Here is a 110,089-nt window from a genome sequence, read left to right as displayed (position 1 = left end):
TGTGACCCTCGGCCCTCGTGCGTCAGCCGCTCGGTCCCTCACCCGGACCGGGCGGCCAGGCGAGCGCCAGGAGCGCCGCGTCGTCGTACGTATCGGCGCAGCTGTAGGCCTGGGCGTCATCGAGCAGCCAGGTGAGCAGGTGTTGCGGGTCGACGGGCGGGGGATGGGCGCGCTGGTAGGCCGTCAGGCGGTCGGCGAGCGGGTAGAAGGCCCCGGTCTCGTTACGGGTCTCCGCGATGCCGTCGGTGTACAGCAGGACCGTGTCGCCGGGGCGTAGAAGCGTTCCGGCGACACGGGGGCCTTCCGCCTCGGTGGGGGCGCTCGTGAGGGTGCGCAGCCCCAGGGGGAGGCCGGTGCCGGCCGGGAGTTCGTGGACCGTGCCGTCGCGCAGGACGAGCGAGGGCGGGTGGCCGCAGGAGTACGCCTTCGTGTGGCCGTCGGGCGCGGTCTGGATCAGGAGGGCGGTGACGAACGCCTCGTCGTCGCGCAGGAAGCGGTTCAGGCCGGTGTCGAGCCGCCCGGCCAGGCGGCCCAGCGTCTCCTCCTCGTACGCCGCCTCGTGAAACGAGCCGAGGACCGCGGAGGCGGTGGACACGGCGTCGAGCCCCTTCCCGCGTACGTCCCCGATCAGCGCACGGACGCCGAACTCGGTGTCCGCCACGGCGTAGAGGTCGCCCCCGATGCGCGCGTACTGCGCGGCGGCCAGATAGCTCGCGGCCGTACGGAAGGGGCCCAGCGTCTCGGGCGGTGGGCGCAGCAGCGCCCGCTGCGCGGTCTCGGCGACGGACACCACCTTCCGCAGCCGCACGGACTCCCGCTCCCCGCGGCGGACCACGAAGCAGCTCAGCGCGGCGATGACGCAGATCACCACGGTGGTGCCGATGACGGAGCCGATCCGATGCGGCTCCGTCGGCAGGAGCAGCCAGCGCGTCCCGGCCGCCACGACCGCCGAACCGATGATCACGGGCGGGCCGAACGCGAAGGCGATGAGCGCGGGGACCGCGACCAGCATGGACGCGATGTGCGAGGAGGGCGGGGTGTTCACCTGCAGGATCGCCACCACGACGCACAGCAGCAGGGCCGCGCCCAGGACCACGGCCTTGGTGACCCGTCCGGCCGACGGCAGGGTGCCGTCCTCCAGCTCACCCGTCGGCATGGCCGCCCCTCTCGCCGCGCCGAGCCGTCTCCTCGATCCACCCCAGCTGGCGGCCGAGGCTGGTCAGCCACACCTCCAGGTCCACGGAGAGCGACGACGGCGGGTAGTCGGCCGGGGCCGGGGCGGGCGGTCGCGCGGGCGGTGGGTTCCCGCCGCCGACCAGGGCGGCGATCCGGTCGGCTTCCGCCTCCAGGTCCGCCGCGGCCGTACGGGCCCAGGCCGCGGGCGGACCGGTGGGCTCGGCGGTCCGGGGGAGGCCCAGGTGCGGAAGGCGGTGGGCGCCGAGGATCGTGTTGCTCGCGACGATGAGCACCGCGTGCCAGTCGGTTTCGGTCCCGGCCCGGCGGGCGGGGGCCTCGCTGCGGTACTGCGCGTATGCCGCTTCGGCGAGGCGCAGCCGGTGCACGCTCGGGAGGACCGGCGCCGGGTTCCGTACGCCGGGTGCGGGGTTCATCAGGATCTGCGCGGTGGCCGGGACCAGGCCGCCGCAGGAGTGCAGCAGGCCGGCCATGGTGCGGCGGACCTCGCGGTGGGCCCCGGCCGGCCAGGCGACGAGCGCGCACAGCAGCCCGATCGCGCTGCCGGTGAGGACGTCGATCAGCCGCGTCTCCGACAGCCGCCAGGTGACGGGGAAGATCTGGGCGAACGAGGTGGCCACGACCAGGGTGAACCCCGCCTGCGCTCCGGCGACGCCCAGCAGCGGCCCCAGGCAGAACGCCGCCAGCATCACCGGGACGAGCAGCGCGGCGTACGCATCGGTGTGCGGCCCGAGCCCGATCAGGAGCGCGCCCGCCGCGAGGGCGCCGACGGCGTTGCCGGCGACGGCGCGGCTCACCGCCTGCCAGGTCGCGGCCACCGTCGTCCGTCCGAGCGTCAGCACCGCCAGCAGCACCCAGAATCCGTGGGCCAGATCGAGGGTGCCCGCCACCAGCCGGGCGGCGCCGAGCCCGAGGGCGGTGCGTACCGCGTTCTGGAAGAGCACCGACCGGAGGGTGATGTTCCCGAGGACGCGGCGGGTCCACAGGGCGGGCGTCGACAGCTCCGCGTACCAGAACTGATCGTGCGGGACGGCCGGACCGACGGGTCTGCCGTGCGCGGCGATGTCCGTGGTGACCTCCACGATCCGCGCCGACTCCGCCAGTGCCAGGACCCGCGACTGCCGCCTGAGTACGGCGAGCGGGGGTACGAGAGCGGGCGGCCCGCACGTCAGCCGTACGCGCTCCGCCCCGAAGTCCTCCATGGCCGTTTCGAGGGTGCCGGCCACAGGCGCCCGCTCCCCGGTGCGCAGGTAGGACGCGCAGGACCGGCACACCTCCGCGACCCGGGCCAGGAGCGCGGCGGATGCCGGATCGGTGGGCGCGGACGGCATCTCGGAGAGGGTGGCCAGCTGGTCCAGGAGCCGGCGCACCGAGCGGCCCGCCTGGTCCAGCGCGCGGTCCGTCCGCCCCGCGCCCGCGGGCTGCTCCGCCGGAGGCAGCGACGACAACCGCAGCCGCGTACCGGCCGCGCGCAGGGTCGCGGGTGGTACGCGGCCGGGCGAGGCGGCCTCGTCCGCGGCGGTACGCAGCGCGTCCGCCAGGCGGCGGCGGCAGGAGGGGACGGCCCGCTCGGGCAGCAGGAGGGCCTCGCACGCCGCGAGGAGCAGGGCCCCCGCGGTCAGGCCGATGAGCCGGTCTCCGAGCGTGCCGGGGGCGTACGTCGGGAAGCAGGCGAGGATGTAGAAGAGCTGGAGGCCCGGGGCCACACCCGCCGGGCGCGGCCCGGCGACGGCGGCGAAGGCGAGCAGGAACCCGATGACGAGCATCCCGCCGACCGCCGCCCAGGTGTCCACGGCCAGCAGCGTCCCCAGTGACGCCAGCGCGAGGGCCGGCGGGAGCGCGCACAGCACCACGATCGCCTTCTGGCGGCCGGATCCGGGGACGGCGGAGAGCAGCCCCAGCGCGACGGGCGCGAAGAGTGCGTACAGGGCGGCGACCGGCCGGTCGGCCGCGTAGAGCAGCGGGTAGAACCCGGCCCACGCCGCGACCGCTACCCGCACGCCCCGCCGGACGACGACCGCCCGTGCCGTGTCGGCGGTCACCCCGGCGCCCGGCCGCCACCATCGTCCGGGCCCGGCGCGTCGCGTACGGGCAGTGCGCACATCCCGCGACGCTCCCTTCTCCAGCCGGACCGCGTCCTTCTCGCGGAGGCCGCAGGCCTCCCCGTCATTGTTGAACAGCCCTGGCCGTCGCGCTCGCGGACGTCCGCCGGGAGGAGGGGGTCAGGGGTTGTTCAGGTACGCCAGCACCGCCAGTACGCGGCGGTTGGCCGCGCCGTCGTCCGTGAGGCCGAGCTTGCCGAAGAGGGACGTCGTGTACTTGCTGATCGCGCTGTCGCTGAGGAACAGGCGGGTCGCGATGGCCTGGTTGGAGAGGCCCTCGGCCATCAGGGCCAGGACCTCGTGCTCGCGCTCGGTGAGTTTGTCGAGGCGGCGGTGTGACGAGCCGCTGGACAGGAGCTTCGCGATGACCGTCGGGTCCATGGCCGTGCCGCCGGCCGCGACGCGTTCCAGCGCGTCGATGAACTGGTCCGCGTCGAACACGCTCTCCTTCAGGAAGTAGCCGACGCCGCCCGAGCCGTCGGCCAGCAACTCGCGGGCGTACAGCTGCTCCACGTACTGGGACAGGATCAGGACGGGCAGCCCCGGCGTCTCGGCGCGGGCGGCGAGGGCCGCGCGCAGGCCCTCGTCGGTCTGTGTCGGCGGCATGCGGACGTCCACCACCGCCACGTCCGGGCGGAACTCGCGCAGGGCGGCCAGTGTTTCCGGTCCGGTCGTGGCCGTACCCACCACCTCGTGTCCGTACGCCTCGATGAGACGGACCATGCCGTCCCGCAGGAGATACAGGTCCTCGGCTACAACGATTCGCATGGCACCATGATCCTCGCGCGGGTCGGCCCGCCGGCCGGACTCGTGACCTCCAGGCTGCCGTCGAACACCGCGAGGCGCCGCCTCAGCCCCGCGAGTCCGCCGCCCTCCCGGACGACCGCGCCGCCGCGCCCGTCGTCCTCCGCCTCCACGACCAGGCCGGTCCCGTCCTGCGCGAGGGAGATCCGCATCCGGGTCGCATGCGCGTGCTTGACCGCGTTGGTCAGCAACTCGGCGATGCCGAAGTAGACGGCCGACTCGACGGGTGCGTCCAGCCGCCCCGGCACGTCCGCGACGACCTCCGTTTCGAGGGGGCTGTCGAGGGCGAGGGCGCGTACGGCGTCGACGAGGCCCCGGTCGTTGAGCACGGGAGGGTTGATCCCGTGCACCAGGTCGCGCAGTTCGGCGAGGGAGGCGGTGGCCCCCGCCCGTGCCTGGCGCATCAGCGCCCTGGCCCGGCCCGGGTCGGTCTCCATCAGCTTCTCCACCGTCGCCAGGGACATCCCGAGCGCGACGAGCCGGGCCTGCGCCCCGTCGTGCAGATCCCGTTCGATCCGGCGGATCTCGGCCGCCTGAGCCACCGTCGCGTCGGCCCGCTGCCCGGTGAGTTCGTCCACCCGGTCGGCGAGCGCCATCCGGGCGGACGGCCGCAGGAAACGGACCGCGACCGGGGTGACTGCCCGCCAGGCGTACGGGGAAGAGGCGAGGGTCACGAGGAGGGCGAGGAGCCGGAGGGAGTGGCCCGTTCCCAGCCCGACGGCACCCCACACCACCCCCGCGAGTGGTACGCACGCCACGATCCCCGCCGTGAACGGGGCGATCACCGCGAACCGCAGGTCGCGCCAGTTCGCCGGGTCCTTCCAGCGCAGCCGCCACCGCTGGTCCATGAGGGCGTCCCGGCGGGTGCGGTGGTAGTCGAAGCCGTTCCACCAGTAGCCCGTGGCCATACGCGTCACCGGCGGGGCGTTCCGGTACCCGGACGGGATCCCGGTTCCGGACCAGCGGGCGACCAGCGCGCGGACCGCCCGGCACACGGGCCGCGCGAGCGCGAGCGTGCCCACGCACACCAGCACCAACGGCCCGACCCACGACCAGGGGTTCGCCGCGCCCCACGCGATGCCCCACGCCACCGCGCCCGCCCACAGGGCCGGGATCAGCAGCGTGACGGCGGCGACGGCGCACGCCCGTACGAACCCGATACCCGCCCCGGTCGCCCACGACCTCAGCGCTCTCATCGCCCGCTGCCTCCCCGCGTCCGTCCCGATGCCCCCACTCTGCACCGGCCGGAGGGCCCGGAGGCGCCGCTCGGGCGAGGAGTGGGTCTGGACCCACCCCCTTGTGCGCCCAGACGCATACCGCGCCCGACCGGCGCTTCGTAGCGTCGTCACCATGACCACGAAGACGAACCTTCAGCCCGAGGCCCTGAGGGCCCTCGCATCGGTACGCCGGAGCATCACGCTCTACGGCGCACTCACCGCCACCGCCCTCGGCGCGGTCGTCGTGGTGGCCGCGACCGGTCACACGGTGAACACCTTCATGTGGGTCCGCGCGGTCCTGCTGCCGGTGATCGCGTACGTACTCCACCGCATCACGGCCTCGGCGGAGGCGGGTTCCCGCCGCGCCTTCGACCGCGTGAGCACCCTCGCGGTGATCATGCCTATCGCCATCATCGGCGTCGACCTGATCCCGGGCGTCTGCCCGCCCTGGTACGCGGTGGCGCAGACGCTGTGCATGCTCCCGGTGATCCGCGTCGCGTTCCTCACCCGGGGGGCGGCCCTGAAGACGGCGTTTCCGAAGGCGGGTTGAGGGGAACGGCGACGGGCCTCAGGCGCGCTTACGGGCCAGCCGGTAGACGCCGTACGTGATGCCGAGGATGAGGTCCACCGCCACCCACAGGCCGATGACGAGCCCCACTCCGATCGCGGTGCCGGCGTCACCGGCGTCCTGGCAGGTCTTGAGGGCGTCGCCCACCATCCCCTTGCAGGACGCGTGGTCGTTGCTGCCGGCGCCGGAGATCACCCAGGCCAGGAACAGCGCCTGCACCGCCAGGAACACCCAGAGGAAGACCCGGTGGTGCTTTCGGGCGGGGCCGGAAGCCGGCGGCGGTACCTCGCCGGGAGGACCCCAGGCAGGGGTGGGTCCGGTAGTCATCGTCAGACGCCTCCTCGGGCACGGCCCCCGAGGGTGTGGCTAACTGTCAACGCTACGCTCCCGCGGATCGGTCCGCTCGCCCGCTGTTGAGCGGCCCGGGTGCGGGGAAGCGGCCTGAGCGGGTGTCAGAGCGCGCCGTTCCCCCGCAGTGGCTTCGCGAAGCAGCGGCTGCTGTCGTATGTGCGGTAGTGGCCGAACTTCTCGCACGGGGTGTAGCCGCTGGAGAGGTACAGGGCGATGGCCTCCGGCTGGCGGTCGCCGGTTTCCAGGACCATGCGGGTGCGGCCCGCGGCGCGGGCGTCCGCTTCCAGGGCGGCCAGGATGCGGCGGGCGAGGCCCAGGCCGCGGCCCTCCGGTATGACGTACATGCGCTTCAGCTCGGCGTCGCCGTCCGAGTAGCCCTCGTCGTTGAGCTCCTGGGAGCGCCAGCCGCCCGTGGCGACGGGCTGGTCCGACGCGTCGTAGGCGATCAGGTACAGGCCGTGAGGCGGGTCGAACATCGTGGCGTCCAGCGGTGTGACATCGCCCCCATCGCCGTAGCGCTCGGCGTATTCGAGCTGCACGCGATCGTTGAGTTTGACGGCATCGGGGTGGTCGAAGGCCCGGACGTGGATATTCATGCGATGCATGGTACATGTATGCGGAATGGTTGGCCGGTATCGTGCCGGAATGCTCACCGTGACCTCCGTGAACGTAAACGGTCTCCGCGCCGCCGCCAAAAAGGGCTTCGTCGAGTGGCTGGCGCAGACCGACGCCGACGTGATCTGCCTCCAGGAGGTGCGCGCCGAGCCCGAGCAGCTGCCCGCGGACGTGCGTGACCCCGAGGGCTGGCACACCGTCCACGCACCGGCCGCCGCCAAGGGCCGGGCCGGGGTCTCCCTCTACTCGCGGCGCGCCCCCGAGCGGGTGCAGATCGGTTTCGGCGGGTACGGGCACGCCGGGTGCGAGGAGTTCGACACGAGCGGGCGGTACGTCGAGATCGACCTGCCCGGCGTCACGGTCGCGAGCCTCTACCTGCCCTCCGGCGAGGTCGGCACCGAGCGGCAGGACGAGAAGGAGCGCTTCATGGCCGCCTTCCTGCCCTACCTCGTCGGGCTGAAGGCGCGCGCCGCCGCCGAGGGGCGCGAGGTCGTCGTCTGCGGCGACTGGAACATCGCCCACCAGGAGGCCGACCTCAAGAACTGGCGTGCCAACCGCAAGAGCTCCGGCTTCCTCCCCGAGGAGCGCGAGTGGCTGACCCGGGTCTTCGCCGAGGCGGCGTACGTCGACGTCGTACGCGCCCTGCACCCGGACGTCGAGGGCCCGTACTCGTGGTGGTCGTACCGGGGGCGCGCGTTCGACAACGACACCGGCTGGCGCATCGACTACCAGGTCGCGACCCCCGGCCTCGCCGCCCGCGCCGTGAAGGCGTGGGTCGAACGGGCCGCCACACACGGCGAGCGGTGGAGCGACCACGCGCCGGTGACGGTGGTGTACGAGCAGTAGGAGCGGGGTACGGCGAGGGCGCCGCGCCCTACTCGGTGTGGGCGAGTACGTCGTCCCAGACGTTGCCGCCGTCCGCCCAGGTCCAGAGCCACTGCCTCAGCGACGGTGCCGCGTACCGCAGTCCGTCGTGGGGGTCCTCGCCCCTGTCCGGTTCCCAGCCGTCGGCGTCCCAGAGCAGGACCGGGTGGCCGACGGCGGTGAGCGAGACGTACCACTCCATGGTGCAGCCGCCACCCGTGAGGAAGAGCCACGACTTCGGCGGCCCCCACTCCGTCCGTTCGGCGTGGGCGGTCGTCGCGCAGGGCCAGTCCGGGACCGGCCAGTGCGGAACGCGCCGGGGCGTCAGCGACGCGAGGCCGCCTTCCGGGCCGAACCCCCCGTCCCCCACCTCGGTGTAGACGCGGCGGAGCAGTCCGGGCAGGGGGTGGCCGAGGCTGCGTTCGGCGCGGTCTGCCTCCGTCCCCGTGAGGGGCGGGAAGGGCCGGTCCGGAAGGCAGCGGGCAGCGGGGTGCGCCTTCTCCGTGCCCCACGCGAGGGCACGCAGCCGCTCCACAAGCGCGTCGTCGTCTGCGGCGGTGCGGTGCGCGGCATCGGTCACGAGCGGGGACTGTAGTACGCCCCCGCCCCGGTCGCCCCGGCGGCCCGCCCCCTGCACCCGCCCACCCTCCGGCGTCCGCAGCGTCCGCCCCGCCGTCACCGCCGCCAGGAGCATGCACAGTGCCGCCCACCACGGGGGACCGTCGAGCAGGGCGTACAGCGCGTTGCCCAGGGCTGCGGTCAGGAACAGGGTGGTCATCAGGGCGCCCGCCGTCGCGCCGGAGTGGCGGGGAGCGGTGTCCGTCAGCGCGGCCGTGAACAGCGCGGTGAGGGTGAGGCCGATCCCGATGCCCGCCACGACCAGGCAGGCCGACAGGGCCGCGTAATCGCCCTCGCCCTCGATGGCGACGATGGCCAGCGCCACCCCGACCGCCGTCGCGGGCAGGCCCGTCACCGCCATGCGCGCCGGGGTCATCCCGTCGCGCAGCAGGCGCGGCGCGATCCAGCCGCCGCTGACCGCCACCGCCACCAGCATCGGCAGCATCGGCCCCTTCCACGGCGCCGAGTAGTCGAACGCCTCGCCCATGATGCCGATCAGCGGCGGCAGCAGGCTGAGGATGCTGAAGCCGACCAGGCCCATCGTCAGGAAGCCGCCCCGCCGCCCCCGGCCCCTCAGGACGTACGGCGGAAGCAGCGGGGCCGACGCCGCCCGCTGCCGTACCGCGAACACGATCAGCAGCGCGACGCCCACGCTCAGCCCGACGACCGCTTCGCTGCTCACCTCGTCCGCCGACGGGACCCCCACCAGGGCGTACATCGCCGCCCCCGCCCCCAGGAAGCCCAGCAGCGCGCCCGGCAGGTCGGCCGCCACGCCGTCCGTCCGGGCCGGGGAGTCCGGCGGCAGCGTCCGCGCACCCGTCAGGGCCAGCAGCGCGAGCACCGGTGCCACGGCCGTGAGCGGACCCCTGGCCATGAACCACAGGGCATCGCTCCCCAGCAGCCCGAGCATCGGCCCGCACGCGCTCACCGCCGCGTAGGCACCGAAGCCCCGGCGCCCTCCGCCCCGCGAAGCCGCCACCGTGGCCAGCGCCCCCGCCGTCGCCAGCGCGCCGAACCCGCCCTGCAGAGCGCGGCCCGCGAGGAGCAGCGGCGGGGCTCCGGCCAGCAGGGCGAGCCCGCAGAGCACGCCGGACGCCGCGAAGCCCGTCACACCGGTGATGAGCGACCGCCTGCGGCCCACCCGGTCCGCGATGTGGCCACCGGGCACCAGCATGGCCGCGAAGGCGACCGCGAAGGCGTACGAGGCGGGCGCGGAGGTGGGATAGGGCGCCGCCCCTCCGTCGGGACCGGCCGGATTCCCGAGCGAGGCCCCGGCCAGCACCGCCAGTTGGGCCACCACGATCATGGCGAGGCCACGCGTACGGGACGCCCCGGGCGGCTGCGCGGGAGTCGTCGGCGGGTACGCGGGAGAGGCGACCGGCTCCGTCACGGCCGAGGCGGAAGAAGCTCCGGCACCGGGCGCCTCCGGCCCCGGTCCGGCGGACGCCGGCTCCCGCGCCTCCGGCCCCGGCTCCCGCGCCTCCGGCCCCGGCTCCCGCGCCTCCGGCCCCGGCTCCCGCGCCTCCGGCACGTAATCCAGCAGCCTCGCCGACCTCCGCCCCAGTTCCGCCAGCACCTCGCCCGGCAGCCACACCGCGTCCTCGTCCCCGGACGTGCGGGCGGCGATCTCCTCCGGGGTGGGCCGGGCCGACGGGTCCTTCGCCAGGCAGGCGCGTACGAGGGGGAGCAGCGACTCCGGGACGTCCGTCAGATCGGGTTCGTCCTCCGCGATCCGGAACAGGTGCGCGTTCAGACCGGTGTCCCTCGCGCCGAACAGCAGGCGGCCCGTCGCCGCGTACACCAGGACCGCGCCCAGGCAGAACACATCGCTGGCCGGAGTGAGTTCGAGGCCTCTTGCCTGTTCCGGGGACATGAATCCCGGGGAGCCGATCAGCATCCCCGTACGGGTGAGCAGGCTGCCGTCCGGCAGGCTGTCCATCGCGCGGGCGATGCCGAAGTCGATGACCCTGGGACCGTCCACCGTGACCAGGACGTTGGACGGCTTGAGGTCGCGGTGGATCAGACCCGCCCCGTGCACGGCCTCCAGCGCGAGGGCGAGGCGGTTCGCCAGGACGCGGACCGAGTGCTCGGGCAGCGGGCCGTAGTCCGCCCCGACCACCGTCGTCAGATCGGGGCCCGGTACGTACTGCGTGGCCACCCACGGCACTTCGGCACCGGTGTCCGCGCCGAGGACGTCCGCCGTCCATCTTCCGCCCACCCGCCGGGCCGCCGCCACCTCGCGCGCGAAGCGCTTGCGGAACTCCGCCTGTGCCGCGTACTCGCGCTGCACGACCTTCACCGCGACCGTGCGGCCGACGTCCGAGCGGCCGAGGTAGACGAGTCCCATCCCGCCCGCGCCCAGGCGGGCGATCAGGCGGTAGGGGCCGATGCGCGTGGGGTCCTCGGCGGTCAGCGGCTTCATGCCGGAAACCTAGCGGGGGGTGGGTGGTGCGAGGGGCGGAAAGCCGTAGATCCGCACCGGACCTACCCGGGCTCCTCCGGCTCCGGCTTCCTCCGCAGCCGCCGGTCCAGCGCCATCGACAGCTCCGCGTCCACCACCGCCCGGGCCAGCGGCCGCAGTTGGGGCGGTTCCGGGTCCGTCTCCACGCCGTACTCCTGGAGCGCCGAGACGAAGAGGTCCGCCAGGGCCTCCGCGTGGTGGCGGACGTGGCGGCCCGTCGAGAGGACCGCGGAGAGCGGCACGCCTTCCCGTACCAGCTCGGCCGAAACGTCCAGCAGGCGGCGGCTGATGTGGACGATCTCCGCGCCGTCCGTCCCCAGGTAGCCCAGCTCCATCGCCAGCGCCAGGTTTTCCGGCGTGGACTCGCCCTCGAAGTAGTCCGCCAGCTGCTCGGGGGTCAGGCGGACCGGGGTCTCCTCGGACGGTTCGCCCAGGCCCAGCACCTCCGCGACATCGCGGCCGCTCTCGAACGTACGGGCGAGATCGGCGATGCCGGTCAGGGTGTGGCCGCGTTCCAGGAGGCCCGTGATCGTGCGCAGGCGGGCCAGGTGGTGGTCGTCGTACCAGGCGATGCGGCCCTCGCGGCGGGGTGGGGAGATCAGGCCGCGCTCACGGTAGAAGCGCACGGTCCGCACGGGGATGCCGGCCTCCTTGGCCAGCTCCTCCATGCGGTACTCGCGGTGCTCCGGTCCTTCTGCCACCCCCGCACCTTATCCGCCTCCCCGGGGCTCGGGCCCCAGGTTGTACCGCCGGTAACTTTCCCTTGCCCGCCCCCTACCCATCGGTACGAAGCTGCTCTACCCTCCCAACCATGCCAGTGATTGCTGGCAGAGTCGTGTGACGTACCGCGGGAGGCGGCAGCATGGCCCAGCACGAGCATGTACGCGTGGCGGTGATCGGATCCGGATTCGGGGGCCTCGGCGCCGCAGTCCGGCTGCGCCGCGAAGGCATCACCGATTTCGTGATCCTGGAGCGCGCCGGTTCCGTCGGCGGCACCTGGCGCGACAACAGCTACCCCGGCTGCGCCTGCGACGTACCGTCCCACCTGTATTCCTTCTCGTTCGCCCCCAACCCCGAGTGGCCGCGCACCTTCTCCGGGCAGGAGCACATCCGCGCCTACCTGGAGCATGTCGCCGACACCTTCGGGCTCCGCGCCCATCTGCGCCTCAACCACGAGGTGAAGCAGATGCGCTGGGACAACGACGAGCTGCACTGGATCATCGACAGCGCCAACGGCACCACCATCGTCGCGGATGTCGTCGTCTCCGCGACCGGGCCGCTGTCCGACCCGAAGACGCCCGACATCCCGGGGCTCGCCGACTTCCCCGGCAAGGTCTTCCACTCCGCCCGCTGGGACCACGACGCCGACCTCACCGGCAAGCGCGTCGCGATGATCGGCACCGGCGCCTCCGCCATCCAGATCGTGCCCGCGATCCAGCCCAAGGTCGGCAAGCTGACGCTCTTCCAGCGCACCCCGCCCTGGGTCATGCCCCGCATGGACCGGAAGATCAGCGGCCTGGAGCGCAAGCTGCACCGCGCCCTGCCCGCCACCGGCACCGCCCGCCGCGGACTCCTCTGGGGCATCCGGGAGTTGCAGGTCAGCGCCTTCACCAAGCACCCCGACCAGCTCGGCCTGGTCGAGCGCATAGCGAAGTCCAACATGGCCCGCGCCATCAAGGACCCCGCCCTGCGCGCCAAGCTGACCCCCTCGTACCGCATCGGCTGCAAGCGCATCCTGCTGTCGAGCACGTACTACCCAGCCCTCGCCCAGCCCAATGTCGACGTCGTCGCCTCCGGCCTCGCCGAGATCCGCGGCAACACGGTCGTCGCCTCGGACGGTACGGAGGCCGAGGTCGACGCGATCATCTTCGGCACCGGATTCCACGTCACCGACATGCCGATCGCCGAGCGCGTCGTCGGCGCCGACGGGATCACGCTCACCGAGTCCTGGAAGGACGGCATGCAGGCGCTGCGCGGCGCCAGCGCGGCGGGCTTCCCGAACTGGATGACGATCATCGGCCCCAACACCGGGCTCGGGAACTCCTCGATGATCCTCATGATCGAGTCCCAGCTGAACTACATGGCCGACTACCTGCGCCAGCTGAACCTCCTCGGCGGCAAGGCGGCCCTCGACGCCCGCCCCTCCGCCGTGAACACCTGGAACCGCCGCGTCCAGGAGCGCATGAAGCGCACCGTCTGGAACACCGGCGGCTGCAACAGCTGGTACCTGGACGCCAACGGCCGCAACACCACCGTCTGGCCCGGCACCACCTCCGAGTTCCGCAAGGCCACCCGGACCGTCGACGTGTCCGAGTACCAGGTCCTGCGTCCGCCGGTCCCCGCCCAGCGCGCGTCCGGCGACACCGTCTCCGAGGAGGCCGTCCGATGAGCCGCCCCCTGCCCGTCGCCGGCCGCCGCCCGGTGGCCGCCCGCGAACTCCTCGCGGTCTCCGCCGACGGCTCCCGGATCCACGTCGAGATCCACGGCCAGGAGGGCGCGCCCGCCGTCGTCCTCTCCCACGGCTGGACCTGCAACACCAGCTTCTGGGACGCCCAGATACGGGACCTGGCCGTCGACCACCGCGTCATCGCCTACGACCAGCGCGGCCACGGCACCTCGCCCGCCGCCGCCCGCGACGGCTACAGCACCGACGCCCTCGCCGACGACCTGGAAGCGGTCCTCGCCGCGACCCTCGCCCCCGGCGAGAAGGCCGTCCTCGCGGGGCACTCCATGGGCGGCATGACGATCATGTCCGCCTCCCGCCGCCCCAAGCTGCGCGAGCACGCGGTCGCCGTCCTGCTGTGCAGCACCGGCAGTTCGCGGCTCCTCGCCGAGTCGCTGGTCGTCCCGATGCGCGCCGGAGCCGTACGCACCCGCCTCACCCGCGCGATCCTCGGCGCGCGCGCCCCGCTCGGGCCGGTCACGCCCGTCTCACGGCGGATACTGAAGTACGGGACGATGGGCGCCGGTTCGGCCCCCGACCGGGTGGACACCTGTGCCCGCATCGTGCACGCCTGCCCCCGCCTGCCCAGGGTCGCCTGGGGGAACGTCCTCGCCGAGCTCGATCTCGACGAGGGCGTACGGGAGTTGCGCGTGCCCACCGCGATCATCGCGGGTACGGAGGACCGGCTCACCCCGCCCGTCCACGCCCGCGCCATCGCGGCGGCGCTGCCCGACTGCCTCGGTCTCACCGAGCTGACGGGCATGGGGCACATGACGCCCGTCGAGGCGCCGGAGCTCGTCACCGCGAAGATCCGGGAACTGGTAACCGCCTATCTGCCGGGCGGCCCGGCCCGGGACGCGCGGGGTACCACAGACATCGAGGGCAAGGAGGAGGTCGCATGAGCGGCACGGGAAGTCTCGAAGGACAGGTCGTCGTCGTCACCGGCGCGGCACGCGGCGTCGGCGAACTCCTCGCCCGCAAGCTCTCCGCCCGGGGCGCGATCCTCGCCCTCGTCGGCCTCGAACCCGACGAGCTGAAGAAGGTGTCGGCCCGCCTCCACGGTGAGAGCGACCACTGGCACGCGGATGTCACCGACCACGAGGCGATGGCCCGCGTCGCGGAGGACGTGAAGGCGCGCTTCGGCAAGGTCGACATCGTCGTCGCCAACGCGGGCGTCGCCTCCGGCGGCCCCTTGGTCGACTCCGACCCCGTCGCCTGGCGCCGCGTCATCGAGGTCAACCTCATCGGCGGCGCGGTGACGGCTCGCGCCTTCCTGCCCGTGCTGATGGAGAGCCGTGGCTACTTCCTCCAGATCGCGTCCCTCGCCGCGATGACCCCGGCCCCGATGATGAGCGCCTACTGCGCCTCCAAGTCCGGCGTCGAGGCGTTCGCGCACAGCCTGCGCGCCGAGGTCGGCTACAAGGGCGTGAAGGTCGGCGTCGGCTACCTCTCCTGGACGGACACCGACATGGTGCGCGGCGCCGACGAGGACGATGTCATGCGGGACCTGCGGAAGCGGCTGCCCTGGCCCACCAACCGCACGTACCCCCTCGGCCCCGCCGTCGACCGCATCGTCGCCGGGATCGAGCGCCGCTCCGCCCATGTCTACGCCCAGTGGTGGCTGCGCGGCATGCAGTCCGTACGCGGCTACCTGCCGACTCTCATCGGCGTCGTCGGCCAGCGCGAGATGCGCCGCTTCGGCCCCCGCATGGAGGGCATGAGGAAGGGCCTCGTCGGTGCCGGAGGCGCCGCTGACCAGCAGGAACGTGCCATGCGTACGGAGCGTGAGTGATCGACATGCGGAGCGTGGCGGCCCGTGTGAATCTGGTCGAGGCCCCACCGGGGCCGAATCCCACGCACCACATAGGAGTGAACAGCATGGGCATCGCCGACCAGTTCAAGGACAAGGCCAAGGACCTCGCGGGCCAGGCGCAGGACCAGGCGCAGGACCGCCGGCGTCAGGGCCAGGGCCGCGACCGCGCCAAGGACGCCGGCCAGCAGGGCCGCGACCGGGCGAAGGACGCTGCGCAGCGCGCCCAGAACGAGGCGAGCGAGCGCTTCGACCGGTAACGGTCGTGCGGTGACGCCGAGGGGCGCGCCCGGATTCGTCCGGGGGCGCCCCTTCGTGTGTGCTGCGGCCGGGCGTTACGGACGCGAGCGCTCCCGGGGCTCGCCCGGCCCCCGGAACGGCAGCGTCCGGCTGAACACGAGATTCGTCGTCGTGCTCCCGAACTCGGCCAGCTCGTCCACGATCTCCTCCAGGTGCGCCATCGAGGTGGCCGCCACCTTGAGGACGTAGCAGTCGTCCCCGGTGGTACGCAGGCACTCCAGGATCTCCGTACGCTCCTTGAGCATCCGGCGCAGCGGTTCGTGCCGGCTGCCGGGGTACTTCAGCCGGACCACCGCCAGCGCCACGTACCCGGCCCGTTCGAGGTCCACCTCCGCGCGGTAGCCCGTGACGATCCCGGCCGATTCCAGCCGCCGCACCCGTTCCGTCGTCGCGGACGCGCTCAGGTTCACCCGCCGCGCCAGCTCCGTGAAGGCGATCCGGCCGTCCCGCTGGAGCTCGTCCAGGATCGCCCAGTCCGTCGAGTCGAGATTCCCGGTCATCCGGTCAGATTACCGGGATATCCACGGTCGAACTGCCGCTGAACAGGCGGGAATCCATTCAAGGAAGCGGGTCGGCGTGGCTAGGCTCGGCGGCGTGAAGATCGGCGTGAACGTCCCCAATTTCGGCCCCGGCACCGACCCCGGCGTCCTGCGCGACTGGGCGCGGACCGTGGAGGGCCTGGGCTTCGACCTGCTGATGCTCTCCGACCACGTGGCCATCACGCCCGACGTCGCCGAGCGCTACCCGGCCCCCTTCTACGAGCCCTTCACCACCCTGTCGTGGCTTGCGGGCCTCACCACCCGCGTCCGCCTCGGCACGACGGTGCTCATCGCCCCCTACCGCCACCCCCTGCTGACCGCCCGCATGGCCGCCAACCTGGACGCACTCAGCGGCGGACGCTTCGTCCTCGGCGTCGGAGTGGGCTGGGCCCGGCAGGAGTTCGCCGCCCTCGGTATCCCCTTCGAGCGGCGCGGGCGCCTCACGGACGAGGTGCTGCGGGACCTCCGGGAGGCGTGGGCGGACACCGCCGCCTACGGGGACCGGCGCGTCCCGGTCTGGATCGGCGGCAACAGCGACGCGGGCCTGCGGCGGGCCGTACGGTTCGGCGACGCCTGGCACCCCCTGCGCTGCACGATGCCGTGGCTCCGGGAGGGCGCGGACCGGCTGCGGGCCGCCGCGTCCGAACAGGGCCTCGCCGTCCCCGCGTTCGCGCCGCGGATCGCGCTCCGGCTCACCCCGGCACCGGTCGACGGGCCCGAACGCCTCGCGGGCGAGGGCACGATCGACCAGATCATGGACGACCTGGACCGGCTGCGGCTGCTGGGCGCCGACACCGTCGTCCTCGACCCGTACCACGGCGACCCTCCCGAGACCTTGCGCCCGCAGCCCGCCCGCCAGGCCCTCGCCACGGTCGCCGCCCACCTCTCGACCACGGAGCAGCCATGACCACGACCGCCGACCACACCCTCCTCCGGCGCGCCATCGCCCTCGCCGCCGAGGCCCGCGACACCGGCAACCCGCCGTTCGGCTCGCTGCTCGCGGCCCCGGACGGCACGGTGCTCGCGGAGGACCGCAACACGACGCTCACCGACCACGACATCACCGCCCACCCCGAGCTGAAACTCGCCCGCTGGGCGGCGGCGGAACTGGAAGCGGCGACGGCCGCCGCCACGACGATGTACACCAGCTGCGAGCCCTGCGCGATGTGCGCGGCGGTCATCCAGCAGGCGGGTCTGGGCCGCGTCGTCTTCGCCCTCTCCGGTGACCAGCTCCTGGCCATCCGTCCGGGCAACAACCGCCCGCCCGTACCGCAGGAGGGTCCGGCCCTGCTGGAGGAGGTACGGGCGGCGATGGAGCCGTACTACCGCGTCAAGCGGCCTTGACGGACGCGATGAACGGCGCCCAGGCGGCGGCGTTGACGACGAGCGCGGGGCCGCTGGGGCGCTTTGAGTCGCGGACGGGGACGAGGCCGGGGTGGCCATCGGCGACTTCGAGGCAGTTCCCGCCAGAGCCGTTGCTGTAGCTGCTCTTGCGCCAGCGGGTGGTGCTCAGGTCAAGGGTGGTGCTGGCCATTCCGGAACTCCTCAGCCGCCTTCTTCAGCAGGGCGAGGGACACCTCTGGCGGCAGCGCGGCGGCCCTGAGGCGATCGTATGCGTTGCGGTACTGCTTAACGAGCCCCGGATCATCGATGGTCTGCCCGTGGTAAGCGCCCTCGGTGTAGAACAGCGGCGGCTCGTCGTCGAAGTCCAGGAGCAGCAGCGGCATCTCGCTGATGGGGCGGGTGGCCGCGTTCCACGGGAGAATCTGTAGAACGACCCGGCGGCTTTGCACCAAGGCGGCGATGTGATCCAACTGCTCGGCCATCTCAGCCGGTTCCAGCAGTGGATGGCGGAGCACCGATTCGTCCAGGACCACCCAGTACTCGGGTTTCTTGGGATCGGCGAACAACTTGGCTCGTTCCTGTCGGGCGTCGATCTTGACTTGCACCTCCTCGGGAGTGTCCAGAGGGTGCGTCGCCTGGATGACGGCTCGCGCGTAGGCGGGGGTCTGGAGGAGTCCCGGGATCAGATTCCCTGACCACTCGTTGATGGTCCGGGCACGGACTTCCGCTTCCGCGATGCCCGCGAAGAACGCGGCGTGCCCCTTGCTCTGGGCCTCCCGAACGTCTTCACAGCGCCGAGTGAAAAAGTCCGTGCTCAGCTTCTGGTCCACGTGCGCGGCGAGCGGAGGCGGCATGCGGCGGTGGCCGTGCTCGACCGCGCTGAGCATGGCGATTCCGTAGTAGCTGCCGTCCAGCAGCTTCTCCATGGTCAGGCCCGCCGTCTCCCTCTGGTACCGCAGCTCCTTCCCGTAGAACTGCGGCACTCCCGCCGAACCATCGATCTCCTTGGCCACCGCCGACCGCCTTTCACGCCTCGCTCTGTGGAGCGGAATTGGCTTCCACGGTAGAGCTCCATGCGGCAGCGTGTGAGGTGTTCGTCACAGCACGCAACCGAAAGGTGGACGGCCCTCATGGACCACGCCCCGTACGACATCGGCCCGGAGATCGACGCATTGCGCGCGGCGCTCAAGGTCAACGGCATCACGCTGCCGTCATTGGGAGTTGACCCGCTGACGCTCGCCTGGACGAGCCGGCAGCCGCTCGTCGCGCTCGGTAACTGCAACACGGAGACGGCCCGTCAGCTGGCCGAGGTGCTTCAGAGGGCGGCCGGGGGATGAACGGCCTGCCGCTGACATGGGAGTTCCTGGCGGTCCCGCAGGCGGTGCCGGAGGTCCGGCAGATACTGCGGGAGCGGTTCGACGGCGAGGACGCAAGCGATCTCGTCCTGTGCGTCAGCGAGTTGCTGGCCAACGTCATCACTCACGTGGGGGAGCGCACGCCGGTGGCCCTACGCGTGAGCGCGACGCCCTCGGGGCGCGTACGGGTCGCAGTGAGCGACCCCGCAGCGGCGGTCTGGCCGGTCCTCCGCGAAACCGACCCGGAGGGCACGTCGGGCCGCGGCCTCCAGCTCCTGGACGCACTCGCCCTCCGCTGGGGCGTGGACCAGTCCCCGCACCGCAAGACGGTCTGGTGCGAGCTGCGGGCCCCGAAGCGGCGGGCAGGCCTTCGGTCTGGCAGGGCGGGGGCAGCAGCGTCATATGGATTTCTGTATAATCAGTGAGGCGCGGATGTTGGGTCAGGGTGACCGGTGGGTGGCCGAGGTCGAGCCGGAGGTCCGGCAGTGGCTGGAGCTCCTGAAGGACACGCATTACGACAAGGCTGAACGCGCTGTCGACATGCTCGTGGACCGGCCGACCACGTTGGGGGAGCCGTACACCCGCCACCTCGGCGGCAAGGTGCGGGAGCTGCGCTTCACCATGGACGGCAACGCCGTACGGATCACGTACTGGCTCGCCCCCGGACAGCGCATCGTGCTGCTGACGGTCTTCCGTAAGACCAGACAGCGCGAGAGCGCCGAGGTCGAGCGGGCCCAGCAGGCTCAGAAGGCCTGTGAGGCCGGTCATGGCCCTGCTGAGCACAGTTACGAGCGGACCGGTGAGGAGAGCTGATGAATCACTCCGAGTGGAGGACCCGCAGGACCAGGAAACTCCTGGGGGAGACGGTCGAGGAGTCCTCCGCCTACACCGAAGCCGGATATGCCTTCGCCCTCGGCCAAGCCGTTTACGACCGGCGCAGGGTACTCGGCATGTCTCAGACGGAACTGGCACGTCGTGCCGAGATGACCCAGCCGCAGATCTCCAACATCGAGGGTGGGGATTCGGTGCCGACGCTCCCGTTGCTCACCCGTCTGGCCAAGGCCCTGGACGCGTCCCTGACGATCGACCTCGACCACGACACCTCGGCCTTCACCTTCACGCCGCACGGAAGCGACGAGCCGGAAGCGGGGCGCGGAAGCGAACGGGGATCGGCGGCCTGAGGGACAGCTCCGGCCCCTGCCGGAGCTAGCCGGTCACCGACTACATCCGCTACGAGCACGCCATCACCCCGCTCAACCTCCTGGCCGGGGAGGACGTGCGCTGGCTGCCCCGCCGCAGCGCGAGCGACATCGCGCTGCCCGGTAACGACTTCTGGCTCCTGGACGGCCGACTCGTGCAGTTCCACCACTTCACCGGCGCCGGTGACTGGGCATCGGACGGCAAGGAGCGCACCACGGACCCGGCCGCCGTCGCGCTGTGCCAAGCCGCCTTCGAGACGGTCTGGAAGCGTGCCGTCCCGCACGAGAAGTACACCGTTCAGGCCCCCTGAGCTCCGCCGAGCGGTAAAGGCGTCGCCCTTGGACTCACCGCACCGGGAAGCCGTACGCGTACCCCTGCTCGCGCAGCCACGGCAGGACCTGGCCCAGTGCGGCCAGGGTCTGGGAGCGGTCGCCGCCAGCGTCGTGGAAGAGGACGGTCGGGCCGTTGGCGATCTCGCGCTTCACGGTCGCCACGATGGCGTCCGCGCCGGGGTGTTCGAAGTCCTTGGTGTCGACGTTCCAGCCCAGCGGCCGCATCCCGTGCGAGGCGGCGAGCTTCCGGCTGTACGGGGTGAACGCGCCGCCCGGGGCGCGGTAGTACTGCGGGTGGACGCCGCCCGACGCCTTGGTGATCATCCGCTCGGCGTCCAGGATCTCCTTGGCCTGGTACGCCTCGGACTTCTTGTCCATGGTGACGTCGTGCGAGACGGTGTGATTGCACAGGCGGTGACCGCCCGCCACGACGGCCTTGACCAGGTCGGGGTACGCCTGGGCCTGGGTGCCCACCATGCAGAACGTGGCCTTGACCCCGTTCTCCTTCAGGAGCCGCAGCACCTGGGGCGTCCACGTGGGGTCCGGGCCGTCGTCGATGGTGATGTTGACGCCCTGGGGGCCCTTGTCCGACGCGTGGGCGATGTCCTCCGCGACCTTCGCGGCCACGGGCCGGTCATGGTGCGACGTGACGGCCACCGGCCGCTGTCCCTCGGTGGTGCCGGCCTGCGCGGTCCACATCGAGGTGGCCGCGGCCAGTGCCGTGACCCCGAGAGCCGCCGCGATGAGGCGGCTGTGCCACGTCCGCTCCCTGTGCTTAGCCATGTCCGCCCCGCCCCTTCGAACCACCACTGCCGACGACCCCGTGCCGGCCGTCCCCCCCACCAGGACAGGTGAAGGGGGCCCGGAGGCTGCCTCTGTTACGGATCGCGGACAAATCCGCGGGGGAGCGGAGACGAGCGGGGCCCCGCGGTGCCTAGAAGCTGTCGTACGCAGGCCGTCCCGCGGGCCGGTAGACGGCCAGGACCGTGCCGCCCTTCGTGCCCGTGACCGTGACCGGCTCCAGGGCGGTGGGGATCGCGCCGTCGGCGAAGAGGCGTTTGCCGGTGCCGAGGATGACCGGGTGGATGGTGAGGCGGTACTCGTCCACCAGGTCCTCGCGCATCAGGGTCTGGGCGAGGTCGCCGCTGCCGACGACGTTGATGTTGCGGCCCTCGGTCTCCTTCAGGCGGCGTACGGCGTCGGCGGTGTCGCCGGTCAGGAGGGTGGAGTTCTGCCAGTCCACGGACGTCAGGGTGCGGGATGCCACGTACTTGTGCATGGAGTTCATACGTTCCGTGAACGGGTTGTCCGGGTCGGCGGTCGGCCAGTACCCGGCGAAGATGTCGTACGTCTTGCGGCCGAGCAGCATCGCGTCCGTGTCCGCGTACCAGTCGGCGATCGCCTCACCGACGCCCTCGTCGTACGTGGGCTTCTGCCAGCCGCCGTGCGTGAAGCCGCTCTCGGGGTCCTCCTCGGGGCCGCCGGGGGCCTGCATGACGCCGTCGAGGGTCAGGAACGTGGTGACGATGACCTTGCGCATGGTGGGTTCCTCTCGTTGCGGGGTGCGGGCGGCCTCAGCGGACGACGTCGAAGACGTTTTTCTGGATGCCGTTGGGGAACGCCTCGTGCTCCACGAGCTTCAGGTGCTGGGTGTCCTTGTCGGCCGCGCTGAACAGGCGCTTCCCGGCGCCGAGGAGCAGCGGGAAGACGAGGAGGTGGTAGCGGTCGATCAGACCGGCGTCGGAGAGCGCGTGGTTGAGGGTGGCGCTCCCGTGGACGATGACCGGCCCGCCGTCGGTCGCCTTGAGCGCGGCGACGTCGTCCAGGGAGCGGAGGATGTGGGTCTCGCCCCAGGTGTCCACGAGGCCGTCCTCGGTGAGCGTCGTGGAGACGACGTACTTGGGCATCGCCTTGTACCCGGCGAACTCCTCCATGCCCGGCCACACGGGGCTGAACGCCTCGTAGCTGAGCCGCCCCATCATGAGCGCCCCGGCCTCCTCCTGCTCCCGGCCCTTGATCGCGTACGCCTCGGGCAGGAAGTCGATGCCCTTGAAGGTCCAGCCGGAGTTCCGGTAACCGGGCTCGCCGCCCGGGGCCTCGACCACACCGTCGAGGGAGACGAAGGCGGTGCTGATGAGTGTGCGCATGATGTCCTCGGGGTACGGGAGGCGGGCTTTACACGGGTTCAGACTGCGCGCGCCCGGGAAAGTCATCGGTCCGGCGTTCCGGCAGGGTCCCTCTGATGGCAGAGTCGGTGCGCATGATCGATGACGCGGTGAAACAACGTCTCCACGACAACCTGCGGAACGCCCGTGAGGCCGTCCTGTGGAAGCTCGACGGGCTCGGCGAGTACGACATCCGGCGGCCGCTGACCTGGACCGGGACCAATCTGCTGGGGCTCGTCAAGCACCTGTCGTTCTGGGAGGCCCGGTACTTCGGCGAGGTCTTCGGGCGGCCGTTCCCCGAGCCCCTTCCCCGCTGGCAGGACAACGAACCGGGCGGCCCGGAGATGTGGGCATCCGAGGAGGAGTCCCGGGAGGAGATCACCGGGCGCTACCGACGGGCGTGGGCGCACACCGACGCGACCATTGCCGCGCTCCCGCTCGACGCGCCCGGGCGGGTCGAGTGGTGGGGGCGGCCCGAGGTGCGGCTGTCCGACATCATGATCCACATGCACGGCGAGACCGCCCGCCACGCGGGCCACGCCGACATCCTCCGCGAACAGCTCGACCACGCGACGGGCCGGGTGGCCGCGATCGTCGAAAAGCCCCAGGACGACGCGTTCTGGGAGGCCCACCGCGCGAAGGTCGAACGCGCGGCGAAGGCGGCCGCCGAAGGCGCGTAACGCTCAGCCCTCCCGCTTGCGCAGCGCCCGAACCTCGCGGTCCGCCGCCCACGCGTCCGCCACCGGGCCCAGGTGGCCGAGCTTGTCCGGGTTGATGACGGAGCGGACCGTCTGGATCTGCCCGTCCCGCACGTCCAGGGACAGGATGTGGAGCACGCCCCCGTCGCGCACCCGGAACAGCGCCCCCGGGCGGCCGTTGACCTCGCGCGGTTCGCAGGTGATGCCCGCCTCGGCCATGAGCGGGTAGACCGTGGCCAGCAGCCGGGCCGCGTTGTCCGCGCCGACGACCGTCCGGGCCAGCTGCGGGGCCTTGCCGCCGCCGTCGCCGACGAGCTGGACGTCGGCGGAGAGCAGGCTCCGCAGCCCGTCCACATCGCCCCGGGACAGCGCGTCGAAGAACCGGCCCGCCAGCTCCCGCTGCTCCGCGCGGTCCGCCTCGAACCGGGGCCGCCCCTCGTGCATGTGGCGCCGGGCCCGTACGAGCAGCTGACGGCAGGCCGCCTCGGAGCGGCCCACCGCCGCCGCGATGTCCCCGAAGCCGAAGGCGAAGACCTCCCGCAGCACGAACACCGACCGCTCCAGCGGACTCAGCCGTTCCAGGAGGAGCAGCGACGCCATCGACACCGAGTCCGCCAGCTCGGCGGCGCGCGCCGGGTCCGCGTACGGGTCGTCCAGCAGCGGCTCCGGCAGCCACGGGCCGACGTACTCCTCCCGCCGCACCCGGGCCGACCGCAGCACGTCGATCGCGATCCGGGTGACCGTGGTGGAGAGGAACGCCTTCACCGAATCCGGCCGGGTGGCCGAGGCGTCGTAGCGGAGCCAGGTCTCCTGGACGGCGTCCTCCGCTTCCGCGACGCTGCCCAGGATGCGGTACGCGATCGAGAACAGCAGCGCCCGCAGCTCCTCGAATTCCTCGGCCTTGCCCATGCCGGTTCCTCTCCCTCGCCGCTTCCGCTCAGTGGAACTGTCCGGGCTTGTAGTCGCCCGCAGGCTGCTGCGTGATGATGTTCAGCCGGTTCACCGCGTTCATGAACGACACCAGCATGACGAGCGCGGTCAGCTGCTCCTCGTCGTAGAGCGCGGCGGCCGTCGCCCAGGTGGCGTCGTCCACCCCCGTACCCGCGCCGGCGGTACGCGTGCCCTGCTCGGCCAGCGCGAGGGCCGCGCGCTCCGCGTCGGTGAACACGGTGGCCTCCCGCCAGGCCGCGACGAGATGCAGCCGCACCGCGCTCTCCCCGGCCTCGGCGGCCTCCTTCGTGTGCATGTCGATGCAGGCCGCGCAGCCGTTGATCTGGCTGACGCGCAGGGCGACGAGCTCCTGCGTCGCGGCGGGCAGCGGCAGTCCCTTCATCTCCCGGCCGAACGCCATGAAGTGCTTCAGCGCCTTGCCGGCGGCCGGGTTGGCGAAGTAGTTGAGACGTGCGTTCACGGTGTGCTCCTCGGGTCCCAGCGGGTGCGTACATACCCGGGACGAGACGGCGGGCGTGGTTGTGACATGGGTGTGCGGTGTCATGGCGTCCGTACGCGTACGGCCTCGGCGGCCCAGTCGAGCGCGGGCGCCGGACTCTCGGGCGCGGGCCACCCGTTGATCACGGCGAGCAGCTGTACGTAACGGTCGCGGCGCGGATCGTTGAGGCGCCGGAGCCGGGGGAGGAGCGCGTCGGGCTGGGCGTGCTCGGCCGTGATCGCCGCGACGACGGGGTCCGCGTCGGGCGAGGCGGGGTCGAGCCCGGCGGCCAGGGCGGGGGCGACGAGCTCGCGGACGGCGGCGGCGAAGCCGCGCCGGGGGACGCCGCCTCGGGGCTGCTCGGCGGCGACCTCCCGGAGGGTCCGCCGCAGCCCGGCGCGGAATCCGGGGTCCTGGGCGAGCGCGGCCCACTCCGCCCAGGCGCGGGTCTGCTCGGCGTCGGGATCGCCGGGCAGCTCCGGTGTCAGCGTCCGGGCGACCCCGTCGAGCGCGAGGCCGTCGAAGACCGCGTGGAGGAAGTCGGCGACGAGGCGGCGGCGTTCGTCGTCGGTGAGGCGGGCGAGCTGATGCATGAGATCGGTCTCCTCAGGGGTGAGCCGGCGCTCGGCCACGGCGGCCAGCAGCGCCTGCCGCAGGCGCAGCACGCGGATCTGCGCCTCCAGCGCCTCCGCGTGCGCCGCCGCGACATCGGGCAACGACAGCTCCTGGTCGGCCACCTTGCGGATCGTGTCCAGGCCGAGCCCGAGCTCCCGCAGGGTCCGTACGAGGCCGAGACGCGCCACGGCGTCGGCGCCGTAGCGGCGGTAACCGGCCGGGGTACGGGCGGCCGGCGCCACGATCCCGCGATCGGAGTAGTACCGGATCGTCTTCACACTGAGCCCGGCCCGCCGGGCCAGCTCCCCGATCGAGAGGAGCGCGTTGCCGTCCATGGGGCCAGCTTGGGGTCTCCCGCCGGGGGAGACGCAAGCCGGGCTCGTACGCTTGCCCACACAAGGGAGGGGCGATGGGCATGCATACGCCTGCGGACTGGCTGGAGCGGGCGCGCGCCGGGACCGACGGCGCCGCCCTGCACCGCCTGGCGCGCTCCCCGTACGTCTTCGTCCGGCAGGCGCTCGCCGCCAACCCGGCCACGGAGCCCGGCACCTTGCTGGAGCTGGCCGGGACCCGGGACAGCCCCTGGAACGACAACCGGCTGCTGCTCCTGCTGGCGGCGCACCCCCACGCCGACCGGGCCGTCCTGCGGGCCGTCCTCGACGTCGTCGCGGCCCGGCTCGGCGAGGGCGGACGGCCCTACGCGGCGGTGCTCGCGCTGGCGGACCGTGCGGAGCTCGCGGCGGCGGAGGTACGCGAACTCGCCTCGCTGCCGGGGGCGTCGGCACGCCTTCGCAGCGGACTGGAACGGCGCCTGGCCTTTCGTGCATCTCCTTGAGCAGCGCCGTACACCGCTCGGCCGACCCAAGGAGTACCGCATGAACCGGCACCTTCCCGTTCTCGCCGCCGCCGCGGCCGTTCTCCTTGCCGCCGGGTGCAGCGGGGCTGCCGAGCACGCACCGCAGAAGCGCGCCGGGAGCCCGGCGCCTTCGCGCGCGGCCGGGCTCGAACTCCCCGCGCGGGCGGCCGTACTCGTCCCCGAGACGTCCGGTGCCGGCGATCTCGACCTCGCGCGCTTCACGCCCCAGCAGGGCGTCTACACCGTGTATGCCCGCTGCACCGGCAAGGGCCGGGTCACGATCGTCGACGCCGACCGGCCCGACGCCGACCCGAGCCGCATCGCCTGCGACCAGGTCGTCACCGTGGGCCGGGTCTACAGCGAGGCGGAGGCGCAGGCGCTCCGTATGCGGGTCCAGGGCGGGACGGCCACGTGGACGGTGGCGGTCGTGGCCGGTGCGCATGAGGTGTGAAGGCGCGGGGCCCGGTCGGGGCGGACGCCAACTCGCCTGACAGCATGCGCTCATGACCACCGAGCACATACGGACCCGGGGCGAGGCGATGGTCGCCGCCGCCCTGGACAAGGACGGCAGGACCGCCCGTCGGCACAGTGACTTCTTCGTCTTCGGGCACCACATCGACGAGGGCATCCCCTACTGGGAGCGGGCCGTCGAGGCGGGGGACATCTGGGCGCACTACACGCTCGCCCGGTACCGGAAGATCCGGGGCGACCGGGACGCGGGGGAGGCGCTGTACCGGGCTGTCGCGGAGTTCGACGCGGGGTCCGCGTACGGGCTCGGGGTGCTGCTGCGCGAGGACCGCCGGAACGACGAGGCCGCCGAATGGCTGCGGCACGCGTGGGAGTACGGGCGGCACCTCGAAGCCAAGATCGAGCTGGGGAAGCTCATGGCCGCCGAGGGGCGGCCCGCGGAGGCGTCCGCGTTCCTGATGAGCGACACCGAGCTCGGGGACATCGCGGTCTTCCGCTGGTCGCAGCTCTTCGACTCGTTCGTGGAGGTCTTCGACCGGGCCGCCGCGGCCCTGGACAGCGCCGAGGCCGATGAGGACGGCGAGGCCGCCGTGGCCGCGGTGCGGGAACTCTTTGACCTCGACGAGCACTTCGCGGCCTACCCGGGACTCGCCACCCGCGCCGACGAGCTGTACGCCCGCGGCTCCGCGCTCAGCGCCGAGGCGGGCATGTACCACGCGATGTTCCTCACCGAGACCGGCGGTGACGAGGAGTGGCCCCGGGCCCGCGACCTGCTGCTTCGGGCGCACGAGGCGGGGGTCGCCCAGGCCGCCGCGCTGCTCGGCAACAAGTGCGAGCAGCGCGGCGAGATGGCGGAGGCCGAGCGCGCCCACCTCCTCGCCGTCGAGGCGGGCGAGGAGCCGCCGAAGTGGAACCTCGGCATGCTGTGCCTGCGCCTGGGCCGCTACGACGAGGCCGAGCGCTGGTTCGCCGGGTTCGGCGAGGACGACAAGGACGCCGTGGCGCAGCTCGCCCGGATCGCCGCGCTCCGCGAGGGCGGTCCCCGCGCCTCCGACGAGCCCGACTACCGGCTGCTGCCCGGACTGCGCGAGCGGGCCGGGGCCGGGGACGTACGGGCCGGGTACGAGTACGCCGACCTGCTCAACGACTGGGGCGGGAAGAACGCCCGCCACCTGATCCCCTGGTTGGAGCCCGCCGCCCGCGCCGGGGACCCGGACGCGGCGTACGACCTGGCGCAGCTGTGCGCGAAACTGCGCCGCTTCACGGACCGCGACACGTGGCACCGGGTGGCCGCCGAGAGGGGCGACCAGCACTCCTGTCACCACATGGGCTGGCTCTCCGACTTCCACCACGACTACCAGGAGTCCGAGCGCTGGTACGCCCGCGCGGCCGCCCTCGGCTCCCGCCTGGACTCCATGCTCGCGGGCAAGCTGATGGTCCAGCGCGAGGCGTACGAGGAGGCCGAACCGTACCTCCGCAGGGCCTGGGAGGAGGGCGACGACAACGACGAGTTCCGCGCGGAGACGGCCGGCTACTACGGCACCGCGCTGCGCCACCTGGGCCGCCTCGACGAGGCCATGGGCCTGCTGGCGACCGCCGCCGAGGGCTGGCACGACGTGCGCCGCATCTACGGCACGGACGACCTGGACGTCCTGTCCCGGATGATCGACCCGGCGAAGGAACTGGAGGCGCTGGACGAGGCGTTGGACGCGGAGCTGGACGCGGAGCTGCAGGACGACGAGGAGTGAGCCGCCCGCCTACCTCGGCGGCAGCGGCGGCCTCCTCCGGTCCGGGGCGGTGTCGTACGTCGGCGGGGTCGCCGGGGGGTGGGCGGCGAGGAGGTCCAGGGCGGTGCGGACCGCGTCGTCCAGGACCGCGTAGCGCCCCTCCGCCCAGTCCAGCGGGGTGCGCAGCGCCTCCAGGTCCGGTTCGACGCCGTGGTTCTCGACGGACCAGCCGTACGTGTCGAACCAGGCGGCGTTCATCGGCACCGTGATCACCGTGCCGTCGCCCAGGCGGTGGCGGCCGGTCATGCCGACGACGCCGCCCCACGTGCGCTGGCCGACGACCGGGCCCAGCTTCAGCAGCCGGAACGCGGCCGTGATCATGTCGCCGTCGGAGGAGGTCGCCTCGTCGGCCAGGGCGACGACGGGGCCCCGGGGGGCGTTGGAGGCGTACGACACCGGCTGGGCGTTGCGGGTGAGGTCCCAGCCCAGGATCGTGCGGGTGAGCTTCTCCACCACCAGCTCGCTGATGTGGCCGCCGGCGTTGCCGCGTACGTCCACGATCAGCGCGGGGCGGGACACCTCCATGCGCAGGTCCCGGTTGAACTGCGCCCAGCCGGAACCGCCCATGTCGGGGATGTGGAGGTACCCGCACCGCCCCCCGCTCAGCTCCCGGACCACCTCGCGGCGCTTGGCGACCCAGTCCTGATAGCGCAGGGGGCGCTCGTCGACGAGGGGCACGATCGCGATGCGGCGCGGCCGCCCCCCGCCCTCCGCCGGGCGGAAGGTCAGCTCGACCGTCGTGCCGCCCGCCGCCGCCAGCAGCGGATACGGCCCGGCGACCGGGTCCACCGGCCGCCCGTCCACATGGGTCAGCACCGCCCCCTCGCGGATGCCCGTACCGGCCAGCGGGGAACGCGCCTTGGAGTCCGACGAGTCGCCGGGCAGGATGCGCAGCAGGGTCCAGTGCCCGTCCCGGCACGCGAAGTTGGCGCCGAGCAGGCCGATCGCGCGCTGGTAGTGCGGCGGGCCCTCGTTGCGGCGCGCGGGCGACACGTACGCGTGCGAGGTGCCCAGCTCGCCCAGCACCTCGCGCAGCAGGTCCGCGAACTCGTCGGGTGTGGCGACGCGTTCGACCAGGGGGCGGTACTGGTCCAGGACCGCCGGCCAGTCGATGCCGCACATGTCCGGCTCCCAGAAGTACGAGCGGATGATGCGGCCCGCCTCGCCGTACGCCCCGCGCCACTCCGCCGCCGGGTCCACCTCGTGCAGGATGCGGCGCAGGTCCAGATAGACGGTCGAGTCGTTGTCGCCGGGCTCCGTCGCGGGGACCGCGCGCAGCTCGCCGTCGTCCATCACGACGAGCCGTGAGGCGTCGCCGCTGACCTCGAACCAGTCGAGGTGGCCCACGAGTTCGGTCTTCTTCGCCTTGGCGATGCTGAAGTGCTCCAGGGTCGGCCGCCCCGACATGTCCGCCGGGTTGGCGAAGGTCTCGCCGAGCGCCCCGGAGATCGGCCAGCGCAGCCACACCAGACCGCCGCCGCTGACCGGCGCCAGCGCGGAGTACTTCGAGGCGGAGACCGGGAACGGGGTGACCCGGCTCTCCAGGCCCTCGAACTCGACCGTGACCGTGGACCCCTCCGTCATCCCCGCCTCGGCCGAGTCGACCGGGTCCAGGCCGCCCGCCGCGGGCCGCCCGTCGGGCAGCAGGGCGAAGGGGGACGGGGTCGCCGAGGAGAGCGGCACCAGGTAGGGGCGGCAGCCGAGCGGGAAGGACAGGTCGCCGGTGTGGACGTCGTACACCGGGTCGAAGCCGCGCCAGGACAGGAACGCCAGATAGCGGCCGTCGCCGGTGAACACCGGGTTCTCGTCCTCGAAGCGGCCGTTGGTGACGTCCACGATCGCCGGTTCGCCCGGACCGCCGATCCGGGCCAGCTTGATCTTGCGCAGGGAGCGGCCGATGCCCGGGTGCGACCAGGTCAGCCAGGCGCCGTCCGGGGAGAACGCCAGGTCGCGCACGGGCCCGTTGACGGACCGGATCAGCTCGACCGGCTCTCCGGTGGCCGTCTCCTCGTCGGTGTCCAGGAGCAGCAGGCGGCCGTCGTGCGAGGCGATGGCGAGGCGTTCGCCGTCCGGGTCGGAGACCAGCTCCTGGACCCGGCCGATCAGGCCCGAGGCGAGGCGGCGGACCGGGCGGTCGCCGCTGGCGCGCGGCAGCGGGGCGATCTCGACCGCGTCCTCGCCCTCCGCGTCGGTGACGTACGCGACCTCGCCCCCGCTGCCCAGCATCTCCGGCAGCCGCACCCGTACCCCCGGCGTGTCCGAGATGGTGCGTGCGGGCCCGTCGCGGTGCGTGAGCCAGTACAGGCTGCCGCGTACCGACACGGCGCTCGCCCGGCCCGTCTCGTCCACGGACACCGCGTCCACATGGCTGGAGGCGGGGACCTGGTACGTACGCCGTCCGGCGCGCGGGCCGCCGAGCCGGACCTCCAGCTTCCGGGGCACGGCGCCCGGGGTCTCCAGGTCGTCCACCAGCCACAGCTCGCCCGCGCACTGGTAGACCACGCGGCGCCCGTCGCTCGCCGCGTGCCGGGCGTAGAACGCGTCGTGGTCGGTGTGGCGGCGCAGGTCCGTGCCGTCGGGGCGGCAGGAGTAGAGGTTGCCGACGCCCTCGTGGTCGGAGAGGAACGCGATCCGGCCGCCGACGAACATCGGGGTGTCGAGGTGCCCGCCGATGTCCGGGAGCAGCCGCTCGCCGTGCAGCCACAGGCGGCCCATGGCCCCGCCCCGGTAGCGCTTCCAGGCCGCCGGTTCGTGCGGCGGGGTGCCGGTGAGCAGCAGGGTGCGGCGCTCGCCGTCGGTGTCGGCGACCGCGATGTCCGAGACCGGGCCCCAGGGCAGCTTGCCGCCGGGGCTGCCGTCGGTGGGGACGCTGTAGGCCCAGGAGAAGTAGGAGAACGGCTGGTTGTGCGAGGAGACGGCGAGGATCTGCGCCGCGTCGCCCGGGTCGGGCGTCCAGCCGCAGACCCGGGTGTCGGTGGAGCCCCAGTAGGTGAGCCGGCGGGACGGTCCGCCGTCGACCGGGGCGAGGTGGATCTCCGGGTCGAGGCTGCGCCAGGACGTGTACGCGATCCGGGTCCCGTCGGGCGAGAACCGGGGGTGGCCGACTCTGGTGCGGTCGACGGTGACCCGCCAGGCCCGGCCGGGGCGCTCCCCCTCGGCGGCGAGCGGGGCGACCCACAGGTCGTCCTCCGCCGCGAAGCAGAGCAGATCCTCGTGGAGGTGCGGGAACCGGAGATACGAGACGTCGTCACTCACCCCCCAATGCTTTCCGCGCGAAGGGGGCCCGGCAACTCAGAGAGGCCCGCTTTTTGTGGTGCGAGCCACAAACGAAACCGTTTCGTTTCGCTCGGCGGGCGAGGTACCGTTCTGCTGTACGAAACGGTTTCGTTCGATACGGATTCGTTCGATGACTGATCGGACAGGAGGTCGAACCATGGCACGCACACGGCTCACGCCCGAGCGTGAGAGCGAGCTGTACGCCGCCGTGCTCGACCTGCTCCGCGAAGTCGGCTACGACGCCCTCACGATGGACGGCGTCGCCGCCCGTACGCATTCCAGCAAGGCCACCCTCTACCGCCAGTGGGGGAGCAAGCCGGCGCTGGTCGTCACGGCCCTGCGCCACAACAAACCCGGCACCCTCGGCGATGTCGACACCGGCTCGCTGCGCGGTGACTTCCACGCCGTACTCAGCCGCAGTGACGACTGTCAGATGGAGAAGGACGCCGCGCTGATGCGGGGTCTGAGCCATGCCGTCCACAACAACCCCGACCTCCTCCAGGCCCTGCGCGAACTGCTGGTCGAACCGGAGATGACCGGTCTCGACACGCTGCTGCGCCGGGCCGTGGACCGGGGAGAGGTGAGCCCGGACAACCCGGCGCTCAGATACGTACCGCACATGCTGATCGGCGCCTTCGCCACTCGGCAGCTGGTCGAGGACCGCCCGGTCGACCAGGCATTCCTTCTCGATTACGTCGACTCCGTGATCCTCCCCGCTCTCGGAGCCTGACCTTCTCGGTCCCCGCGCCTTTCCCGTACGGCCCCCTCCCCAAGCCCCACCTGACACGCCGCTCTCGTCGTCGGGCTGGTTCCTCACGCCCTTTTCCACTCCACGACCTGACCGGGAGTACGCCCCCGTGGCCACATTCCTCTACAAGCTCGGACGGCTCGCCTTCCGGCGCCGCCGCTATGTCGCCCTGATCTGGGTGGCACTGCTGGCACTCGCCGGGTTCGGCGCGTCCTCCGCAGCCACCGCCACCTCCAGCTCCTTCTCCATCCCCGGTACGGAGGCCCAGAAGGCCTTCGACCTGCTGGAACAGCGCTTCCCGGCCGCCAGTGCGGACGGCGCCACCGCGCGCATCGTCTTCAAGGCCCCCGAGCACGAGAAGATGACGGACGCGGCCAACAAGGCCGAGGTCAACAAGATCACCCGGGAGCTGAGGGAAGGCTCCGACCAGATCGCCTCCGTCACCGACCCGTACACCGGCAAGGCCGTCTCCAAGAACGGCTCCACCGCGTACATCTCGGTGTCGTACAAGGTCAACTCGATGGAGCTGACCGACGCGACCCGGGACGCGCTGGAGGACGCCGGAACCCACGCCCAGAAGAGCGGGATGACCGTCGAGATCGGCGGTGACGCGCTCCAGGTGATGCCGGAGACCGGCGCCACCGAGGTCATCGGCATCGCGCTGGCCGCCGTGGTCCTCGTCATCACCTTCGGCTCGCTCATCGCGGCCGGGCTGCCGCTGCTCACCGCCCTGATCGGGGTCGGCATCGGCGTCTCCACGATCACCGCCCTGGCCAACGTGCTCGACCTGGGCTCCACCACCTCCACGCTTGCGATGATGATCGGCCTCGCCGTCGGCATCGACTACGCGCTGTTCATCGTCTCCCGCTACCGCGCCGAGCTGGCCGAGGGCCGGGAACGCGAGGAGGCGGCGGGCCGGGCGGTCGGCACGGCCGGGTCCGCGGTCGTCTTCGCCGGGCTCACCGTGGTCATCGCCCTCGTCGGCCTGGCCGTCGTCAACATCCCGATGCTCTCCAAGATGGGCTTCGCCGCGGCCGGCACGGTCGCCATCGCCGTCCTCATCGCCCTCACCCTCGTCCCGGCCATGCTGGGCTTCGTGGGCAAGCGCATCGTGGGCCGCAAGGCGCGCAAGGCCGCCGACGCGGCGGACAAGCCCGAGGCGAAGCCGAACATGGGCACCCGCTGGGCCCGGTTCGTGCTGCGCAAGCCGGTCTGGGTGCTGCTCGTCGGCGTCCTGGGCCTCGGTGCCATCGCGGTACCGGCCGCCTCGCTGGAGATGGGCCTGCCGGACGACGGCTCGCAGCCCACCAGCACCACCCAGCGCCGCGCCTACGACCTGCTCTCCGACGGCTTCGGCCCCGGCTTCAACGGGCCGCTGCTCGTCGTCGTGGACACCGAGAACAGCGCGGACGGCAAGGCCGCGGCCAAGCAGGTCGGCGACCGGATCGCCGGCATGAAGGGCGTCGTCGCCGTCACCCCGGCCACGTTCAACAAGGCCGGCGACGCGGCGATGATCACCGTCGTCCCTAAGGACCGCCCGAGCTCCGTCGAGACGGAGAACGTGGTCCACGCGATCCGCGACGCGGGCAAGGACATCAAGTCCGACACCGGCGCCGAGGTGCTGGTCACCGGCTCCACCGCGATGAACATCGACTTCTCGCAGAAGATGAACGACGCGCTGCTGCCCTACCTGGCGCTCGTGGTCGGCCTCGCCTTCCTGCTGCTGATGGTGGTCTTCCGGTCGGTGCTCGTACCGCTGAAGGCGGCGCTCGGCTTCCTGCTCTCGGTCGTCGCGGCCCTGGGCGCGGTCGTCGCGGTCTTCCAGTGGGGCTGGCTCGGCTCGCTCTTCGGGGTCGAGCAGACCGGTCCGATCATGTCAATGATGCCGATCTTCATGGTGGGCGTGGTCTTCGGCCTCGCGATGGACTACGAGGTCTTCCTCGTCACGCGGATGCGTGAGGCGTACGTCCACGGCGAGAAGCCCGGCCAGGCCATCGTGACCGGCTTCAAGCACGGGGCGCGGGTCGTCACGGCCGCCGCCGTGATCATGATCGCGGTGTTCTCCGGCTTCATCGGCTCCAGCGAGCAGATGATCAAGATGATCGGCTTCTCGCTCGCCATCGCCGTCTTCTTCGACGCGTTCATCGTGCGCATGGCGATCGTGCCCGCCGTCCTGGCGCTGCTCGGCAAGCGCGCCTGGTGGCTGCCGCGCTGGCTGGACCGCGCGCTGCCCAACGTGGACGTCGAGGGCGAGGGCCTGCGCAAGGACCTGGACGAGCCGGCCGCCGGCGACGGAGGCCCGGAGTCCGGCGGGGAGCGCGAGCTGATCCGCGTGTGAGCCGCGCGGTCTGATCTCCGGGGCCGCGTCCGAGCGGTGCGCGGCCCCGGAAGCCCGGGTTACCTGTGGGGACGGGGGGCCGGGGCGGCGAGAGCCCCCGTGCACGGTGTGCACGGGGGCTCTCTGCGTCGTCCGCTCAGGTGCGCGCGGCGGCGTGGGGGGCCTCGGCCTCCTTGTGCGTACGCCGCAGGAAGCGGACCATCGGGGCGCAGTCGAACTGGACGACGTCGACACCGGCCGCGTCGTGCCGCTCCACGACCACCTGGACCCTGCCGCACGGCCATATCCGCCAGCCGTCCTGCTCGACCGGGTAGCGCAGCCCGCGCTCCAGGAGCTCGCGGTCGATGGCCCACTCCGTGCCGCCCGGATAGGCGATGCGGACCTTCGCGGGGGAGTCCGCGCCGTCGAACCGCAGCTCGACCGGGACGACGGGCAGGTCGCGGGCGTCGGTGACGAGCCGGGCGCGGGCATGGTCATGGATCACGGAGGACATGGGCCGACTCTCCATCCTGCTTCTGCAACTTTGTTCTCTAATGTCCCATATTTTACGAAAAGGGCACTAGGGGAATCCTCTGCAGTTGTGGTGGACGCGCTCTTGCGAACGCTTCGCAACAAGGTCCTATCATTGAGAGGTTCACGACCCCGCGCACCCGGCGCAGCAACCCGAGAACGCAGGAAGCGGAGCCTCCCCCATGCATGTACCCGACGGATTCATCAACGCACCCGTCTCCGCCGTCGCGGGCGTCGTCGCCGCCGGTGCCGTGGCCGTCAGCCTCAGGGGGGCCCGGCGCGAACTCGACGAGCGCACCGCACCGCTGGCCGGTCTGGTCGCCGCCTTCATCTTCGCCGTGCAGATGCTCAACTTCCCCGTCGCCGCCGGCACCAGCGGCCATCTGCTCGGCGGGGCGCTCGCGGCGATCCTCGTCGGACCGTATACGGGTGTGCTCTGCATATCCGTCGTCCTGCTGATGCAGGGCATCCTCTTCGCCGACGGCGGCCTCACCGCGCTCGGCGTCAACATCCTCGACATGGGCGTCGTCACCACCGTCGTCGCGTACGCGCTCTTCCGCGGCCTGGTCGGCGTGCTGCCGCGCACCCGCCGCTCGATGACCGCCGCCTCGTTCGTCGCCGCGCTGGTCTCCGTACCGGCCGCCGCCTGTGCCTTCACGCTGATGTACTGGATCGGCGGGACCACCGACATCCCGATCGGCAAGGTCTTCACCGCCATGGTCGGCGTGCACGTCCTCATCGGCATCGGCGAGGCCGTGATCACCGCGCTCACCGTCGGCGCCGTCCTCGCCGTCCGCCCCGACCTGGTCCACGGCGCGAAGGGCCTCACCGCCCCGCTCAAGCTCCGCGTCGACGGCGAACTGGTCGACGCCCCGGCGCCGGTGCGCGAGCCCGCCCCCGCCGCGCACCGCCCGACCCGCGGCCTCTGGGTCACCGGCCTGGTCACCGCCCTCGTGCTCGCCGGGTTCGTCTCCTTCTACGCCTCCGCCAACCCGGACGGCCTGGAGAAGGTCGCCACCGACCAGGGCATCGACAAGGAGGCCAAGGAGCACGCCGCGAAGGACTCCCCGCTCGCCGACTACGGCGTCAAGGACGTCTCCAACGCCCGGCTCTCCGGTGGCCTCGCCGGGATCATCGGCGTCGGCGCCACCCTCGTCGCGGGCAGCGGCGCCTTCTACGTGGTCTCCCGCCGACGCCGTACGCAGGGCGAGGCCGACAGCCGTACCGAGGAGAAGGTCTGACATGGGCGCCGGTCACGCGCACAAGCTCTACCGGCACGGGCACTCACCGGTCCACGACCTGCCGCCGCACTGCAAGCTCGCCGCCGTGTTCTGCTTCGTCGTGGTCGTCGTCTCCACCCCGCGCGAAGCCGTCTGGGCCTTCGGGCTCTACGCGCTGCTCATCGCGGGTGTCACCGCGCTCGCCCGCATCCCGGCCGGCTTCCTGCTGAAGAGGCTGCTGATCGAGGTGCCGTTCGTCGCGTTCGCCCTGCTCATGCCGTTCGTCGTGCCCGGCGAGCAGACCCACGTCCTCGGCCTCTCCGTCAGCGTCCCCGGCCTCTGGGGCGCCTGGAACGTGCTGGCCAAGGGCACCCTCGGGGTCGCCGCCTCCGTGCTCCTCGCCTCCACCACCGAACTGCGCGAGCTGCTGCTCGGCCTCCAGCGCCTCAAGCTGCCGCCGCTGCTCGTCCAGATCGCGTCCTTCATGATCCGCTACGGCGATGTGATCACCGACGAGATGCGCCGCATGTCCATCGCCCGCCGCTCCCGCGGCTTCGAGGCGCGCGGCATCCGGCACTGGGGCGTCCTCGCCAAATCGGCCGGAGCCCTGTTCATCCGCTCCTACGAACGCGGCGAACGCGTCCACCTCGCCATGGTCAGCCGGGGCTACGCGGGCAGCATGCCCGTCATCGACCAGGTGACCGCATCCCGCACCCAGTGGGCGTACGCCTCCGCCCTCCCGGTGCTCGCCCTCGCCGTGTGTCTGGTGGGATGGACCGTATGAGCCCCGACCCCGCCCCCGTACCGCCCTCCCTGGAGGTCAGCGGCCTCGCGTACGCGTATCCCGACGGCCACCAGGCGCTCTTCGGCGTCGACCTGACCGTCGGACGCGGCGAACGCGTCGCGCTGCTCGGCCCGAACGGCGCCGGCAAGACGACCCTCGTCCTCCACCTCAACGGCATCCTGGAGGCGGGCTCCGGGTCGGTGCGCGTCGCCGGGATGCCGGTCGACAAGCGGAACATGGCCGAGATCCGCCGCCGCGTCGGCATCGTCTTCCAGGACCCCGACGACCAGCTCTTCATGCCCACCGTCCGCGAGGACGTCGCCTTCGGACCCGCCGCCGGGGGACTGCGCGGCGCGGAGCTGGAGGAGCGGGTCATGGAGGCGCTGAAACAGGTCGGCATGGAGGAGTACGCGGGCAGGCCGCCGCACCACCTCTCCTTCGGGCAGCGCCGCCGCGTCGCCGTCGCCACCGTCCTCGCCATGCGCCCGGAGATCCTGGTCCTGGACGAGCCCTCCTCCAACCTGGACCCGGCGTCCCGGCGCGAACTCGCCGACATCCTGCGCTCCCTGGACGTCACCGTCCTGATGGTCACGCACGACCTGCCGTACGCGCTGGAGCTCTGCGGCCGCGCGGTGATCCTCAGCGAGGGGGTCATCGCCGCCGACGACCGCACCCAGGACCTCCTCTGCGACGAGCCCCTGATGCGCGCCCACCGCCTGGAACTCCCCTTCGGCTTCGACCCGCGTTCCGTGACGGTGAATTCCGGGTGACCCGCCCCACCTCCCACCTGCGGTGCCGTGCACCATGGGGGGATGAGCGGGAGTGCGGCAGCAGGCGTGGACGTACGGGGCACGGCGGCGCCCGGATTCGAAGCGGTCCGGGACGCGTTCGTCCGTAACTTCGAGCAGCGCGGGGACCGGGGGGCGGCGGTCGCCGTCTACCGGCACGGGCGCAAGGTGGTCGACCTGTGGGCCGGCACCAGAGACGTGGACGGCACCGAACCCTGGGCCGTCGACACCGTCCAGGTCGTCCGCTCGGCCGGCAAGGGCATCGCCGCCGCCGTCCCGCTGCTGCTTCACCAGCGCGGCCAGATCGACCTGCACGCCCCGGTCTCCACGTACTGGCCGGAGTTCAAGGCGAACGGCAAGGAGCGCGTTCTCGTCCGCCACCTCCTCGCCCACCGGGCCGGTGTCCCGGCCCTGGACCGGCCGCTGACCCCACAGGAGGCCGCGGACGGGGTGAGCGGGGCGCAGGCCGTCGCCGCCCAGGCCCCGGCCTGGGAGCCCGGCACCGCGCACGGCTACCACGCGCAGACCTTCAGCTGGCTCATCGGCGAACTCGTGCGCCGCGTCACCGGGCGCACCGTCGGCCGCTGGGTCGCCGAGGAGATCGCCCGCCCGCTCGGCCTCGACTTCTGGTTCGGCATCCCCGAGGACGAGGCCCACCGGGTCGGCCGGATCGGGCCCGTCGAGCCGCCCGCCGCCGAGAACACCGGGGCGCTGCGGATGCGCCCGAAGCGGTCGGTGGTGGACGCCTACCGCGACCCGGAGTCGCTGACCCGGCGGGCGTTCGGCGCGATCGACCCGCTGCCCGACGAGAACGACGCGGCGTACCGGGCTGCCGAACTCCCCGCCTCCAACGGCACCGCGACCGCGCGCGGCCTGGCCCGCTGCTATGCCGCGATGATCGGCCCGGTCGACGGCCAGCGGCTGTTCGCTCCGGCGACGCTGACGCTGGCGCGCACGGAGGAGTCGGCGGGCCCGGACCAGGTCCTGGTCGTCAACACCCGTTTCGGCCTGGGCTACATGCTCCACGGCCCGTCGAGCCCGCTCCTCGCGCCGGGCTCCTTCGGGCACCCGGGCCGGGGCGGCTCGCTGGGCTTCGCGGACCCGGAGAGCGGGATCGCCTTCGGGTACGTGACGAACGGCCTCCAGAAGGGGGTCACGGCGGACCCCCGGGCGCAGGCGTTGGTGCGGGCGGTGCGGTCGGCGCTGTGACTGCTGTGGGCTGCGGAGGAGTGGGAGCCGGCCGCCCCGGGACCGGGTCCTGATCCGCGCGGTACGGTCGGCGCTATGACTCGCTTCGACGGATACGCCGTCCTCATCACCGGTGCGGGCCGGGGCATCGGCGCCGCTACCGCCCACCTGCTGGCCTCGGAGGGCGCCCGCGTCCTCGTCACCGACCTGGACGCCGACCGGGCGGCGGCCGTCGCGGCGGAGATCCGGGCGGCCGGGGGCGCGGCCGAGGCGCTGGTCTGCGACGTGGCGGACCGGGCGGCGGTCGAGGCGGCGGTGGCCTACGCGGTGGAGACCTTCGGCGGTCTCGACGTCCTCGTGAACAACGCCTACTCGTGCAGCCTGGACAGCCTCCTCTTCGAGGACGAGCCGGACGAGACGTGGCATCGCGACCTGGACGTCAGCCTGGGCGGCGCGTACCGGTGCTCGCGGGCCGCGATGCCGCACCTATCCGCGTCCGGGCGGGGCGCGATCGTCTCCATCGGCTCCGTCAACGGCGTACAGGACTTCGGCAACCACGCCTACAGTGCGGCGAAGGCGGGCCTGGCCAGCCTCACCCGCACCCTCGCCGGCCACGCGGGCCCCCGCGGCGTCCGCGCCAACCTCGTCGTCCCCGGCACGATCCGCACGGAGGCCTGGTCGGGCCGCGAGGCGGAACTCGACCGCGTCACCGCGCTGTACCCGCTGGGCCGCGTCGGCGAACCGGAGGACATCGCGAAGGCGGTGGCGTTTCTCGCGTCGTCGGACGCGGAGTGGATCACGGGGACGTCGTTGTGCGTGGACGGCGGTCTTACGGCGGTGAACACGGGCTTCCGGGCGGCGGTTTCGGAGTAGGGGGCCGCCGGCCGGGCAGTGCGCGGTAGGGGGCCGCCGGGTCCCCGTTCGGGCAGTCCGCGCCCGCCCCGGCCTTCTCCGCGAACGCTCGTCCCTCTCCTGTGCAAGTACGGGGTGAGACCGCCGCCCGGCGGTCCGGGACAGGAGACTTCATGGACCCGGACGAGGACCTGCTCGCTCGTTCCGCACGGGAACCCACGGCCTTCGAGCCGCTGGTCGCCCGCCACTCGGCCGCCCTCCACGGCTACCTCGTACGCCGTGCCCCGGCCGCCGCCGATGACCTGCTCTCCGAGGTGTGGCTCCAGGCGTACGCCCACCGCGCGACGTTCGACGCCGCGCGCGGCTCCGCCCGGGGCTGGCTGTTCGGCGTCGCCCGCAACGTGCTGTCCCGCCACCGGCAGACCGCGGCGCGCGCCGCGGCCCGCGAGGAGCAGCGGCCCGAGGCCGTGACAGCCGACCCCTGGCAGGCGGTCGACCAGCGTCTCGACGCCGCGTCGGTCGCCCCGGAGCTGCGCCGCAGACTCGCCGAACTCCCTTCTGCAGAGCGCGAATTGCTGCTGCTCGTGGCCTGGGAGCAGCTGACCCCCGCCGAGGCGGCCGCCGCCGTCGGCATCCCCGCCGGAACCGCCCGTTCCCGCCTGCACCGGGCCCGCGCCCGCCTGCGCGACGGACTGCCCGGCCCCGCCCGTACGACCCTGACGGGAGACTTCGCATGACGCACGAGAACCGCCCCACGAACCTGCTCGACTTCCCCGGCGCCGCCGCCCTGGAGCGCGCCGGCCGCACCGGACCGCTGGACCCGGCGGTCGAGGCCCGCGCCCAGGCACTGATTCTGGAGGCGATCGCGGCGGACGCGTCGGCCGATGTGCCCGCCCCCCGCTTCGGACGCCGCCGGATGTTCGCCCTCGCGGCGGCCGTCGCGGCGGTGGCGGTGGGCGCGGCGGTGCTCCCGGTCACCGACTTCGGGGGCGGCGGCCCGGCGGCGAGCGCGTCGGCGTCGGAGGTATTCACCGCCATGGCCGACATCACCCTCTCCGACGTGGCCAACGGGCAGACGATCACCGGCGCGGTCAACGCGCAGAAGCTGACCGAGGCGTACTGGAAGACGACCATCCGGACCTGGGTCGAGGGCGACAAGGCCCACACCGACGACACCTACCTGGCGCGCGACAAGGTCGTCATCAAGACGCATGACGGCCGCACGGTCACCAAGGAGAACCCGAACGGGACCAGTTGGCCCGTCGGCGCCGGACGGGTGGCCTGGGACGACCTGTACACCCTGCCCACCCGCCCGGACGCCCTGCGCCGTGCCCTCGGGGCCGGTGCGAAGGGCTCCGCCGCCGAGCAGACCGTACGGCAGGCCGGTGACCTGCTGACCGACGCCCCTGTCTCGCCGAAGCTGCGCGCGGCGCTCTACCGCGTGCTCGCGGCCACGCCCGGTGCTGTGGTGAAGGAGGGCGTCAAGGACGGCACGGGCCGCACGGGCACGCAGATCTCCTGGAAGTGGAAGGAGAAGTGGCCCGTCCACAGCGACCACAACCCGAACTGGATCGTGCAACCGTCCACCGGCCGCCTCCTGGAACGCAACATGGAGCCCGGAACCAACCCCGGCCACATCTCGCAGCGCGATACGTACCTGTACGCGGGCCCGTCGAAGACCACGGGCTGAGCGTCGACGCCGACTGAACTGAGAACCTGGTCCTCGCACGCGATCGAGGGGGCACGATGCCTGGTGGTTTTCAGTTCGGTTGGGAGCTCAGCGGATCCGGTTGGGCCACGTGCCGTATCGCGGACGGCACAGCCGAGGAGAAGCACTTCGTCAGCTACTGCACGGACGCACTCTCCGACCTGATCCATGGAGTGGCGGGGCTCTATGGCCCCGCCACCCCTGTCCAGCGAGTCTCATTCGACCTCGAACCCGCCGAGGTGAGGTGGACCCTTCAAGGACAGGCGGCGGATGTGAGGATCGCGATCCACCGGTTTCCCGACATGTGCACGAGCTACGACAGGCCCGACTCGGAGGGCAAGCTCGTGTGGCGGTCCAACCAGCCCCGTGCCCTCCTGAGCCACGCCGTCATGGAAGCGGCACAGGAGGTGCTCCGGATTCATGGTGAGGACGGATACCGGGCGAAGTGGGTCCAGCACCCCTTCCCCGTCGCCGCCCTCCAGGACCTCCGGCGCCTGCACATGAGGCACGATGCGTGCGGACTTCCGCACGACACGGAGTCCTCCGCGCCGGTTCGCTGACGTAACGGCCCGCCCCGGAAGCGCGCTACCAGGGAATTTCGCCCTCGTCGCTGAAGAAGCGCCCGGTCGGTCCGTCGTCCTCCACGGTGGCCAGCTGGATCGCGGAGGTCGCGCCCTGCTGCGGGGTGCGCGTTCCGCGGAAGCCGTTGAGGTCGGTCGCGGTGAAGCCGGGGCAGACGGCGTTGATCAGGATGTGCGTGTCGGCCAGCTCCTTCGCGTACTGCACGGTCACGGCGTTGAGAAACGTCTTGGACGGCGCGTAGGCGACGGAGATCGGGCCGGTCTCGGCGCCCGGGGTGGTCTGGAGCGTGAGGGAGCCGACGCTGCTGGACACGTTCACGATGCGCGGCGAGGGTGCGCGGCGCAGCAGCGGGAGCAGGGCGTTGGTGACGCGGATGACGCCGATCACGTTGGTCTCCACGACGGCCCGTACCTGGTCCACGTCGACCAGGGTGGGCTCCTGGGGGTGGCCGCCGGTGATCCCCGCGTTGTTGACGAGCGCGTCGAGCCGCCCGGCGTGCTCCTCCACCAGCCGGGCCGCCGCGGCCACGCTCGCGTCGTCGGTCACGTCCAGCGGTACGCCGAACGCGTCGGCCCCGCCCGCGCGCAGCTTGGCCACGGCGGCCTCGCGCCGCTCGTCGTCCCGCGCGCCGACGCCGACCGACCAGCCGAGCGCGCCGAGCCCGGCGGCGATCTCGTACCCGATGCCCTTGTTGGCCCCGGTCACCAGCGCGACCTTGGGGTGGTTCACAGTCTTCGTCTCAGTCATGTCTCCGATGTTTCTCCTCATCGGACGGGGCGTCCAAGACCGACCGGGTGGGCGCCGATACCGCCCGGGTATCGCTCCTGGTGAGGCCCGTTACGCTGGTGGTGTGGAGACACGTGAACTGCGGTACTTCGTCGCGGTCGCCGAGGAGCTGCACTTCGGCCGGGCCGCACAACGGCTCGGGATCGCCCAGCCCCCGCTGTCGCGGGCGATCGGCGGGCTGGAGCGGCGGCTGGGCGCGCCGCTCCTGGAGCGCGGCAGCCGGGGCGTCACCCTGACCGGGGCCGGAGCGGTGCTGCTGCGGGAGGCGCGGGCGGCCCTGGACGCCGTCGAGGCCGCCGAGCGCCGTACCCGCCGGGCCGCCCTCACCGCGGCCGGTCACCCTGCGGTGATCCTCGCCGCGAAGGCGGGCGCCTCCGGCGAACTGCTGGCCAAGCTCCTCGACGCGTACGCCGCCGAGCCCGGCGCCGTCGCCGTGGACGTCCTGCTGTGCGGGCCGGGCGAGCAGGCGGGCGTACTGCGCGACGGCCGGGCGGACGTGGCCCTGCTGCACCGGCCGTTCGACGACCTGGCCGGCTTCGACACCGAGGATCTGCACACGGAGGGCCAGGTCGCGGTCCTCCCGGCGGGCCACCCCCTCGCCACCCGCCCCCACCTCCGTCTCGCCGAGGTCACCGCCCTCCCCGACCTCCCCCTCCCGCGCTGGCCCCGCCCCGACGGCACGTTCCCGGACGGCCCCGGCCCCAAGGTGCGCGACCACACCCAACTCACCCAGCTCATCGCCCTGGGCCGCGCCTGCGCGATCGTCCCGGACTCCATCCGCCCCAGCCTCCACGAGGGCCTGACCGCCGTCCCCGTACCCGACAGCCCCCACGTCACCACGGTCATCGCCTGGCCCCCGCACAGCCGCTCGACGGCGGTGGCGGGACTGGTCCGCGCGGCTACCGGGCTGTGACGAGCGATGCCGTGGGTCAGCCCGCCGCCGGCCGGTTGTGGACTTCCGTGGTGGTGAAGCTCCAGCCGACCAGGCGCGGTCCGCTCCAGTTGATGCCGATCACGAGCCCGTCCCGTGCGGCGTCGGGCAGAACGCGCTCGCACCAGGTGTCCAACGGCATGGATTCAGCGCGTAGCTCGTTCCTCCAGATCGCTGCTGCTCGCTGAGCACGGGCCGAGGTCGACCAGAACGGAAGGCTTCGCGTGCCGTCCGCGGAGAGGTGAGTTGGAGTTCCGTCGTGATTCTGGACGAGCCAGACCACACGGTTCCGGCGAACATCGCGGAAGAACGCAGCCGCTTGCGAACCGCTCTGACTCATGGGCGCCGAGCCTACCGGCCACCGTGGAGCCGGGTCGGAGCGTGTGCCAAGATCACGGGATGCTGCGACTCACCGATTTCATCATCGACTGCCCGGACACCATGAAGCTGGCGGCTTTCTACTCCGAGGTCACGGGCCGTCCGGTGAAGAAGAACAGCTCTGAGGACTGGGCCGGCATCCGTTTCGGCGAGATTGAGCTGGCGTTCATCCGGGTGGCCGACTACCGCGCTCCGCAGTGGCCCGACAGCGAGCACCCCAAGCAGTTCCACCTCGACTTCGAAGTGGACGACTTCGAGTCCGAGCAGCGCCGCGTCCTCGACCTCGGCGCGACGCTGAGGCAGGACTTCATCGGCCCCAACGGCTACGGCTGGCAGGTCTACACCGACCCGATCGGCCACCCCTTCTGCCTGTGCCGCAACAAGGGCGTCGTGTGGACCGACCAGGGCCCGGTCTGGCCCGAGCGCGACTAGTAGCACGTGTTTCGAAAGTGCTGATCGCAGCTACGGCCCGTACAGCAGGATGACCTGATGGCCCATGTCGCGTTGTTCCACTCCGTTCTCGGTCTGCGCTCCGCTGAGATGCTTGCCGCCGAGCGACTGCGTCGCGCCGGGCATGAGGTCATCACGCCCGATCTGTTCAGCGGCGAAACTGCCCGCACTCTTGACGAGGGATTCCGACTGGTCGAGCGGATCGGCTGGGCAGCGGTGATCAAGCACGCTCGGCAGGCTCTCGGGGGTATGCCGGATGAGACCGTACTGGCTGGTGTGTCCATGGGGACAAGCGTCGTGGCCCATCTCTGGCCCGAGCGTCCCGCCACCACAGGCGTTCTCCTCCTGCACGCCGCCGTAGACCTGCCCATCTCCGTTCGCCCCGGTCTGCGGGTCCAGCTGCACGCCGCTGAACCCGATGACTTCGCACCGCCCGAGCGGGTTGCTGCCTTCTGCCAGGCGGCACGAGAGGCCGGCGTCGATGTGGAAGTCCTCCGCTACCCGGGCGTTGGCCACTTCTACATCGACGGTGAACTCCCGGACCACGATCCGGCGGCGGCCGAGCTGACCTGGCGCAGAGTACTGGAGTTCCTCAACCCGTCCGGCGGTAACTCGAAGATGCAGGTCAAAGCCACTCATTGATGGCTGCGATGAGGACGGTCACCTCGTGGCGGACCGCTGGCTCGTCGTATCGCGTAGCGATGGCGCGGTGCTTCTGGTGCAGCGGATCCCACGGCGGCGCAGGTAGGCACGGTTCTTGCCGGAAGCGTACGCCTTGTCACCGCGCAGGCCGCGAACGGTGACCAGGTGATCACGCCTGGGCCGGGCGGTCATCGGGGCTCCGCAGGGTAGGCGGCATCGACCGCCGACTGCGGGGTGACTCACAATGCGGGCATGGTTGACCAGGGTGGGGTGTCGGTGTGGCGGGTGGAGGGGCCGGCTCTCGTGGCGGCCTATGTGGTACCGGCTGTCCTGGGACTGAAAGCGACCATGGGCTGGGGCGTCTGGGTTTCGTCTCCGGAAATGGTGGCAGCACGGTCGGCCGGGCTGTGGACGGGGTTGGCCCTCGGCTCGGCGTTGTTCTTCTGGTGCACGATTCTCAAGGTCCGGCTCGAGGTCGGCCCTGGCGGCATCGTGGCGGTGAATCCGTGGGGGACGCAATGCCTCTCCCTGGAGGAGGTGGCCTTTGTGCGGCTGGGTGCTTGGGGCGTGGAGTTCCACCACGGGGACGGCTTCAAGACCACGGCGTATGCGCTGACAGGCATGGCCGGGGGGACTTCGCAGGACCGGCGCTTTGCGGAGTTGCTGGAGGCCCTGGAGGACGTGCCGGATTCCTCGCAGCGGTGACGCCCGGCGAGACGTAGAGCACGGGCCGGCCGGCTGAGGTTCGCAGCTACGTTCGCGGATTCCACGACCGTGAGGTCATTCGGCGGGTTCCCTGGACCCAGCCCCGGGTGCCAGGCACCCCCCAACGCCGCCCGGCCCCCCGGGGGCAGTCCCAGGGGGCCGGGCGCGGCGTGGCCGTTCCCTCAAACGGGGACGCCGAGGTGGTGGTCCTGCTGCTGGGGCGTCGGGCGCGGGGCGAACGCGCGGTCCGCCGCGAAGGCGCCCGGGCCGGTGAACGTCAGCAGCAGGAGCGTCCAGCAGAACAGGGCCGCGGGTTCGCCGCCGTTCTGCATGGGGAGCAGGGCCGCCGGCTGGTGGACGTCGAAGTACGCGAAGGCCATCGAGCCGGAGCCCAGGAAGGCGGCCGTGCGTGTGCCGAGGCCGAGGGTGACCAGGATGCCGGTGACGAGCTGGATGACGGCCGCGTACCAGCCGGGCCAGGTGCCCGCCGGGAGGGTGTCGCGGCCCAGCACGCCGAAGAGCGAGGCGATGCCGTGGCAGGTGAACAGCGACCCGATGACGATGCGGAACAGGCCGAGCGTGTAGGGCCGGGCGCGGTCCAGGCGGTGAGTGGTCATCATGAGCGCCGGCCTCCTGTCAGCTGTAGATGCCGAACTCGTAGAGCGAGTAGCCGTAGCCCGAGCCGCGCTCCGTGCCGTTGATGCGGACGTAGCGGCCCGTTCCGGAGACATCGAGGTCGTCGATGTCACCGTTGCCGTCGGTCACGGTCTTGATCGTCGTCCAGTTCTGGCCGTCCTCCGAGGTCTGGATCTCGTAGCCCTTCGCGTACGCCGGGTCCCAGGCCAGCTGCACGTGCTTGATGGCGGTGGAGGCGCCCAGGTCGACCTGGAGCCACTGCGGGTCGCTCCAGTCACTGGCCCAGCGGGTGTCGAACTTGCCGTCCACCGCGTTGTCCGCGCCGCACGGGCAGCCGCCGGTCGGGTCCGTCTGGAAGGAGGAGGCCGTGGCGGGCTTGCCCTGGGAGACGTTGGTGCCGTCCACCTTCGGCGGGATCACCTTGAGGGACTTGGTCTCGACGCCCACGTTGCCGTGGCCGTCCCGGGCCTTCACGTACACCTTGTAGACGCCCGTCTTGCTCGGCGCCTTCGCGGTCAGCGTGCCGTCGCCGTTGTCCTTGGTCTCGGCGGGGACCAGCGCCTTGTTCTGGTCGATGTAGTTGCTGCTGAACAGGACCTGGTACGTGATCGCGTCGCCGTCCGGGTCCGTGGTGTGCGTGCTGACGCGCACGTCGGAGCCGGTGGGGACGCCCTCCGTCGCGTTGTCCACGGTCATGTCGGAGATCACCGGCGGGGTGTTGTCACCGGAGGTGTCCGCGCCGTACGCCTTCTTCACCGCGTAGTACGAGAGCCGCTTCTCGCCGCCCGGCAGCAGGTTGAACCACACACCGCCGAAGTCGTCCTCGGTGCCGTAGTGGAACATCGTGGCGCCCAGGGCCACCCCCGTGTGCCCCGTGACGCAGCCCCACGCCTTGGTGTACCCCTCGGCCTTCGCCGCGTCGGTGGGCTCCTCCGGTACGCCGTTGGCGTCGTCGTCCACCTCCCACTCACCGGCCGGGCCCGTCTCCGTGACGATGTAGGGCTTGTCGTAACCGCCCTGCTCCCAGTCCGACTTGACGTTGCAGACCGCGTCGTAGGAGTTGACCGCGTAGAGGTCCAGGTCCGGGGCGTTCTTCTTGTAGTACGGCCAGGCGCCGGTCCACGCGTCCGTGGAGGTGACCGGGTGGTTCGGGTCGACCTCGTGGATCTCCTTCGCGATGTCGTTGACGAAGGAGGTGTACGCGTTGCGCTGGGCCTCCAGCTCGTCGCCGCCGTAGCAGTTCTGCAGCCCGAGCGTGGACTCGTTGCCCACGTTCCACATCAGTACGCCGGGGTTGTCCTTGTAGGTGTCGACCCACTTCGGGAACTCGGCGAGCATGTCGTTCTTGTACTGCGTGTCCGTCAGGTAGTTGACGCAGCCGCCGCTGCCGGGGCCGCCGCCGGGCTGGAGCCAGAAGCCGGCGATCACCTTGACGCCGTTGGCCGCCGCGGTGTCGAACAGCGGCTTGCTGGTGGCGTCCGTGCCCCAGGTGCGGATCGTGTTGACGCCCATCGACGCCACGTCGGGCATGTACTTCTCGGCGTCCGCCACCGAGGGGCCCCAGGTGAGGCCCTTGACCGTATACGGCGAACCGTCCACGGTGAGCTGCCAGTCGCCCTGCGAGCCGGTGACCTTCACGACGTTCCCGGCCGCCTGTGCGGTGGGCGCCTGGAGGGCGAGCAGGCCGCCGCCGAGGAGGGCGGCCGCCGCGACGGGCGCGAGCAGGCGGCGGGTCGTACGGGTGGGGGGATGGTGCATGTGTCTCTCTCCTTGCGGGTGGGGGGAGTTGGGGGGATGGGGGAGTGGTGCGTACGCGCGCGGTCCGGGGCCTCCGCGATCTTGGAGAGCGCTCTCCGGTGCGGGCCGAAAAAAGGCCCCGGACCTGTGGGGGTGCGCGCGGTGCCGGCTACGGCAGCTCGTAGTTCCCGTCGAGCACCGCACCCTTGTCGGGGTGGTTCTCGTCGTAGCCGTGCGGGTCGCACTGGAGGCCGCCCTTGATGCAGTGGGTGACCATCGCGTCCAGCGTGGCGGTGTCCCAGCCGTTCATGAAGTCGTAGTGGAACGAGAAGCCCGCCCCGCTCGCCAGCTTCACCTGCGACATGTCGCCGTTGACCGGCCACGCCATCTTGAACTCGATCATCGGCAGCGCGACCGGGTGGTCCGCCGGGCAGGAGTTGTAGTTGGCTCCGCCCGCGACCGGGTACGCCATGTGGCTCTTGTGGTCCGGCGTGTCCAGGTGGATGCCGTCCCAGCAACTGGGTGCCTGGAGGCGCAGGTTGAGCTGCACGTCCCGGCGGTCGGGGCAGCTGGCCGGGAAGTTGTAGTTCTTGAAGGAGTCACCGCACTCCCAGCCCTCGACGGTGCCCTTCAGGTTCTTGAACTCCTCCTCGCTCTGCATCGGGCTGCCGACCACGTACCGCAGGCCCTTGGGGAAGGGGCGCACGCTGCGGTAGTCGGTCACGCCCGACTTGTAGTAGATGGTCTGGACGCCGTCGGGGAGGACCTTGGTGTCCCCGTTGAACAGGCTCGGCATCCAGTAGCCCGACTTGTCGCCGGGCGCCAGGCACGTGGTGTCGCCGGTCTCCAGCGAGGCGGCGGTGGTGTAGGCGTCCGTCGTGGTGTTGCCCATGAACGTGTGGTCGTGGGACTTGCCGGGCTGGCCCGGGTAGACGATCGGGTCGTCCGGAGCGGTGTGCGTGGGGGCGCACTTGGCCTGGAACTCGTGGAAGTACGCCGTCGGCGGGACGTCCGTCGACGGGGTGACCCCGGTGACCGGCGGGTCGGCCATGATGTAGCCGTCGCCGTCCGGGTCGTCGCCGGACGCCTGGGTGGACGCCGGCATGCCGGGCATCCCCGGCATCGAGTAGGCCGCGTGCTCGGTGTGCGCGGCGGTGCTCGTCTCGGGGGCCGCGTTCGCCGTCGCGGCGATCCCGGCGATCCCGGCCGTGGTCAGGCTCAGCGAGGTGAACAAGAGCAGTCCGGTGAGGGTTCTGGACCTCCGTGCCATGGAGACCTCCTGCTGCGTCGTGGGGGAGCGTGGGGTGAGGGGGAGGGCGCCCGGCCGGGGAGGACGGAAGCACTGCGGTCATTCTTGGAGAGCGCTCTCCCGTTGTTTCTGGAGTGTTCCGCCCTTGGCAAGAGCGTGTCAATACTTCGTGTCATCACTTCATGAGTCCTCCCCGTCCTCTACGGGGATGCCGAGCGCCCCCAGGAACGCCGTCGCGGCGGGCGTGCGGCCGGCGCGGCTCCAGGTGGCGTGCTGGACGCGGACCGGCGCGTCGGAGACCTCGATCGCGACGATGCCGGGGAGTCGGGCGGCGTACGCGGGCGGCAGCATGGCCACCGCCAGGCCGGGGGCGACGAGGCTCGCGATGTAGTCCGCGGTGGTGACCTCGAAGGCGACGTCGCGGGGGAGTCCGGCGGCGGCGAACGCCTGGTCGGTCTGGGCGCGTCCGGCCGTGCCCGCCGGGAAGTCCGCGAACACCTCCGAGGCGAGTCTCCGCAGGTCCACGGAGGGCGCCCCGGCCAGCGGATGGTCCGGGGCGACCACGGCGACGAGCCGGTCCCGGGCCAGTTCGTGGCGGCCGACGCCCCGGGGCAGAGCGGTCGCGGGCAGCCCGAGGAAGGCCACGTCGAGGGTGCCCTCGCGGACCTGCTCGACCAGATCGTCGCTGGCGCCGACGCGCAGGCTGACCCGCACCTGGGGATGGCGGCGGCGGAAGTCGCCCAGGGCGGCCGGGATGTCGACCGCGGTGACCGTCGGGATCAGGCCCACCGCGAGCCGACCGCGCACCTCGCCGACGGACGCCGCGACCTCGGCGGCGGCGCGCTCGGCGGCCTCCAGGCACTGGCGGGCGGCCGGGAGGAACGCCTCGCCGGCCGGGGTCAGCCGCACCCGGCGGGTGGTCCGCTCGAAGAGCCGCCCGCCCAACTCCCGTTCCAGGCGGGCGATCTGGTGACTCAGTGCCGACTGCACGACGAGGCACCGCTCGGCGGCCCGGGTGAAGCTGCTGGTCTCGGCCACGGCGATCACGTAACGCATCTGCTGGAGTTCCATGGGTGCATCGTCCATCCATCGCGGATCGAGATCAATGCGGTGATGAACATGTGTTGGACTCATCAATGGGCCCGGGCCGAGACTTCGGACCATGACCAGTCGACCCGGGGCGCTGCCCCGTACCGCCCTGACCGCGCTCGCTCCGGCGGTGTGGGGCACGACCTACCTCGTCACCACGGAGTTCCTGCCGGCCGGGCACCCGCTGTTCGCCGGCTTCCTGCGCGCCCTGCCCGCCGGTCTCATCGCCCTCGCCCTCACCCGCACGCTGCCGCGCGGCGCCTGGTGGGGGAAGGCGGCGGTGCTCGGGGTGCTCAACATCGGGCTCTTCCTGCCGCTGCTGTTCATCGCGGCGGAGCGGCTGCCGGGCGGCGTCGCCGCCACGCTCGGCGCCGCGCAACCGCTCGTCGTCGCCGTCCTCGCGGTGGCCGTCCTCCGCCAACCTCTGGCAGCCCGGCCCCTGTTGTGGGGCGTTACGGGGGTGCTCGGCGTCGGCCTGGTGGTCATCGGGCCCGGGGCGCGGCTCGACGGGGCCGGGGTGGCGGCCGGTCTCGCCGGGGCGGCCACGATGGGGCTCGGCGTGACGCTCACCAAGCGGTGGGGGCGGCCCGAGGGCGTCGGGCCGCTCGCCTTCACCGGCTGGCAGCTCACCGCCGGGGGCCTCTTCCTGGCACCGGTGACCTTCCTCGCCGAGGGCGCCCCGCCCGCGATCGACGGCCGCGCCGCGCTCGGCTACCTCTGGCTGGGCCTGGTCGGCGGGCTGCTGACGTACGCCCTGTGGTTCCGGGGGATCGGCGCGCTGCCGGTGACCTCGGTCGCCGTCCTCGGCCTGCTCTCGCCGCTCGTCGCGGCCGGTCTCGGCGCGCTCGTCCTCGGGCAGACGCTCGGCCCGGTCCAGCTGGCGGGCTTCGCGCTCGCCCTCGCCTCGATCGTCGGGGGCCAGCTCCCGGGGCGCGCCCCCGCCGTCCTCCCCACTCCCGTACCCGAAAGGACCCCTCGATGAGGATCGCCGTCATCGGAGCCGCAGGCATGGCCGGTTCCCGCGTCGTCACCGAAGCCGCACACCGGGGCCACGCGCTCCTCGCGGTGTACCGCTCCACCCGCCCGGACGCCCTGCCGCCCGGCGTCACCCCGGTGGCGGGCGACGCGGACGACACCGACGCGATGGCCGCCCTGTTCGACGGTGTCGACGCGGTGGTGGCCGCGACCCGTCCGCCCGTGGGGCGCGAGCACACGATCGCCGCGACGACGACCGCGCTGCTCGACGCGGCGGCGAAGACCGGGACGCGCACCCTGGTGATCGGCGGCGCGGGCCCGCTGGCGGTCCCCGGGCACCCCGGGCGGCTGGTGGTGGACGACCCCGCGTACGTACCGCCGCAGTGGCGCACGGTCGCCGCCGCCAGCTCCGCCCAGCTCGCCGCCTGCCGGGCGCACGAGGCCGACTGGACCTACCTCAGCCCGCCCGCCGTCCTGGAGCCGGGCCCCCGGACGGGTGCGTACCGCCGGGGCACGACGACCCTGCTCACCGCGGAGGACGGCACGTCCCGCATCGCGGCGGAGGACCTGGCGGTGGCGGTGCTGGACGAGCTGGAAGTGCCGTACGGGGAGCGGCACTTCACAGTGGGCTACTGAGCGCCGGAGGCCCGTAGCGCGGCGGCGATCCTGTCGTGGATCAGGAAGTCGGCGGGATCGCGGTTCTCCTTGAGCCGGTCCAGGTCCCCGGGGCCGAACCAGCCGTACGCGCTGATCTTGGTCCACTCCAGGGCGGGGTGCTCCAGGTCGCCGTCGACTTCCACGAGGTAGTCCGCCTCGTGCCGCAGCCCGCCGCCGTCGTCGCCGGTCCAGGTGGTGACCCCGAGCAGGGTCCGTACCCGGCGCAGGCGCCACCCCGTCTCCTCGCCCACTTCCCGGGCGAGTGCGGTCAACAGGGTCTCGCCGGGCTCCACATGGCCGCCCACGATGTCCCAGCAGCCGGGGAACAGCCGCTGGCGCGGGCCGCGCTTCTGGGCGAAGGCGCGGCCCCGGCCGTCGAGGATCACCCCGCCGACGGCCCACGTCTCGCCGTCGGCGGGGACCGGGACGTCGACGCCGGGATCGACCAGGACGTCCGGGCCTCCCGGGCTCACGGACCCGCCCGCAGGACCTCCGCGACGACCGGGCCCGCCGCGTCGCCGCCGTGGCCGCCGGACTGGACCAGGGCTGCGGCCGCCAGGTCGTTGCTGAAGCCGGCGAACCAGCTGTCGGACGTGGCGTGGCCGTCGATCTCCGCCGAGCCCGTCTTGGCGCCCTTGTCAGGGCCGACGCTCGCCATGGCCTGCGTCGCGGTGCCCTCGGGGGCGGTCGCCGTGTAGCGCAGCATCTCCTTGAGCTGGGTGGAGACGCCGGGCGGTAGCGGGGTCGCGGTGGCGAAGGTCCGGTTGTCCAGGGACTGCGCCACGATGAACGGCTGTCGGAAGCGGCCGTTGACGGCGGTGGCGGTCACCGAGGCCATGTTGAGCGGGTTCATCTCGATCTTGCCCTGGCCGATGAACGAGGCGGCGGTCTCGGCGTCCCGGGACTCGGGGACGCTCCCGTCCCAGGTCGCGATCCCGGCCTGCCAGTTGTCGCCGCCGAGCCCGAAGTACTGACTGGCCTCGTTGCCCAGCGCGGTGTCGCGCTTGTTGCCCAGGGGCAGCACCGGCTTGATGAAAGCGGTGTTGCAGGACCGGGCGAACGCCGTCTTCAGCGTGGCGCTCGGCATCGAGAAGTCCTTCAGGTTGTGGAAGACGACCCCCTCCCAGGGCACGGTCGGCGGGCAGTTGACGGGCGCGTTCGCGCTGCCCAGGCCGTTCTGGATGATCATCGCTGAGGTGATGATCTTCATCGTGGAGCCGGGGGCGACCTTGCCCTTGCGGGCCGCGTCGAAGCCGTCGGCCCGGTTGTTCGCGATGGCGCGGATGGCGCCCGTCGACGGCTCGACCGCCGCGACCGACGACTCCGCGAACTTCTTCACGCCCCGCTCGGCCGCCGCCTGGATCTTCGCGTCGATCGTCGTCTGCAGCTTGCCCGACTTGCCCTTGACCAGGGTCAGCAGCGTCTTGTCCGCCCCGTCGGCGTTCGCGCTGTTGATCCAGGTCTCGATGCCCGTCGTGCCGCCGGCCTTCTCGCCGTACTTCTTGCGCAGCTCGTCCAGGATGCCGGCGAGCGACGGGTACTTCTCCTTGGTGAGCACCTGTCCGTGGCGGTCGACCGCCTCGATCGACGCGGTGGAGGACTCGCCGGTCTCCAGCGACTCGCCCTTGGCGAGGTCCGGGTGGATGACGGAGGGCTCCCAGTCGACCAGGGCGCGCCCGGTCGTCAGCCCCCGTACGACGGTGAGCTTCGAGGCGTACGACCAGGACTTCGTCGCGCCCTTGTACGAGACCGTCGCCTTCACGGTGTACGGGACGGTCGAGCCGGTCGCCCTGCCCGGGGTGATCACGGCCTTGGTGACGTGCGCCGTGTCGCTGTAACCGGTCAGCGCGGTCTCCGCGTCCGCCTTGTTGTTGGTGAGCGCCGCCGCGACCGCCGTGTCGCCCTCCGCCCACGCGGCCAGGAACTTCTTCGAGGTGTCGGCGATCTCCTCCCCGGTGACCGGACCCGACCTCACCTCGGAGGAGTCGGCGGCCGTGCTCGTATTGCCGCCGACACCGCTGTCCCCGAGCCCGTCCAGGATGTTGTACGCCCCGTACCCCACCCCGCCCAGCACGAGCGCGAACACCCCGCCGACTATGCCTACCTTCGCTCCACTGCGCATTCCCTGCTGTCCCCATCCCCCGGAGCTTCTTGAACACGTTCAAGAAAGTTGTACGGGGCACCCTACGGGACCGCGGCGACGGGAGTACCGGTTGTTATCGGAATGCGACGCGGACATGGCATGAATGGTGGCGGACTTGGCGTAAATGGTGGGGTCGGGCCCCTCAGATCCAGGTGTCCAGCCACATCCGGTCGCGCCAGGCGTCCTCCGGGATCGGCGTTCCGGTGAACAGGGGCCAGAAGTAGATGAAGTTCCAGATGATCAGCAGCACCAGGACCCCGGCGGCCACCGCCCCCAGCGTCCGGCGCCGCTCCCCGGAGGGATCGGGTTTCGCGAGCCCGAGTTCGTACCGCGGTCCCGTCTCCGCCGCGGGCCCCAGCATCGCGCCGATCATCATCGACACCGCCAGGCACAGGAACGGCACGAACACGACCGCGTAGAACAGGAAGATCGTGCGTTCCTGGTACAGGAACCACGGCACCCACCCCGCGGCCACCCCGCAGGCGATCGCGCCCGCCCGCCAGTCGCGACGGAAGATCCAGCGCCACAGCACGTACACCAGGGCGAAGCAGGCCGCCCACCACAGCAGCGGCGTCCCGATCGCCAGCACCTCGCGGGAGCACTTCCCGGTCACCGACTCGGCGCAGCCGTTCTGCTCCTCGTAGAAGTACGAGACGGGCCGGCCCAGCACGATCCAGCTCCACGGGTTGGACTGGTACGTGTGCCCGGAGGTGAGGTGCACGTGGAAGTCGTACACCTGGTGCTCGTAGTGCCACAGGCTGCGCACCCAGTCCGGCAGCCAGGTCCAGCTGCCGCCCTTGCCGTCCGTCGCGGCCCAGTCCCGGAAGTAGCCGTGCCGGTCCGGCGAGTTCCGGACGATCCAGCCCGTCCAGGACGCGAGATACGTGGCCAGCGCGACCGGGACCACCGAGACGAACGCCGGGAGCACGTCCCGCAGCAGCACCGCCGGATACGGGCGTACGGCCCCGGCGGTGCGGCGCGCGCCCGCGTCCCACAACACCGTCATCAGGCCGAACGCGACCATGATGTACAGGCCGTTCCACTTCGTGGCGGCGGCCAGGCCCAGCGAGACACCGGCGGCGATCCGCCACGGCCGCCACCCGAGGCGCAGGTGCTCCGCGACCCACGTGTCCGGGCGCAGCACCCCGTCCTCGCCCACCGGCAGCGCCGCCGCGAGCCGGCGTCTCGCCCAGTCGCGGTCGATCAGCAGGCAGCCGAACGCGGCCAGCACGAAGAACATCAGCACCAGGTCGAGCAGCGCGGTGCGGCTCATCACAAAGTGCAGCCCGTCCACCGTGAGCAGCGCGCCCGCCAGGCAGCCGAGGAACGTCGAGCGGAACAGCCGGCGGCCGATCCGGCACAGCATCAGCACCGACAGCGTGCCGAGCACGGCGACCATGAACCGCCAGCCGAACGGCGTGAACCCGAACATCTGCTCGCCGAGGCCGATGATCCACTTGCCGACCGGCGGGTGCACCACATACCCCGGGTCGGTGGGCACCGGCACCTGCGAGGGGTCGTTCAGGATCAGCTTGTCGACGTCCTTGGGCCACGCGCCCTCGTACCCCTGGTGGATCAGCGCCCAGGAGTCCTTCGCGTAATACGTCTCGTCGAATATCACCGCGTGCGGGCTGCCCAGCTTCCAGAAGCGCAGCACCCCCGCGACCGCCGCGACCAGCAGCGGACCGCCCCACGCCGACCAGCGCACCAGCCGGTCCGCGAGCAGCGGCGGCACGCCGAGCACCGCCCACAGCTGGTTCCCGGGCCGCGTGTACGGCGGGATCAGCCGCTCCCGCAGCCCGGTGTCGGGGCGCGGGGAATGGCCGAAGCGGCGCAGCCGCCGCTGCCAGGAGGTCGGCTCCGGGCCGTGCTGTTCCCCGGCGTCTTGGCCCTGCCGGGCTTCGGGCGCAGTACTCGTCACCGCGCCATCGTAGGGAACGCGTCTGTGGGAGCGGTGCTCCCCGTGCGGGAGGATGGGGCTTGTGACTGGAACGACTGGAACGCTCGTGCTCGCAGGGACCCCCATCGGCGATCTGGCGGACGCCCCGCCCCGCCTCGCCGCCGAGCTGGAGGCGGCCGACGTCATCGCGGCCGAGGACACCCGCAGGCTGCGCCGGCTGACCCAGGGGCTCGGTGTCCACACCACGGGACGGGTCGTCTCGTACTTCGAGGGCAACGAGACCGCCCGTACGCCCGAACTCGTGGAGGCCCTGGCCGGCGGGGCCCGGGTGCTGCTGGTCACGGACGCCGGTATGCCGTCCGTCTCCGACCCGGGCTACCGGCTGGTCGCCGCCGCCGTGGAGCAGGACATCCGGGTCACCGCCGTGCCCGGCCCGTCGGCCGTGCTCACCGCGCTCGCCCTGTCCGCGCTGCCGGTGGACCGGTTCTGCTTCGAGGGCTTCCTGCCGCGCAAGGGCGGCGAACGCCTCTCCAAGCTCCGCGAGGTCGCCCGTGAGCCCCGCACGATGGTCTTCTTCGAGGCCCCGCACCGCCTGGACGACACCCTGGCCGCGATGGCCGAGGTCTTCGGCGCCGAGCGGCGGGGCGCGGTGTGCCGCGAGCTGACCAAGACGTACGAGGAGGTCAAGCGCGGTCCGCTGGGCGATCTCGCCGCCTGGTCGGCCGCCGAGCAGGTACGCGGGGAGATCACCGTCGTCGTGGAGGGCGCGGGCTCCACGGGCGAGGAACTGGACGCCGATGAGCTGGTGCGCAGGGTGCGGGTGCGCGAGGAGGCGGGGGAGCGGCGCAAGGAGGCGATCGCCGCCGTGGCCGCCGAGGCGGGGCTGCCCAAGCGCGAGGTGTTCGACGCGGTCGTGGCGGCAAAGAATGCTGCTCGGACCGGCCACGCGGACGGCAAAGGACTATCGTAAAAAGCAAAGCGAGAGCCGCGTACCGGCCCCTTTGACCACGAGAAGGCCAAAACCGCTCCAACACTCGACAGGGCCCGGTGCGCTCCCGCCGGTGAAGGCGTCCACTGGAAGCAGGGCGCATTCCCCGGAGTGCTTGTCCGACGGACAAGAGGAGCAGGCATGAGCGACACCACAGCAGCCACCGCACACGAGGCCTATGCCTTCGCCTGCATGAGGTGCGGACACGGGTGGGAGCAGGCGTACGAGATAGAGCACCACACCGACGTGTCGGGTCACGCGTACGTGGTCTACAAGGCGGACGGCGAACAGGTGCCCTCGCCCCTGTCCACCCCGACCTGCGCCAACTGCGGCGGACACGTCGTGCGGATCATGCGGGCCGGCCGGGTCTCCAACATCCAGCAGTTCCTGTACAACCAGAACCGTTCCCAGCCCGCGGCCGGGCCGCTGGTCCCCGGGGAGCAGGCCGAGGAGCCGGTGGCCGCCACCGCCGTCCCGTCCGCCGGCCACCACTGGCACCTGTCCGACCTCCTGCACCCGTTCCGCAAGTGACCTCGTAGGCCGGTCGGCCGCGGTCCTCGTACGATCGTGGCCATGAGCCGCACCGAAGCCCCGCCCCTGCCGGAACCCCTCCGGGTGCCGGTCGCCGATTCGCACACCCACCTGGACATGCAGGACGGCACCGTCGACGAGGGCCTCGCCAGGGCCGCCGCGGTGAACGTGACGACCGTGGTCCAGGTGGGCTGCGACGTGAAGGGGTCCCGCTGGGCCGCCGAGACCGCCGCCGCCCACGCGAACGTGCACGCGGCGGTGGCCCTGCACCCCAACGAGGCGCCGCGCATCGTGCACGGGGATCCGGATGGCTGGTCGCGGCAGGGGGCGCGCGAGGCGGGCGGCACGGCCGCGCTGCACGAGGCGCTCGCCGAGATCGACGCGCTGGCCGCGCTGCCGCACGTACGCGGGGTCGGCGAGACCGGCCTCGACTACTTCCGGACCGGCCCCGAGGGCATGGCCGCCCAGGAGGAGTCCTTCCGGGCCCACATCGAGATCGCCAAGCGGCACGGCAAGGCCCTCGTCATCCACGACCGCGAGGCCCACGCGGACGTCCTGCGCATTCTCGCGGACGCGGGGGCGCCCGAGCGGACCGTCTTCCACTGCTACTCCGGCGACGCGGACATGGCCCGGGTCTGCGCGGAGGCCGGCTACTTCATGTCGTTCGCCGGGAACATGACCTTCAAGAACGCCCAGCCCCTGCGCGACGCGCTGGCGGCCGCCCCGCTGGAACTGGTCCTGGTCGAGACGGACGCCCCGTTCCTGACCCCGGCGCCGTACCGGGGGCGGCCCAACGCGCCATACCTGATCCCGGTGACGCTGCGGGCGATGGCGGCGGTGAAGGACCTGGACGAGGACACGCTGGCCGAGGCGATCGCGGAGAACACGGCGCGGGCGTTCGACTACTGAGCGGGGGCCCGCCCAGGGCCCCGTACGCTTGACCGGTGAGCAGCACTGAGTCCGACGCCCTCCTGGGCCCCGCAGACATCCGCGAACTGGCCGACACCCTCGGCGTACGCCCCACCAAGCAGCGCGGGCAGAACTTCGTCATCGACGCCAACACGGTCCGGCGGATCGTGCGTACGGCGGAGGTCCGGCCGGACGATGTGGTGGTCGAGATCGGGCCGGGCCTCGGTTCGCTGACCCTCGCGCTTCTCGAGGTCGCCGACCGGGTCGTGGCCGTCGAGATCGACGACGTACTCGCGGCGGCCCTGCCCGCCACCGTCGCCGCCCGGATGCCCGCCCGCGCCGACCGCTTCGCGCTGGTGCACTCGGACGCCATGCTCGTACGCGAACTGCCCGGCCCGCCGCCCACGGCGCTGGTCGCCAACCTCCCGTACAACGTCGCCGTGCCGGTGCTGCTCACTGTCCTCGACCGCTTCCCCAGCATCGAGCGCACGCTCGTCATGGTGCAGGCGGAGGTCGCGGACCGGCTGGCCGCCCGGCCCGGCAACAAGGTCTACGGCGTGCCCTCCGTGAAGGCCAACTGGTACACGGACGTCAAGCGCGCCGGGTCCATCGGCCGCAAGGTCTTCTGGCCCGCGCCGAACGTGGACTCCGGGCTCGTCTCGCTGGTGCGCCGCACCGAACCCGTGGCGACGACCGCCAGCAAGGCGGAGGTCTTCGCGGTGGTGGACGCGGCGTTCGCGCAGCGCCGCAAGACGCTGCGCGCGGCACTCGCGGGCTGGGCCGGTTCCGCACCGGGCGCCGAGGCCGCCCTGGTCGCGGCGGGCATCTCGCCGCAGGCGCGCGGGGAGTCCCTGACGATCGAGGAGTTCGCGGCGATCGCCGAGAACAAGCCCGCAGCCGACGAGAACGGGAGTGACCGGTGAGCGTCACCGTACGGGTCCCCGCCAAGGTCAACGTCCAGCTCGCGGTCGGCGCCGCGCGCCCCGACGGCTTCCACGACCTGGCCAACGTCTTCCTCGCCGTCGGCCTGTACGACGAGGTCACCGTCACCCCCGCCGACAGCCTGCGCATCACCTGCTCCGGGCCGGACGCGGCCCAGGTCCCGCTGGACGCGTCGAACCTCGCGGCCCGGGCGGCGTCCGCGCTGGCCGCGCGCCACGGCATCGCGCCCGATGTGCACCTCCACATCGACAAGGACATCCCGGTCGCCGGCGGCATGGCGGGCGGCAGCGCGGACGGCGCCGGCGCCCTGCTGGCCTGCGACGCGCTGTGGGGGACCGGCACCCCGCGCGAGGACCTGCTCGCCCTCTGCGCCGAGCTGGGCAGCGACGTGCCGTTCAGCCTGGTGGGCGGCGCCGCGCTCGGGACCGGCCGGGGCGAGCGGCTGACCCCGGTCGAGGTCGGCGGCACCTTCCACTGGGTGTTCGCGGTGGCCGACGGCGGGCTCTCCACCCCGGCGGTGTACCGCGAGTTCGACCGCCTCACGGCGGGCACCCGCGTCCCGCAACCGGCGGCGTCGGACGCCCTCCTCGACGCGCTGCGGTCGGGCGACCCGAAGGCCCTGGCCGCCTCCCTGAGCAATGACCTCCAGGCCCCCGCGCTGGCCCTGCGCCCGTCCCTCGCCGCGACCCTGGCGGCGGGCACGGAGGCGGGGGCGCTGGCGGCCCTGGTCTCCGGCTCGGGCCCGACGACCGCGTTCCTCACGGAGGACGCGGCGACGGCCGACCGGGTGGCCGCCGCCCTCACCGCCTCGGGCACCTGCCGCACGGCGCGTACGGCGGTCTCCCCGGTCCCGGGCGCGACGGTCCTGTAGGCGCGGGGCCCTCCGGGAGGGCGCTCAGCCCACCCGTACCGACCGCTTCGCCAGCTCGTACGCCGGGAGCATCTCGTCGTGCTCGTCCGAGTCCAGGCCGCCCAGGTGGACCACGACGGGGCCCTCGGGGGTGGCGAGGGCGAAGGCGTGGGCGGGGCGGTCCTCGTCCATGAGCTCGCTGTGGACGGTGTACGTCACCTCGGTCAGCGGCTGCCCGTCGCCCTCGACCTCCTTGTACGCGGCCCCGGAGGCGTTCTCGTCCGCCCCGACGAAGCCCTTCAGCGCCTCGCGCGGGGTGACGGTCGTGGCCTTCGCACGCCAGACCCGCAGGAAGCCGATCTGCCCGGCCGGTTTCGCGTCGATCTCGCAGGCCAGGGTGACCGGGCCCTGCTCGGCCAGCTCGGCGAAGTCCGAGTCCGGGTCGATCGCGACGGCCTTCGGCTTCCAGTCCTTCGCCAGGCCGAAGGTCACCGGCAGCTCGCAGCCGGAGCCGGCGCCGCCGACCGTGCCGCCCCTGGCCGCGGTCTTCGCGGCGGGCGCCGCGGACTTCTCCGGCTTGGCGTCCCCGCCGGAATCCGCGTCCGACGAACAGCCGGTCAGCGCGGCCGCGGCCAGCAGTACGGGCACCAGCCCGCGAACCGTACGACGTGTCATGACAGTCCCCACCCCTTGATCGTTGCGCGCAAGGTACCCCGGGCCGCACGGACGCCCGTACGGAGGTCCGTGCGGCGGCGACTACGCTGGAGGCCGGAGTCTTCCTCGTAGCTGGAGCGTTCGTGGCCGTCAACCTCATCAATGTCGAGCAGGTCAGCAAGGTGTACGGCACCCGTGCCCTGCTCGACGGTGTCTCCCTCGGCGTCTCGGAGGGCGACCGCATCGGTGTCGTCGGCCGCAACGGCGACGGCAAGACGACCCTGATCCGGATGCTCGCCCGGCTGGAGGAGGCCGACACCGGCCGCGTCACGCACAGCGGCGGGCTGCGCCTCGGCGTGCTCACCCAGCACGACTCGCTGGACCCGCAGGCGACCATCCGCCACGAGGTCATCGGCGACCTCGCCGACCACGAGTGGGCGGGCAGCGCCAAGATCCGCGACGTGCTGACCGGCCTCTTCGGCGGGCTGGACCTGCCGGGCTTCCAGAACGGCCTGGACACGGTCATCGCCCCGCTCTCCGGTGGTGAGCGGCGCCGCATCGCGCTCGCCAAGCTGCTCATCGCCGAGCAGGACCTGATCGTCCTGGACGAACCGACCAACCACCTCGACGTCGAGGGCATCTCCTGGCTCGCCGGCCATCTGCGCGCCCGCCGCTCCGCCCTGGTCTGCGTCACCCACGACCGCTGGTTCCTGGACCAGGTCTGCACCCGCATGTGGGACGTGCAGCGCGGCACCGTCCACGAGTACGAGGGCGGCTACAGCGACTACGTGTTCGCCCGCGCCGAACGGGAGCGGATCGCCGCGACCGAGGAGGTCAAGCGGCAGAACCTGATGCGCAAGGAGCTGGCCTGGCTGCGGCGCGGCGCCCCCGCCCGCACCGCCAAGCCCCGCTACCGCATCGAGGCCGCCAACGAGCTCATCGCGGACGTGCCGCCGCCGCGCGACACCAGCGAGCTGATGAAGTTCGCCAACGCCCGGCTCGGCAAGACGGTGTTCGACCTGGAGGACGTCACGGTCCAGGCCGGCCCCAAGACCCTGCTCCAGCACCTCACCTGGCAGCTCGGCCCCGGCGACCGCATCGGTCTGGTCGGGGTCAACGGCGCCGGCAAGACCTCGCTGCTGCGGGCGCTCGCCGAGGCCGCCCGCAGCGAGGGCGAGGTCCAGCCGGCCGCCGGGAAGATCGTCGTCGGCAAGACCGTCCGGCTCGCCTACCTCTCCCAGGAGGTCCACGAGCTGGACCCGAACCTGCGCGTCCTGGAAGCCGTCCAGCAGGTGCGGGACCGGGTGGACCTCGGCAAGGGCCGCGAGATGACCGCCGGACAGCTCTGCGAGCAGTTCGGCTTCGCCAAGGAGAAGCAGTGGACGCCCGTCGGCGACCTCTCCGGCGGTGAGCGGCGCCGGCTCCAGATCCTGCGCCTGCTGATGGACGAGCCCAACGTGCTCTTCCTGGACGAGCCGACCAACGACCTCGACATCGAGACCCTGACCCAGCTGGAGGACCTGCTCGACGGCTGGCCCGGCTCCATGATCGTGATCTCCCACGACCGGTTCTTCATCGAGCGCACCACGGACCGGGTCATGGCCCTGCTCGGCGACCAGTCGCTGCGGATGCTGCCGCGCGGCATCGACGAGTACCTGGAGCGCAGGCAGCGCCAGGCCGAGACGGCGACGCCCGCCGCCCCGGCCGCCGAGCGGTCCGCCGCCCCGGCGGCGCCCGCGGTCTCCGCGCAGGCGGCCCGCGCGGCCAAGAAGGAGCTCCAGAAGGTCGAACGGCAGCTGGAGAAGATGTCGTCCCGCGAGACGACCCTGCACGCCCAGATCGCCGAGAACGCCACGGACTTCGAGAAGGTGGCGAAGCTCGACGCCGAACTGCGGGAACTGGTCGCGGAGCGCGATGTGCTGGAGATGCGCTGGCTGGAACTGGCCGAGGACGCCTGAGCGTTGTTACGGGTGGGGCTGGTGGTACAAAGAAGCCCTGCCCGGTGCGGGGCATGACCGTGCCGCTTTCACCACAGGGGGACGGGTCCGATGAGTCAGCCGCCCGGACAGCAGCCGCCGCAGGGCGAGTTCGGAGCACCGTACGATCCGGGGACCGGTGCGTACACCCAGCCGCCCGCCCAGCCCGGCTACGGCTATCCGCCGCAGGGTTACGGCCCGCCCCAGCCGGGTCCGTACAACCAGCAGCCGGGTTCGTACAACCAGCAGCCCGGCCCGTACACGCAGCCGGGGCCGCACCAGATGCCCACCCAGCAGCAGCCCCCGGCATCCCCGCCCGGCCCGGGCGGGCCGTTCCGGGGCCGGACCGCGAAGATCGTCGGGGCCGTGCTCGCCGTGGCGCTCCTCGCGGGCGGCGGGATCTGGTTCGCCACCAGCGGCGGCGGGGACGACGACAAGCCGCTCGCCGGGCCGACCCACTCCGCGAAGCCCACGGTGAAGCCGTCGCCCACCAAGAGCGGGGCCACCGGGGAGCCGGTGGTCAGCCCGGAGGAGCAGGCCCGGACCATCAACGCCGGGGTCGAGCCCGGCGAGGCGAAGGTGAGCTGGATCCAGAAGGGCGGCGTCGACCTGCCGCGCAACGGCACCGACGTGTTCGGCCCCTGGTTCGCCGGGGACACCGTCGCCAAGGCCATGTTCTACACGGTCTCGGGCTACTCGTTCTCCGACGGCAGCACCCGGTGGAGCCTCCGGCTGCCCACGCAGATGTGCGCGGCCCCCTCGCAGCCCACCGCCGACGGCAAGATCGTCCTCGGGATCCGGCACGACACCGCGAGCGACGCCGAGTGCGACACGCTCCAGATGGTCGACCTGAAGACCGGCAAGGCCGGCTGGCGCAAGTCGTACGTCCGCAAGGGACTCTGGGACGGCCTCTCCGACCTGGTGATGTCCACCAACGGTGACACCGTGACCGTCGGCCGCACCAGCCGGACCGAGGGCTTCCGGATCAGCGACGGCAAGCAGCTCTTCGGTGAACGGACCGGGAAGTGCCAGCCGTTCGGCGTCGCCAGCGGCCCGGTGGCCATCGCCGCCGTCAGCTGCCACACCGCCGACGACGAGTACAAGGACCAGCAGGTGCAGCGGATCGACCCCGCCACCGGCAAGGCCCTGTGGACGTACAAGCTCAAGAAGGAGTGGGAGGTCGGGCAGATCTACTCGGTCAGCCCGCTGGTCGTCTCGCTGAAGCAGCTGGAGAACCCCGACAAGTGGGCCATCCTCGTCCTCAACGCCGACGGCACCTACCGCTCCCAGCTCTCCGGCGGACCGGGCGGCTACCAGGTCAAGTGCGATGTGGACCTGACGTCCCTCAGCCGCAACCTGGACGGCTGCGTGGGCGCGGCCGCCGACGCGAACACGTTCTACATGAGCACCGGGACCGACGCGGTCGCCGGCCACGGCAACAAGATCGTCGCGTTCGATCTCGCCACCGGCAAGTTCCGCTGGTCCGCCGCCGGGCCGGGCGGGCAGACCGCCGTTCCGCTGCGCATGGAGGGCGGGAAGCTGCTCATGTACGTGGAGGCGATGAAGGGCAAGGGCGGTGGGATCGCCACGCTGCCCGCGACCGGCGGCACCCCGCAGTTCGTGCTGCGCCACCCGGTGTCGGGCGTCGAGCTGGAGCGCGACTTCATCGAGCCGCGGATCGCGTACACCGGCGGACGCACCCTGCTGACGCAGACCCGGATCAGCGGCATCACCGGCGACGACGAGGTGGACAGGCGTTCCATGGTGGTCTTCGGCGGCTGACGGTCCGAAGCATCACAGCGGCATCACGGCCCGGTCCTCCCTTGGGAACAGGGGTGGACCGAACCGGAAGGCGCCCCCGGGTGGGTGGTACAAAGAAGTCCCGCTCGACTGACGTGACACTGCGGGATCCATGCCCGATTCGCTCCATTCCGTCGTGGTCCAGGGGGTCTTGCCCCCGGCACCGGCGGGATCGCGGGGGAGTCCGGAACGGGCACCGGACCGCACGAAGGGGGACGTGCTGATGACCCAGCCGCCCGGACAGCAACCGCCGCAGGGAGGCTTCGGCGCTCCGCAGGAGCCGCCGCACGGGGTACCGCAGCCGCCCCAGGGCCCGCCGCAGACCCCGCCGCCGCCCGCCGCGCCGCCCCAGGCCCCCGCCGCGCCGCCGACCCCGCCGCCCACGCAGCCGGGCTACGGCTACCCGCAGCAGCCCGGCCCGTACGACAAGCCGCAGCAGCCGGGTCCCTACGGCCAGCCGCAGCAGCCCGGCCCCTACGGCCAGCCGCAGCCGGGCCCGTACGCCCAGCAGCCCGGCCCGTACGGGCAGCAGCAGCCGGGTCCGTACGGCCAGCAGCCGCAGGCCGGTTACGGCTTCCCGCCGCAGCAGCACCCCGGCGCGCCCGTGCCGCCCGGACCGAACGGCCCCGGCGGCGGGAACCCGTTCAAGCGCAAGCCGGCCATGATCATCGGGGCCGCGGTCGTCGCGCTCCTGGTCATCGGCGGCGGCGTGTACTTCGCGACGAGCGGCGGCGACGGCGACGACGACAAGCCGGTCGCCAAGAAGAGCGAGCAGGTCACGAAGCCGTCCGTATCTCCCACCGTCGACCAGGGCGACGGCAACGGCACCGGCCGGGAGGAGGACGACGACCTCAACAGCGGCCGCAAGGACGGCGAGGCCAAGGTCCTCTGGCTGCAGAAGAACGACGTCGACCTCCCGCGCAACGGCGCGACCGTCTACGGTCCCTGGATCGTCGGCGACACGATCGTCAAGGGCATGTACCGCACGGTCTCCGGCTACTCGGTCGCCGACGGCAAGCAGGCGTGGACGCTCAAGCTGCCCGCCGACATCTGCTCCGCGCCCGAGCAGACCACCACCGACGGCAAGATCGTCATCGCGATCAAGAACGGCACCACTGACAAGGCCGACTGCTCCGCCCTCCAGCAGATCGACCTCAACACGGGCAAGGCCGGATGGAAGAAGGAGGTCAAGAAGAGCGGCCTCTTCGACATGATGTCCGACCTCTCCATGGCCATCAGCGGCGACACCGTCACGGCCGGCCGCACCGGCACGAGCAACGGCTACCGGGTCAGCGACGGCAAGGAGGTCTTCGGCAAGCGGGGCGGCAACTGCGAGCCGTTCGCCTTCGCCGGCGGCGCCAAGCTCATCGCCGCGGTCAACTGCCGTACCAACGACTTCGACAACCCGCAGAACGAGATCGAGGAGATCGACCCCAACACCGGCAAGGCGAAGTGGACCTACAAGCCGGCCCTCGGCTGGGAGGTCGACAAGGTCTACTCGGTGTCCCCGCTCATCGTCTCCCTCACCAAGGGCGACAGCGACGACAAGAAGTGGAGCGTCATCGCGCTCCGCGAGAACGGCTCGCTGCGCTCCCAGATGCAGAGTGACAAGGGCGACAAGTTCTCCCCGCAGTGCGGCGGCGGCTTCTCCATCTTCGGACAGCAGCTCCAGGACTGCACCGGTGTCGCGGCCGACGCCAACACCTTCTACATGTCCACGTCGGACGACACCAGCGGCTCCGCCCGCACCAACAAGGTCGTCGCGTTCAACCTGAACACCGGCAAGACGAAGTGGAAGGCGGACTCGCCCGCCGAGGAGACCATGAGGCCGCTCGGCATGGAGGGCGGCAACATCCTGCTCTACGTCGAGGGCGGCTACAGCAAGGGCGGCGGGATCGCCACCCTCTCCCCGGCCGGCGGCAGCCCGAAGATGATCCTCAAGCACCCGGACTCCACCTCGGAGATCGAGCGCTCCTTCTACAACCCGAAGATCCGGTACGTGGACGGGCGTTCGTTCATCACGAGCGGGCGGGTCAGCGCGAGCAACGACAAGGAAGAGCTGGAGACGAAGACCATGATGGCCTTCGGCAACTGACGGCTCACCCCTGCCCGGACGAACCCGACCGACCCCCTTCCCCGAGGTACGCAACGCCATGACCCAGCCGCCCCAGCAGCCGCCCCACGACCCGCCCCAGGGCGGCTTCGGCGCGCCGCAGGACCCGCCGTCCGGCGGATTCGGCGCCCCGACCCCGCCGCCGCCCCCCGGCCCGCCCCAGCAGCCGCCCACGGAGCCGGGCTACGGCTTCCCGCAGGGCCAGCCGCAGCAGCCGCCGACCCAGCCGGGCTACGGCTTCCCGCAGCAGCCGCCGACCCAGCCCGGTTACGGCTTCCCGCAGGGCCAGCCGCAGCAGCCCCCCACCCAGCCCGGCTACGGCTTCCCGCAGCAGGGCCAGCAGCAGCCGTACGGCTACCCGACCGCCCCCATGCAGCCGGCCCACCCGGCGCCGCCGCAGGGCGGGGGCGGGAAGAAGTTCTCCACCCAGGCCCAGATCATCGTCGCGGCCGTGGTCGCGATCGCCCTGATCGTCGGCGGCGGCATCTGGTACGCCTCCGGCGACGGGGACGGCAAGAAGGACGAGGCGGGCACCTCCGCCGGCACCTCCGGCGAGAACAAGGGCGGCAAGGGCGGCGACGGCCAGGACGGGGGCTCCACCGGCGGCAAGGAGAAGGCCCCGGCCAACGTCGACTCGGCCGTCGGCTTCCAGCTCCCGCAGCCCAAGGTCACCGACGTCACCACCGTCGACGGCTCCTGGGTCACCGACAAGGTGTATGTGAAGTCGGGCATCAACGAGGTCGTCGGCTACGACCTGGACTCGGGCAAGAAGGTCTGGTCGATCCCGCTGGACGGCCAGGTGTGCGGGGCCTCCCGGCACATGACCAAGGACTTCAAGACCGCCATCCTCTTCGAGGAGGCCAAGCGCACGAAGGCCAAGAAGTACCAGACCTGCACCCAGGTCGGCGCCCTCGACCTGGCCACCGGCAAGCTGCTGTGGAACAAGTCGATCACCGCCTCCACCGGTGGTGACCGCCCCGTCCGCTTCACCGAGGTCACCCTCAGCGGCACCACGGTCGCCGCCGGCGGCCTCGACGGCGGCGCCGCCTTCAAGCTGGCCGACGGCGCCGAGCTCTGGAAGCCGAAGGTCAGCACCGACGGCTGCTACGACCTCGGCTACGGCGGCGGCGAGGCCCTGGCCACCGTCCGCAAGTGCGGTACGTACGACGACCCGCAGCTCATCATCCAGGCGCTGAACCCGACGACGGGCGCCCCGCTCTCCTCGTTCAAGATGCCGGCCGGTGTCGACTACGCGAGCATCGTCTCCACCAAGCCGCTCGTCGTCGCCGCCGACGTCGGCGACACCGCGGGCGACGGCAGCAGCATCTCGGACTTCTTCTCGATCGACGAGACCACCGGCAAGCTGAAGATCCGCATCTCCGCCGACGCCGAGAAGTACGCCGCCAGGTGCGGCTCCACCGAGGTCGAGCAGTGCCAGCACCTCGCCGTCGGCAACAACCGCATCTACCTGCCGACCGAGGAGCACGAGGGCACCGGCGAGAGCTTCAGCCGGACCAACGAGATCGTCTCCTTCGACCTCACCACCGGCAAGCAGACCGGCGACCGGGCCGACGCGGGCGAGAAGTTCACGATGTTCCCGCTGCGCATGGACGGCACCAACATCATCGCGTACCGGGAACCCCCGTACGACAAGGGCGGTGAGGTCGTCTCCATCGACGGCAGCACCTTCAAGCAGACCGTCCTGATGCGCAACCCGGCCGACAAGGCCGTCCGGGACGCGGAGACCAGCTTCACGCCGGACTACGCGGAGTTCCGCTACGAACAGGGACGCTTCTTCATCTCCGAGACGATGATCAGCGCCCCGCGCAAGAGCTCGCTGGACGACAAGGAGTACCTGGTGGTGTCCTTCCACACCAGCTGAGCCCGCATCACATGTGGGGGTGGAACCGGCCGGTTCCACCCCCACATGCGTACCCGGCCGTGTAACTTGCAGGCCCTGGAGGGCCGGGGGGGCCTTGGCCGGTGTGACGGGGGGAACGGTGCGATGGGTGTCCGGCTGATGGTGGTGGACGACCACCGACTGCTCGCCGAGGCGCTGGCCTCGGCACTGAAACTGCGCGGCCACCGGGTGCTGGCCGCCGCCGCGCCCACCACCGGGGCGGCGGACCTCGTCGTCGGACGGGCCCCGGAGGTCTGCCTGTTCGGCACCGCCTCGCCCGCCGTGCCCGGCACCTTCGACCCCGTCGTCCGGATCCGGCGCGAGCGCCCGCAGACCGCGGTGGTCGTGCTCGGCCCCGTCCCCAGCCCGCGCGGGATCGCCGCCGCCTTCGCGGCCGGGGCCGCCGGGTACGTCCGGCACGACGAGCGGATCGAGGGCGTGGAGCGCGCCATGGCGAAGGCCAGGGCCGGGGAGGCGGCCATCGCGCCCCAGCTCCTCCAGGGCGCCTTCGCCGAACTGCTCGACCCGGTGGCCCAGCCGGACGACGAGGGCCGCAGGCTGCTGCGGCTGCTCACCCCGCGCGAGGTCGAGGTGCTGGTCCGGGTCGCGGAGGGCGAGGACACCCGGCTGATCGCGGCCGGGATGCGGATCGCGCCGAGCACCGCGCGTACGCACGTCCAGCGCGTCCTGATGAAGCTCGGCGTCGGCTCCCGTCTGGAGGCCGCCGCGCTGGCCGCCCGGACCGGGCTGCTGGACCGGGCGGCGGTGACGCGCCAGGGGCCGGGCCCCGTCGGCTGACGGTGTCCGGCCCCTGCGGGGTGCCGCGGTGGAGGCGCGGTCGTACGGGTCCCGGGGCGCCGGTCAGGCCGCCGGGGCGGGGCGGCGCAGGCGGGTCAGGACGAGGTGCGTGACCATGCCGAACAGCAGGCCCCAGAAGGCCGATCCGATCCCGTGCAGGGTGATCCCGGATGCGGTGGCGAGGAAGGTGATGAGCGCGGCCTCGCGGTCCTTCTCCTCGGTCATGGCCCCGGTCAGCCCGCCCGCCAGCGCGCCGAAGAGGGCGACGCCCGCCGTCGCCGCGATGAGCTCCTTGGGCAGCCCCGCGAACAGCACCACCAGCGTGGAGCCGAACAGGCCGATCAGCAGGTAGAACGCCCCGCAGGACACACCGGCGACGTACCGGCGCCGGGTGTCCTGGTGGGCCTCCGGGCCGGTGCAGATCGCGGCCGTGATGGCGGCCAGGTTGATCGCGTGCGAGCCGAACGGCGCCAGGAGGGTCGAGACCAGCCCGGTGGAGCCGATGAGCAGCCGGTCGTCCGGGCGGTATCCGGCGGCCGTGAGCACCCCGATCCCGGGGGCGTTCTGCGAGCCGAGCGTCGCCAGGGTCAGCGGCACGGCGATGCCGATCAGGGAGGCCACCGAGAAGTGCGGCGTGGTCAGGACCGGGGTGGCCAGGCCGACGCCGTCGAGGTGCACGTGCAGGCGCGAGGTGGCCGCCGCGGCCACCACACCGGCCGCCAGAGCGGCCAGCACGGCGTACCGGGGGAACATCCGCTTGCCGAGCAGGTAGGCCACGAGCACCGCCCCGCCGATGTACGGCGCGGAGGTGAGCGAGGTGAACACCCCGGTCCCGAAGGAGAACAGGATGCCCGCGAGCATCGCGGAGACCACCGCCGACGGCACGTGGCGCATCAGCCGCCCGAAGACCCCGGTCAGCCCGACCAGGGTGATCACCACCCCGGTCACCAGGAACGCGCCGACGGCCTCCCCGTAGGAGTACGCGCCGAGGCTGGTGACCAGCAGCGCGGCGCCGGGCGTCGACCAGGCGGTGATGACCGGCATCCGGGTCCGCAGACTGAGCCCGACGCAGGTCAGGCCGGAGCCGATGGAGATGGCCCAGACCCAGGAGCTGGTCTGGCCGGTGGTCAGATGGCCGGCCGAAGCGGCCGCCAGCACGATGACCAGGGGCCCGGAGTAGGAGACCACGACGGCGATGAAACCGGCGAGGACGGCCGAGAGGGACGCGTCCCGCCTGAGGCCGGGCCGGTGTCCGGCGGAGTCCTCAGCCGAGGATGCCCCGCCGGGGTCCGACGGGGCACCCCCGGCGGCGGAGGCGCCGGCCGCCGGGGGGTGGGGGGTGTGGGTCTCAGAGCTCAACGGTCTTCCTTCGCGGCCCGCTCCAGGGCCTGTTCGAGGTCGGCGACGAGGTCCGCGGGATTCTCCAGGCCGACCGAGACGCGCAGCATGTCCTTGGGGGACGTGCTGCCCGGGCCCTCGAAGGTATAGCGGTGTTCGATCAGGCTCTCCACTCCACCGAGGGAAGTGGCCCGAATGAACAACTCGCAGTGCTGGGCGGTGCGCAGGGAGCGCTGCCACTCCCCGGCCACGTGCAGGGAGAGCATGCCGCTGAACCCGTCACTCATCTGACGTGCGGCGATGGCGTGGCCCGGGTCGTCGGGCAGCCCCGGATAGGCGACCTTGCGGATCAGCGGATGGCCGGCGAAGTGCTCGGCGAGCGCCATGGCGGTGGCCGAGATCTGTCGCATGCGCGGGAACAGCGTGCGTATGCCGCGCATCAGCAGATAGGTCTCCAGCGGCCCGAGCATGGGCCCGGTCAGCCTGCGGTGCAGTTCCAGCCGTTCCCACAGGGCGGCCGCCCGCTCGCCCGGGTCCGGGGCCAGCACGAGCAGACCGGCCACCACGTCGGTGTGGCCGTTGAGGTACTTGGTGCCGGAGTGCATGACGAGGTCGGCACCGTGCTCGAACGGGCGGGAGTGGACGGGCGTGGGCACCGTGTTGTCCACGCCGAACAGGGCTCCGGCCTCGCGCGCCACCGCGCCCACCGCCGCGAGGTCCGTCACCGTCCAGGTGGGGTTCGCGGGGGACTCCGCCCACACCAGGCGGGTCGGGGCGGCGGCCACCGCGGCGGCGACCGCGTCCAGGTCGTCCATGGGCACCTGGACCACTTCGAGGCCCTGCTCCGTACCGAACTCCAGGAGCCACTTGGTGAGCCCGAAGTACATCGTCCGGGGCACCACGACCCGGGAGCCGGCGGGCAGCACCTGGAAGACGGCGGTCGCGGCGGCCATCCCGGACGAGAACAGCAGGCCGCGCGAGCCGCCCTCAAGGCCGGCCACCACGTCCTCGACCTGTTCGTACCCGGGAGCCCCCTGGTCGCGCAGGTAGGCCAGGCCCGCCGGGGTGCGGTACTCGCCGTCCCTGGCGTAGGTGGCGCCCATGCTGATGGCGGGCGGCACGGCCCCGGTGGTGGGGGAGCGCCAGCCGTCGCCCTGCGCGGCCCGGGTCTCCACGTGGTACGTGTGCGTCCAGGGGGTGTACTTCTCGCGGTTGTTCATCGGTTCCTCTCGTCGGACGGGGCCGCCCCGGCCGGGGTGCGGTGGAGGGTCGGGACGTCCCGCAGCTGCGGCAGGGCCGTGGTGAGGGCCAGCTCCGCGTCCAGCAGCGCCCGCGAGGGGGTGCCGGGGGAGGGGACGTAGTGGTTGTAGTAGCTGGAGCCCTCCGTGTGGGGCCCCAGGAAGAACAGCCGGGACTGGACCGCGCCCGTCCGGGCGATGCCCTGGCCGCTCCGGTTGACGTCCAGACCGGGCAGCGGGCTCCCGCCGGCGGTACGGGTCCGGGCGCGGCCGGACCGGACCAGGCGGCTCAGCAGCGAGCCCGCGACCCGCTCCGCCACGGGCTCGGTCACATGGGCGTGCACCACGTGGTCGACGTCCACGACGGTGTGCGCGTCGAGCAGGGTCGACTCCAGCTGCCAGGGGCCGCCCCCGCCGAGGGGCGGGAGCACCTTGGGACCGGGGCCCGGTCCCAGACGCAGCACGCCCGCGGCGAGCAGCGAGAGGAGTTCGGCGGAGCGGTCGAGTTGCGGGCCTATCACCAGACGGTTGACCAGCGGGGCGAAGGTGCCGAAGAAGTACGCCGACGACTCGTCGTCCAGGCCCGGGGCGTCCACGACGGCGCGGAGCGCGTCGCGGTGGTCGCGCAGGACCTCCAGGGCCTCCTTCAGCGGGCTGACGCCGAGCCCCGCGCGCGCCTCGCCGAGGTCGTGCTCCACCTCGGTGGTGAAGTACGCGGTGTACGCGTGCCGGTCCGGCCAGGTCGCGGGTGCGTCACCGAGGTCGTCGGAGGTGGCCGGTGCACCGTTCAGCAGTCCGGCGACCGGGCTCGGGCCGAAGCGCTCCCGTAAACCGGCGAGGACTTCTTCGTACCCCGACTCGCGTGCCTCATCGGCGAGTTGAGCGGCGGCCCGGGCCGTGTCCGGGGCCCCGCCGCCCAGACTGCGGGCGAGCAGGGTGCGGTACCAGGCGAGTTCCATCTCGGCGAGGACCAGGGGCCGGACGTCCCGGATGAAGGACAGCCGGCCGTCCGGCCGCCGTGCGCGCAGCGCGGACAGGCGGTCCCCGGTCAGCGCGAGCGGGGCGGGGCGGACCCGTCCGGGGTGGAGGTAGGGCCTGCTCCGGGCGGGCAGCCCGGACCGGTTGGCCAGCACGATCAGCGGTTCGCGCCCGCCGCGTTCGTAGCGCAGCCGTTCCCCGTCGCGGACGTGCCGGCCGCCGCGCCCCACGGTGAGCGTCGCGATCACGTCCATCGCCGTCAGCCCCGTGCCCAGCACGGCGACCCGGTCCCCGGGGCCGATGGCGTCGAGCGCCCCGGGCAGGGGATAGGGGCGGCCGACCGACCGGGGCGCTTCGGCGGGCGGCGGGGGCAGGTGGAGGGAGTGGTGGCCGACGGTGACGAAGACGGCGTCGGCGGTGATGCGGCCGCCGTCGGCGAGGACCACCGTCTCGCGGTGCTCCGGCCCGTCGCCGCCGGCCCCGGTGACCACGTCGACCGCCGTCGTCGTGTGCCGTACGAGGGTCAGGTGGCCGGGGACGGCGTCCGTGATCCGGCGCGCGGCCCACGCCAGGTACTCGCTCAGCAGCCTGCGCGGCAGGAAGTCGTTGGGCCTGATCTCCCGGCCGCGCCCCGGCCGCACGGTGAAGCCGTCCTCGTCCAGGCGCAGATCGCGCTGGAGGCACCAGTCGTGCAGTGAGGGCCCGGTCAGGGGGACGGGGCCGTCCACCATGTCCGCGTCCGCGAACGCCGTCACCTGGGCGCAGACGGTGTTGAGCAGCAGGTGGTCGGGCTCGTCGGGGCGGTGGAATCCGGGGCCCTCGGTGCCCGGGTCCACCAGGTGCACGACGAGGGGCGACGGGGTCGCGAGGGCGTGGGCGGTCAGCCGTTCCAGGACGCCGAGACCGCGCGGGCCGAGCCCTATGATCACGGCGGACGCCGGTGCGGCGGTGTGTTCCTGTGCGGCGGAGGGTTCCTGCGCGGTCGTCACCATCGGCTGGTCTCCCCGAAGAAGTCCGGCACCGCCAGCGCCGTGCCGTCGGCGCGGGCGCGGCCGAGGACGTGGGTGCCGACCGCCAGGTCGAGGACCCCGAGCCCGAAGGGCGAGAAGATCACCGGCCGGGCGGGGTCCGGCGCGACCTCGCCGTTCAGCACGGCCGCGAGGGTCCCGGTGACGAAGGAGCGGGAGCCGGAGAGCTGTTCGGCCAGGTGCGGCGAGGTGTGGGCCTTCAGGCAGTGGTCGACGTCGTCCAGGATGTTCTCCGCGCCCAGGACCACCTCGGGGGTCAGGTCCCGCAGGGAGATGTTGAGGACCACCTGACCCGCCGCGAACGGCCGGGTGACGTACGGTTCGAGCGCCGTCGTGGCGAACACGACCGTGTCGGCCGCGAGGGCGGTGTCGAGGTCCGCGGTGAAGGTCGCGGTGCGGCCCTGCGTGACGCGGATGTGGTCGGCGAGCGCCTGGCCGGACGGCTCGTGGATGTCGTGCACCAGATACGCGTCCGGGTCGCATCCCGCGGCGTGCAGGTAGTCGCAGATGTTGCGGGCGATGACTCCGCCGCCGACGACGGCGACCGTGGTGCGCCGGTGCCCGTCGGGCCGCAGCGTACGGGCGGCGACGGCGGCCGAGGCGGCGGTGCGTGCCGCGCTGATCCCCGCGGCCTCCATGCAGGCGACCGGGTAGCCGGTCTCGTAGTCGTTGAGCACGAGGACCGCCGCCGCCCGGGGCAGACCGGAGGCGGTATTCCGGGGGAAGCTGGCGATCCACTTGATTCCGGCGAGCTGGACGTCGTCGCCGAGGAAGGCGGGCAGCGCGATGATCCGCGAGTCGGGCTTTTCGGGGAAGCGCAGGAAATAGCTGTCGGGGTTGACCGAGTCACCCCGTTCGTGTGCCAGATAGGCGCGTTCCACGATGTCGAGCACCGAGGTCCGGGAATTCCGCAGGATCTCCTGAACGGCTTTACCGGTGACAATGTCGAAGTCGAACATTTCTCCCCCTTGTCAGGCCTGAGCCCGAGGCATTGTTCCGTTGTTCGTGTCGGGCCAGCGCTCCGACACCCATTGGTCGTCGTAAAGGGTGTCGAGATAGCGGTCACCGAAATCGGGTGAGAGGGCCACCACCGTGCTCCCCTCCGGAATGTCTTTCGCCGCTTTCTGTACGGCGGCGAGCACCGTCCCGGTCGATCCGCCGAAGAGCAGACCGCGTTCCCTGGCGAGGGAGCGGCACATGGCGACGGCCTCCGGCTCGGGAACGAGGACGAGGTCGTCCACCAGCGTCGGGTCGAGGATCTCGGGCCGCCGGCTGGTGCCCAGGCCCGGGATGTGGCGCGGGGCGGCCGGGGTGCCGAAGGTGACCGAGCCCACGGTGTCGACGGCGACGACGCGGGTCCGCGGGCTGTGTGCGCGCAGGTAGGCCGCGCAGCCCATCAGCGTCCCCGTGGTGCCCGCGCCGACGAAGACGAAGTCCGGGTGGCCGATGTGCTCGACGATGGCCCGCCCGGTGCGGTCCCGGTGCGCGGCGGGGCCCGCGGGGTTGGCGTACTGGTTCAGCCAGTGCGTGTGCGGTTCACGGCGCAGCCGCCGCCTGATGTAGTTGATCCGCGACTGAAGGAAGCCGCCGTTGGCGTCGGGGGCGTCGATGACGACGACCTCCGCGCCGAGCGCCCGCATCAGCTGGAGCGACTGGCGGTTGGCATTCGGGTCCGTGACGCAGGTGAGCGCGTACCCCTTGGCCGCGCACACCATGGCGAGGGCGACGCCGAGGTTTCCGGACGTCGACTCGATCAGCCGGGTCCGAGGAAAGGTGCGCCGCGATTTCTCGGCCTGCTCCTCCGCGTCACGGACCAGGGCGACCGCGGTCTTGAGTTTGACCGAGCCCGCTGGATTGAGACCTTCCAGCTTGAGGTAGAGGATGCTGCCGGGAACTAATTGGTCGAGCCGGACGAAGACGTCGTCCAGCACCAGGTCATAGACTTCTTCTGCTATCACTGTGTACTCCCCCTGGCCGAGGGACCCCCGTCGCTGCTCGGCCGTCCTGGATCCTGGCACGAAATGACGGTCCGATCAATCTTTATTCCAGCATGTGGAAATGGTTGATTGGTGAATGACATTCGGCCCTGAAAGGGAATTCACAATTCCGGGGCGGCCGGGGCGGCCGGGACCACGGGAAACGCGGCAGGGGCCGGACCCCGTCGGCTGACGGTGTCCGGCCCCTGCCGCGTACGGGCGTACTAGCTCTCCGGGGTGTCCTCCGGCGCGTGCTCCGGTGCCTGGGCCGGGCGCAGCTTCATCCAGACCAGGAAGAACAGGCCGAGCGCCAGCATGGCGAGGCCGGTCCAGAGGTTGATGTGGACGCCCTGGGCCTTCTTCAGGTCCGCGTCGGACGGGCTGATCCCGGCGATCGTCACGATGATCCCGTAGACCACGAAGAGGCCGCCGATGATCCGCCGGATGTCGAAGAGGCGGGCCGCCGTGGCGGACTTCTGCTCCAGGTCGGAGACTTCCTTGTGCAGGTCGGACATGGTGGGGTACTCCGATCAGAACGAGTAGGGGACGTAGCACAGGGCGGCGAGCACGATGGCTCCCCAGCCCAGGAGTGCGGGCCTGCGGTACCAGGCGCTGTCGCCCTCCTCGGGCACCTCGGGGGCGCCCGGGGACTCGGTTCCGTAGACGAGACCGGCGAGTTCGGCCTCGGGCTTGGGAGCGGTGAAGAGCGTGACCGCGATCATGACGACCGCGCCGGCGACGAAACCGACGATCGCGGAGACGAAGTTGGCGCCCTGGTCGCTCGGGATGTCGATGACGCCCTGCTTGTAGATGACGAAGTAGTTGACCATCGCGGCCGTGGTGCCCGCGAGCAGGCCCCAGACACCGGACTTCATCGAGGCGCGCTTCCAGAACATGCCGATGATGAACACGACGAAGAGCGGCACGTTGAAGAACGAGAAGAGCGTCTGCAGGTAGCTCATGATGTTCGAGAAGCTGGCGGCGATGAACGCGGTGCCGATGGAGGCCAGCACGCCGAGCGCCGTGATCAGCCGGCCGAAGCGCAGGTAGTACGCGTCCGACTCGTCCTTCTTCACGTACCGCGCCCAGATGTCCGTGGTGAACACGGTGTTGAACGAGGAGACGTTGGCGGCCATGCCCGCCATGAACGCGGCCAGCAGACCGGTCACCGCGATGCCGAGCACACCGTTGGGCAGCAGCTCGCGCATCAGCAGCGGGATCGCGTCGTTGTACGTGGTGCCGGAGCCCTCGGTGCCGATGTTCGGCACGATCACGGCGGCGACCAGGCCCGGGATCATCACGGCGAAGACGATGAACATCTTCGGGAAGGCGGCGATCAGCGGGGTGCGCTGGGCGGCCGAGAGGTTCTTCGCGGACAGCGCGCGCTGCACCTCGGCGAAGTTCGTCGTCCAGTAGCCGAAGGAGAGCACGAAGCCCAGGCCGAGGACGATCGTCAGCCAGTTGGCACCGAGCGGGTTGGCGTCACCGATGCCCGTGCCGCCCCAGGCCGACATGAAGTTGGAGCCGTGCTTCGAGGTCAGGGAATCGCTCAGCCCGTCCCAGCCGCCGACGCGCTTGAGGCCCAGCAGGGTCAGCGGGATCAGCGCGGCGAGGATGACGAAGAACTGCAGCACCTCGTTGTAGATCGCGGAGGAGAGCCCGCCGATCGTGATGTAGACGAGGACGAAGAGGCCCGCGACGACGATCGCGACCCACTGCGGCCAGCCGAGGAGCGCCTCCACGACGATCGACAGGGCGTACAGGTTGACGCCCGCGATCAGGATCGCCGAGAAGGCGAAGAGTATGGAGCTCAGCAGGTGCGCGGACTTGTCGAAGCGCTGGAGCAGGAACTCCGGCACCGAGCGCACCTTCGAGCGGTAGTAGAACGGCATCATCACGAGGCCGAGGAAGACCATCGCGGGGATGGCGCCGATCCAGTACCAGTGCACCACCGCGACGCCGTACTGCGCGCCCGTCGCCGCCATGCCGAGGATCTCGGTGGCGCCGAGATTCGCCGCCACGAAGGCCAGACCGGTCACCCATGCGGGCAGTGACCGTCCGGAGAGGAAGAAGTCGAGGCTGGTCTTGACGCTCGCCCGGGCGGCGAAGCCGATGCCGAGCACGACGACGAAGTAGATCGCCAGGATCGTGTAGTCGAGCCCGTTCGTGGGGAGCCGGAGCCCTGCTGCCAGATATTGCATGTGGGGGTCTCGCTTCGTTGCGCGAACTGAACCCGAAGGAAACTACGCTCTTGTGTTCGGAAAGTGAACAGTTCCCATGAGGTTCTTTGTTTGTTTGTGATCGTATTGCCTAAATCACCGCCTTCAAGCGGCCGTGATCCTCCTCGCACCGCCCGTATGCCCCCGCCGTCGACTCATTGACGCATCTGTTGACTTGTGGTTCATTGTGTTGGGTTATGTTTGGTGGGAGGAGTCTGGTGAAGAAGACGGTTACGACGCTCGCCGACGGCCGGGAGCTGATCTACTACGACAGCCGCGACGACCTCGTGCGCGAGGCCGTCGACACGCGCCCCCTCGACGCCGTCTCCACCTCGTCCGAGATCCGGCGCGATCCCCTGCTCGGCGACAGCGTGGCCATCGCCTCGCACCGCCAGGGCCGGACCTACCACCCGCCCGCCGACGAGTGCCCGCTGTGCCCGTCGCGCGAGGGCCGGCAGAGCGAGGTCCCGGAGCCCGACTACGAGGTCGCTGTCTTCGAGAACCGCTTCCCCTCGCTCGCCGGCGACTCCGGCCGCTGCGAGGTCGTCTGCTTCACCTCCGACCACGACGCCTCCTTCGCGGACCTCACCGAGGAGCAGGCCGGTCTCGTCCTGGACGCCTGGACCGACCGCACCGCGGCCCTGGCCCGGCTCCCGCAGGTCAAGCAGGTGTTCTGCTTCGAGAACCGGGGCGCCGAGATCGGCGTCACGCTCGGCCACCCGCACGGCCAGATCTACGGCTACCCCTTCGTCACCCCGCGCACCGAGCTGATGCTGCGCTCGATGGCCGCCCACCACGCGAAGACCGGCCGCAACCTCTTCGACGACGTGGTCGCCCGCGAGGAGGAGGACGGCTCGCGGATCGTGCTCGCCGCCGAGCACTGGATCGCCTTCGTCCCGTACGCGGCCCACTGGCCGTACGAGGTGCACCTCCACCCGCGCCGTCGCGTCGCCGACCTGCGGGAGCTGGACAAGGAGGCGCGCACGGAGTTCCCACAGGTCTATCTGGAACTGTTGAGGCGATTCGACCGGATCTTCGGACCCGGAGAGCCGCCGACCCCGTACATCTCCGCCTGGCACCAGGCGCCGTTCGGGGTCCCCGGGCGTGAGGACTTCGGGCTCCACCTCGAGCTTTTCACCATCCGACGGACCTCCGGCAAGCTGAAGTTCCTCGCGGGTTCCGAATCCGGCATGAGCGTGTTCATCAACGACGTGCCGCCGGAGACCGCGGCCCAGCGACTGCGAGAGGTAGCGAGCCAGTGAGCAAGACCCCGAAGAAGTACCTGGTCACCGGTGGCGCCGGTTACGTGGGCAGTGTCGTCGCCCAGCACCTGATCGAGGCCGGCCACAGCGTCACCGTCCTGGACGACCTCTCCACCGGCTTCCGCGAGGGCGTCCCGGCCGGGGCCGACTTCATCGAGGGCCGCGTCCAGGACGCCGCGAAGTGGCTCGACCCCTCCTACGACGGGGTGCTCCACTTCGCCGCGTACTCCCAGGTCGGCGAGTCCGTCGCCGACCCCGAGAAGTACTGGCTCAACAACGTCGGCGGCTCCACCGCCCTGCTCGCCGCGATGCGCGACGCCGGAGTCCGCACCCTGGTCTTCTCCTCCACCGCGGCCACCTACGGCGAGCCGGTCTCCAGCCCCATCACGGAGGCCGACCCCACCGCACCGACCAGCCCGTACGGCGCGACCAAGCTCGCCGTCGACCACATGATCACCGGGGAGGCCGCGGCCCACGGCCTGGCCGCCGTCTCGCTGCGGTACTTCAACGTGGCCGGGGCGTACGACGGCTTCGGCGAACGCCACAGCCCCGAGTCCCACCTCATCCCGCTGGTCCTCCAGGTCGCCCTGGGGCAGCGCGAGTCGATCTCCGTCTACGGCGACGACTACCCGACCCCGGACGGCACCTGCGTCCGCGACTACATCCACGTCGCGGACCTGGCCGAGGCACACCTGCTCGCCCTCGGCGCCGCGACCCCGGGCGAGCACCTGATCTGCAACCTCGGCAACGGCAACGGCTTCTCGGTCCGCGAGGTCATCGAGACGGTCCGCGAGGTCACCGGCCACCCCGTCCCCGAGACCGCGGCCCCGCGCCGCGCCGGGGACCCGGCCGTCCTCGTCGCCTCCGCCGCCACCGCCAGGGAACGGCTCGGCTGGCGGCCGACCCGTGCCGACCTGGCCGGAATCGTCTCCGACGCCTGGACGTTCGCCCGCCGAGAGGAGCCCACCGCACCATGACCGAGGACCACGCAGAGCTCACCGCTTCCTTCACCGCGCTGTACGGAAGCGAGCCCGAGGGGATCTGGGCCGCACCCGGCCGGGTCAACCTGATCGGCGAGTACACCGATTTCAACGACGGCTTCGTCATGCCGCTCGCCCTCCCGCACACCGCCCGCGCCGCGGTGTCCCGCCGTACCGACGGTGAGCTGCGGCTGCACTCCACCGACGTGCCCGGCGGTGTCGTCCGGCTCCGCGTGGACGGGCTGACCCCCCACGAGGGCCACGGCTGGGCCGCCTACCCGGCCGGCGTCGTCTGGGCGCTGCGCGAGGCGGGCCACGAGGTCACCGGCGCCGACATCCAGCTGACCTCCACCGTCCCCACCGGCGCCGGGCTCTCCTCGTCCGCCGCCCTCGAAGTGGTCACCGCCCTCGCCCTCAACGACCTCTTCGGCCTCGGGCTCGACGCGGCGGAGCTCGCGGTCCTCGCCCAGCGCGCGGAGAACGCCTTCGTCGGCGTCCCCTGCGGGGTCATGGACCAGATGGCGTCCGCCTGCTGCACCGAGGGCCACGCCCTGCACCTGGACACCCGGGACCTCGGCCGCCGCCAGGTGCCCTTCGACCTGGCCGCGCACGGGCTGCGGCTCCTGGTGGTCGACACCCGCGTCAAGCACGCGCTCGGCGACGGGGCGTACGCGGAGCGCCGGGCCGGCTGCGAGGAGGGCGCCCGCCTGCTCGGCATACCCACCCTGCGCGACCTGCCGTACGAGGAGCTGGGCGCCGCCCTGGACCGGCTCGCGGAGCTGGGCGCGGACGAGTCCGTCGTCCGGTACGTGCGCCATGTGGTCGGCGACAACCAGCGCGTCGAGCAGGTCATCGCGCTGCTCGACGCGGGCGACGTGCGCGCGGCGGGCCCGGTCCTCACGGCGGGGCACGTCTCGCTCCGCGACGACCTGCGGGTCTCCTGCGTGGAGCTCGACCTCGTGGTCGAGGCGGCCAACGCGGCCGGGGCGCTCGGGGCGCGGATGACCGGGGGCGGCTTCGGCGGCTCGGCGATCGTGCTGGTCGAGGAGGAGCGGGCGGACGCGGTCGCCAAGTCCGTCCTGGAGGCCTTCACCGCGGCCGGCTACGGCACCCCGGGCGTCTTCCCGGCGGTGCCGTCGGCCGGTGCGCGCCGGCTGGTCTGACCGGCGCGGGCCCGCGCGGGCGTCAGCGGAGTTCCTTCGTGAGGGTGAACTCCGTGACGCCCGGCGGGAAGTCCTCGACCTGTCCGCGTACCTCGTAGCCCTGCTTCCGGTAGAAGCCGGGGGCCTGGAAGTCCCAGGTCTCCACCCGGGAGCGGACACAGGCCCGGTCCGCCCGCGCCACCCGTTCCGCCTCGGCGAGCAGCCGCGCGCCGAGGCCGGAACCCCGGTGCGCGGTGTCCACCCACAGCAGTTCCAGGTGGAGCCAGCTCGCCCAGGTCCGGGCCGCGAGACCGCCCGCGAGGCGCCCCTCGGCATCCAGCGCCCAGACGTGCAGCGGCTCCTCCTGCGCGTCCGGGGTGCCGCGCAGGGCGCTCATGTGCGGGGAGCGCGCGGTGTTGTCGTCCCGCAGCGCCCGGTGCAGCAGCGCACGCCGTTCCTTGTCCACTTCTGTCTCAAGACGGAACATGCGCCCCACCCTAGGGCGCACCCCTGGACAAGTTCCGCCAATTACCTTTCCCCCGTGGCCCCCGCCCGTACGCTGAGCGCGGCGGGGGGCCTGCGTCGGTGCCCCGTCATACACAGCATGGGGGTGCCTGTGGCCCGTATCCGGGTTCTCGTGGTGGACGACCACCGGATCTTCGCCGAATCACTCGCCGCCGCGCTCGCGGCCGAGGCGGACGTCGAGGTGGCCGCGGCCGGCAGCGGCCCGGCGGCGCTGCGCTGTCTGGAGCGCGCGGCGGCCGAGGGCCGGGGCTATGACGTGCTGCTGGCCGATGCCGAGCTGGGCGCCCTCGCCGTGCCCGCCCCGCGCCAGGGCCCCGGGCAGCCCGGACCGGTCGACGGGATCGCCCTGGTCGGCGCGGTCCGCGTGGCGCGTCCCTCGGTGCGTACGGTGGTGCTCGCCGAGAAGGACGACCCGGCCCGGGCCGCACTCGCCCTCCAGGCCGGGGCCTGCGGCTGGGTCGCCAAGGACAGCTCGCTGCAACGGCTCCTCGCGGTGATCCGGGGGGTGCTGCGCGACGAGACGCATCTGCCCGCCGCCCTGCTGACGGGGGTGCTGCGCGAGCTGCTGGCCGACCGCAAGCACCGCACCGAGAGCGAGAAGCTGGTCGAGTCGCTGACCCCGCGCGAGCGCGAGGTGCTGCGGTGCATGGTGGCGGGCCTGGGCCGCAAGGCGGTCGCGGAGCGGCTGTTCCTCTCCCCGCACACCGTGCGCACCCACATGCAGAACGTGCTGGGCAAGCTGGGCGTCCACTCGACGCTGGCCGCGGTGGCGCTGGCCAGACGCGCGGGCGTCGGCCCCGCCGACCTGGCCCAGGAGCCGGAGCTACCCGGGGATGTTGTCGAACGGGGCGGTCAACTGGCGTAGCAGCCCGGCCAGTTCGGCGCGCTGCTGGCGGGAGAGCTCGCCGAGGATGGCGCGCTCCTGGGCGAGGAGGCCCGCCAGGGACTGGTCGGCCTTGTCGCGGCCCTCGGCGGTGAGCCGGACCAGGACGCCGCGCCGGTCGCTGGGATCGGGCAGCCGCTCGACCAGGTTCTTCTTGGTGAGGCGGTCGATGCGGTTGGTCATCGTGCCCGAGGTGACCAGGGTCTGGGTGAGCAGCTGGCCGGGGGAGAGCTGATACGGGGCGCCGGCCCGGCGCAGCGACGTGAGGACGTCGAACTCCCACGGTTCGAGCTGGTGCTCGGCGAAGGCGATGCGGCGGGCCCGGTCGAGGTGCCGGGCCAGGCGGGAGACGCGGCTGAGGACCTCGAGCGGTTCCACGTCGAGGTCGGGGCGCTCGCGGCGCCATGCAGCGACCAGACGGTCGACCTCGTCCTCCATGTGGATCAGTGTAGATGGTCTGTCGACATGAAGTCTCTTGAATTCGAGTGTCTTGACATCAAGATACTTTGGATCGACCCTGGGACCCATGACCGCACCCCTCTGGGATCCGCAGCAGTACCTGCGCCACGCGGACCACCGCACCCGCCCCTTTCACGACCTCCTGGCCCGCGTCCCCGACCCGCCCGGCACGCCCGCGCCCCGCATCGCCGACCTCGGCTGCGGCGCCGGCAACGTCACCGCCCTGCTCGCCGGGCGCTGGCCGCACGCCCGGATCACCGGCTACGACAACTCCCCGCAGATGCTGGAACGGGCCCGCGCCCACGCCACGGACCTGCTGGACTTCGCCGAGGCCGACGCGGCCACCTGGGCGCCCCCGGAGCCGTACGGCCTCATCGTCTCCAACGCCCTGCTCCAATGGGTCCCCGGCCACGCCGGACGCCTGCCGCTCTGGCTGGACGCCCTGCTCCCCGGCGGCACCCTCGCCCTCCAGGTCCCCGGCAACTTCGACCAGCCCTCGCACGTCCTGATGCGCGAACTCGCCGAGTCCCCGCGCTGGCGCCCCCGCCTCGGCGGCCTGCTGCGCCACGCGGACGCCGTGCTGAGCCCCGCCGCCTACCTGGACGCGCTGACCGGCCCCGGCACCACCGCCGACGTCTGGGAGACCACCTACCTCCACCTGCTCCCGGGCGAGGACGCCGTCCTGGACTGGGTCAAGGGCACCGGGCTGCGCCCCGTCCTCACCGCCCTCGCCGAGGACGAGGAGGCCCGGGACGCCTTCCTCGCCGAATACCGCGACCTCCTGCGCACGGCCTACCCGAAGGGCCCGCACGGCACGGTCTTCCCGTTCCGCCGCATCTTCGCCGTCGCCCACCGGGAGAACCGATGATCGCCTCGCTCGACCACGTCCAGCTCGCCGCCCCGGAAGGCAGCGAGGAGGCCCTGCGCGCGTACTACACGGACGTCCTCGGCATGACGGAGCTCCCGAAGCCGCCCGTGCTCGCGGCCCGGGGCGGCTGCTGGTTCGCCGCCGGTCCGGTCCAGCTGCACCTGGGCATCGAGGCGGACTTCCGCCCGGCCCGCAAGGCCCACCCGGGCCTGCGCGTCACGGACATCGAGGCGTACGCGGCCCGGCTGGCCGAGCGCGGCGCCGAAGTGGTCTGGGACGACAACCTGCCGGGCCACCGCCGCTTCTACAGCCACGACCCGGTCGGCAACCGGCTGGAGTTCCTGGAGCCGGTCACGGGCTGAGACACGGCAGCGCCCCGCCCCCGCCGGAGCGGGAACGGGGCGCCGTGGGTCAGGCGGGCCTAGTACAGGCCGTTGTAGATGTCCCAGCCGTAGCCGATCTTGACGCGCTTGGCGATCGTGCCGGTGCCGGTGGACGAGTAGCGGTACACGTCGCCCTTGCCGTCGACGCCCACGAGGTCGGCCTTGCCGTCGCCGTCGAGGTCGCCGGGGGCGGCGAACTGCTTGTAGATGTTGTAGCCGGTGCCGATCTTGGAACGGGCCGAGAGCGGCTTGGCGGCGTCGCCGGTGCCCTTGTACAGATAGAGCGTGCCGTCCGTCGCGCGGGCCACGACGTCCGCGATGCCGTCGCCGCTGAGGTCTCCGGCGCCGACGATCTTGTTGTACGTGTTGAAGCCGTAGCCGACCTTGACCTTGGCCGCGAACTTCGTACCGAGCCCGTTGCCCTTGTAGAGGTACAGGTCGCCCTTGGTGTCGCGGGCCAGCACGTCGCCCTTGCCGTCACCGCTCAGGTCGCCCGGACCGGTCAGGCTGTTGTAGACCTGCCAGCCGGAGCCGATCTCCTCGGCGCCGACCCAGAGGGTGCCGTTGTAGACCTGAAGCAGGTCGCCCCAGCCGTCGTTGTCCAGCGAGGACGCCAGCGACAGGCTCACCTGGTTCCAGCCGGTGTCCGAGCTGTCCAGCTGACGCGGGAAGAAGTTCTGGTTGTTCCGGCTCTGGTACCAGTACAGGCTGCCGCCCGTGGTACGCGCCTCCAGCTCCTGCTTGCCCCAGGCCGGGTTGCCGCCCGCGCCGGCGAAGAGCGCCGCCGCGTTCCAGCCCGTGCCGCCCTCGATGCGCGCCTTGAAGGTGCCGTCGCCGTTGGCGAGGTACGTGTACAGCGCGCCGCCCGGCTTACGGGCGACGATGTCGCCCAGGCCGTCGCCGTCGAGGTCGTCGAAGCTGATCAGCTGGTTGTAGATGTCCCAGCCGTAGCCGATCTTGACGCGCGCCTTGAACGGGTTCGCCGCGTCGCCGGTGCCGGCGTAGAAGTACACGTCACCCGCCGGCGTACGGGCCATGACGTCGCCCAGGCCGTCGCCGTTGACATCGTTGGCGCCCACGATCTGGTCGTAGACGTTCCAGCCGTAGCCCACCTTGACACCGGCCTTGAAGGGCGCGCTGTCCACGTTGCCGGTGGAGATGTAGACGTAGATGTCGCCGGAGGGCGTCCGCGCGAGCAGGTCGCCGCGGCCGTCGCCGTCCAGGTCGCCGGGGGCGGAGACCTTGTTGTACTTCTGCCAGCCGTTGCCCGACCAGGTGACGTAGCCGGTGCCGTCCGTGCCCCAGCTCTGGTAGAGCGAGAGCGTGCCCGACGCCGACAGCGTCAGGACCTCGGCCATGCCGCCGCCGTCGAGGTCGCCCGGCGTGATGATGTCCTTGGGCGTCTCGAACTGGTCGTCGCTGTTGATCACGTACGGGTGCGAGTCCGCGGAGGCCGTCACGGCGTACGTGTTGCCGTCCAGGCCCCGGTACAGCATGTCGCCGGCGCCGTCGCCGTCCAGGTCGCCGCGCGGCTTGGCCGGGACGACGGCGGACGGGGACTGCTTGCCCGCCGCGTCGGAGGCGCCGGACTCCTTCTTCGCCGTGCGCTTCGGCAGGCTGAGCGTCGGCCGGCCACCGAGCTCGGGGGTGTACTGCGCGGTGGCGCCGCTCGGGGCGGGCGCCGAGTCATCGGCCGAGGCCGGAGCCGCCAGCAGCATGCCGGCGGAGAGGACGAGTGCGGTGCAGGCCGCTATCCGGCTCGCGCGCTTCGAGCGCGCGGCGAAACGGCCGGGTTCCACAGAAGTCAAAGCCCCCCCAGGGGTCACGTGGTGGAACCGGGAGAAACGCCTTCACGGGCACGGTACGTGCAAGGTGAAGCATTCCCGGGATGTGCCCAGACTCTACAACGCCCCGCCCCCGCGCGGGCGGGAACGGGGCGTCGTGACGAGGCGGTCGCGCGGGCCTAGTAGAGGCCGTTGTAGATGTCCCAGCCGTAGCCGATCTTGACGCGCTTGTTGATCTTGCCGGTGCCGGTGGACGAGTAGCGGTACACGTCGCCCTTGCCGTCGACGCCGACCAGGTCGGCCTTGCCGTCGCCGTCCAGGTCGCCCGGGGCCGCGAACTGCTTGTACGTGTTGTAGCCGTAGCCGAGCTTGACGCGGGCCTTGAGCGGCTTGGTGGCGCTGCCCGTGCCCTTGTACAGGTACAGGTTGCCCTTGGTGTCGCGGGCCACGACGTCCGCGATGCCGTCACCGCTGAGGTCACCGGCGCCGACGATCTTGTTGTACGTGTTGAAGCCGTAGCCGACCTTGATCCTGGACGCGAGCTTGGTGCCGAGCCCGTTGCCCTTGAACAGGTACAGGTCGCCGGCCTTGGTGCGGCCGAGGAGGTCGCCCTTGCCGTCGCCGTTCAGGTCGCCGGGGCCCACGATGGCGGTGTAGCCGCTCCAGCCGCCGCCGAGGTCCGAACCCTCGTTGTACAGCGTGCCGTTGTACGACTCCATCAGGTCGGCCATGCCGTCGTTGTCGAGCGACGACGGGAAGTTGATGGTCGCCCCCGCCCAGCCGCCGCTGTCGCTCGCCTGGATGCGGGCGCTGAGCTTGCCGTTGTTCTTGGCGTAGTACCAGTAGAGCGTGCCGCCCTTGGTACGGGCCATCAGCTCGTTCTTGCCGAAGTCGGGGTTGCCGCCCTGGCCCGTGAAGAGCGACGCGACGTTCCAGCCGGTGCCCCCCTCCGACCGCTTGAGGAAGGTCCCGTAGCCGGTGGACTCGTAGAAGTACAGCGTGCCGCCGGGCGTACGGGCCATCAGGTCGCCGAGGCCGTCACCGGTGAAGTCGTCCGTGGCGATGATCTGGTTGTACGTGTCGAACCCGTAGCCCACCTTGACGCGGGCCTTGTACGGCGAAGCGGCCTTCCCGGTGCCCGCGTAGTAGTACAGGTCACCGGCCGGCGTACGGGTGTAGAGGTCGCCGATCCCGTCGCCGTTGACGTCGTTGGCGCCGACGATCTGGTCGTACGAGCCCCAGCCGTAGCCCACCTTGACGCCGGCCTTGAAGGGCGCGCCGCTGACGTTGCCGGTGGCCGCGTACAGGTAGATGTCGCCGGACGGCGTACGGGCGAGCAGGTCGCCGCGGCCGTCGCCGGTCAGGTCACCGGCGGCGACGACCTTGTTGTACTTCTGCCAGCCGGTCCCGGACCAGTCCGCGTAGCCGGTGTCGCTGGTGCCCAGGACCTGGTGGATCGAGAGCGTGCCGGTCGCCGACAGGGTGAGCAGCTCGGGCTTGCCGTCGCCGTTCAGGTCGCCCGGCGTGATGACGTCCTTGAGACGCTCCTCGTAGTCACCGGTGGTCACGAAGAACTCGTACGAGTCCGACCCGTTCGTCGGAATGAGGTAGTAGTGCCCGTCGATACCGCGGTACAACGTGTCGCTGTAGCCGTCGCCGTCGACGTCGAAACGCGGCAGGGCGGGGACGACCGCCGCCTTCGCGCCCTCGGCCTGCGCCGCCCGCGACTTCTTCTTCGCGGTGGGCGCGGGCAGGGTCAGCGTGGGCTGCGCGTCGGCGGCGGGCACACGCGGCTGAGTGGCGCGGTGCGGCGCGGGCGCCGTGTCATCGGCCGAAGCCGGAGCGGCCAGCAGCATGCCGGCCGAGAGAACGAGTGCGGTGCAGGCGGCGAGCCGCCGCGCACGCTTCGAGCGTGCGGGCATGGCACGGCCGGGTTCCACAGAAGTCAAAGCCCCCCCAGGGGTACGTGGTGGAACCGGGAGAACGGCCTTCACAAGTGCGTCACACGCAGGGTGAGGCATTCCCGGGATGTTCACAGACTCTACAACTGTGACTGCCGGGACTGAAGTGGTTTACCGATGAAACAATGCGGCTTCGCGTCAGCTCTTGCGGTGCCCTATCAGCCGCGGCTTCGACTCCAGGTTCTCCAGACCGTGCCAGGCCAGGTTCACCAGATGGGCCGCGACCTCCGCCTTCTTCGGCTTGCGCGCGTTCACCCACCACTGGCCGGTCAGCGCCACCATGCCCACCAGCGCCTGCGCGTACAGCGGGGCCAGCTTCGGATCGAAGCCCCGGGCCTTGAACTCCAGGCCGAGGATGTCCTCGACCTGGGTCGCGATGTCACTGATCAGCGAGGCGAAGGTGCCCGTCGACTGGGCGACCGGCGAATCCCGGACCAGGATGCGGAAGCCGTCGGTGTACGTCTCGATGTAGTCCAGGAGCGCGAACGCCGCCTGCTCCAGGAGCTCCCTCGGGTGCCCTGCGGTCAGGGCGCTGGTCACCATGTCCAGGAGCTGGCGCATCTCCCGGTCCACGACGACCGCGTACAGCCCCTCCTTGCCGCCGAAGTGTTCGTAGACGACCGGCTTCGACACCCCCGCGCGGGCCGCGATCTCCTCGACCGACGTGCCCTCGTAGCCCTTGTCGGCGAACAAGGTGCGACCGATGTCCAGCAACTGCTCGCGGCGTTCCTTCCCCGTCATCCGCACCCGGCGGGCGCGCCGGGACGAGGGTGCACGGGTGTTCTCGCTGCCTGCGCTGGAGTCGGTCGCCACATCGTCCATCATGCCGCGTCGGCCGCCGCGCGGTTGCGCCGGGACTCGATACGGGCCTCGTCCGGCCAGCGCACGTCGTACGCCCAGCCGGCCTGCTCGAACCAGCGGATGAGACGCGCACTCGAATCGATCTGACCGCGCATCACGCCGTGCCGCGCGCTCGTCGGGTCCGCGTGGTGCAGGTTGTGCCAGGACTCGCCGCAGGACAGCACCGCCAGCCACCACACGTTGCCGGACTTGTCGCGGGACTTGAAGGGGCGCTTGCCGACCGCGTGGCAGATCGAGTTGATCGACCACGTCACGTGGTGCAGCAGCGCCACCCGTACGAGCGAGCCCCAGAAGAACGCCGTCGCCGCGCCCCACCAGGACATCGTCACCAGCCCGCCGACCAGCGGGGGAATCGCCAGCGAGATGATCGTGAAGGTCATGAAGTGGCGCGAGATCCGGCGGATCGCCGGGTCCTTGATCAGGTCCGGCGCGTACTTCTGCTGCGGGGTCTGCTCCTCGTCGAACATCCACGCGATGTGGGCCCACCACAGACCCTTCATCAGTGCCGGCAGCGTCTCGCCGAACCGCCACGGCGAATGCGGGTCGCCCTCCGCGTCCGAGAACCGGTGGTGCTTGCGGTGATCGGCCACCCAGCGCACCAGCGGACCCTCGACGGCCAGCGAACCGGCCACCGCCAAGGCGATACGGAGCGGACGCTTCGCCTTGAACGAACCGTGCGTGAAGTACCGGTGGAAGCCGATCGTGATGCCGTGGCAGCCGATGTAGTACATCGCCACCATCAGACCCAGATCGAGCCAGCTCACACCGCGGCCCCAGGCCAGCGGCACCGCCGCCACCAGGGCCACGAACGGCAGGACGATGAACAGCAGGAGCGCGATCTGCTCGATCGACCGCTTGTTGTCCCCGCCGAGCGTGGCGGGGGGAAGAGCCTGATCACCGGCCGCCGGGTCGGCGGCCTCGATCACATCGGGGCTGGTCTTCATGGGGAGTCCCCTGGGGGTGAGAACGGGACGGACAGCCGGGTTACGCACCCGTAACCTACGGCCTCGTAAGTATGGCAGCGCGAAGGCCCGCCCACGAGAGGGCGAAACACCGCGCACAGACGCGCGAATACCGGGTAGACACACACCGCGTACCCCGGCCGGACCGCCACCCGACACGAAGGCCCGTCCGGGGCGCGAACAGCACCGAAAGCACGGACACCTATCCTGGAGAGGTCGGACAGCGCGGTCCGCACCCTGCTTTCCGGGGTGGCGTCGGCATCCGCCGACCGCGGTCCCGGGTCCCGTGCACCACCACTGCAAGGAGCCGCACACTGTGAGCAGTGCCGACCAGACCCCCGCCGCCAGCCCCGAGCTGCGCGCCGACATCCGCCGCCTCGGCGACCTGCTGGGCGAAACCCTGGTACGCCAGGAGGGCCAGGAACTCCTCGACCTCGTCGAGCAGGTCCGCGCCCTGACCCGCACCGACGGCGAGGCCGCGGCCGAGCTCCTCGGCGACACCGGCCTGGAGACCGCCGCCAAGCTCGTCCGCGCCTTCTCCACCTACTTCCACCTGGCCAACGTGACCGAGCAGGTCCACCGCGCCCACGAGATGCGCGACCGCCGGTCCGCCGAGGGCGGCCTCCTCGCCCGCACCGCCGACCGGCTCAAGGACGCCGACCCCGAGCACCTGCGCGCCACCGTCAAGAACCTCAACGTGCGCCCCGTCTTCACCGCGCACCCCACCGAGGCCGCCCGGCGCTCCGTCCTCAACAAGCTCCGCCGCATCGCCGCCCTCCTGGAGACCCCGGTCATCGAGGCCGACCGCCGCCGCCAGGACCTCCGGCTCGCCGAGAACATCGACCTCATCTGGCAGACCGACGAGCTCCGCGTCGTACGCCCCGAGCCCACCGACGAGGCCCGGAACGCCATCTACTACCTGGACGAGCTGCACGCCAACGCCGTCGGCGACGTCCTGGAGGACCTGGCCGCCGAGCTGGAGCGCGTCGGCGTCGAACTCCCCGCCGGCACCCGCCCCCTCACCTTCGGCACCTGGATCGGCGGCGACCGCGACGGCAACCCCAACGTGACCCCCGCGGTCACCTGGGACGTCCTCATCCTCCAGCACGAGCACGGCATCACCGACGCCCTCGAACTGGTCGACCAGCTGCGCGGACTGCTCTCCAACTCCATCCGCTACACCGGCGCCACCGACGAACTCCTCGCCTCCCTCCAGGCCGACCTGGACCTCCTCCCCGAGATCAGCCCCCGCTACAAGCGGCTGAACGCCGAGGAGCCCTACCGGCTCAAGGCCACCTGCATCCGCCAGAAGCTCGTCAACACCCGCGAGCGCCTGGCCTCCGGCCGCCCCCACCGCCCCGGCTGCGACTACCTCGGCACCGCCGAACTCATCAGCGACCTCGCCCTCATCCAGGACTCGCTGCGCCGCCACAAGGCCGGCATCGTCGCCGACGGCCGCATGGACCGCACCATCCGCACGCTCTCCGCGTTCGGCCTCCAGCTCGCCACCATGGACGTCCGCGAACACGCCGACGCCCACCACCACGCCCTCGGCCAGCTCTTCGACCGGCTCGGCGAGGAATCCTGGCGCTACGCCGACATGCCCCGCGACTACCGGCAGAAGCTCCTCGCCAAGGAACTCCGCTCCCGCCGCCCCCTCGCGCCCACCCCGGCCCCGCTCGACGCCGCCGGTGAGAAGACCCTCGGCGTCTTCCACACCATCAAGGAAGCCTTCCAGCGCTTCGGCCCCGAGGTCATCGAGTCCTACATCATCTCGATGTGCCAGGGCGCCGACGACGTCTTCGCCGCCGCCGTCCTCGCCCGCGAGGCCGGCCTCGTCGACCTCCACGCCGGCTGGGCCGAGATCGGCATCGTCCCGCTCCTGGAGACCACCGACGAGCTGCGCGCCGCCGACGTCATCCTCGACGAGATGCTCGCCGACCCCTCCTACCGGCGCCTCGTCTCCCTGCGCGGCGACGTCCAGGAGGTCATGCTCGGCTACTCCGACTCCTCCAAGTTCGGCGGCATCACCACCTCCCAGTGGGAGATCCACCGCGCCCAGCGCCGCCTGCGCGACGTCGCCCACCGCTACGGCGTACGCCTCCGCCTCTTCCACGGCCGCGGCGGCACCGTCGGCCGCGGCGGCGGCCCCTCGCACGACGCGATCCTCGCCCAGCCCTGGGGCACCCTGGAGGGCGAGATCAAGGTCACCGAGCAGGGCGAGGTCATCTCCGACAAGTACCTCATCCCCGCGCTCGCCCGGGAGAACCTGGAGCTGACCGTCGCGGCCACCCTCCAGGCGTCCGCCCTGCACACCGCGCCCCGCCAGTCCGACGAGGCCCTGGCCCGCTGGGACGCGGCCATGGACACCGTCTCCGACGCCGCCCACGCCGCCTACCGCAAGCTGGTCGAGGACCCCGACCTGCCCTCGTACTTCCTGGCCTCCACACCGGTGGACCAGCTCGGCAACCTGCACCTGGGCTCGCGGCCCTCCCGCCGCCCCGGCTCCGGCGTCTCGCTCGACGGACTGCGCGCCATCCCGTGGGTCTTCGGCTGGACCCAGTCCCGCCAGATCATCCCGGGGTGGTTCGGCGTCGGCTCCGGCCTCAAGGCCCTGCGCGAGGCCGGCCTCGACACGGTCCTGGACGAGATGCACGAGCAGTGGCACTTCTTCCGCAACTTCCTCTCCAACGTCGAGATGACGCTCGCCAAGACCGACCTGCGCATCGCCCGGCACTACGTCGACACCCTCGTCCCCGACGAGCTCAAGCACGTCTTCGACGTCATCGAGGCCGAGCACGCCCTCACCGTGCAGGAGGTCCTGCGCGTCACCGGCGGCGAGAAGCTGCTCGACACCAACCCGGTGCTCCAGCAGACCTTCGCCATCCGCGACGCCTACCTGGACCCGATCTCCTACCTCCAGGTCTCCCTGCTCGCCCGCCAGCGCCAGGCCGCCGAAGCCGGCGAGGAGGAGGACCCGCTCCTCGCCCGCGCCCTGCTGCTCACCGTCAACGGTGTCGCCGCGGGCCTCCGCAACACCGGCTGACCCGGCACGCACGACGACGGGGCGCGGGGATCTCCTCCCCGCGCCCCGTCGCACGTCCGGCGGCCGCCGCACCCCGCGGTCTCACCGCGCGGTCTCACAGCGCGATGAACGCCGCCACCAGCAGCACCCCGCCCGCGATCCCGGTGCCCCAGGCCGTCCGCGTCAGCCGCAGACCCCCGCCGATCACCAGGGCCGCCAGCACCAGCGCCCCGCCCAGCGGCACCCACGCGTGCAGGAACCCCGGCGCCCCCGTCCGCACCACATCGTCCGTCCCCGGCTTCACCACCACCGGGAAGCGGTCGCCCTTCCGGGCCGCCACCGAGCTGTCCACCGACACCCGCGACCGCGCCGCCGCCCCGTCCGCCGGCGCGAACGACCCCGTACACACGTCGTCGCCGCACCCCGTCACCGTCATCGTCCCGTGCTCCCGGCCCTTCGCCAGCACGATGTGGTGCGCCGCGTCCCACGACGTCAGCACACCCGCCACCAGCAGCACCACGACGACGAGGCCGAGCGCCGCACTGCGGCCGTACAACAGGGCACGGTGGGAGGGGTTCCGCTTCATGGGCCCAGATCCTTGGCCAGAGCCCCACGACCGGTCAAGCCGGGCCCGTACCGCTCAGGTGTTGTACGCCGACTGGGCCCGCTCCAGACCCTCCGCGAGCAGGCACTCCACCGCGTCCGCCGCCCGGTCCACCTCGAACGCCAGCTCCTTGCGCTCCGTGGACGAGAAGTCCTTCAGCACGAAGTCCGCGACCTGCATCCGCCCCGGCGGACGGCCGATCCCGAACCGCACCCGGTGATAGTCCGGACCCATCGCCTTCGTCATCGACTTCAGCCCGTTGTGCCCGTTGTCCCCGCCGCCCAGCTTCAGCCGCAGCGTCCCGTAATCGATGTCCAGCTCGTCGTGGACCGCCACCACATGGTCCAGCGGCACCTTGTAGAAGTCCCGCAGCGCCGCCACCGGACCCCCGGACAGATTCATGTACGACATCGGCTTCGCGACCACCACCCGGCGACTCAGCGGACCCGGCGGACCGATCCGCCCCTCCAGCACCTGCGCCTGCGCCTTCGGGGCGCGCTTGAACTTCCCGCCGATCCGCTCGGCGAGCAGGTCGGCGACCATGAAACCGACGTTGTGCCGGTTCGCCGCGTACTCGGGGCCGGGATTGCCCAGCCCCACGATCAGCCAGGGGTCGGTGGCGTCGGACATCGCGCGAAGTCTCCTCGTTCGTACGCGTACAGCGGCGTGGACAGCGAAACGGGGCGGTGGCGCTCCCGGTAAGGGAGACCACCGCCCCGTCAGTCAAGCAGGCGGGACGGGACTCAGCCCTCCTCGCCCTCACCCTCGGCGGCCTCGGCCGACGGCTCCTCGGCCTGCGCGGCGACGACCTGGAGCACGATGGCGTCCTCGTCACCGGCGAGCACGGAGCCCTTGGGCAGCGGGATGTCCTTGGCGAGGATCGACGCACCGGCGTCCAGACCCTGCACCGAGACCGTGACGGACTCGGGGATGTGGGTGGCCTCGGCCTCGACCAGGAGGGTGTTCTGCACGTACTCGAGCAGGTTGCCGCCCGGGGCCAGGTCGCCCTCGACGTGCACCGCGACCTCGACGTTGACCTTCTCGCCGCGCTTCACGGTCAGCAGGTCGACGTGCTCGATGTCGCCCTTGAGCGGGTTGCGCTGGACGGCCTTCGGGATGACCAGGGCGTCCTTGCCGTCGAGCTCCAGGCCGATCAGGACGTTGGCGGTGCGGAGCGCGAGCTGCAGCTCGTGGGCCGGCAGCGTGATGTGGACGGACTCGGCGCCGTGGCCGTAGACGACCGCGGGGACCTGGTTGGCGCGACGCGCGCGACGGGCGGCGCCCTTGCCGAACTCGGTACGGACCTGGGCGGCGAGCTTGATCTCGGCCATGGTGGCACTCCTCGTGGGGTGACGGAAATACGGACGGTCACCCGGCCAACACCTACTGGCCTGCTACGAAGAGCGCGCCGATAACGGAGCCCCGTACATGAGTACGGCCTCCCTCGCCGAGCAACTCGCTGAGTCTACCCGGCGGGGAGGCCGCACCCCAAAGTGGATCAGCGGCGACGAGGTCGCCGCAGGTTCCTACTGCTCCTCGAAGAGGCTCGTGACCGAGCCGTCCTCGAAGACCTCGCGCACCGCGCGGGCGATCGTCGGGGCGATCGACAGCACCTTGATCTTGTCGAGTTCCAGCTCACCCGGGGTCGGCAGGGTGTCCGTGAACACGAACTCGCTGACCTTCGAGTTCTTCAGGCGGTCCGCGGCGGGGCCCGAGAGCACACCGTGCGTCGCCGTCACTATGACGTCCTCGGCGCCGTGCGCGAACAGGGCGTCGGCGGCGGCGCAGATCGTGCCGCCGGTGTCGATCATGTCGTCGACCAGGACGCAGACCCGGCCCTTCACATTGCCGACGACCTCGTGGACGGTCACCTGGTTGGCGACGTCCTTGTCACGGCGCTTGTGCACGATCGCCAGCGGGGCGTCGAGACGGTCGCACCAGCGGTCGGCGACGCGCACCCGGCCTGCGTCCGGCGAGACGATCGTCAGCTTGGAACGGTCCACCTTGGCGCCCACGTAGTCCGCCAGGATCGGCAGCGCGAACAGGTGGTCCACCGGGCCGTCGAAGAAGCCCTGGATCTGGTCGGTGTGCAGGTCGACCGTCAGTATCCGGTCCGCACCCGCCGTCTTCATCAGGTCCGCGACCAGACGGGCCGAGATCGGCTCGCGGCCGCGGTGCTTCTTGTCCTGGCGGGCGTAGCCGTAGAACGGCACGATCACCGTGATCGAACGGGCCGAGGCGCGCTTCAGCGCGTCCAGCATGATGAGCTGCTCCATGATCCACTTGTTGATCGGAGCCGTGTGGCTCTGGATCAGGAAGCAGTCCGCGCCGCGCGCCGACTCCTGGAAGCGGACGTAGATCTCACCATTGGCGAAATCGAAGGCCTTCGTCGGCACGAGGCCGACACCCAGCTGGTGTGCGACCTCCTCGGCCAGCTCGGGGTGGGCGCGGCCGGAGAAGAGCATCAGTTTCTTCTCGCCGGTCGTCTTGATCCCGGTCACAGCACAGTCTCCTCAGACGTGTTCCTGGCGCCGCACGCAGATGTCCCGATGTGCAACGAGCCAGCCGAAATGGGGTGAGCATCTATCACGGTACGCGGTGCGTGACGCACCTGTTTCCGGTCAGCTTTCGCCGGCCGGCTCCTCCGCGGCCGCCTGAGCCGCCTGCGCGGCGGCGCTTCCGGGACGCTTGCGCGCCACCCAACCCTCGATATTCCTTTGCTGGCCCCGGGCCACGGCCAGCGAACCGGACGGTACGTCCTTCGTGATGACCGAACCGGCGGCGGTGTAAACACCGTCCCCGACCGTGACAGGCGCCACAAACATATTGTCCGACCCGGTACGGCAGTGCGACCCGATCGTCGTGTGGTGCTTGGCCACCCCGTCGTAGTTCACGAACACGCTCGCGGCACCGATGTTGGTGTGGTCGCCGATCGTCGCGTCGCCCACGTACGACAGGTGCGGGACCTTGGTCCCCTCGCCGATCGTCGCGTTCTTCATCTCGACGTACGTCCCCGCCTTGGCCTTCGGGCCCAGCTTGGTGCCCGGCCGCAGGTAGGCGTACGGGCCCACGAGTGCGCCCGGGCCGACCTCGGCGCCGTCCGCCACCGTGTTGTCCACCCGCGCGCCCGCGTGCACGACGGTGTCCGTCAGCCGCGAGTTCGGGCCGACCTCGGCGTCCTCCGCGAGGTGCGTGGCGCCCAGCAGCTGGGTCCCCGGGTGCACGATCGCGTCCCGCTCGAAGGTCACCGTGACGTCGATCAGCGTCGAGCCGGGGTCGACCACGGTCACACCGGCCGTCATGGCGCGCTCAAGCAGCCGCTGGTTCAGCAGCCGGCGGGCCTCCGCCAGCTGGACGCGGTTGTTGATGCCCAGGATCTCCCGGTGGTCGCCCGCCACGCAGGCGCCGACCCGGTGCCCGGCCTCGCGCAGGATCGACAGCACGTCGGTGAGGTACTCCTCGCCCTGGCTGTTGTCCGTCCGCACCTGGCCGAGCGCCTCGGCGAGGAGCTTCCCGTCGAACGCGAACACCCCGGAGTTGATCTCCCGGATCGCCCGCTGCTCGTCGCTCGCGTCCTTGTGCTCCACGATCTCGGTGACCGCGCCGGAGACCGCGTCGCGCACGATCCGCCCGTAGCCGGTGGAGTCGGGGACCTCGGCGCTGAGCACGGTGACGGCGTTGCCGTCGGTGGTGTGCGTGGCGGCGAGCGCGGCCAGCGTCTCGCCGGCCAGCAGCGGGGTGTCCCCGCACACGACGACGACGGTGCCCTCGACGACCCCTCCCAGCTCGTCGAGCGCGACCCGCACCGCGTTCCCGGTGCCCTTCTGCTCGGCCTGGTAGGCGGTACGCACCTGCGCGTCGGCGCCGGTGAGGTGGGCGGTGACCTGCTCGTGCGCGTGGCCCACGACCACGACGAGGTGCTGGGGGTCCAGCTCACGGGAGGCGGCGACGACATGACCGACGAGCGAGCGCCCGGAGATCTCGTGCAGAACCTTGGGGGTCTTCGACTTCATGCGGGTGCCCTCACCCGCTGCGAGGACGACGACGGCTGCCGGGCGTACGGAGCTCACGAATAGGCCCTTCGGCTTCGGGTGGTGGACATCCGCAGGATACCGGGGGGCGTCCGCCCGGACATGGGCGCGGGCCCCGACCGGATTGGTCGGGGCCCGCGGTGAAGGGCTCCCGGGGAAGGAATCGAACCCTCATTCAATGGACCAAAACCATTTGTCCTGCCATTAGACGACCCGGGATTATTTTACCGCTATGTCCGATTTTCTTGATCGGCTCGTTCTGCAGCACCCACTATGCCGCACCACCAGCCCTCGATGCGACGGTACAGCTCAGCACTTTTGTTCACGCGCACCACCAGGCAACCGTGGTAACCCTCGCCGGTGTTCTTGCGGTTGGTGGTGGGGTTGTGCGTCTTCAGCGTGGTCTTGCCGAAGGTGCCGGGCCGTCCCACTTCCTCTCTCCAGAAACGCTCGGCGTCAGATGCATCAGCCGACTCGTGAATGTGTACGTGGAACCGCAGGTGCTCGGGTGGGACCTTCAAGAGGCGGAGCCAGGCCAGGAAGACGCGGATCATGTGCGGGTCGCTGTTGACGAACGTCACCCGCTCTTGGCGGCGGTGGGGCTTGGCCTTGGTGCCTTCGGCCCAGTAGAGCCCGACCCCGAGGACGAACAACTCCCGCTCGGTCATCGTTCCGATCTCGGCGGCCGCGTCGCGCTTGGTCTGCTGTCGCTCTGCCTCGCGCCGCTCAAGAGTGGCCTCCCAACCGCGTCTGGCGATGGCGGAGGCGTCCTCGCGTGAGCGTCTCGGCGGCTTCGGCAGGTCCCGCACCCACAGCGAGATCGAACTCTTCGAGCACCCCAGCTCCACCTGGATCCGGTCGTACGTCTTCCCCTCAAGGCGCAACTCCCGCGCCTTCGCCCTCAGGTCGTCCTTGGCTCGCGGGCGCTTCGTCCACTCCGGTGCGGGCTCGCCCTGCAGCAGGCGGTTGAGGATGTCGTTGTTGTCGACGTGCAGCCGGTCCCGGATCTGGCGGCGGCTCAACCCCTCACGCCGTAACGCGACCGCGTGCTCGCGCAGGTCCTCGAAATCCGCGTACTTGCTCGTGATTTCCGTCATGCGCCAAGCGTTGTCCGGAATCCGGACGTCCGGGTCGAATGGGCGGTCGATTCGTTATTTCGGGCGGTTGTTCACCATTCGGTCTCCGATCGAACGTACGACGTGCTGTGCAGGTCACCCGAAAATGGGATGCGGGCGCCCGTACGCTGGATGCCATGACCGCAACGGGGGAAGACCGGGAAGCGGCGGGTCCGACCACCCGTGGCTACTGGTGGTGGGAACGGCGACGGAGTGTCGCGCTGGATGTGGGGCTCGCGCTCGTTTCGGCGCTGGAGTGCGGGCTCGAAGGGGTGGACTTCGCGGGGGACTCCGGGCTTCCGGTGCCCTTCGGGGTGGTGTTCGGGCTGATCGCGGGGGCCGTGCTGCTGGTGCGGCGGCGGTGGCCGATCGCCGTGGTGCTGGTCTCGATCGCGACGACGCCCGCCGAGATGGGCTTCCTGATGGGCCTCGTCGGCCTGTACACGCTGGCCGCGTCCGAGGTGCCCCGGCGGATCACCGCGGTGCTGATGAGCATGTCCCTGGTGGGGACGTTCATCGTGACGTACGTACGGCTGCGCCAGGGCGTGAACGAGAACGCCGACTTCGGGCCCGGCGACTGGTACGTGCCCATGCTGTCCCTCTTCATGGCCGTCGGGCTGACCGCCCCGCCGGTCCTGTTCGGGCTGTACATAGGGGCACGGCGCCGGCTGATGGAGAGCCTGCGGGAGCGCGCGGACTCCCTGGAGCGGGAGCTGTCGCTGCTCGCGGACCGGGCCGAGGAGCGGGCCGAGTGGGCCCGTACGGAGGAGCGGACCCGGATCGCCCGCGAGATGCACGACGTGGTCGCCCACCGGGTGAGCCTGATGGTCGTGCACGCGGCGGCGCTCCAGGCCGTGGCGCCCAAGGACCCCGCGAAGGCCGTGCGCAACGCGGCCCTGGTCGGCGACATGGGGCGCCAGGCGCTCACCGAGCTCCGCGAGATGCTGGGCGTCCTGCGCACCGGTGATCCGGCGCCCGCCCGGGTGGAGCAGGTGCCGCTGGCCTCCGTGGGCCGGGCGGCCCAGGCCGCGGCGGAGGACGGACCGCGGCTGGACGAGATGGAGGCGCTGGTCGGCCAGTCGCGCGCCGCCGGCATGACCGTCGAGCTCTCGGTCGAGGGCTCCGCCCGCGCCTACGCGCCCGAGGTCGAGCAGACGGCGTACCGCGTGGTGCAGGAGGCCCTGACCAACGTCCACAAGCACGCGGCGGGCGCGAAGACGTGGGTGCGGCTGGCGCACCGGGGCGCCGAGGTCGCCATGCAGGTGGAGAACGGCCCGACGGACGCGGCGACGGCGGACGCGGGCCTGCCCAGCGGCGGCAACGGCCTGGTCGGCATGCGCGAACGCGTCCTCGCCCTGGGCGGCGTCTTCGTCTCGGGCCCCACGGACGCGGGCGGCTTCCGGGTGTCGGCGGTCCTGCCGGACGGCGGCACCATCCCGAGCCCGTCCGGCGGCGGCATCTCAAGCCCGTCCGGCGTTTGAGGACGGAACCCTCGCGGTGGTGACCGCGCACCCGGCGTGAACCCGCGCGCCGGAGACCCCGGCTCAGCCCGAAACCAACCGCTCCGGCTGCAACCCCGTCACCAGCGTCGCCAGCGCCGTGTCGATGTCCTGGCCGAGGTACCAGTCCCCGGTGTGGTCGATGGAGTACACCCGCCCGGCCAGGTCGATCGCCAGGACGGCCTGCCCGTCGCCCTCCTCGCCGAGCGGCGCCACCTCGGTCGCCAGCGCGCGGCCGAGGTCGCCCAGGGTGCGGGCGAGGTGCAGCCCGCTGAGCGGGTCGATGCGGACGGCCGGCGGCGCGATCTGGCGCCCCGGCGCGGTGGCGGTGATGTGGAGGCCGCCGAACTCGGCCCACGCCTCGACCGCCGCCGGGAAGACGGCGTGCTGGTGCCCGGCGGGCGAGGCGTGCGAGCGCAGGGCGTCGGCCCACTCCTCGGCCTGGCGGATGTCCCAGCGGCCGGGCGCCCAGCCGGCGTGCCGCAGGGCGGCGTCGACGGCGACGGGGAAGCGGGTGGCGGACTGGCGGTCGGGGCCGGTCTGCCGGGGCAGGTCGGTGCGGTCGTGCATGGGCGCGGTCAGCTCTTCTCTGCGGTGGTGGCCGCGCCGCTCGCGGCGAGGTCGACCGGGCGCACGCCGAAGTGGGCGAGCATGACGGCACAGGAGCGGCAGGGTGCCGCGTAGGTGCCGTGCAGCGGGTCGCCGTCCTCGCGGATGCGGCGGGCGGTGAGCCGGGCGTGCTTCAGAGCGCGGCGGGCCTCGCCGTTGGTGAGGGGCTTGCGCTGGGCGCGCTTGGAGCGCCCGGCCTCGGCGGCGGTGAGGTGCCGGGAGAGGAGTATGGCCTCGGGGCAGCGGCCGGTGAACCGTTCGCGCTGCGCGCTGGGGAGGGTGTCCAGGAAGTCCTGGACGAGGTGGTGCAGGACCGGCGGCTGGTCGCCCTTGCCGGCGGTGCAGGTGAGTGTTTCGCCCCGTACGGACAGGGCGGCGGCGACGGCGGGCAGGATGCCGTCGCGGCGCTGGCCGAGCCGGGGCGCGGGGCCCTTCTCGGTGCTGCTCCAGCTGAGTCGTGGGTCCCCGGTCGTGACGGTCTGTGCAGAGTGTGCGGTGTGCATGGTGCTGTGTCCCTCCCGTGCCCGCAGCGGCCGCTGCTTAGTGTGCACGCCCCCGTGTATGCGGGTGACAGCCTGCCAAATGTGACGGGTCCTGTGAAAGCTGGGTCGCTGAAACGTGTCTGCGTGTCGCGGTTCGGTGGCGCTCCCGTCGCTCTTCCGTCACTCCGTTGTGACGTTTGGTGACGGTTGTGGCCCAGGGATGGCGGGGCCGGTCCCCGTACGGGTGACACCGCTTAGGCTGTGCCTGGACCGCCTCCTGGGCAGGTCGGTCCTCATCAGCCAGACGCAGCAGGGGGCAACCGCCATGACGACAGGTCGGCTCGGGCAGCAAGCCGCGCCACCGAACGCGGCCTACGCCGGGCAGCTCGTGCACTTCCCGGACCCGGTCCGGGCGTCCCGGCACCCCAGAGGGGTGCGGATGGACGAGAACGGCTGTCCGGACTTCTCGCCGTACGCGCGCGCCGCGGCGGAGATCGCGGAGCCTCCGCAGGGTTTCGGTGTGGACGAGCTGCGGCTCACGGACTACGTGTCCGCGAACGCGGCGCTGGCCGAGGCCGGGCACGAGCTGTGGGACACGATCCCGCCGGTCGCGACGCCGCACGGCTGGACCTGGCACCACGTGCCGGGCGGCCGCCGGATGGAGCTGATCCCGGTCGAGGTGAAGGCGCTGCTGCGCCACCACGGCGGGCTGGCGTCCACGGAGGTCGACCAGGACAAGCGGGGCACGCGCCCGCTCCAGGAGACGCGCCCCGCGCACTTCCGGCTGCCCAAGGGCGCCGTGGCGGTGACCGAGCAGCAGATCCTGGGTGTCGAGGAGGACCTCGGCTACCGGCTGCCGGGCGCGTACCGCTCGTTCCTGAAGGCGGCCGGCGGTTCGGCCCCGGTGGGCACGGCGCTCGACGCGGAGCTGGGTCTCCTGATCGACCAGCCGTTCTTCACGGTGCGCGAGGAGGCCGCCGTGAACGACCTGGTGTACGTCAACAAGTGCCTGCGTGACCACCTGACGAAGGACTACCTCGGGGTGGCCTTCGTGCAGGGCGGTCTGCTCGCGGTGAAGGTGCGCGGCGCGGCCCTGGGTTCGGTGTGGTTCTGCGCGTACGACGACGTCCGGGACCGTGACGGCTGGACGGTGCAGGAGCGGGTGGACCGGCTGCTGCTGCCGTGCGGTGAGGACTTCGACGCGTTCCTCCAGCGGCTGGCGGGCAATCCGCCGGAGCTGGAGACGGTGGCGAACCTGATGGTGGACGGCGGCTTCGCGCAGGCCGTCCCGGTGGAGGGGTGAGCGCGATGGTGACCTTCGCTCAGGCGCAGGAACGCGCTGAGGAGTGGGTGAACGGTGACGTTCCGGCGTACCAGCATCGTGAGGTGTGCGTACGTGAATTCGAACTCGGATTCGTGGTGTGGGCCGAGGACCGTGCGGACGGACCGGTCTCCGACGGTGGCCGTCAGCGGCTGGTGATCGCGCGGGACAGCGGTGAGGCGACGCTGTGGCCCGGGCTGCCGGTCGGTGAGGTGATCCGGCGGTACGAGGAGGAGTACGGCTCGCAGGAAGTGCCGCCGGCCGCTCCGGCGCCGCCCGAGCGGGTGGACCTGAACCAGACGTCGTTCCTGCTGAGTCCGCCGGAATGGCTCCAGGAGGCGGCGGACAAGCTGGGCATCCCGGACCGGCGTGCGGAGCGGGACGACACCCCGCCGCCCGCGCCCCAGGCTCCGTCGTCCTTCCCGCCGCCCGCCCCGATCCCGTCGCCCTCGACGCCCTCGCAGGGCGGTTCGGTGGCGTACGAGCCGACCGCTTCGGACGGCGTACCGGCCTCCTCGCTCCAGCCGCCCGTCGGGGCCACGCCGTGGGCGGGCACCGATGTGAACGCGGACTCGGACGACGCGGAGGTGGCGCTTCCGGCGACGGTGTTCGCGCCGCCGCTGTCGGGCGCCGACGACGAGGAGGGGCTGCCCCCGGTCGTCCCGGCGGACGCTCCGACGGCGCTGATGTCGGGCGGCAGCGCGCTCCCGAAGACCGCGATCGCGCCGAGCCTGGGCGGCGAGCGCCCGCCGGTGCCGGGTCCGCCCGTGCCGGGGACCGCCGTGCCGGGTCCGCCCGTGCCCGGGACCGCCGTGCCCGGTCCGCCGGTCCCGGGGCAGCACACGCCGCCCCCTGCCCAGCACACGCCGCCCCCCGCCCAGCGCACGCCCCCGCCCGCCCAGCACACCCCGCCTCCCGGTCCGCCCGGCGGCCCCGGGGCCGGGGACATCGCCGACGCCGCGACGAGCAAGGCGGCCCTTCCGCCGCGCGCCGCGCGGGGGAACACGCCTCCGCCGCCGCCCGGTGCCCCCGGCACCCCGGGTGCCCGGCCGGGTGCCCCGGTGCCGCCGCCCTCGGGTCCGGGTGCGCCCGGCGCGCCCGCGGGCGGCTATGTGCCGACGCAGCTCGTCTCCCAGCTGGGCCCGCCCGGCGCCCCGCAGCCGCCCGGTCCGCCGACGCCGCCGCCCGCCGGTGGCGGGGTGCACCAGGCGGCCACGATGTTCGCCGACGCGTCGTCCGGCGCGGGCATCCCGCAGCCGCCCGGCCCGCCGGGTGTGCCGGGCGCGCCCCAGCCGCCCGGTCCGCCCGGAGTCCCCGGCGCGCCCGTCGGGCAGCAGCCGCCTCCGCCGCCGCAGGGGGCGACGCCTCCGCCCGGCCCGGGCGGGGTGCATCACGCGGCGACGATGCTCGCGGGTCCGGCGCAGACCGGTCCGGGCGCGCCGCAGCCGCCGGGTCCGCCCGGTGCGCCGGTGGGCGCGCCGCCCGCGTACGGCTATCCGCAGGCGCCGGCCGGTCAGCCGACCGTGGGTCCGGGCTACCAGGCGGTGCTGCGTTTCCGGGCGCCGGACGGCAGCGAGCAGCAGCTGATCCGCCGTTCGGCGCCGGGTACGCCGCACCCGGAGTGGCAGATGCTGCACGAGCTGCGGGCGATGAACGTGCCGCCGCAGCAGGTGATCGAGCTGCACACGGAGCTGGAGTCCTGTGAGCTGCCCGGCGGCTACTGCGCCCGGATGATCCGGGAGACCTGGCCGCAGGTGCGGATCACCTCCGTCGCCCCGTACGGCACGGACCACGCGAGCCGGCAGCAGGGCATGCAGCATCTGCTGACGCATCAGGGTGAGCTGCACCAGGTGGCGGACGGGCCCGCGCGGCCCGCTCCGGTGCGGGCGCCGCTGCCGCAGATGCAGCCCGCGCCGCCGGTGCCGCCGGAGGCGCTGGCCGAGGAGATGATGCAGACCTTCGGTCCGCAGGGTGTCCTCCGCTTCGACCAGCGCGCGGTGTCCCGTCAGGGCGTGCCGGAGATCGTGGGGCGGACCCTGGTGTGGGCGGGGCTGCCCGCCGACTTCGGGCCGTTCTTCTGGGCGCAGCCGGGTCAGCCGGTGGTGCCGACGCTGGCGGAGCTGGCGGCCCAGCGGCAGGTGCAGCCCGCGTCGGACGCGGGGTCGTATCTGGTGATGGGTTCGGACTTCGGCCGGGCGATCTGCGTCCAGTACGGGACCGCGCACATCGTGGCGGTGCCGGTGGAGGCGGGTCCGGGCGGTGCGCCGGTGCCGCCGCAGTTCGTGAACACGGGGCTGCCCGAGTTCGTGCGCTGCATGGCGCTGCTGGGCCGGATGTGGCGGCTGCGGTACGGGCTGAACCCGGAGCAGGCGGGCCGCTGGACGGTGGACTTCCAGGCGCAGCTGGTGGCGCTGGACGCGGCGGCGCTGGCGTCGCCGGAGAGCTGGTGGTCGGTGCTCCTGGAACAGATGTGGGACGGGCTGATCTGACCGTTCCGTACGCAAAGGCGTGGTGCCCGGTCCCTTTCGGGGGCCGGGCACCACGCCTTTGCGGTATGTGATGCCGGTCGCTTCCGTCCGGAAAGCGCCGCATCGATTCAGACTTCCCGACCAATTGCCGCATCCTTGACGTCATGCTCGATGGCCGGAGCACCGCAGCCGGGATGATGGGAAAGAGGCGTCAGGGATGAGTTCTGCACCGGGGTCCGCGTACGGGTTCGTCGGTGTACGGGGCCGTGGGTACCGCCCGGAGCAGGTGGACCGCTTCGTGGCGGAGCTGTCGGCCGAGCGGGACGGGGCCGTGGCCCAGGTGGCCCGGCTGACGGAGCGCGTGGAGGAGCTGGCGGCGGAGTCGGCCCGGCTCGACGAGGCCGTGGCGCGGCTGGCTCCGCCGGACTACGGGCCGCTGGGGGAGCGGGCGCTGGGGATCCTGGCGCTGGCGGAGGAGGAGGCCGGGGCGCTCCTGGGCGCGGCGCGCGAGGCGGCGCAGGCGCTCCGGGACGAGGCGGACGCGGCGGCGCGGGCCCTGCGGGACGCGGCGCGCACGGACGCGGAGGCGGTCCGGGCGGCGGCGGAGAGCGCGGCCGGTGAGCTGGTGGCGGCGGCGGAGAGCGCGGCCGGTGAGGCGCTGGAGGCTGCGCGCACGGAGGCGGCGGGGCTGCGCGAGGAGGCGGAGTCCGCGATGGCGGCGACCCGCAGCCGTACCGCGAGCGTGCTGGCGCACCAGGAGCAGGAGCACGCCGAGCGGCAGAAGGCGGCGGAGCGGGAGCTGGCGGACGCCGAGGCGGCGCAGGCGGCGGAGCACGCCGGGCTGATGGAGCGCGCGGAGGCGGAGCTGGCCGCCGCGCGCCGGGCCCGGGCGGAGGCGGAGGAGGCCGCGCGGCACGGCCAGGAGGACGCGGAGGCGCGGGCGGCGGAGCTGATCGCGCGGGCGCGGGTGCGCGAGGAGCGGGTGGTGCGCGAGACCGAGCGCATCCTGCGGGAGCACGAGGAGGGCCGCGAGGAGGTCCAGGCCCACATGGCCCACGTGCGCAGTTCGCTGGCGGCGCTGACGGGCCGGGTGTCCCCGGCGGCGGAGCCCGCGCCGGAGCCCTCGCAGGAGGAGGACGCGCGGGTGCCCGCGCAGGAGCGGTCCCGGGGCTGACGGCCGCTCAGGGGCGGGGCCAGGGGCGGCACGAGAGCTCTTCGATGCTGCTGTTGAAGCGTTTGAGGTAGCCGGCGAAGGCCGCGATGTCCTCGTCGGGCCAGTCGTGCATGACCTGGTCCAGCGAGCGCACGACGCGTTCGCGTTCCGCGTCCAGGAGCCGGGCGCCCGCGTCGGTGATGCGGAACTTGCGGGCCATGCCGCCGTCGGGGTCCGGGATGCGTTCGGCGAGCCCGGCGCGGGCCACGGCGGCGGTCTGGCGGTTGAGGGTGGAGGCGTCGAGGCCGAAGGCGTCGCTGAGTTCGCCGTTGGACATGGGGCCCTGGACGCGGAGCCGGCTCAGCAGGATGTACGCGCTGCGGTCGAGGAGGGCGTATTTGTGGCGTCCGCCGCGGTGGTCGGCGAGGCTGTGGCGGCCGAGCAGCATCTGCTCGTACTCCACCTCTTCCGTGGGCCTGGGCATGGCTGCGGCCTCCTGCTTCTGCTGCTGGTGAGCGGCGGCCCATTCTCGCACGGAGTGTGTACGTGGCACATAATGTGTATGACACATTGAGCATGTACGATGCATGTCGCTGTCCCGGCAGGCGGGACCACGCCCCAAGGAGCCCCCCTCATGGATGCCCCCCAGCCGCCGGCGAGGACAGGCGCCGTCGTCGCCACCCTGGCCTTCGCCGGCACCGTGGCAGCGGTCATGCAGACGCTGGTCACGCCCCTCATCGCGGAACTGCCCAAGATCCTGGACACCTCGTCCTCCAACGCGGCCTGGGTCATCACCGTGACCCTGCTGGTCTCCGCGGTGTGCGTGCCGGTCTCCGGCCGGCTCGGCGACCTGCTCGGCAAGCGGCGGATGCTGCTCGCCTGCTCGGTGCCGCTGATCGCCGGCTCGGTGGTCTGCGCGCTCTCGTCCTCCGTCGTCCCGATGATCGTCGGGCGCGGGCTCCAGGGCATGGGCATGGGCATGGTCCCGCTCGGGATCGCGCTGCTGCGCGACGTGGTGCCGCCGGAGAAGATGAGCTCGTCCATCGCCCTGGTCAGCGCCTCGCTCGGGATCGGCGGCGCGCTCGGCCTGCCGATCGCCTCGGCGGTCGCGCAGTACGCCAGCTGGCGCGTGCTGTTCTGGGGCTCGGCCGTGCTGGCCGTCGCGATCTGCGCGCTGATCTGGGCCGTGATCCCGGACGTCCCGGCGGGCGCCAAGGGGCAGCGCTTCGACGTGCCCGGTGCGATCGGCCTGGCGGCCGGCCTGGTCTGCCTGCTCCTCGCGGTCTCGAAGGGCGCCGACTGGGGCTGGGCCTCCGGGACGACCATCGGCCTGTTCGCCGCCGCCGTGGTGATCCTCCTCGCCTGGGGCCTCTGGGAGCTGCGCACCACGGACCCGCTGGTGGACCTGCGTACCACCGCCCGCCCCCGGGTGCTCATCACCAACATCGCGTCGCTCTTCGTCGGCTTCGGCATGTACGCGGGCATGCTGATCGCGCCCCAGCTGCTCCAGTTCCCCGAGGCCACCGGCTACGGGCTCGGCCAGACGATGCTCCAGGCCGGTCTGTGGATGGCCCCCGGCGGCATCATGATGATGGTCGTCTCCCCGTTCGGCGGGAAGCTCACCGACGCCCGCGGCCCGAAGTTCACCCTGATCTCCGGCGTTCTCGTCATCGCCGCCGCCTACGGCCTGGGCATCCTGCTGATGGGCTCCGCCTGGGGCCTGATGCTGTTCCTCATGGTCAGCAGCAGCGGCGTCGGCCTCGCGTACGGGGCGATGCCCGCCCTCATCATGAGCGCGGTACCGGCCTCCGAGACCGCCGCCGCCAACGGCTTCAACACCCTCATGCGCGCCCTCGGCACCTCGGTCGGCGCCGCCGTGATCGGCGCGGTCCTCGCCCAGATGACCACCGAGGCGGGCGGCTACACCTTCACCTCCGAGTCCGGCTTCCGCACGGGCCTGGTCCTCGGCTGCGTGGTCGCCCTGATCGCGGTCGCGATCTCCGCCTTCATCCCTGCGGTACGGGGCTCCGCCACCTCCTCGGACGCGGCGGACACCCCGGCCGCCCCGGAGACGGCGGCGGCCAAGGGCTGAGCCGTACGCACCGGGAGCGGTCCGTCAGCCGGCGGGCCGCTCCCGCCATGCCGCGGCCTGTTTCCGCAGTGCCCGGATCAGGGCGGTGACCTGGACGCGGGCGCGGGGATGGCCGAGCGTCGCGGCGCCGATGTGCCGGGCCGGGGCCGGAGGGCCGACCGGGACGGTGCGCAGGCCGGGGATGTCCGGGGTCAGCGCGACGGACGGGATCAGCGAGACGCCCATGCCCGCGGCGACCAGCGACCGGGCGAAGAAGTAGTCGGTCGTCGTGGCCCGGATGTCCGGGGCGAACCCGGCCCGCCCGGCGTAGCGGCGCAGGTACGCCTCCGTCTTCAGGCAGCCCAGCACCCAGGGCTCACCGGCCAGTTCGGCGATGTCGAGGCTGTCCCGGGTAGCGAGGCGGTGGTGGCGCCCCAGCACGACGTGCAGCGGGTCGTCCATGAGCGGGGTCCACTCCGGCCCCGGCCCGCCGGGCAGCGGGCCGTCGAAGTGGTAGGCGAGCGCGAGGTCCACGGCACCCTGGCGGACCAGCGGGAGGCTGTCCTCGGGCTCGTACTCCCGGATGTGGACGACCGTGCCCGGGTGGGCCGCCGTCAGTTCGGTGAGGGCGCCGGGGAGCAGCAGCCGGCCCCCGCTGGTGAAGGTGGCGACGGTGAGCTGGGTCCGGCCCGTGGCAAGCTCGCCGACCTGCCGTTGCGCGTGGGCGAGTTCGGCGGCGACCGACTCGGCGGCGCCGACCATGATCCGGCCCGCCGGGGTCAGGGTGACCCCGCGGGTACTGCGCGACACGACCTGGGTGCCGAGGCCGCGCTCCAGGGCGGCCACCTGCTGGGAGACGGCAGAGGGGGTGAGCCGCAGGGCGGCGGCCGCCCGGTTGAAGCTGCCGTGCTCGGCCACGGCCCGCAGCACGCGGAGCCGCTGCACATCGATCAACAGTTTTCCTTCATACGGGTACAGCAGGACGGTACTTCTGCT

General features: G+C 72.1%; 107 protein-coding genes, 1 tRNA gene and 1 pseudogene (1 of these 109 cut by a window edge). 56 read left to right on the top strand and 53 right to left on the bottom strand.

The features are described from left to right. Window positions 1–5: the 3' end of a hypothetical protein gene (locus OHS17_RS13805; RefSeq protein WP_330312424.1), read on the top strand. Its footprint begins 589 nt before the window's first position; the window shows 5 of its 594 coding nt (coding positions 590–594); its start codon lies beyond the left edge, outside the window; the stop codon is at window positions 3–5. Window positions 6–22: 17 nt separating this feature from the next. Here OHS17_RS13805 and OHS17_RS13800 read toward each other — a convergent pair whose 3' ends face one another. From OHS17_RS13800 to OHS17_RS13785, 4 genes are all read right to left on the bottom strand, one after another. Then, the gene (locus tag OHS17_RS13800; protein ID WP_330312423.1) at window positions 23–1,156 is read right to left on the bottom strand and encodes a PP2C family protein-serine/threonine phosphatase; all 1,134 of its coding nucleotides are present in this window, start codon (window positions 1,154–1,156) and stop codon (window positions 23–25) included. Continuing rightward, window positions 1,143–3,236, bottom strand: coding sequence for an FUSC family protein (locus tag OHS17_RS13795; protein ID WP_330312422.1), 2,094 nt, complete (start codon window positions 3,234–3,236; stop codon window positions 1,143–1,145). Before OHS17_RS13795 ends, OHS17_RS13800 begins: the two co-directional genes overlap by 14 nt. A gap of 180 nt (window positions 3,237–3,416) precedes the next feature. After that, the gene (locus OHS17_RS13790) at window positions 3,417–4,064 is read right to left on the bottom strand and encodes a response regulator transcription factor (RefSeq protein ID WP_330312421.1); all 648 of its coding nucleotides are present in this window, start codon (window positions 4,062–4,064) and stop codon (window positions 3,417–3,419) included. Beyond that, window positions 4,049–5,296 (bottom strand): sensor histidine kinase, encoded by a 1,248-nt coding sequence (locus tag OHS17_RS13785; protein WP_330312420.1) that lies wholly within the window; start codon window positions 5,294–5,296, stop codon window positions 4,049–4,051. Before OHS17_RS13785 ends, OHS17_RS13790 begins: the two co-directional genes overlap by 16 nt. Before the next feature lie 154 nt (window positions 5,297–5,450). On the opposite strand from OHS17_RS13785, the gene OHS17_RS13780 reads away from it, so the two are divergent. Beyond that, a complete protein-coding gene (locus OHS17_RS13780) occupies window positions 5,451–5,867 on the top strand; it encodes a hypothetical protein (protein ID WP_330312419.1) in 417 nt (138 codons plus the stop codon). A gap of 18 nt (window positions 5,868–5,885) precedes the next feature. On the opposite strand, the gene OHS17_RS13775 is transcribed toward OHS17_RS13780, so the two are convergent. Together OHS17_RS13775 and OHS17_RS13770 are read right to left on the bottom strand one after the other, a co-directional pair. Further along, the gene (locus OHS17_RS13775) at window positions 5,886–6,212 is read right to left on the bottom strand and encodes a hypothetical protein (RefSeq protein ID WP_164624643.1); all 327 of its coding nucleotides are present in this window, start codon (window positions 6,210–6,212) and stop codon (window positions 5,886–5,888) included. 125 nt (window positions 6,213–6,337) lie between these two features. Further along, entirely contained in the window at window positions 6,338–6,832 is a 495-nt protein-coding gene (locus OHS17_RS13770; protein ID WP_330312418.1) for a GNAT family N-acetyltransferase, read from the bottom strand. A gap of 49 nt (window positions 6,833–6,881) precedes the next feature. On the opposite strand from OHS17_RS13770, the gene OHS17_RS13765 reads away from it, so the two are divergent. After that, window positions 6,882–7,697, top strand: a complete 816-nt coding sequence (locus OHS17_RS13765; protein ID WP_330312417.1) for an exodeoxyribonuclease III — start codon at window positions 6,882–6,884, stop codon at window positions 7,695–7,697. A 28-nt stretch (window positions 7,698–7,725) separates the two neighbouring features. Here OHS17_RS13765 and OHS17_RS13760 read toward each other — a convergent pair whose 3' ends face one another. Continuing rightward, window positions 7,726–10,755 (bottom strand): MFS transporter, encoded by a 3,030-nt coding sequence (locus OHS17_RS13760; RefSeq protein ID WP_330312416.1) that lies wholly within the window; start codon window positions 10,753–10,755, stop codon window positions 7,726–7,728. A gap of 62 nt (window positions 10,756–10,817) precedes the next feature. Beyond that, window positions 10,818–11,462 (bottom strand): MerR family transcriptional regulator, encoded by a 645-nt coding sequence (locus tag OHS17_RS13755; protein ID WP_330315248.1) that lies wholly within the window; start codon window positions 11,460–11,462, stop codon window positions 10,818–10,820. Window positions 11,463–11,656: 194 nt separating this feature from the next. Between OHS17_RS13755 and OHS17_RS13750 the strand changes: the two genes are divergently transcribed. The 4 genes from OHS17_RS13750 (at window position 11,657) to OHS17_RS13735 (ending at window position 15,307) form a co-directional block, all read left to right on the top strand. Then, window positions 11,657–13,183 carry a flavin-containing monooxygenase gene (locus tag OHS17_RS13750; RefSeq protein ID WP_330312415.1) on the top strand — a complete coding sequence of 509 codons (1,527 nt, stop codon included), beginning with the start codon at window positions 11,657–11,659 and terminating at the stop codon, window positions 13,181–13,183. Then, complete coding sequence (locus OHS17_RS13745; protein WP_330312414.1) at window positions 13,180–14,139, top strand: alpha/beta fold hydrolase; 960 nt, start codon at window positions 13,180–13,182, stop codon at window positions 14,137–14,139. Before OHS17_RS13750 ends, OHS17_RS13745 begins: the two co-directional genes overlap by 4 nt. Beyond that, the gene (locus OHS17_RS13740) at window positions 14,136–15,029 is read left to right on the top strand and encodes an SDR family oxidoreductase (protein WP_330312413.1); all 894 of its coding nucleotides are present in this window, start codon (window positions 14,136–14,138) and stop codon (window positions 15,027–15,029) included. Before OHS17_RS13745 ends, OHS17_RS13740 begins: the two co-directional genes overlap by 4 nt. Before the next feature lie 86 nt (window positions 15,030–15,115). Further along, window positions 15,116–15,307 (top strand): hypothetical protein, encoded by a 192-nt coding sequence (locus OHS17_RS13735; RefSeq protein ID WP_330315247.1) that lies wholly within the window; start codon window positions 15,116–15,118, stop codon window positions 15,305–15,307. Window positions 15,308–15,382: 75 nt separating this feature from the next. On the opposite strand, the gene OHS17_RS13730 is transcribed toward OHS17_RS13735, so the two are convergent. Then, complete coding sequence (locus OHS17_RS13730) at window positions 15,383–15,847, bottom strand: Lrp/AsnC family transcriptional regulator (RefSeq protein WP_330312412.1); 465 nt, start codon at window positions 15,845–15,847, stop codon at window positions 15,383–15,385. 94 nt (window positions 15,848–15,941) lie between these two features. Between OHS17_RS13730 and OHS17_RS13725 the strand changes: the two genes are divergently transcribed. Continuing rightward, window positions 15,942–16,793, top strand: coding sequence for an LLM class flavin-dependent oxidoreductase (locus tag OHS17_RS13725; RefSeq protein WP_330312411.1), 852 nt, complete (start codon window positions 15,942–15,944; stop codon window positions 16,791–16,793). Beyond that, window positions 16,790–17,230 carry a nucleoside deaminase gene (locus OHS17_RS13720; protein ID WP_330312410.1) on the top strand — a complete coding sequence of 147 codons (441 nt, stop codon included), beginning with the start codon at window positions 16,790–16,792 and terminating at the stop codon, window positions 17,228–17,230. The genes OHS17_RS13725 and OHS17_RS13720 overlap by 4 nt, the downstream gene beginning before the upstream one ends. Here OHS17_RS13720 and OHS17_RS13715 read toward each other — a convergent pair. Together OHS17_RS13715 and OHS17_RS13710 are read right to left on the bottom strand one after the other, a co-directional pair. Further along, window positions 17,217–17,420 carry a DUF397 domain-containing protein gene (locus OHS17_RS13715; RefSeq protein ID WP_330312409.1) on the bottom strand — a complete coding sequence of 68 codons (204 nt, stop codon included), beginning with the start codon at window positions 17,418–17,420 and terminating at the stop codon, window positions 17,217–17,219. The two genes, OHS17_RS13720 and OHS17_RS13715, sit on opposite strands and share 14 nt — an antisense overlap. Continuing rightward, complete coding sequence (locus tag OHS17_RS13710; protein ID WP_330312408.1) at window positions 17,401–18,243, bottom strand: DUF5753 domain-containing protein; 843 nt, start codon at window positions 18,241–18,243, stop codon at window positions 17,401–17,403. Before OHS17_RS13710 ends, OHS17_RS13715 begins: the two co-directional genes overlap by 20 nt. Before the next feature lie 117 nt (window positions 18,244–18,360). On the opposite strand from OHS17_RS13710, the gene OHS17_RS13705 reads away from it, so the two are divergent. The 5 genes and pseudogenes from OHS17_RS13705 to OHS17_RS13685 all read left to right on the top strand — a co-directional run. Then, entirely contained in the window at window positions 18,361–18,567 is a 207-nt protein-coding gene (locus tag OHS17_RS13705) for a hypothetical protein (RefSeq protein WP_330312407.1), read from the top strand. Continuing rightward, window positions 18,564–19,010 carry an ATP-binding protein gene (locus OHS17_RS13700; RefSeq protein ID WP_330312406.1) on the top strand — a complete coding sequence of 149 codons (447 nt, stop codon included), beginning with the start codon at window positions 18,564–18,566 and terminating at the stop codon, window positions 19,008–19,010. The genes OHS17_RS13705 and OHS17_RS13700 overlap by 4 nt, the downstream gene beginning before the upstream one ends. Before the next feature lie 7 nt (window positions 19,011–19,017). Then, window positions 19,018–19,398, top strand: coding sequence for a type II toxin-antitoxin system RelE/ParE family toxin (locus OHS17_RS13695; protein ID WP_330312405.1), 381 nt, complete (start codon window positions 19,018–19,020; stop codon window positions 19,396–19,398). Further along, complete coding sequence (locus OHS17_RS13690) at window positions 19,398–19,766, top strand: helix-turn-helix domain-containing protein (protein WP_330312404.1); 369 nt, start codon at window positions 19,398–19,400, stop codon at window positions 19,764–19,766. Before OHS17_RS13695 ends, OHS17_RS13690 begins: the two co-directional genes overlap by 1 nt. A gap of 29 nt (window positions 19,767–19,795) precedes the next feature. Beyond that, window positions 19,796–20,095 (top strand): annotated as a pseudogene (locus OHS17_RS13685) (DUF6879 family protein); the annotation flags it as partial. 34 nt (window positions 20,096–20,129) lie between these two features. On the opposite strand, the gene OHS17_RS13680 reads toward OHS17_RS13685, so the two are convergent. The 3 genes from OHS17_RS13680 to OHS17_RS13670 form a co-directional block, all read right to left on the bottom strand. After that, the gene (locus OHS17_RS13680) at window positions 20,130–20,900 is read right to left on the bottom strand and encodes a polysaccharide deacetylase family protein (protein ID WP_330312403.1); all 771 of its coding nucleotides are present in this window, start codon (window positions 20,898–20,900) and stop codon (window positions 20,130–20,132) included. A gap of 151 nt (window positions 20,901–21,051) precedes the next feature. Then, entirely contained in the window at window positions 21,052–21,657 is a 606-nt protein-coding gene (locus tag OHS17_RS13675; protein WP_330312402.1) for a dihydrofolate reductase family protein, read from the bottom strand. Between the two features lie 34 nt (window positions 21,658–21,691). Beyond that, entirely contained in the window at window positions 21,692–22,264 is a 573-nt protein-coding gene (locus tag OHS17_RS13670; RefSeq protein ID WP_330312401.1) for a dihydrofolate reductase family protein, read from the bottom strand. Window positions 22,265–22,377: 113 nt separating this feature from the next. Here OHS17_RS13670 and OHS17_RS13665 point away from each other — a divergent pair, with 113 nt between their 5' ends. Then, a complete protein-coding gene (locus tag OHS17_RS13665) occupies window positions 22,378–22,962 on the top strand; it encodes a DinB family protein (protein WP_330315246.1) in 585 nt (194 codons plus the stop codon). Window positions 22,963–22,965: 3 nt separating this feature from the next. Here OHS17_RS13665 and OHS17_RS13660 read toward each other — a convergent pair whose 3' ends face one another. The 3 genes from OHS17_RS13660 to OHS17_RS13650 form a co-directional block, all read right to left on the bottom strand. Then, window positions 22,966–23,889, bottom strand: a complete 924-nt coding sequence (locus OHS17_RS13660; protein ID WP_330312400.1) for an RNA polymerase sigma-70 factor — start codon at window positions 23,887–23,889, stop codon at window positions 22,966–22,968. Window positions 23,890–23,917: 28 nt separating this feature from the next. Further along, the gene (locus tag OHS17_RS13655) at window positions 23,918–24,391 is read right to left on the bottom strand and encodes a carboxymuconolactone decarboxylase family protein (RefSeq protein WP_330312399.1); all 474 of its coding nucleotides are present in this window, start codon (window positions 24,389–24,391) and stop codon (window positions 23,918–23,920) included. An 80-nt stretch (window positions 24,392–24,471) separates the two neighbouring features. After that, entirely contained in the window at window positions 24,472–25,359 is an 888-nt protein-coding gene (locus OHS17_RS13650; RefSeq protein WP_330312398.1) for a MerR family transcriptional regulator, read from the bottom strand. Window positions 25,360–25,439: 80 nt separating this feature from the next. Between OHS17_RS13650 and OHS17_RS13645 the strand changes: the two genes are divergently transcribed. Genes OHS17_RS13645 through OHS17_RS13635 form a run of 3 tightly spaced genes read left to right on the top strand, consistent with a single transcriptional unit; the run spans window position 25,440 to window position 28,096 of the window. Next, window positions 25,440–25,859, top strand: a complete 420-nt coding sequence (locus tag OHS17_RS13645; RefSeq protein WP_330312397.1) for a hypothetical protein — start codon at window positions 25,440–25,442, stop codon at window positions 25,857–25,859. Window positions 25,860–25,899: 40 nt separating this feature from the next. Then, complete coding sequence (locus tag OHS17_RS13640; RefSeq protein ID WP_330312396.1) at window positions 25,900–26,331, top strand: hypothetical protein; 432 nt, start codon at window positions 25,900–25,902, stop codon at window positions 26,329–26,331. Window positions 26,332–26,383: 52 nt separating this feature from the next. After that, complete coding sequence (locus OHS17_RS13635; RefSeq protein ID WP_330312395.1) at window positions 26,384–28,096, top strand: tetratricopeptide repeat protein; 1,713 nt, start codon at window positions 26,384–26,386, stop codon at window positions 28,094–28,096. Between the two features lie 9 nt (window positions 28,097–28,105). On the opposite strand, the gene OHS17_RS13630 is transcribed toward OHS17_RS13635, so the two are convergent. Further along, window positions 28,106–31,390: a S41 family peptidase gene (locus OHS17_RS13630; RefSeq protein WP_330312394.1), complete on the bottom strand. Its 3,285-nt coding sequence runs from the start codon at window positions 31,388–31,390 to the stop codon at window positions 28,106–28,108. Between the two features lie 178 nt (window positions 31,391–31,568). Between OHS17_RS13630 and OHS17_RS13625 the strand changes: the two genes are divergently transcribed. Next, complete coding sequence (locus OHS17_RS13625; protein ID WP_330312393.1) at window positions 31,569–32,141, top strand: TetR/AcrR family transcriptional regulator; 573 nt, start codon at window positions 31,569–31,571, stop codon at window positions 32,139–32,141. Window positions 32,142–32,268: 127 nt separating this feature from the next. Then, window positions 32,269–34,497, top strand: coding sequence for an MMPL family transporter (locus OHS17_RS13620; protein ID WP_330312392.1), 2,229 nt, complete (start codon window positions 32,269–32,271; stop codon window positions 34,495–34,497). 136 nt (window positions 34,498–34,633) lie between these two features. On the opposite strand, the gene OHS17_RS13615 is transcribed toward OHS17_RS13620, so the two are convergent. Beyond that, complete coding sequence (locus OHS17_RS13615) at window positions 34,634–34,990, bottom strand: SsgA family sporulation/cell division regulator (protein WP_330312391.1); 357 nt, start codon at window positions 34,988–34,990, stop codon at window positions 34,634–34,636. A gap of 199 nt (window positions 34,991–35,189) precedes the next feature. Here OHS17_RS13615 and OHS17_RS13610 point away from each other — a divergent pair, with 199 nt between their 5' ends. The 8 genes from OHS17_RS13610 (at window position 35,190) to OHS17_RS13575 (ending at window position 42,107) form a co-directional block, all read left to right on the top strand. Further along, window positions 35,190–36,248 (top strand): energy-coupling factor ABC transporter permease, encoded by a 1,059-nt coding sequence (locus tag OHS17_RS13610; RefSeq protein WP_330312390.1) that lies wholly within the window; start codon window positions 35,190–35,192, stop codon window positions 36,246–36,248. A gap of 1 nt (window position 36,249) precedes the next feature. After that, window positions 36,250–37,011 carry a cobalt ECF transporter T component CbiQ gene (gene cbiQ / locus OHS17_RS13605; protein ID WP_330312389.1) on the top strand — a complete coding sequence of 254 codons (762 nt, stop codon included), beginning with the start codon at window positions 36,250–36,252 and terminating at the stop codon, window positions 37,009–37,011. Beyond that, the gene (locus OHS17_RS13600; RefSeq protein ID WP_330312388.1) at window positions 37,008–37,781 is read left to right on the top strand and encodes an energy-coupling factor ABC transporter ATP-binding protein; all 774 of its coding nucleotides are present in this window, start codon (window positions 37,008–37,010) and stop codon (window positions 37,779–37,781) included. Before cbiQ ends, OHS17_RS13600 begins: the two co-directional genes overlap by 4 nt. A 66-nt stretch (window positions 37,782–37,847) precedes the next feature. After that, a complete protein-coding gene (locus OHS17_RS13595) occupies window positions 37,848–39,008 on the top strand; it encodes a serine hydrolase domain-containing protein (protein WP_330315245.1) in 1,161 nt (386 codons plus the stop codon). Window positions 39,009–39,083: 75 nt separating this feature from the next. After that, entirely contained in the window at window positions 39,084–39,860 is a 777-nt protein-coding gene (locus tag OHS17_RS13590; RefSeq protein WP_330312387.1) for an SDR family NAD(P)-dependent oxidoreductase, read from the top strand. A gap of 152 nt (window positions 39,861–40,012) precedes the next feature. Further along, window positions 40,013–40,576 carry an RNA polymerase sigma factor gene (locus OHS17_RS13585; protein WP_330312386.1) on the top strand — a complete coding sequence of 188 codons (564 nt, stop codon included), beginning with the start codon at window positions 40,013–40,015 and terminating at the stop codon, window positions 40,574–40,576. Beyond that, on the top strand, window positions 40,573–41,529 hold the full coding sequence (locus OHS17_RS13580) for a hypothetical protein (RefSeq protein ID WP_330312385.1): 957 nt from the start codon (window positions 40,573–40,575) through the stop codon (window positions 41,527–41,529). Before OHS17_RS13585 ends, OHS17_RS13580 begins: the two co-directional genes overlap by 4 nt. 290 nt (window positions 41,530–41,819) lie before the next feature. Then, window positions 41,820–42,107, top strand: coding sequence for a hypothetical protein (locus OHS17_RS13575; protein ID WP_330312384.1), 288 nt, complete (start codon window positions 41,820–41,822; stop codon window positions 42,105–42,107). Window positions 42,108–42,132: 25 nt separating this feature from the next. On the opposite strand, the gene OHS17_RS13570 is transcribed toward OHS17_RS13575, so the two are convergent. Then, window positions 42,133–42,876 carry an SDR family oxidoreductase gene (locus OHS17_RS13570; protein ID WP_330312383.1) on the bottom strand — a complete coding sequence of 248 codons (744 nt, stop codon included), beginning with the start codon at window positions 42,874–42,876 and terminating at the stop codon, window positions 42,133–42,135. Window positions 42,877–42,979: 103 nt separating this feature from the next. On the opposite strand from OHS17_RS13570, the gene OHS17_RS13565 reads away from it, so the two are divergent. Beyond that, the gene (locus OHS17_RS13565) at window positions 42,980–43,828 is read left to right on the top strand and encodes a LysR family transcriptional regulator (protein ID WP_330312382.1); all 849 of its coding nucleotides are present in this window, start codon (window positions 42,980–42,982) and stop codon (window positions 43,826–43,828) included. Window positions 43,829–43,844: 16 nt separating this feature from the next. Here OHS17_RS13565 and OHS17_RS13560 read toward each other — a convergent pair whose 3' ends face one another. Next, on the bottom strand, window positions 43,845–44,186 hold the full coding sequence (locus OHS17_RS13560; protein ID WP_330312381.1) for a DUF2750 domain-containing protein: 342 nt from the start codon (window positions 44,184–44,186) through the stop codon (window positions 43,845–43,847). Window positions 44,187–44,245: 59 nt separating this feature from the next. Between OHS17_RS13560 and OHS17_RS13555 the strand changes: the two genes are divergently transcribed. From OHS17_RS13555 to OHS17_RS13545, 3 genes are all read left to right on the top strand, one after another. Continuing rightward, complete coding sequence (locus OHS17_RS13555; protein WP_330312380.1) at window positions 44,246–44,656, top strand: VOC family protein; 411 nt, start codon at window positions 44,246–44,248, stop codon at window positions 44,654–44,656. A gap of 57 nt (window positions 44,657–44,713) precedes the next feature. Further along, window positions 44,714–45,316 carry a dienelactone hydrolase family protein gene (locus tag OHS17_RS13550; RefSeq protein ID WP_330312379.1) on the top strand — a complete coding sequence of 201 codons (603 nt, stop codon included), beginning with the start codon at window positions 44,714–44,716 and terminating at the stop codon, window positions 45,314–45,316. A 252-nt stretch (window positions 45,317–45,568) separates the two neighbouring features. Beyond that, window positions 45,569–46,021 (top strand): hypothetical protein, encoded by a 453-nt coding sequence (locus OHS17_RS13545; RefSeq protein ID WP_330312378.1) that lies wholly within the window; start codon window positions 45,569–45,571, stop codon window positions 46,019–46,021. 182 nt (window positions 46,022–46,203) lie between these two features. Here the strand turns inward: OHS17_RS13545 and OHS17_RS13540 are convergent, their stop codons facing one another. From OHS17_RS13540 to OHS17_RS13525, 4 genes are all read right to left on the bottom strand, one after another. Next, entirely contained in the window at window positions 46,204–46,641 is a 438-nt protein-coding gene (locus OHS17_RS13540; RefSeq protein WP_330312377.1) for a DoxX family protein, read from the bottom strand. 16 nt (window positions 46,642–46,657) lie between these two features. After that, window positions 46,658–48,415, bottom strand: a complete 1,758-nt coding sequence (locus OHS17_RS13535) for a discoidin domain-containing protein (protein WP_330312376.1) — start codon at window positions 48,413–48,415, stop codon at window positions 46,658–46,660. Window positions 48,416–48,563: 148 nt separating this feature from the next. Continuing rightward, window positions 48,564–49,664 carry a DUF1996 domain-containing protein gene (locus OHS17_RS13530; protein WP_330312375.1) on the bottom strand — a complete coding sequence of 367 codons (1,101 nt, stop codon included), beginning with the start codon at window positions 49,662–49,664 and terminating at the stop codon, window positions 48,564–48,566. 159 nt (window positions 49,665–49,823) lie between these two features. Further along, window positions 49,824–50,714 (bottom strand): LysR family transcriptional regulator, encoded by an 891-nt coding sequence (locus OHS17_RS13525; protein WP_330312374.1) that lies wholly within the window; start codon window positions 50,712–50,714, stop codon window positions 49,824–49,826. A 91-nt stretch (window positions 50,715–50,805) separates the two neighbouring features. Here OHS17_RS13525 and OHS17_RS13520 point away from each other — a divergent pair, with 91 nt between their 5' ends. Further along, complete coding sequence (locus OHS17_RS13520; RefSeq protein WP_330312373.1) at window positions 50,806–51,714, top strand: EamA family transporter; 909 nt, start codon at window positions 50,806–50,808, stop codon at window positions 51,712–51,714. Continuing rightward, entirely contained in the window at window positions 51,711–52,343 is a 633-nt protein-coding gene (locus OHS17_RS13515; protein WP_330312372.1) for an NAD(P)-dependent oxidoreductase, read from the top strand. Before OHS17_RS13520 ends, OHS17_RS13515 begins: the two co-directional genes overlap by 4 nt. Here OHS17_RS13515 and OHS17_RS13510 read toward each other — a convergent pair. From OHS17_RS13510 to OHS17_RS13500, 3 genes are all read right to left on the bottom strand, one after another. Continuing rightward, window positions 52,337–52,837: an NUDIX hydrolase gene (locus tag OHS17_RS13510; protein ID WP_330312371.1), complete on the bottom strand. Its 501-nt coding sequence runs from the start codon at window positions 52,835–52,837 to the stop codon at window positions 52,337–52,339. The two genes, OHS17_RS13515 and OHS17_RS13510, sit on opposite strands and share 7 nt — an antisense overlap. Further along, complete coding sequence (locus tag OHS17_RS13505) at window positions 52,834–54,486, bottom strand: penicillin-binding transpeptidase domain-containing protein (RefSeq protein ID WP_330312370.1); 1,653 nt, start codon at window positions 54,484–54,486, stop codon at window positions 52,834–52,836. The genes OHS17_RS13510 and OHS17_RS13505 overlap by 4 nt, the downstream gene beginning before the upstream one ends. Before the next feature lie 163 nt (window positions 54,487–54,649). Continuing rightward, on the bottom strand, window positions 54,650–56,428 hold the full coding sequence (locus OHS17_RS13500) for a dolichyl-phosphate-mannose--protein mannosyltransferase (protein WP_330312369.1): 1,779 nt from the start codon (window positions 56,426–56,428) through the stop codon (window positions 54,650–54,652). Window positions 56,429–56,480: 52 nt separating this feature from the next. Here OHS17_RS13500 and rsmI point away from each other — a divergent pair, with 52 nt between their 5' ends. From rsmI to OHS17_RS13475, 5 genes are all read left to right on the top strand, one after another. Then, a complete protein-coding gene (gene rsmI, locus OHS17_RS13495) occupies window positions 56,481–57,377 on the top strand; it encodes a 16S rRNA (cytidine(1402)-2'-O)-methyltransferase (protein WP_330312368.1) in 897 nt (298 codons plus the stop codon). A 159-nt stretch (window positions 57,378–57,536) separates the two neighbouring features. Next, on the top strand, window positions 57,537–57,926 hold the full coding sequence (locus OHS17_RS13490) for a hypothetical protein (protein ID WP_330312367.1): 390 nt from the start codon (window positions 57,537–57,539) through the stop codon (window positions 57,924–57,926). Window positions 57,927–57,968: 42 nt separating this feature from the next. Continuing rightward, a complete protein-coding gene (locus OHS17_RS13485) occupies window positions 57,969–58,835 on the top strand; it encodes a TatD family hydrolase (protein ID WP_330312366.1) in 867 nt (288 codons plus the stop codon). A 35-nt stretch (window positions 58,836–58,870) separates the two neighbouring features. Then, the gene (gene rsmA / locus OHS17_RS13480) at window positions 58,871–59,758 is read left to right on the top strand and encodes a 16S rRNA (adenine(1518)-N(6)/adenine(1519)-N(6))-dimethyltransferase RsmA (protein WP_073864894.1); all 888 of its coding nucleotides are present in this window, start codon (window positions 58,871–58,873) and stop codon (window positions 59,756–59,758) included. After that, window positions 59,755–60,648 carry a 4-(cytidine 5'-diphospho)-2-C-methyl-D-erythritol kinase gene (locus tag OHS17_RS13475; RefSeq protein ID WP_330312365.1) on the top strand — a complete coding sequence of 298 codons (894 nt, stop codon included), beginning with the start codon at window positions 59,755–59,757 and terminating at the stop codon, window positions 60,646–60,648. Before rsmA ends, OHS17_RS13475 begins: the two co-directional genes overlap by 4 nt. A 24-nt stretch (window positions 60,649–60,672) precedes the next feature. Here OHS17_RS13475 and OHS17_RS13470 read toward each other — a convergent pair whose 3' ends face one another. Further along, entirely contained in the window at window positions 60,673–61,302 is a 630-nt protein-coding gene (locus OHS17_RS13470; RefSeq protein WP_330312364.1) for a lipoprotein, read from the bottom strand. 122 nt (window positions 61,303–61,424) lie between these two features. Here OHS17_RS13470 and OHS17_RS13465 point away from each other — a divergent pair, with 122 nt between their 5' ends. The 5 genes from OHS17_RS13465 (at window position 61,425) to OHS17_RS13445 (ending at window position 69,868) form a co-directional block, all read left to right on the top strand. Further along, on the top strand, window positions 61,425–63,239 hold the full coding sequence (locus OHS17_RS13465) for an ABC-F family ATP-binding cassette domain-containing protein (RefSeq protein WP_330312363.1): 1,815 nt from the start codon (window positions 61,425–61,427) through the stop codon (window positions 63,237–63,239). A gap of 90 nt (window positions 63,240–63,329) precedes the next feature. Continuing rightward, window positions 63,330–65,039: an outer membrane protein assembly factor BamB family protein gene (locus OHS17_RS13460; protein ID WP_330312362.1), complete on the top strand. Its 1,710-nt coding sequence runs from the start codon at window positions 63,330–63,332 to the stop codon at window positions 65,037–65,039. A gap of 241 nt (window positions 65,040–65,280) precedes the next feature. Then, on the top strand, window positions 65,281–67,152 hold the full coding sequence (locus tag OHS17_RS13455; RefSeq protein WP_330312361.1) for an outer membrane protein assembly factor BamB family protein: 1,872 nt from the start codon (window positions 65,281–65,283) through the stop codon (window positions 67,150–67,152). A 58-nt stretch (window positions 67,153–67,210) separates the two neighbouring features. Beyond that, entirely contained in the window at window positions 67,211–69,052 is a 1,842-nt protein-coding gene (locus OHS17_RS13450; RefSeq protein WP_330312360.1) for an outer membrane protein assembly factor BamB family protein, read from the top strand. 123 nt (window positions 69,053–69,175) lie between these two features. Then, complete coding sequence (locus OHS17_RS13445; RefSeq protein ID WP_330312359.1) at window positions 69,176–69,868, top strand: response regulator transcription factor; 693 nt, start codon at window positions 69,176–69,178, stop codon at window positions 69,866–69,868. Between the two features lie 63 nt (window positions 69,869–69,931). On the opposite strand, the gene OHS17_RS13440 is transcribed toward OHS17_RS13445, so the two are convergent. From OHS17_RS13440 to OHS17_RS13410, 7 genes are all read right to left on the bottom strand, one after another. After that, window positions 69,932–71,227, bottom strand: a complete 1,296-nt coding sequence (locus tag OHS17_RS13440) for a benzoate/H(+) symporter BenE family transporter (protein WP_330312358.1) — start codon at window positions 71,225–71,227, stop codon at window positions 69,932–69,934. Beyond that, window positions 71,224–72,426 carry a trans-sulfuration enzyme family protein gene (locus OHS17_RS13435; RefSeq protein ID WP_330312357.1) on the bottom strand — a complete coding sequence of 401 codons (1,203 nt, stop codon included), beginning with the start codon at window positions 72,424–72,426 and terminating at the stop codon, window positions 71,224–71,226. Before OHS17_RS13435 ends, OHS17_RS13440 begins: the two co-directional genes overlap by 4 nt. Continuing rightward, window positions 72,423–74,414, bottom strand: coding sequence for an FAD/NAD(P)-binding protein (locus OHS17_RS13430; RefSeq protein WP_330312356.1), 1,992 nt, complete (start codon window positions 74,412–74,414; stop codon window positions 72,423–72,425). Before OHS17_RS13430 ends, OHS17_RS13435 begins: the two co-directional genes overlap by 4 nt. After that, window positions 74,408–75,409, bottom strand: coding sequence for a 2,3-diaminopropionate biosynthesis protein SbnB (gene sbnB / locus OHS17_RS13425; RefSeq protein ID WP_330312355.1), 1,002 nt, complete (start codon window positions 75,407–75,409; stop codon window positions 74,408–74,410). The genes OHS17_RS13430 and sbnB overlap by 7 nt, the downstream gene beginning before the upstream one ends. A 12-nt stretch (window positions 75,410–75,421) precedes the next feature. Next, window positions 75,422–76,408: a 2,3-diaminopropionate biosynthesis protein SbnA gene (gene sbnA / locus OHS17_RS13420; RefSeq protein WP_330312354.1), complete on the bottom strand. Its 987-nt coding sequence runs from the start codon at window positions 76,406–76,408 to the stop codon at window positions 75,422–75,424. A 242-nt stretch (window positions 76,409–76,650) separates the two neighbouring features. Beyond that, window positions 76,651–76,941: a hypothetical protein gene (locus tag OHS17_RS13415; RefSeq protein ID WP_330312353.1), complete on the bottom strand. Its 291-nt coding sequence runs from the start codon at window positions 76,939–76,941 to the stop codon at window positions 76,651–76,653. A gap of 15 nt (window positions 76,942–76,956) precedes the next feature. Then, on the bottom strand, window positions 76,957–78,627 hold the full coding sequence (locus OHS17_RS13410; protein ID WP_330312352.1) for a sodium:solute symporter family protein: 1,671 nt from the start codon (window positions 78,625–78,627) through the stop codon (window positions 76,957–76,959). Between the two features lie 236 nt (window positions 78,628–78,863). On the opposite strand from OHS17_RS13410, the gene galT reads away from it, so the two are divergent. The 3 genes from galT to galK are packed head-to-tail and all read left to right on the top strand — an operon-like array spanning window position 78,864 to window position 82,050. Then, window positions 78,864–79,907, top strand: a complete 1,044-nt coding sequence (gene galT, locus OHS17_RS13405) for a galactose-1-phosphate uridylyltransferase (RefSeq protein WP_330312351.1) — start codon at window positions 78,864–78,866, stop codon at window positions 79,905–79,907. After that, window positions 79,904–80,884 (top strand): UDP-glucose 4-epimerase GalE, encoded by a 981-nt coding sequence (galE, locus tag OHS17_RS13400; protein WP_164624303.1) that lies wholly within the window; start codon window positions 79,904–79,906, stop codon window positions 80,882–80,884. The genes galT and galE overlap by 4 nt, the downstream gene beginning before the upstream one ends. Further along, on the top strand, window positions 80,881–82,050 hold the full coding sequence (gene galK / locus OHS17_RS13395) for a galactokinase (RefSeq protein ID WP_330312350.1): 1,170 nt from the start codon (window positions 80,881–80,883) through the stop codon (window positions 82,048–82,050). Before galE ends, galK begins: the two co-directional genes overlap by 4 nt. Window positions 82,051–82,072: 22 nt before the next feature. Here the strand turns inward: galK and OHS17_RS13390 are convergent, their stop codons facing one another. Beyond that, window positions 82,073–82,516 carry a GNAT family N-acetyltransferase gene (locus OHS17_RS13390; protein ID WP_164624299.1) on the bottom strand — a complete coding sequence of 148 codons (444 nt, stop codon included), beginning with the start codon at window positions 82,514–82,516 and terminating at the stop codon, window positions 82,073–82,075. 117 nt (window positions 82,517–82,633) lie between these two features. Between OHS17_RS13390 and OHS17_RS13385 the strand changes: the two genes are divergently transcribed. Next, window positions 82,634–83,419 carry a response regulator transcription factor gene (locus tag OHS17_RS13385; RefSeq protein ID WP_063822933.1) on the top strand — a complete coding sequence of 262 codons (786 nt, stop codon included), beginning with the start codon at window positions 82,634–82,636 and terminating at the stop codon, window positions 83,417–83,419. Here the strand turns inward: OHS17_RS13385 and OHS17_RS13380 are convergent. After that, window positions 83,378–83,875: a MarR family winged helix-turn-helix transcriptional regulator gene (locus OHS17_RS13380; protein WP_073864884.1), complete on the bottom strand. Its 498-nt coding sequence runs from the start codon at window positions 83,873–83,875 to the stop codon at window positions 83,378–83,380. The two genes, OHS17_RS13385 and OHS17_RS13380, sit on opposite strands and share 42 nt — an antisense overlap. Before the next feature lie 88 nt (window positions 83,876–83,963). Between OHS17_RS13380 and OHS17_RS13375 the strand changes: the two genes are divergently transcribed. Then, window positions 83,964–84,764 (top strand): trans-aconitate 2-methyltransferase, encoded by an 801-nt coding sequence (locus tag OHS17_RS13375; RefSeq protein WP_330312349.1) that lies wholly within the window; start codon window positions 83,964–83,966, stop codon window positions 84,762–84,764. Continuing rightward, on the top strand, window positions 84,761–85,126 hold the full coding sequence (locus OHS17_RS13370; RefSeq protein WP_330312348.1) for a VOC family protein: 366 nt from the start codon (window positions 84,761–84,763) through the stop codon (window positions 85,124–85,126). The genes OHS17_RS13375 and OHS17_RS13370 overlap by 4 nt, the downstream gene beginning before the upstream one ends. Window positions 85,127–85,185: 59 nt before the next feature. Here the strand turns inward: OHS17_RS13370 and OHS17_RS13365 are convergent, their stop codons facing one another. From OHS17_RS13365 to OHS17_RS13350, 4 genes are all read right to left on the bottom strand, one after another. Further along, a complete protein-coding gene (locus OHS17_RS13365) occupies window positions 85,186–86,946 on the bottom strand; it encodes an FG-GAP repeat domain-containing protein (protein ID WP_330315244.1) in 1,761 nt (586 codons plus the stop codon). A gap of 164 nt (window positions 86,947–87,110) precedes the next feature. Next, complete coding sequence (locus OHS17_RS13360) at window positions 87,111–88,853, bottom strand: FG-GAP repeat domain-containing protein (protein WP_330312347.1); 1,743 nt, start codon at window positions 88,851–88,853, stop codon at window positions 87,111–87,113. A 177-nt stretch (window positions 88,854–89,030) separates the two neighbouring features. Next, window positions 89,031–89,717 (bottom strand): TetR/AcrR family transcriptional regulator, encoded by a 687-nt coding sequence (locus OHS17_RS13355; RefSeq protein WP_330312346.1) that lies wholly within the window; start codon window positions 89,715–89,717, stop codon window positions 89,031–89,033. After that, window positions 89,714–90,697, bottom strand: coding sequence for an acyl-CoA desaturase (locus OHS17_RS13350; RefSeq protein WP_330312345.1), 984 nt, complete (start codon window positions 90,695–90,697; stop codon window positions 89,714–89,716). Before OHS17_RS13350 ends, OHS17_RS13355 begins: the two co-directional genes overlap by 4 nt. 334 nt (window positions 90,698–91,031) lie before the next feature. Here OHS17_RS13350 and ppc point away from each other — a divergent pair, with 334 nt between their 5' ends. Beyond that, the gene (ppc, locus tag OHS17_RS13345) at window positions 91,032–93,761 is read left to right on the top strand and encodes a phosphoenolpyruvate carboxylase (protein WP_330312344.1); all 2,730 of its coding nucleotides are present in this window, start codon (window positions 91,032–91,034) and stop codon (window positions 93,759–93,761) included. A gap of 94 nt (window positions 93,762–93,855) precedes the next feature. Here ppc and OHS17_RS13340 read toward each other — a convergent pair whose 3' ends face one another. The 7 genes from OHS17_RS13340 to OHS17_RS13310 form a co-directional block, all read right to left on the bottom strand. Beyond that, complete coding sequence (locus tag OHS17_RS13340; RefSeq protein ID WP_161209953.1) at window positions 93,856–94,326, bottom strand: hypothetical protein; 471 nt, start codon at window positions 94,324–94,326, stop codon at window positions 93,856–93,858. A gap of 54 nt (window positions 94,327–94,380) precedes the next feature. Then, window positions 94,381–94,974 (bottom strand): aminoacyl-tRNA hydrolase, encoded by a 594-nt coding sequence (gene pth, locus OHS17_RS13335; RefSeq protein ID WP_018104114.1) that lies wholly within the window; start codon window positions 94,972–94,974, stop codon window positions 94,381–94,383. A gap of 113 nt (window positions 94,975–95,087) precedes the next feature. Continuing rightward, the gene (locus tag OHS17_RS13330) at window positions 95,088–95,675 is read right to left on the bottom strand and encodes a 50S ribosomal protein L25/general stress protein Ctc (protein WP_330312343.1); all 588 of its coding nucleotides are present in this window, start codon (window positions 95,673–95,675) and stop codon (window positions 95,088–95,090) included. Between the two features lie 195 nt (window positions 95,676–95,870). Next, window positions 95,871–96,845 carry a ribose-phosphate diphosphokinase gene (locus OHS17_RS13325; RefSeq protein ID WP_018104112.1) on the bottom strand — a complete coding sequence of 325 codons (975 nt, stop codon included), beginning with the start codon at window positions 96,843–96,845 and terminating at the stop codon, window positions 95,871–95,873. Window positions 96,846–96,965: 120 nt separating this feature from the next. Further along, window positions 96,966–98,414 (bottom strand): bifunctional UDP-N-acetylglucosamine diphosphorylase/glucosamine-1-phosphate N-acetyltransferase GlmU, encoded by a 1,449-nt coding sequence (glmU, locus tag OHS17_RS13320; protein WP_330312342.1) that lies wholly within the window; start codon window positions 98,412–98,414, stop codon window positions 96,966–96,968. A gap of 109 nt (window positions 98,415–98,523) precedes the next feature. Further along, window positions 98,524–98,594, bottom strand: a tRNA-Gln gene (locus tag OHS17_RS13315). Window positions 98,595–98,605: 11 nt separating this feature from the next. After that, window positions 98,606–99,472, bottom strand: a complete 867-nt coding sequence (locus OHS17_RS13310) for a hypothetical protein (RefSeq protein WP_330312341.1) — start codon at window positions 99,470–99,472, stop codon at window positions 98,606–98,608. A gap of 155 nt (window positions 99,473–99,627) precedes the next feature. Between OHS17_RS13310 and OHS17_RS13305 the strand changes: the two genes are divergently transcribed. Further along, on the top strand, window positions 99,628–100,971 hold the full coding sequence (locus OHS17_RS13305) for a sensor histidine kinase (RefSeq protein ID WP_330312340.1): 1,344 nt from the start codon (window positions 99,628–99,630) through the stop codon (window positions 100,969–100,971). 63 nt (window positions 100,972–101,034) lie between these two features. On the opposite strand, the gene OHS17_RS13300 is transcribed toward OHS17_RS13305, so the two are convergent. Both OHS17_RS13300 and OHS17_RS13295 read right to left on the bottom strand, forming a co-directional pair. Further along, on the bottom strand, window positions 101,035–101,559 hold the full coding sequence (locus tag OHS17_RS13300; protein WP_330312339.1) for an SUKH-3 domain-containing protein: 525 nt from the start codon (window positions 101,557–101,559) through the stop codon (window positions 101,035–101,037). A gap of 8 nt (window positions 101,560–101,567) precedes the next feature. Next, the gene (locus OHS17_RS13295) at window positions 101,568–102,101 is read right to left on the bottom strand and encodes a YwqJ-related putative deaminase (RefSeq protein WP_330312338.1); all 534 of its coding nucleotides are present in this window, start codon (window positions 102,099–102,101) and stop codon (window positions 101,568–101,570) included. A gap of 304 nt (window positions 102,102–102,405) precedes the next feature. Here OHS17_RS13295 and OHS17_RS13290 point away from each other — a divergent pair, with 304 nt between their 5' ends. From OHS17_RS13290 to OHS17_RS13280, 3 genes are all read left to right on the top strand, one after another. After that, entirely contained in the window at window positions 102,406–103,383 is a 978-nt protein-coding gene (locus OHS17_RS13290; protein WP_330312337.1) for an SMI1/KNR4 family protein, read from the top strand. A gap of 5 nt (window positions 103,384–103,388) precedes the next feature. Continuing rightward, entirely contained in the window at window positions 103,389–105,890 is a 2,502-nt protein-coding gene (locus OHS17_RS13285) for an SUKH-4 family immunity protein (protein ID WP_330312336.1), read from the top strand. Window positions 105,891–106,086: 196 nt separating this feature from the next. Next, window positions 106,087–107,043 carry a cellulose-binding protein gene (locus tag OHS17_RS13280; protein WP_330312335.1) on the top strand — a complete coding sequence of 319 codons (957 nt, stop codon included), beginning with the start codon at window positions 106,087–106,089 and terminating at the stop codon, window positions 107,041–107,043. 7 nt (window positions 107,044–107,050) lie between these two features. Here OHS17_RS13280 and OHS17_RS13275 read toward each other — a convergent pair whose 3' ends face one another. Then, on the bottom strand, window positions 107,051–107,506 hold the full coding sequence (locus tag OHS17_RS13275; protein WP_330312334.1) for a MarR family winged helix-turn-helix transcriptional regulator: 456 nt from the start codon (window positions 107,504–107,506) through the stop codon (window positions 107,051–107,053). A gap of 150 nt (window positions 107,507–107,656) precedes the next feature. On the opposite strand from OHS17_RS13275, the gene OHS17_RS13270 reads away from it, so the two are divergent. After that, window positions 107,657–109,114: an MFS transporter gene (locus OHS17_RS13270; protein WP_330312333.1), complete on the top strand. Its 1,458-nt coding sequence runs from the start codon at window positions 107,657–107,659 to the stop codon at window positions 109,112–109,114. Between the two features lie 24 nt (window positions 109,115–109,138). On the opposite strand, the gene OHS17_RS13265 is transcribed toward OHS17_RS13270, so the two are convergent. Continuing rightward, window positions 109,139–110,047 (bottom strand): LysR family transcriptional regulator, encoded by a 909-nt coding sequence (locus OHS17_RS13265; protein WP_330312332.1) that lies wholly within the window; start codon window positions 110,045–110,047, stop codon window positions 109,139–109,141. Window positions 110,048–110,089 lie beyond the last annotated feature (42 nt).

This window comes from Streptomyces sp. NBC_00523, from assembly GCF_036346615.1.
In the GTDB taxonomy this organism is placed as follows: domain Bacteria; phylum Actinomycetota; class Actinomycetes; order Streptomycetales; family Streptomycetaceae; genus Streptomyces.
Note: the sequence above shows the minus strand (reverse complement) of the source record. Positions and strands in the feature narration are given on the sequence as shown.

Excerpts from the sequence above, each read along its gene's own strand:
- OHS17_RS13800 (WP_330312423.1), bottom strand. The coding sequence starts at position 1,156 with ATGCCGACGGGTGAGCTGGAGGACGGCACCCTGCCGTCGGCCGGACGG.
- OHS17_RS13790 (WP_330312421.1), bottom strand. The coding sequence starts at position 4,064 with ATGCGAATCGTTGTAGCCGAGGACCTGTATCTCCTGCGGGACGGCATG.
- OHS17_RS13785 (WP_330312420.1), bottom strand. The coding sequence starts at position 5,296 with ATGAGAGCGCTGAGGTCGTGGGCGACCGGGGCGGGTATCGGGTTCGTA.
- OHS17_RS13780 (WP_330312419.1), top strand. The coding sequence starts at position 5,451 with ATGACCACGAAGACGAACCTTCAGCCCGAGGCCCTGAGGGCCCTCGCA.
- OHS17_RS13775 (WP_164624643.1), bottom strand. The coding sequence starts at position 6,212 with ATGACTACCGGACCCACCCCTGCCTGGGGTCCTCCCGGCGAGGTACCG.
- OHS17_RS13770 (WP_330312418.1), bottom strand. The coding sequence starts at position 6,832 with ATGAATATCCACGTCCGGGCCTTCGACCACCCCGATGCCGTCAAACTC.
- OHS17_RS13765 (WP_330312417.1), top strand. The coding sequence starts at position 6,882 with ATGCTCACCGTGACCTCCGTGAACGTAAACGGTCTCCGCGCCGCCGCC.
- OHS17_RS13760 (WP_330312416.1), bottom strand. The coding sequence starts at position 10,755 with ATGAAGCCGCTGACCGCCGAGGACCCCACGCGCATCGGCCCCTACCGC.
- OHS17_RS13755 (WP_330315248.1), bottom strand. The coding sequence starts at position 11,462 with ATGGAGGAGCTGGCCAAGGAGGCCGGCATCCCCGTGCGGACCGTGCGC.
- OHS17_RS13750 (WP_330312415.1), top strand. The coding sequence starts at position 11,657 with ATGGCCCAGCACGAGCATGTACGCGTGGCGGTGATCGGATCCGGATTC.
- OHS17_RS13745 (WP_330312414.1), top strand. The coding sequence starts at position 13,180 with ATGAGCCGCCCCCTGCCCGTCGCCGGCCGCCGCCCGGTGGCCGCCCGC.
- OHS17_RS13740 (WP_330312413.1), top strand. The coding sequence starts at position 14,136 with ATGAGCGGCACGGGAAGTCTCGAAGGACAGGTCGTCGTCGTCACCGGC.
- OHS17_RS13735 (WP_330315247.1), top strand. The coding sequence starts at position 15,116 with ATGGGCATCGCCGACCAGTTCAAGGACAAGGCCAAGGACCTCGCGGGC.
- OHS17_RS13730 (WP_330312412.1), bottom strand. The coding sequence starts at position 15,847 with ATGACCGGGAATCTCGACTCGACGGACTGGGCGATCCTGGACGAGCTC.
- OHS17_RS13720 (WP_330312410.1), top strand. The coding sequence starts at position 16,790 with ATGACCACGACCGCCGACCACACCCTCCTCCGGCGCGCCATCGCCCTC.
- OHS17_RS13715 (WP_330312409.1), bottom strand. The coding sequence starts at position 17,420 with ATGGCCAGCACCACCCTTGACCTGAGCACCACCCGCTGGCGCAAGAGC.
- OHS17_RS13705 (WP_330312407.1), top strand. The coding sequence starts at position 18,361 with ATGGACCACGCCCCGTACGACATCGGCCCGGAGATCGACGCATTGCGC.
- OHS17_RS13700 (WP_330312406.1), top strand. The coding sequence starts at position 18,564 with ATGAACGGCCTGCCGCTGACATGGGAGTTCCTGGCGGTCCCGCAGGCG.
- OHS17_RS13695 (WP_330312405.1), top strand. The coding sequence starts at position 19,018 with ATGTTGGGTCAGGGTGACCGGTGGGTGGCCGAGGTCGAGCCGGAGGTC.
- OHS17_RS13690 (WP_330312404.1), top strand. The coding sequence starts at position 19,398 with ATGAATCACTCCGAGTGGAGGACCCGCAGGACCAGGAAACTCCTGGGG.
- OHS17_RS13680 (WP_330312403.1), bottom strand. The coding sequence starts at position 20,900 with ATGGCTAAGCACAGGGAGCGGACGTGGCACAGCCGCCTCATCGCGGCG.
- OHS17_RS13675 (WP_330312402.1), bottom strand. The coding sequence starts at position 21,657 with ATGCGCAAGGTCATCGTCACCACGTTCCTGACCCTCGACGGCGTCATG.
- OHS17_RS13670 (WP_330312401.1), bottom strand. The coding sequence starts at position 22,264 with ATGCGCACACTCATCAGCACCGCCTTCGTCTCCCTCGACGGTGTGGTC.
- OHS17_RS13665 (WP_330315246.1), top strand. The coding sequence starts at position 22,378 with ATGATCGATGACGCGGTGAAACAACGTCTCCACGACAACCTGCGGAAC.
- OHS17_RS13660 (WP_330312400.1), bottom strand. The coding sequence starts at position 23,889 with ATGGGCAAGGCCGAGGAATTCGAGGAGCTGCGGGCGCTGCTGTTCTCG.
- OHS17_RS13650 (WP_330312398.1), bottom strand. The coding sequence starts at position 25,359 with ATGGACGGCAACGCGCTCCTCTCGATCGGGGAGCTGGCCCGGCGGGCC.
- OHS17_RS13645 (WP_330312397.1), top strand. The coding sequence starts at position 25,440 with ATGCATACGCCTGCGGACTGGCTGGAGCGGGCGCGCGCCGGGACCGAC.
- OHS17_RS13640 (WP_330312396.1), top strand. The coding sequence starts at position 25,900 with ATGAACCGGCACCTTCCCGTTCTCGCCGCCGCCGCGGCCGTTCTCCTT.
- OHS17_RS13635 (WP_330312395.1), top strand. The coding sequence starts at position 26,384 with ATGACCACCGAGCACATACGGACCCGGGGCGAGGCGATGGTCGCCGCC.
- OHS17_RS13625 (WP_330312393.1), top strand. The coding sequence starts at position 31,569 with ATGGCACGCACACGGCTCACGCCCGAGCGTGAGAGCGAGCTGTACGCC.
- OHS17_RS13615 (WP_330312391.1), bottom strand. The coding sequence starts at position 34,990 with ATGTCCTCCGTGATCCATGACCATGCCCGCGCCCGGCTCGTCACCGAC.
- OHS17_RS13610 (WP_330312390.1), top strand. The coding sequence starts at position 35,190 with ATGCATGTACCCGACGGATTCATCAACGCACCCGTCTCCGCCGTCGCG.
- cbiQ (WP_330312389.1), top strand. The coding sequence starts at position 36,250 with ATGGGCGCCGGTCACGCGCACAAGCTCTACCGGCACGGGCACTCACCG.
- OHS17_RS13600 (WP_330312388.1), top strand. The coding sequence starts at position 37,008 with ATGAGCCCCGACCCCGCCCCCGTACCGCCCTCCCTGGAGGTCAGCGGC.
- OHS17_RS13590 (WP_330312387.1), top strand. The coding sequence starts at position 39,084 with ATGACTCGCTTCGACGGATACGCCGTCCTCATCACCGGTGCGGGCCGG.
- OHS17_RS13585 (WP_330312386.1), top strand. The coding sequence starts at position 40,013 with ATGGACCCGGACGAGGACCTGCTCGCTCGTTCCGCACGGGAACCCACG.
- OHS17_RS13580 (WP_330312385.1), top strand. The coding sequence starts at position 40,573 with ATGACGCACGAGAACCGCCCCACGAACCTGCTCGACTTCCCCGGCGCC.
- OHS17_RS13570 (WP_330312383.1), bottom strand. The coding sequence starts at position 42,876 with ATGACTGAGACGAAGACTGTGAACCACCCCAAGGTCGCGCTGGTGACC.
- OHS17_RS13560 (WP_330312381.1), bottom strand. The coding sequence starts at position 44,186 with ATGAGTCAGAGCGGTTCGCAAGCGGCTGCGTTCTTCCGCGATGTTCGC.
- OHS17_RS13555 (WP_330312380.1), top strand. The coding sequence starts at position 44,246 with ATGCTGCGACTCACCGATTTCATCATCGACTGCCCGGACACCATGAAG.
- OHS17_RS13550 (WP_330312379.1), top strand. The coding sequence starts at position 44,714 with ATGGCCCATGTCGCGTTGTTCCACTCCGTTCTCGGTCTGCGCTCCGCT.
- OHS17_RS13545 (WP_330312378.1), top strand. The coding sequence starts at position 45,569 with ATGGTTGACCAGGGTGGGGTGTCGGTGTGGCGGGTGGAGGGGCCGGCT.
- OHS17_RS13540 (WP_330312377.1), bottom strand. The coding sequence starts at position 46,641 with ATGATGACCACTCACCGCCTGGACCGCGCCCGGCCCTACACGCTCGGC.
- OHS17_RS13535 (WP_330312376.1), bottom strand. The coding sequence starts at position 48,415 with ATGCACCATCCCCCCACCCGTACGACCCGCCGCCTGCTCGCGCCCGTC.
- OHS17_RS13530 (WP_330312375.1), bottom strand. The coding sequence starts at position 49,664 with ATGGCACGGAGGTCCAGAACCCTCACCGGACTGCTCTTGTTCACCTCG.
- OHS17_RS13525 (WP_330312374.1), bottom strand. The coding sequence starts at position 50,714 with ATGGAACTCCAGCAGATGCGTTACGTGATCGCCGTGGCCGAGACCAGC.
- OHS17_RS13520 (WP_330312373.1), top strand. The coding sequence starts at position 50,806 with ATGACCAGTCGACCCGGGGCGCTGCCCCGTACCGCCCTGACCGCGCTC.
- OHS17_RS13515 (WP_330312372.1), top strand. The coding sequence starts at position 51,711 with ATGAGGATCGCCGTCATCGGAGCCGCAGGCATGGCCGGTTCCCGCGTC.
- OHS17_RS13505 (WP_330312370.1), bottom strand. The coding sequence starts at position 54,486 with ATGCGCAGTGGAGCGAAGGTAGGCATAGTCGGCGGGGTGTTCGCGCTC.
- rsmI (WP_330312368.1), top strand. The coding sequence starts at position 56,481 with ATGGGGCTTGTGACTGGAACGACTGGAACGCTCGTGCTCGCAGGGACC.
- OHS17_RS13490 (WP_330312367.1), top strand. The coding sequence starts at position 57,537 with ATGAGCGACACCACAGCAGCCACCGCACACGAGGCCTATGCCTTCGCC.
- OHS17_RS13485 (WP_330312366.1), top strand. The coding sequence starts at position 57,969 with ATGAGCCGCACCGAAGCCCCGCCCCTGCCGGAACCCCTCCGGGTGCCG.
- OHS17_RS13470 (WP_330312364.1), bottom strand. The coding sequence starts at position 61,302 with ATGACACGTCGTACGGTTCGCGGGCTGGTGCCCGTACTGCTGGCCGCG.
- OHS17_RS13460 (WP_330312362.1), top strand. The coding sequence starts at position 63,330 with ATGAGTCAGCCGCCCGGACAGCAGCCGCCGCAGGGCGAGTTCGGAGCA.
- OHS17_RS13455 (WP_330312361.1), top strand. The coding sequence starts at position 65,281 with ATGACCCAGCCGCCCGGACAGCAACCGCCGCAGGGAGGCTTCGGCGCT.
- OHS17_RS13450 (WP_330312360.1), top strand. The coding sequence starts at position 67,211 with ATGACCCAGCCGCCCCAGCAGCCGCCCCACGACCCGCCCCAGGGCGGC.
- OHS17_RS13445 (WP_330312359.1), top strand. The coding sequence starts at position 69,176 with ATGGGTGTCCGGCTGATGGTGGTGGACGACCACCGACTGCTCGCCGAG.
- OHS17_RS13435 (WP_330312357.1), bottom strand. The coding sequence starts at position 72,426 with ATGAACAACCGCGAGAAGTACACCCCCTGGACGCACACGTACCACGTG.
- OHS17_RS13430 (WP_330312356.1), bottom strand. The coding sequence starts at position 74,414 with ATGGTGACGACCGCGCAGGAACCCTCCGCCGCACAGGAACACACCGCC.
- sbnB (WP_330312355.1), bottom strand. The coding sequence starts at position 75,409 with ATGTTCGACTTCGACATTGTCACCGGTAAAGCCGTTCAGGAGATCCTG.
- OHS17_RS13415 (WP_330312353.1), bottom strand. The coding sequence starts at position 76,941 with ATGTCCGACCTGCACAAGGAAGTCTCCGACCTGGAGCAGAAGTCCGCC.
- OHS17_RS13410 (WP_330312352.1), bottom strand. The coding sequence starts at position 78,627 with ATGCAATATCTGGCAGCAGGGCTCCGGCTCCCCACGAACGGGCTCGAC.
- galK (WP_330312350.1), top strand. The coding sequence starts at position 80,881 with ATGACCGAGGACCACGCAGAGCTCACCGCTTCCTTCACCGCGCTGTAC.
- OHS17_RS13390 (WP_164624299.1), bottom strand. The coding sequence starts at position 82,516 with ATGTTCCGTCTTGAGACAGAAGTGGACAAGGAACGGCGTGCGCTGCTG.
- OHS17_RS13385 (WP_063822933.1), top strand. The coding sequence starts at position 82,634 with ATGGGGGTGCCTGTGGCCCGTATCCGGGTTCTCGTGGTGGACGACCAC.
- OHS17_RS13380 (WP_073864884.1), bottom strand. The coding sequence starts at position 83,875 with ATGGAGGACGAGGTCGACCGTCTGGTCGCTGCATGGCGCCGCGAGCGC.
- OHS17_RS13375 (WP_330312349.1), top strand. The coding sequence starts at position 83,964 with ATGACCGCACCCCTCTGGGATCCGCAGCAGTACCTGCGCCACGCGGAC.
- OHS17_RS13370 (WP_330312348.1), top strand. The coding sequence starts at position 84,761 with ATGATCGCCTCGCTCGACCACGTCCAGCTCGCCGCCCCGGAAGGCAGC.
- OHS17_RS13360 (WP_330312347.1), bottom strand. The coding sequence starts at position 88,853 with ATGCCCGCACGCTCGAAGCGTGCGCGGCGGCTCGCCGCCTGCACCGCA.
- OHS17_RS13355 (WP_330312346.1), bottom strand. The coding sequence starts at position 89,717 with ATGATGGACGATGTGGCGACCGACTCCAGCGCAGGCAGCGAGAACACC.
- OHS17_RS13350 (WP_330312345.1), bottom strand. The coding sequence starts at position 90,697 with ATGAAGACCAGCCCCGATGTGATCGAGGCCGCCGACCCGGCGGCCGGT.
- OHS17_RS13340 (WP_161209953.1), bottom strand. The coding sequence starts at position 94,326 with ATGAAGCGGAACCCCTCCCACCGTGCCCTGTTGTACGGCCGCAGTGCG.
- pth (WP_018104114.1), bottom strand. The coding sequence starts at position 94,974 with ATGTCCGACGCCACCGACCCCTGGCTGATCGTGGGGCTGGGCAATCCC.
- OHS17_RS13330 (WP_330312343.1), bottom strand. The coding sequence starts at position 95,675 with ATGGCCGAGATCAAGCTCGCCGCCCAGGTCCGTACCGAGTTCGGCAAG.
- OHS17_RS13310 (WP_330312341.1), bottom strand. The coding sequence starts at position 99,472 with ATGACGGAAATCACGAGCAAGTACGCGGATTTCGAGGACCTGCGCGAG.
- OHS17_RS13305 (WP_330312340.1), top strand. The coding sequence starts at position 99,628 with ATGACCGCAACGGGGGAAGACCGGGAAGCGGCGGGTCCGACCACCCGT.
- OHS17_RS13300 (WP_330312339.1), bottom strand. The coding sequence starts at position 101,559 with ATGCACGACCGCACCGACCTGCCCCGGCAGACCGGCCCCGACCGCCAG.
- OHS17_RS13295 (WP_330312338.1), bottom strand. The coding sequence starts at position 102,101 with ATGCACACCGCACACTCTGCACAGACCGTCACGACCGGGGACCCACGA.
- OHS17_RS13290 (WP_330312337.1), top strand. The coding sequence starts at position 102,406 with ATGACGACAGGTCGGCTCGGGCAGCAAGCCGCGCCACCGAACGCGGCC.
- OHS17_RS13285 (WP_330312336.1), top strand. The coding sequence starts at position 103,389 with ATGGTGACCTTCGCTCAGGCGCAGGAACGCGCTGAGGAGTGGGTGAAC.
- OHS17_RS13280 (WP_330312335.1), top strand. The coding sequence starts at position 106,087 with ATGAGTTCTGCACCGGGGTCCGCGTACGGGTTCGTCGGTGTACGGGGC.
- OHS17_RS13275 (WP_330312334.1), bottom strand. The coding sequence starts at position 107,506 with ATGCCCAGGCCCACGGAAGAGGTGGAGTACGAGCAGATGCTGCTCGGC.
- OHS17_RS13270 (WP_330312333.1), top strand. The coding sequence starts at position 107,657 with ATGGATGCCCCCCAGCCGCCGGCGAGGACAGGCGCCGTCGTCGCCACC.